Source organism: Paraburkholderia sp. UCT31 (assembly GCF_014397655.1).
Lineage (GTDB): Bacteria > Pseudomonadota > Gammaproteobacteria > Burkholderiales > Burkholderiaceae > Paraburkholderia > Paraburkholderia tuberum.
Genome location: NZ_VZQP01000032.1, coordinates 1 through 96,503 on the forward strand (window position 1 = coordinate 1; position 96,503 = coordinate 96,503).

Here is a 96,503-nt window from a genome sequence, read left to right on the forward strand (position 1 = left end):
GCTTGCCACACGGCGCGAGGGCCTGACGGCCTGACACAACACACGAGCAGTAACCCCTACCCACCCCAACGACTGGAGGAGGAGTTTCCTGAAGGCGGCGTAGCCCGGCACGTGAGTAACCCGCGAGCCCGCTACGCAACGGATTGCATCCGACTTGCGGCTTTAGATAGCGGAAGGCTCATCGGACGGACCTCTGTAATGCGGTACCCAACCCGCGGATATCAGCATGATCCACCGTCGAGATGTACTGCTACGTCGCCCTCAGGAAATTCCAACAATATGAATTCGAGAAACTGAAAAACCGATCCCGATTGACACCGGGAGTCATATCAGCGGGCGGACCACGGTTGCGCCCGCTTTGAGCGCTTGTGCGAACAGTCGGTCGACGTCGTCGCAGTGGATATGCAGCAGCACACTCGGCCGGCTGTCGCCGGTCGGTCCGAGCATGTCGTGCTCGGGATATTCATCGGACAGCATCACGGTCGCGGGACCGATCTTCACTTCGGCATGACCGATGCGGCCGCCTGGCTCGGTCAGGCGAAACTGCTCGACGCCGCCGAATGCCTGCGCGTAGAACTCGATAGCCCGTGCGGCGTTGCGCACGCGCAGATAGGGGTAGACCTCGTGGATCGTGTTCATCGTCACCTCCGGGTGGTGGGTGAATGGGGGTTGCCGGACATAATAGTCTGCCCCGATCCGCTAAGCGGTCGCTTGGCTACCCACGGGATTCCATCGCCTTTTGACCAACGATGAATCGAGGTCGCTAGCGCTGCTCCTTCTGAATCGAGCCGCACCTGAATCGCGTCACATTTGTCACTCCCACCATTCGATGTCCGGCGGCCTAAACTACCCCATCATCAGCAGCGAGCGATGCCCGGTGAGCGAATCGCCTTCCGACCCGAACGCACAGGACATCGCTCTAACCCGGAGGTCACGATGACGACGATCAAGTCACCTGAGAAACGTGGGAAAGATGGACAGCCTGCCATGAAGACACCACCGATTGTGTCGCGGCAAGAGTGGGAGGCCGCGCGCGAGCAGCTGCTCGTCAAGGAGAAAGCCTTGACACGTGCCCGCGACGCGCTGGCCGCTGAGCGACGGCGGATGCCATGGCTTGCCGTGGAAAAAACGTATGCGTTCGACGGGCCGGAAGGCACAGTAAGCCTGCTCGACCTGTTCAGCGGCCGCCGCCAGCTGGTCGTCTATCGCGCCTTTTTCGAGCCCGGCGTGCACGGGTGGCCAGAGCATGCGTGCATTGGCTGTTCCCTGGGGGCCGATCAGGTCTCCCACCTTGCCCATCTGCACGCTCGCGACACTACGCTTGTGTACGCGTCCCGCGCGCCGCAAGCCGATATCGCGCGGCTGAAGATGCGGATGGGCTGGGAGATGATCCCCTGGTACACCATCACCGACAGTTTCGACGCCGACTTCGGCGTGGACGAATGGCACGGCCACAACGCGTTCATCCGGGACGGCGAGCGGGTGTTCCGAACGTACTTCATTAACGGGCGTGGGGACGAGGCGATGGGCACGATCTGGAGCTACCTTGACATGACGGCGCTCGGGCGGCAGGAGACGTGGGAGGATTCGCCGGAGGGCTACCCGCAGAGCCGACCGTACAAATGGTGGAACTGGAACGACACTTACGTCCCCGGCGCTGCTCCCGATCCGAAGTGGGTCGAGGTGTCAGATGCCGGAGAGGCTGCGTTTCGGAAACGCGACGACTAGCGCCTGACGAATCATCGATCGCTGTCGTTTCTCCGAGTGACTCACTTCGAGCGTAGAGCTTCGAGGTGAAATCTGAGTCCAGGTCCCCGGATGCGAGAGAGCAGTATCGCGGTACGTTCGATGTTTGAAATCGCGTCATCCGCCAGCCACGAATCCAGGCGCAGATTACAATGACTGGATCGTTACGGCATCCTATCTGTTCAGCCGCTTCGTTTCCCCGCTTACGAGGGCCACACTCCGATGAACGCATCCGAACGTATCGACGAACTGATCGCAGGACTCACCGACTGGCGCGGCGCGATCTTCGCTCGCATCCGTCAATGCGTGCTCGCGGCGGACCCGGCGATCGTCGAGGAATTCAAGTGGATGGGTAGCCCGGTCTGGTCGCGCGACGGCATGATCGCGGTCGCCAACGCCCACAAGGGCAAGGTCAAGCTAACCTTCGCGCATGGGGCGGGCCTGGCCGACCCGGACGGCTTGTTCAACGCGGGCCTCGAAGGCAACGCGCGGCGCGCTATCGACTTCTTCGAGAGCGACGGGGTCGACGAGCGCGCACTGAAAGCGCTGGTGCGCGCCGCAATCGACTATAACCAGAATCATCTCAAGAAGAACATGCGCGGCGCACTGCCGAAAGCCGGCCGTAAGCGGGCCTCTGGCGACGCCTGAGGCCGGCACAGTCTGCTCGCCAGCCCCGCCGCGAACCCCGGTGAGTCGATACCAGAATTGATATCGATATCGCCAAAAATATAATTGGAAAGATATCGACTCGCTCCGTACACTTCACCATCCCTGGACCCTGAGCGGCAACCTTGCGCCGTAGCGCCGGGCGGGCCGCTTCAGTCAAATTGGCCGGTGAGGGTCCCGGCACATGCATCAAGGACCTAGTATGTCGGAAAAAAAGCGGAAATTGCGCTCGGCCGAGTGGTTCGGCACGGCTGACAAGAACGGCTTCATGTATCGAAGCTGGATGAAGAATCAGGGCATTCCCGATCATGAGTTCGACGGGCGTCCCGTGATCGGTATCTGCAACACGTGGTCCGAGCTGACGCCGTGCAACGCGCACTTTCGCAAGCTCGCCGAGCACGTGAAGCGCGGCGTCTATGAAGCGGGCGGCTTCCCGGTCGAGTTCCCGGTGTTTTCCAACGGCGAATCGAATCTGCGTCCGACCGCGATGCTCACGCGCAATCTCGCGGCGATGGATGTCGAGGAGGCGATCCGCGGCAATCCGATCGACGCCGTCGTGCTGCTGACCGGCTGCGACAAGACGACCCCCGCGCTGCTGATGGGCGCGGCGAGCTGCGACGTGCCGGCGATCGTCGTGACCGGCGGCCCGATGCTGAACGGCAAGCTCGACGGCAAGAACATCGGCTCTGGCACCGCGGTGTGGCAGTTGCACGAATCGCTGAAGGCCGGCGAGATCGATCTGCATCAGTTCCTGTCGGCCGAGGCGGGCATGTCGCGCTCGGCGGGCACCTGCAACACGATGGGCACCGCGTCGACGATGGCCTGCATGGCCGAGGCGCTCGGCACGTCGCTGCCGCACAACGCGGCGATTCCCGCGGTCGACTCGCGCCGCTACGTGCTTGCGCATATGTCGGGAGTCCGGATCGTCGACATGGCGCTCGAAGACCTGAAGCTGTCGAAGATCCTCACGCGCGAAGCGTTCGTCAACGCGATTCGCGTCAATGCGGCGATCGGCGGCTCGACCAACGCGGTGATTCATCTGAAGGCGATCGCGGGGCGCATCGGTATCGATCTCGAACTCGACGACTGGGTGCGCATCGGCCGCGACACGCCGACGATCGTCGACCTGATGCCGTCGGGCCGTTTCCTGATGGAAGAGTTTTATTACGCGGGCGGCCTGCCGGCCGTGCTGCGCCGGCTCGGCGAAGCGAACCTGCTGCCGCATCCGGACGCGTTGACGGTCAACGGCAAGTCGCTGTGGGACAACGTGAAGGATGCACCCAACACCAACGACGAAGTGATCCGTCCGCTCGACAAGCCGCTCGTCGCCGATGGCGGCATCCGCGTGCTGCGCGGCAATCTCGCGCCGCGCGGCGCGGTGCTGAAGCCGTCGGCGGCGACACCCGAGTTGCTCAAGCATCGCGGACGCGCGGTCGTGTTCGAGAACCTGGAGCACTACAAGGCGCGCATCGTCGACGAGACGCTCGACGTCGACGCGAATTCGGTGCTGGTGATGAAGAACTGCGGGCCGAAGGGTTATCCGGGCATGGCCGAAGTCGGCAACATGGGCCTGCCGCCGAAGCTGCTGAGGCAGGGCGTGAAGGACATGGTGCGCATTTCCGATGCGCGCATGAGCGGCACCGCCTACGGCACCGTGGTGCTGCACGTGACGCCGGAAGCGGCGGCCGGCGGCCCGCTCGCCGCGGTGCAGGACGGCGACTGGATCGAGCTCGATTGCGACGCGGGCACGCTGCACCTCGATGTCAGCGACGCGGAACTCGAGCGCCGTCTCGCGCAGCATGTGCCGCCCCCGCCGCCGGAAGGTGGCGGCTACCGGCGCCTGTATATCGATCACGTGCTGCAGGCCGATGAGGGTTGCGACCTCGACTTCCTCGTGGGGTGTCGAGGTTCCGCGGTGCCGCGGCATTCGCACTGACGCGCCGTTGCAACGGCAACGGCTCGGCCCATGACCGTGCGGGCGATGCATTCGTGCATCGCCCGCATTTTTTTGATCTGTCGTCGGCGTTCGCGGCGCAGCTGCCTTGGATGATGCGCCGCTAACGGCTATTGGCCGAGGTTGTCGACCGCGTCGAGCACGAGCCCGAAGAACTCGTTCGCCGCGGCCGGATTCAGCCAGCGCACGACCACCGTCATGCGCCGCTCCGGTTCGACCCACGTGAACGAACTGCCTGCGCCGACACCGAAATAGCTCGACTCCGGCACGTTCGGGAACACCTTGCGCCCGGTGTTGAGCCACACGAGGTAGCCATAGAACGGCGCGATCGCGCACGGCGTGCGCATGCGCGCGATCCATTCGGACGACAGCACGCGCTGGCCGTTCGCGACGCCGTCGTCGAGCAGCATCTGTGCGACCTTCAACTGATCGTTCGCGCTGACCGATATGCCGCCGCCCCAGTGCGTGCCGCCCGGCACCGACTGCATGCGTCGCCCGTCGATTTCGACCCACGCATTATCGTAGCCGACCCATTGCCAGTTTTCGCTCGCGCCCGAAGGCCGCATGATCGCTTCGCGAAACACCTCGGGCAGCGGCTGACGGAACAGATGCAGCAGCGCGAGCGAGAACTGGTTGATGCGGACGTCGTTGTATTCCCAGTACGTGCCCGGCCGTTGCGGCGGACGCAGATCGCCTTTTTTGCCATTGGGCGGCGCGGCGAAATTGACTGCACGGTAGTGATCCGCCTGATCCGACAAACCGAAGTACGTGCCGCGCCATTCGCTCGTTTGCTGCAGCAGATGCGCCCAGCTGATCGGCGCGTTGTGTTCGTCGTCGAAGCCGATGTCGGGTACGCGCACGCGCACCGGTTCGTCGACGTCGGGCAACAGGCCGCGATCGTGAGCGACGCCGGCCAGCAGCGCGAGGTACATCTTCGCGACACTGAAGGTCAGGTCGGCGCGATCCGGTTCGCCCCAGCTCGTCAGCACGCGGCCGTCGACGGCGATCGCGCCCGACACCGGCCCGCGATCATGCACGGGACCGAGCAGCCTGTTCCACGGCGGCGGGTCGTTCACGTGCACACCCCATGCGCCGCCCACATGGCGGTCCCAAAGCGATTCATGATCCACCGCGAACTGCACGGCTTGCTGCAAACGGTCTTGCATGGATAAGGTCCTGTCGGTTCAACGAAGCCCGCGAGGCAGAAACTCAGCGTGCGTGCAGTCGCACGCGTGCCCACATCACGGTGAAAAGGCTGAGCACGGCCGCGAGCATCAGATAAAGTCCGGGCGCGAGATTATTGCCGGTCGCCGCGATCAGCGCGGCAACGGCGAGCGGCGTGAAGCCCCCGAACACGGTGGTGCCGATGTTGTAGCCGAACGCCATGCCGGTCGTGCGCGTGCGGGTCGGGAACAACTCGGACATCAAGGCCGGAATCGGCGCGAAGTAGGTCGCCTTCAGCAACGCGACCCACGTGACCGCGGCAAGCAACGAGCCGAGCGACGGGCGCGCGTTCATCAGCACGAAGGCGGGATACACGGTCGCGAAGAACAGCACGCCGGCGCCGAGCATGATGCGCACGCGGCCCACCTTGTCCGACAGATGACCGACGACCGGCGTGAGCATCATCATGATCAGACCGGCCGCGAGCGTCGCGATGAAGCCCGACGACGGTGCGAGTCCGAGCTGCCGCGCCGCGTAGGTCGGCATGTAGAGCAGCATGTAGTTGGCCGTGGTGGTCAGCACGAGCACGCCGATCGACACGAGCACCCGTTCCTTTTGCGTCGCGAGCAGTTCTCGCACCGGCGCGGCGGATTTTTCCGCGCGCTCGAACTCCGGCGTTTCGTCGATGCGGCGGCGAATGTAGAGCCCGACCGGACCGATCAGCATGCCGAACAGGAACGGAATGCGCCAGCCCCAGCCTTCGAGTTGCGCGGTCGTCAGCGTGCTCGTCAACACCGCGCCGAACAGCGACGCCAGCACCGTGCTCGCGCCCTGGCTCGAGAACTGCCAGCTCGCCATGAAGCCTTTGCGCTCCGGCGCATGTTCGATCAGAAACGCGGTCGAACTGCCGAACTCGCCGCCCGCCGAGAATCCCTGCAACAGCCGCGACGCGAATACGCCGATCGGCGCGAGCACGCCGATCGCCGCATACGACGGCATCAACGCGATCATGCTGGTGCCGAGCGTCATCATCGCAATCGATAGCGTCAACGATGCCTTGCGGCCTTTGCGGTCGCTGAACGAGCCGAGCGCGAGCGCGCCGATCGGTCGCGCGAGATACGACAGCGCGAAGGTGCCGAGCGCGAGCAGCAGCGACACGGTGCGGTCGTGCACCGGAAAAAACGTGCGCGACAGCACGGCCGCGAAGTAGCCGTACACGACCAGATCGTAGAACTCCAGTGCGTTGCCGATCGAGGTCGCGAGAATCAGCCGCGATACGCTCGAGCGCGAAGTGTGCCGCGCGAGCGCGTCGGCGGTGGTGACGGAGTCCATGCTCATGACGAAGTCCTCTGGCGGCATTGGGAGGCGCGCCGGCAGTGTCGCGTGAGCGGCGCGGGCGCGGGATCGAAGCGTGTGACCCGATGTTGGGGTGGACGATATTTATAGACAATTACAATATTTGGCAGATATCGTTGCCGAAACGGCAAAGCGGGATCGAGATGACCCAGCTATTCGATATCGCATGCAGTCTCGAAGGCCTCGCGTTCGATCCGGCGTTCGTCGAATTGCTGACGGGCGCGATCGAGAATCCGGCGTTGCCCGACCGATTTCGCGCCGCAAAAGAAAAAGCGCCCCGTAGGGCGCTTTCCATCGATTCGATCAGGCAGGGAACACAGATGTTCCCCACCGCGAACCGTCTGCTTAGAACTTGTGACGCAGACCGAGACGGAACGCCAGCTGATTGTCGGCGCCGACGCCCGACGTGCTGAAGTAGCTCGAGCTCGAACCGATCTGTGCCTGCAGATCCTGCGTGCCGTTGTGGCCCGACGCGATCTGATAGATGCCCAGCACGTACACGTCCGTGCGCTTCGACAGCGCGTAGTCGCCGCTCAGGTTCACCTGGTTCCAGTGACCGACGTTCGCGCCGCTCAGGTGCATGTACGTGTAGCCCGCGCCTGCCGTGATAGCCGGCGTGATTGCGTACTTCGCGCCTGCTTCGTAGGCGGCGAACGTGGTCGACCCACCCGAGATCGGTGCGAGGCGCGTGTTCGTGTACAGGGCCCACAGCGTCGCCGGGCCGAATGCGTAGCGGCCGCCAACGCCGAACGTGCGCAGATCCTGGATCTGGCCGTTGCCGATCGTCGGGAAGGTGACGTTTGCCAGCGAAGTCGAGAAGGCTGGCGATGCCTGGCCCGGATAACGGATGTCCGTGTACGCCGCGCCGATACCGAACGGGCCGTTCGCGTAGTTCGCGCCGAAGCTGTAAGCGCGCGACGAACCTGCCACCGGGGCAGCGGACGTGCCCGTACCCGGCGTGCCGGCAAAGCCGCCTGCCGTGTTCGAGAAGCCGTACATCGCGCCGAAGGTCAGGCCGGAGAAGTTCGCGCTGCTGAACTTGACCGAGTTGTTGATACGGCTCGACGTGAGCTGGTCGACGTCGTTGATGTGGTAAGCGTAGTTGCCCGCGACGGTCTGGCCGCCGGTCGCGTAGTTGGAGCCGAGGTAGTCGGTCGAGAACGAGTACTGGCGACCGAACGTCAGCGAGCCGACGTTGTTCTGCGACACGCCGACGTACGCCTGGCGCCCGAACATCGCGCCGCCCTGGCCGGCGGTGCCGTTCCCGCTGTTGAAGCCGTTTTCCAACACGAACAGCGCCTTCAGGCCGTTACCGAGGTCTTCCGTGCCACGCAGGCCCCAACGGCTGCCGTTCGCGACGCCGTCGTCGTACTTGGTCAGGCTGCTGTGGCCGGTGGCCGTTTTCGAGTTGTTCACGTAGCTGATACCGGCATCGATCAGGCCGTACAGCGTGACGCTGCTTTGTGCGTGAGCGGCGGAGGCGAAGAAGGCAAACGTAGCGGCGGTCAGGATTTTCTTGTTCAACATACTTCTCCGAGTTAGCAAATTTTGGCGATCGCGACGCGCTGCTCTGCGGCAACGTCGCGCGATGGCCGGCAATTTAAGGGAACGCTGAGTAAGGTATGTGACACTGAAAGATATCTTTCACGGTGTCGTGTCGGCGCGACACTTTGCGTGTGCGCCAGCAGCGGATGTATCGGTGGCGGGGCGGGTCGGTCGACCTTGGAGCGAGGCTGGACGCGTGGCAGCGAATCGCCCGCCTGGCGGCGGGCGATCGGTTATTTCAGCTGGTGCGTGAAAATTCAGTTACATGGCCGGCCGCGACAGCAGCGACGGTCGCAGCGGCTCTGGCGTCAGTTGCTCAGCAACGAGCCGCTGCGGAACGGCGTCTGGCCGGCGATGCGCGCGAATTCGAGGCCGGCCGTCGCGAACCGCGCCAGATGCCGCGCGTACAGCACGCCGGCCACGGAGTTTTTGATCGTGACGACGCGGTCCGTCAACGGATCGACGATATCCGCGATTTCCTGGCCCACGTCCACCCACGTGCCGACCGCGCAGCGGTAGACGAGCACGCCGCTGATCGGCGCGACGAGCGGCTCGGCGCCTGCGAGCGGCGTCGCCGCGAATTCGAGCGCCGGCATCGGCGCCGGCTCGCCGTCGACCACGCCGCGCGAGGTCAGATACTCGATGATCGCCTGCGCGTCTTTTTCCGCGAGTTCGTACGACACATCGCGCTGGCCGCGCAGCTCGATCGTGACCGAGATGCCGCCGTTCGGGATCGGGAAGCGCTCGCCGAAACGGCCGCGCAGATCCGACCAGCAGAAGCTGTGGATCTCGTCGAACGGATTGCCGACCGAATTCAGCGCGAGCAGCGACGCCTTCGCGTCCAGGTAGCGCGCGAGCGGCTCGACTTCGGGCCACAGGTCCGGATTGGTGTACAGGTGCATCGCGGCTTCCCAGTCGCAATGCAGATCGAGCACGACGTCGGCGTCGTACGAGAGCTTTTGCAGCGCGAGGCGTTGCGAGCCGAGTTCGGTGGTCGGCTGCTGCGCGTCGAGCGCTTCGCGCATCGCCGTGCGGATGGCGGCGCGGTTCGCGTCGATGTCGCTGGTCAGACGCGATTCGATGAACGGCTGCACGAGTTCCGCGAGGTCGTAGAAGTTGCGGTTGAAGTTCTGCGCGCTGCCGGTTTCGAAGCGGCCGAGCATCTGGCCGAGCAGATGCTGATTAAGGCCGATCGGATTCGGCACCGGCACGACTACGACTTCGCCACGCAGCTTGCCCGCGGCTTCGAGCGCGGCCAGCTTGCGGCGCAGCGACCACGACACCAGCATCCCGGGCAGTTCGTCCGCATGCAGCGACGACTGGATATAGATTTTCTGGCCGCCGCCGGGGCCGTAGTGGAAACTCGTCAGTTCACGGGCGGTGCCAAGCGACGGGGCAATCAGCGGATGGGTCAGGGTTTGCATGGTTTTGGCTTCGCGGCCCGGTCGGAGCAGCCGCGCTAGGTGGTTGATTGCAAGGGGAAAGATGCGCGCCGGCAGCGCGCGTGGTCCGCATGCGCGGACTGCGGCAACCTGTCTCAGGGGAGCCGCGTCTCGCACGATCTTAGCCGATATGCCACACGATGTGGCTTGATGTGGCTAGATGTGGAGCCGCAAAAACAAAACGGGCTCCGCGTCGCGGAGCCCGTTTCGGACACGCTGCCGGCGCGCCGTACGGCGCGCATGGGCAATTTAGCTGCCGTACACGTCGAAGTCGAAGTACTTCTTCTCGATCTTCTTGTAGGTGCCGTCCTTGATCATGTCGGCGATCGCCTTGTCGACCTTCACCTTCAGATCGGTGTCTTCCTTGCGCATGCCGATGCCGGCGCCATTGCCGAGGATCTTCGGATCGTCGAGGTCCTTGCCGACGAACGCGAAGCCCTTGCCGCGCGGCGTCTTCAGGAAGCCCTGGTCAGCCTGCACCGCGTCTTGCAGCGCTGCGTCCAGACGGCCCGAGATCAGGTCGGCGTAGACCTGGTCCTGGTTCTGATACGCCACGACTTTCGCGCCCGCCGGTTCCCAGTAGGTCTTCGCGTAGGTTTCCTGGATGGTGCCCTGTTCGACGCCCACCGTCTTGCCCTTCAGCGATTCAGCGGTCGGCAGGATGCCCGAGCCCTGCTTCGCGACGAGGCGCGTCGGCGTGTTGAACAGCTTCGACGAGAAAGCGATCTGTTCGGCGCGTTGCGGCGTCATCGACATCGACGACAGCACGCCGTCGAACTTCTTCGCCTTCAGTGCCGGGATCATGCCGTCGAAGTCGTTTTCCACCCACACGCACTTCGCACCGACGCGCTTGCAAATTTCGTTGCCGAGGTCGATATCGAAGCCAACGAGCTTGCCGTCCGCGCCTTTCGACTCGAACGGGGGATAGCTGGCATCAACACCAAAACGGATCGTCGACCAATCTTTAGCGTGTGCGCCAATCGAGACGGTGGCAAGCAGAGCAACCGTCAAAGCCGCTAGCAGTTTTTTCACTGTTTTTACTCCTCGGTGTAGTTCAATTACGCCCTCGGCGGTTGTGCCGCCTCGGGACGCCCGGCGCGACTCGCAAACGGGCTTCTGGTCAGGATGCAAGCCGGGGTGGCCTGCAACGCGCGCCAAGCTTATCAGTTCAAAAATATTGGGAAGCTAGTAAAACACCGGATGGCGCGGGAGGAGGCCCTCTAGAGCAACGCTTGCGCCCCAGCTGGTGTGGCCGGATCGTACACCGTTGGTAGGGTTTGCGTAACGCGGATGCAATGCACGAGCGGTAATCCGAAGGGCCGGCGAGCGTAATCGACTGGGATTTACGCCGGTTTTCTCGCGAGTTCACCGAAAACCGGTTTGAAACGCGAGTTTGAAACGTGGACGGATCGTTAAAGCTCGCGGCTGAATTTGCCGTTAATTAAGAACAGCCTCGAGGCTATTGCCTTGCACGTTATTACCAACACCGATATTTTTGCCCCGCCGTTTCGAACCGGTGCAAAAACAAAGGCTTTGGCGCTATCATCGATGCTCCCTGCGTTGGACGCCGGCCGCCCGCGCAGGCGGGGATCGCTCGGGCGCAGGTCGTTGGACGGCCGTCAAGATTCAAATTCCGCGCGTTTGCGCTCGCTCACATGGCCTTTCTGCTCAACGGTGTTATGCATGCACACGATGTTGTTCACGGCGGATCGAACAGGCTGTCGTAAACAGACTTTTAAGCGACAAATCGCGAGCGCCGGCGTGCGGGCTCGCGCGGCATTATTGCAACGCCGTTTTTTTGACAGTTTTTTGTCGAGCGTTACATCGGGATTTTCATCGATTGGCGCATCCGGATTTTCGTGCGACGTTTTTTCCGAGTTTTTACCCCGCGTGTCGGGCGTTCTGATAGGCGCATTGCTGTGCGCGGGTTTCGGCGCGGCGACGCCCGCAGCGGCCGCCGAGAAAGTGCTGCACGTTCTCGCATGGCCCGGCTATGCGGACCCGGACGTCGTGAAGGCGTTCGAAGCGCGCTACGGCGCGAAGGTCGAGGTCACGCTCGTCGATTCCGATGAGGCGCTGTGGGCGCAGATGCACAGCAAGGGCGCGCCGCCGTTCGACGTACTCGCCGCCAACACCGCCGAAATCCGCCGCTATACGCAGGCGAATCTGCTCGCGCCGCTCGATCTCGCGAGTCTGCCGAATACGAAGAAGCAGTTGCCGCGTTTCCAGGCGCTCGGCTCGATCGACGGCCTGACCTCGGCGGGCAAGGTATACGCGATTCCGTTCACGTATTCGTCGATGGGACTCATCTACGATCGCAAGCAGATTCCGGTTGCGCCGCATTCGATGCTCGAACTGTGGAACCCGCGCTATCGTGGCAAGGTGCTCGACTTCAATAGCGCGCAGCACAACTTCTCGTTCACCGCGCTTGCGCTCGGCTATCCGCATCCGTTTCAACTCGACCCCGCGCAGATGCGCACGATCGCGCACAAGCTCGTCGATCTGCGCCGCAACCTGCTGACCTACTACACGCTGCCCGAAGAGGCGACCGCATTCTTCATCCAGCACAAGGTCGCGTTGATGTTCGGCAACTACGGCACGCAGCAGGTGCAGTTGCTGCGGCGCGCGGGCGCCGACGTCGGCTACGTGATTCCGGACGAAGGCGCGCTCGCGTGGCTCGATTGCTGGTCGATGACGCGCGCGGCGAGCGACCAGCCGCTCGCGCTCGCATGGATCAACTACATGCTCGAGCCGAGCGTGAGCGCGTTGCTGACACAGCGCCAGGGGCTCGCGAACACGCTGACCGAGCCGGCCGAAGGCAGCGCCAACGCGCACATCGTCTGGATCAGTCCGGTGGAAGATATCGAGCGCCGCGAGCAACTGTGGACGCGCATCGTGTCGGGCGACCGTTCGGAGCGCTTCTGATGCTGCATCGCGGCCTGACCTTCAAGCTATCCGTGCTGCTCGCGTGCATCGGCGTGCTGGCGTCGGGCGCGACCGGCTATTACGCGTATCGCGCGAATCGCACGATGCTGGTCAACGAAGCGGAGCACAGCCTGCAGACGTCGACGGAGCTGCTCGGCCAGCGCATCGCGGTATCGATCGACGACGTCGCGGCAGACGCGCTCGTGCTCGCGACGATGCCGTCGTCGGTGAGCGTCGCGCAGACCGATGACGGTATCGGCCCGAACCTCGGCCGCGAGCGGCTCGCGCAGGTGTATTCGAGCTTCATGCTGCACCACCCGGAGTATCTGCAAGTGCGGCTGATCACGCGGCAGCATCACGGTCTCGAACTGATCCGTTTCGATCGCGACAGCGATGGCCTCGTGCGTGTAGAGGGTGACGATTTGCAGGAAAAAGCTCAGTTTCCCTACGTATTCGAAACGCTCGCGTTTTCGCCGGGCCGCATCTACACGTCGCCGATTTCGGTCAATCACGAATCCGGCACGCATGCGGCGCAAGGCAAGCCGACGCTGCGTCTCGGCACGCCGATCGCGGATGCGCGCGGCACGGTGGTCGGCGTCGTCGTAATCGACGTCGATCTGGCCGGCATGCTGCGGCGTTTACAGAGCGATCTGCCGAGCGACTATCAGGTCTATCTGGCGAACGAGTGGGGCGACTTCCTGATCCATCCCGACGGGTCGAAAACCTTCGGCTTCGACCGCGGCCGTCGCGTGCTGATGCAGGACAGCTTTCCGGCCACGAAGCAACTGTTCGAGCAACGCCAAAGCGAGGTGCTCATCAACGGTCTCGCGAGACCCGGCGAGGCGGCCGGCCGTGTGCTCGCGTTCGTGCGGCGGCCGTTCGGCGGTTCCGAGGGCAACCGCTTCATCGTGCTCGGTCTCGCGAAGCCGCTCGAGGACGTGCTGACCGGCGCCAATCAGCTCGGCACGCGGATCATTCGCATGGTGCTGGTGTTCAGCGCATTGTCGGTACTGCTGGCGATCCTGTTCGCGCGAGCGCTGACCAAGCCGCTGCATCTGCTCGCGTATGCGGCGACTCACCTGTTCGCTGACCACGCGATGCACACCTTGCCGCTCAAACGCACCGACGAAATCGGCGTGCTCGCGCGCTGCTTCGAGCGTTTGCGTTGCGAAATCCGCGCGCAGATGGATACGCTGCACAGCAAGCAGAGCGAGCTCGTGCATCTGGCCTCGCACGACGTGCTGACCGGTTTGCCGAACCGCATGCTGTTCATGCAGAAGCTCGAGAACGCGATCGAGGAGGCAAGCTTCCACCGCGAAGGCCTCGCCGTGCTGTTCGTCGACCTCGACCGCTTCAAGCAGATTAACGATCAGTTCGGTCACTCGGTCGGCGACAAGGTGCTGGTCGCGGTCGCACGCCGTCTGAAGGACGTGCTGTATGCCGGGGACGTGGTCGCGCGGCTCGGCGGCGACGAATTCATCGTGCTGATCGAAGGGCAGCGCGCGGCCGAGGTCACGCCAGAAATCGCCGAGCGCATCATGGACGCGCTGAACGAAACGCTGACCGTCGACGGCAATAGCATGACGGTCGGCGCGAGCATCGGCATCGGCGAGTTCCCGCACGACAGCGGCAATGCCGAGGAACTGCTGCTGAACGCCGATGCCGCGATGTATGCGGCGAAATCGGGTGGCCGTTGCGCGTATCTGCGCTATCAGGATCTGCTCGCCATGCGACTCGACGAACAGGCTGGGCAGGCGAGGGCTGCCCAGGCCCAGCTGGCCCAGGCGCACGCCGCGCGCGATGCGACCGAGGGGCGCGAGGCGGAGCCCACCGCGTGACGCGGTTTTACCCGCGCCGCTGAGGGTTTTCTATTGCCACGCCGCGATCGCGCCGCGAATGAGCCGGAGCGTGTGCCGTTGTCGACCTGAGAAGCAGGCGCGCTCAACCAGCCCACTCAAACGATCCGCACCCCTGCGCGATAAGTCGCGCGCGGCACCGGCAGCTTGTCGAGCATCGTCACGCGCACGAGATCCGCGCGCAGGCCGGGCTCGATCGCGCCGCGGTCCGTGAGACCGGCGGTGCGCGCCGGCTCGGCCGAGACCGTTGCCATCGCGCGCGGCAGCGACCAGCCCGCTTTTTCGACGAGATCGAACACCGCGGTCAGCAAGCTCGACGGCACGTAATCCGACGACAGAATGTCGAGCAGGTCCGCGCGCGCGAGTTCCAGCGCCGACACGTTGCCCGAATGCGAGCCACCGCGCACGATGTTCGGCGCGCCCATGATCGTCGCGATGCCATGCTCGCGCGCGGCTTGCGCGGCGATGCGCGTGGTCGGGAATTCGGCGAGCACGATGCCCTCGGCCTTCGCCTGTTCGACGTGCTCGATCAGCGTGTCGTCGTGGCTCGCGACCGGAATGCCGAGCCGCCGGCAACGCGCGACGATCTCGCGGCGGTGCTCATCCGCGTAACGCTCCTGTTCGACCGCGAGTTCGGCGAGCGTGCTCGCGACACGCTCGTCGCTCATCTTGCCGTTGCGCTCCTGGAAGCGGCGCCATTGCTCGGGGTCGTGCCATTGGCGCTGGCCCGGCGTATGGTCCATCACCGACGCGAGCCGCAGCAGCGGATGCGCGCACAGCGAATCGAATACCTCGAGCACGTCGGCGGTCGCGATCTCGCAGCGCAGATGCAGAAAGTGCTCGGCGCGCAGCAGTCGACGCGTGGACAGCCGCAGCAGCGAATCGGCGCATTGCGTTTGCACATCGCGGTTACGCAGCCCAACGCTCGAGCGCGAGCCGATGGCGAGCGCGTCGAATACCGTCGTGATGCCGGCTGCGGCGACCTGCGCGTCGTGAATCACGAAGGCCGCGTCGGTATTCCATTCGACGCCGGGACGCGGCACGAGGTGCTTCTCGAGGTTGTCCGTATGCAGTTCGATCAGACCGGGCAGCAGATAATCGCCGTCCCAGTCTTCGGCGTCGCGCGCCAAACCCGCGCCGCGTTCGACGTCGCGAATCACGCCGTCTTCCACGCGCACGGTGCCAATGAATTCTTCGTCTCGCGTCACGATGCGAGCGTTGCTGATCAACATCGACTTGCTCCGTAGTCAGTCGGGACTGGTGTCAATTTAGTGCCGCAGCGGCGCCCGCAGTTCCAGGCGGCGCGTCGCGACCTTGTTGCGGGTCTCTTCGTCGTGAAAGATACCAACGATCGCCGCGCCGCGCTCGCGCGCCTCGACGATCAGATCGGCCACAACGTCGCGGTTTTCCGCATCGAGCGAAGCGGTCGGTTCGTCGAGCAGCAGCAGCGGATGTTCGGCGATCAAACCTCGCGCGATGTTCACGCGTTGTTGCTCGCCGCCCGAAAACGTCGCGGGCGCGAGGGACCACAGACGTTCCGGCACGTTGAGCCGCGTGAGCAATTCAGCGGCGCGCGCGCTCGCTTCGGGTTCGGCGACGCCGTGCAAGACCAGCGGCTCGGCGACCAGCGCAAGCGTCGGCACGCGCGGGATCACGCGCAAAAACTGGCTCACATAGCCGACCACGCGACGGCGCAGCCGCAGCACGTCACGCGCTTCGGCACCGGTGATTGCAATGGGCCGACCGTGATCGCTGGTGTCGCGAATCGCAATCGAGCCGGTGCTCGCCAGATAGTTGCCGTACAGACAGCGCAGCAGCGTGCTCTTGCCCGCACCCGACGGCCCGACCAGCACCACGCATTCACCGCGCTCGACCTCGAGCGACACGTTCGCGAGCGCGTCGATCCGCACACCGCCCTGGCCGTGCAGCGTGAAAGTCTTGCCGATGCCGATGGCGCGCAGCATCAGCGCCGCGTTGTCGGCGAAAGCGCGCTCGCCGTGGCGTGCATCGCTGCCTGCTTCATTGACTACCTCAGTGGATTGCATCGTGAGCCTCAAACCGGCAGAACCGAGGAAACCAGCGTTTGCGTATACGGGTGCTGCGGATCGTCGAGCACCTGATCGGTCAGACCCGCCTCGACGACTTCGCCCCCCTGCATCACCATCAGCCGATGCGCGAGCAGACGCGCGACGCCGATATCGTGCGTGACGATCAGCACCGACAGATGCAGCGTCGAGCTCAGCGTGCGCAGCAAATCGAGCAGACGCGCCTGCACGGACACGTCGAGACCGGCGGTCGGTTCGTCCATGAACACCAGACGCGGACCGGTGACGAGATTGCGCGCGATCTGCAGACGTTGCTGCATACCGCCCGAAAACGCGGCGGGAAATTCGTCGATGCGCGTGGGGTCGAGCTCGACGTGCTCCATCCATTGCGTGGCTGTGCGGCGAATTTCGCCGTAGTGGCGCGCGCCGACCGCCATCAATGGCTCGCCGATGTTGGCGCCGGCCGATACGCCGCTGCGCAGGCCGTCGCGCGGATTCTGCTGCACGAAGCCCCACTCGGTGCGCGTCAGCAGACGGCGGCGCGGCTCGGACAGCGCGCGCAGATCGAGCGAGTCGCCATGCGACGCGGTGTAGTGCAGCGAGCCGCTATCGGCCTCGGTCTTCAGCGCCAGCGTGTTGAGCAGCGTGGTCTTGCCCGAACCCGATTCACCGACGATGCACAGCACTTCGCCCGGATACAGATCGAAACTCACGTTGCGGCAACCGTTGCGGCCGCCATATTGTTTGGTGAGCGCGCGTGCGCTCAGAAGCGGCGTCATGTGGATTCTCCTTCGCGCGTGGCGTGGGGCAGCGGCGCTTGCGCTTCGATAGCGCCGTCGCCGTCGCTATCGCCATCGCCGCGCCGCCCGTGACAGTAGTCGCTGTCCGAGCACACGAACATGCGCGTGCCCGCATCGTCGACGATCATCTCGTCGAGAAAGCTTTCCTTCGATCCGCACAGCGCACACGCGTGCTGCCACTTCTGCACTTCGAACGGATGATCGTCGAAGTCGAGGCTGCGCACCGGCGTATAGGGCGGAATCGCGTGAATGCGGCGCTCGCGGCCCGCGCCGAACAGTTGCAGCGCGGCGTTCATATGCATCTTCGGATTGTCGAACTTCGGGATCGGCGACGGCGAGCTCAGATAGCGATGATTGACGATCACGGGGTAGTCGTACGTGGTCGCGATGCTGCCGTGATGCACGATGTCCTCGTACAGTTTCACGCTGATCAGCCCGTAATCGGCGAGCGCATGCAGCGTCTTGCATTCGGCGACGCGCGGCTCGAGCCGGTACAGCGGCTCGGGCATCGGCACCTGATAGACGAGGATCTGCCGCTCGGTCAACGGCGTTTCGGGAATCCGGTGCCGCGTCTGGATGATCGTCGCTTCGCTCGTGTGCCGCGTGGTCGCCACACCCGTGGTGCGCGCGAAGAAGCGGCGGATGTTGACGGCGTTGGTGGTTTCGTCGGAGCCCTGATCGATGACCTTCAGCGTGTCCGTCTTGCCGATGATCGCGGCCGTCACCTGGATGCCGCCGGTGCCCCAGCCGTACGGCAGCGGCATTTCGCGCGACGCGAACGGCACCTGGTAGCCCGGCACGGCGACTGCCTTCAGCAGCGCGCGGCGCAGCATGCGCTTGGTCTGCTCGTCGAGATACGCGAAGTTGTAGCCGTGCGCGGCGGTGTCGCATGAGGTGTTGGCAACAGCGGTGTCGGGCGCGTTCATGCTGCCTGCTCCTTGTCGGTGGCGCGGCTTGTTTCATCGTTGCTGCGATGCTGCGCGCGCAAACGCCGCACCAGTTCCAGCTCCGCCTGGAAGTCGACGTAATGCGGCAGCTTCAGGTGCTGCACGAAGCCCGACGCCTCGACGTTGTCGCTATGCGACAGCATGAACTCGATGTCCTGCGTCGGTGACGCGAGCGTCTCGCCGAGTTCTTCGGCGCGCAACGCGCGATCGACGAGCGCCATCGCCATCGCCTTGCGCTCCGAGTGGCCGAACGCGAGGCCGTAGCCCTGCGTGAAGGTCGGCGGCACCGTGCCGCTGCCCGCGAACTGGTTGATCATCTGGCATTCGGTGATGTCGATATCGCCGATGTCGACCGCTTCGCCGAGTTCGTCGAGGTCCATCTCGACCGCGATCGTGCCGAAACGGATCTCGCCCGCGAACGGATGCGAGTGCGCGTAGCCGCGTTGCGTCGCATAGCCCATCGCGAGCAGAAAGCCTTCGTCGCCGCGCGCGAGATTTTGCAGACGCGTCGCGCGGCTCGCCGGAAACGCGAGCGGTTCACGCGACAGGTCGCCGGGTTCCGCGCCGTCGGGTGTCGGGCGCTCCTGTTCGATCAGGCCTTCCTTGTCGAGCAGCGACACGACTCGCGGCATCGATTCTGGCGCTGGCGGTTCTTGCGGAACGGGCGCGTTGCCGCGCGTCACGTCCTGCCGCGCGCCATCACCATCGGCCAGCAACGCGAAATCGAGCAGACGCTGCGTGTAGTCATAGGTCGCGCCGAGCAACTGGCCGCCGGGCAGGTCCTTGAAGGTCGCCGAGATGCGCCGCTCGACCTGCATCGTTTCGGTATCGATGGCGCGCGTATAGCCGAAGCGCGGCAACGTGGTGCGATACGCGCGCAGCAGGAAAATCGCCTCGACCAGATCGCCGGCCGCCTGCTTGATTGCGAGCGCCGCAAGCTCCTCGTCGTAGACCGAGCCTTCGGTCATCACGCGTGCGACCGCGAGCCGCAACTGCTCGCGAATCTGCGCGACGCTCAGTTCGGCGATTCGCGTATCGCCGCGGCGCGCTTTGTCTAGCAGGCGCCACGACGCTTCGATCGCGCGTTCTCCACCTTTGACGGCAACGTACATCAGTTCACCTTCGCTTCGGTTGTGCGCGGCAGGCCGATCACGCGCGGGCCGCAAACCAGATAACAGTCGATGCCGCACGGAAACAGCGGCGCGAGCATTGCGCGTTCTTGCCAGAACCGCGCGGGAAGACCGAGCGGCGAAATCGTTTCGGCATCCAGAATGCCGGGGCCGCTCAGCGTGACCGCTGCGCCGCCCGTCAGCGCGTCGACGCGGATCAGCAACGTGGCCGATTGTTCCGGTGACTCGGCGCTGCCGGGCGCGAAGCTTTCGAGCGATGGCAACGCGTCGGCATCGTGCACATACACGAACGCGGCGTTGCCGGGCGCATCGACGAGCGGCGCGCCGGTATGAAAACGCAACGCCGACGCGAGCGCGGGATCAGGCTGCGCGAGCCACACCGGCGTCGCGTAGTCGCAGAGCGTCAGCAGTGCGGCAAACGCGGCGGGTTCGACCGGCGTGTTGCGCAACTCGGGCAGCACGTCGCGGATCACGCCGATCGTGCCGGGCCGCGACAACGCGTCGAGCAGCGTGCGAAACACGGTCTGGGTGTCGTGGACCGGGTCCGCGAAACCCGGCGTCAGCGTGGACAACGCAATCGGTGAACGTTCCATCAGTCGCCTCGCACCATCGTGAAGAATTCGACGCGCGTCGCCGCGACGTCCTGTTGCTGTTGCGCGCCCCGGGCCTGCTGTTGCGCGGCGAATGGCTCGATCAATTGACGATGCAGGCTGTCGTGATGCTCGGGCATCTGCAGCAAGGCATCGGCGAGTGCGGCAAGTTCGGCGCGACGGCGGTCGCGTCCCAGATGGCAGGCGACGCCGACGGTGGCTTCGGCGTCGCCACTGGCATGCAGACGCAGCGTGGCGCGCGTAACCGTGGCTTCGCCGAGATTGAACGGATCGCCGCTGCCGCCGATGCGCCCGCGCACCATCGCGAGGCCGATTTCAGGGGGGCGCAGCCAGTCGTAGGCGGGGGTGGGGCGGCCTTGCAGCGCGCGCTGCAGCGCGGCTTCGAGGTCGGCGCGCGGCGTGCGCGCCAGCACGGCCATCCAGGCGCGCCGCGTCGCCGAAGACACGGCCGGCAACGGCGAAGAGGGTGGATTGGGCGGAACGGAACTCGGGCTCATCGGATTTCCTGTCGATCCAGCGAGTGGACATTGAAGCATCTATTCATCTAAACGTCTAGACGTTTATAAGCATAGTTGTCTGGACTGTTGTGCGCGGCGGACGTTCATATTTTCATCACGGCTCGCGCACTACAATGCACGTCATGGCGATCATTTGAACCGAAGGGAATGACAGCACCATGACATCGAACGACAGCGCGGCGCCGGCCACGACGCTCGAACGCGGCGCGGGCGTGGCCGTCTGGAGACAGATCGAACAGATTCTCGCCGCAGAGATCACGGCAAGCGGGTTCGGGGAAGAAGGGCGGCTGCCGAGCGAGGGTGAGCTGGCGAAGCGCTTCGACGTCAACCGTCACACGGTGCGCCGCGCGATGCTCGGCCTCGCCGCGCTCGGCCTCGTCAGCGTCGAGCAGGGGCGTGGCACGTTCGTGCAGCCCGGCGCGATCGACTATTCGATCGGCCGCCGTACGCGTTTCACCGAGAACCTGCGTCAACAACATCACTCGCCCGCGGGCACGATGCTGTCGGCCGCGCGCGTGAAGGCCGAGCCCAGTGTCGCGAAGGCGTTGGGTCTGCGCGCGGGCGCGGCGGTCTATCGCATCGAATCGCTGAACGCGTCGGACGGCGTGCCGCTCACGTACGCGCGCAGCTGGTATCCGGCCGCGCGTTTTCCGGATTTGCCGGAGGTCGTGCAACGCCTCGGCGGCACGACGAAAGCGCTGGCCGAATTCGGCGTGGACGATTATCTGCGCAAGTGGAGCCGCATCGGCAGCGTGCTGCCCGAGCCGGAAGTCGCGCGGCGGCTCAACATCAACCGTCAGCAGCCGGTGCTGTGGGTCGAGAACGTCGACGTCGATCTGCAGGGCACGCCGGTCAAATACGGCTTCACGCATTTCGCGGCCGATCGCGTGCAACTGCTCGTGGAGCATGACCTGTGAGCGGCCCCGCATGGAGTGCCGAAGCGCGCTTTGCGCTGTACTACGCGCCGTCGGTTGAATCGGCGTGGTGGCAGGCCGGCTCGACATGGCTCGGCCGCGATGCGCAAAGCGGCGAGCGCCGAGCGCAGCCGCAGCCGCCAGGCCTGACGCGCCCGCTCGCCGCATTGACCGACGCGCCGCGCCGCTATGGCTGGCATGGCACGCTGGTCGCCCCGTTCCGGCTCGGCGCCGGCGTCACGCAGCCCGACGTGCTCGCGGCCGCGCGAGCCTGGGCGCTCGCGCAGCGGCCGTTCACGTTGCCGGTAGAAGCGGCCACGCTGGGCGACTTCGTCGCGTTGCGACCGGCCGATGCAGATGGCGAGACGCGCATTCGCGAACTCGCGTCGAACGCGCTGCAGTCGCTCGACGGGCTGTGCGCGCGGCCGTCGGCGGCCGATCTCGAGCGACGGCTCGCCGCGCCGCTCAGCGAGCGCCAACGTGCGTTGCTGTTGCAATGGGGCTATCCGTACGTGTTCGACGAGTTCCGTTTTCACATGACGTTGTCCAGTTCGCTCGCCGATGCCGACGAGCGCGCGACGCTGCTCGCATGGTGGCGGGAGCGCACGCCCGCGCTCGGGCCGCTCGCTGTGGATCAGGCCGCGCTGTTCGTCGAGCCGGCGCCGGGCGAGCCGTTCGTGCTTTGGCAGCCGCTGCCGTTCAGCCACGGCGCGCAACCTGGCGATCGCACGAACAAGCAGCAAGACGAGGTGAGCAGCCAATGACTGGGCGTTTGATCTATGTGATGGGGCCGTCGGGCGCGGGCAAGGATTCGCTGCTGCAGTTCGCGCGGATGCGGCTCGCCGGCGAGCCGCTCGTATTCGCGCATCGTTACATCACGCGGCCGAGCGGCAATGGCGAGGTGCATGTTGCACTAAGCGTCGAGGAGTTCGCCGCGCGCTCGGTGCTTGGCCTGTTCGCGCTCGAATGGTCGAGCCATTCGCTGCGCTATGGCATCGGCATCGAACTCGATGCGTGGCTCGCGCGCGGCTGCACGGTGGTCGTCAACGGCTCGCGGCAGTACCTGCAGCATGCGCTCGCGCGCTATCCACGCGCGGAGGTGGTGCACGTGAGCGCCGCGCCGCATATTCTCGAAGCACGGCTCGGCGCGCGGGCGCGCGAATCGTCGGAGCAGGTCGCGGCGCGGCTCGCGCGGCGCGCGCCGTTTGCGTTGCCGGCCGGCGTGCGCTGCACGACGATCGACAACTCCGGCGCGCTCGAAGAAGCGGGGCACGCATTGATCACGGTGCTCAAGGAGCAGGTGAGCGCGTAGCGCAAGCACGCGGCCTTACTGCACGGCTCCCATCCGCTCCCCCGTCACCTGCCGCAAACATGCGACGAACTGCTGCACGGCCGGCGTCGGCAGCAGATCGCGTCGCGAGATGATGCTCAGATCGTAGTTCGGCAGCGCGTCTTCGATCTGTGCGACGCGAATGCCGAGCGGCGCGACCCTCTGCGCAAGCGGCCGCGTGAAGCAACTGATCACGTCGGTCTGCGACACGAGCCCGAGCGTGACTGCAAACGACGACGGCGCGCGCAGCAAGCGCTTCGGTACCGGCAAGCCGTGCGCGCTGAACATCGCCATCATCACGCTGTGCGGGAAGTGGTCGGCGCCCACCGTGACGATCCACTCGGCGTCGAGCAGCTCGGACAGACGCGTGACGTTCGCGAGCGGATGGCCAGCGCGCATCGTGACGACGAACTGCGTCGAGTACAGCGGCACCTGCACCAGATCGTTATCCAATGCCAGAACGTGATGGATCGCCGCGAGATCGAGCGCGCCGTTGCGCAGACGCGCGAGCGCGTCGGGCACCGTCACTTCCTCCAGATGCAGACTCACGAGCGGCATCCGCTCGCGAAAGCTCGACACCGCATGCGGCAGTACCGTCAGCGCCAGCGATGGCATCGTGCCGACGCTGACCTTGCCGGCCAGTTCGCCCTTGACCTGCTCGACGGCCTCGACCGTGCGGCGCATGTCGCCGAGCAACTGCTCGGCGCGCGGCAACAGCGCGAGCCCGCACGCGGTCAGCTCGATGCCGCGCACGCTGCGCACCATCAGCTCGGCGTTGAGCGCGCTTTCCAGCTCGCGAATCGTATGCGTGACGGCCGGCTGCGTGACGCCAAGCTCACGCGCGGCGGCGCGCAGACTGCGGTGATGCGCGGCGGCGACGAAGGCCTGCAACTGCTGCAGCTTCATAAGGGTAATCCCGTATATAAGGCCTGTTAATCAGGGTGAAAAAAATAGCATCTTATTCGAACAAAACGGCGTGGCTATAGTGCGAGGCTACTCACTGGAGCCATACAAACTATGAACGAGACCCCGCGTTTGACCGAAGTATCCGATCTGGAACCCGCCGGCGCGAGCCTGCGCGAGATTCGCCATCACATTCACCACCATCCGGAACTCGCGTACGAGGAAGTGCAGACCGCGGCGCTCGTCGCGGAAAAACTCGAACAGTGGGGCTGGCAGGTCACGCGTGGGGTCGGCAAGACCGGCGTGGTCGGCACGCTGCAAGAGGGTGACGGCAAGCGCAGCATCGGCATTCGCGCAGACATGGACGCGTTGCCGATCATCGAACAGACCGGCCTGCCGTACGCGAGCGGCACCCGCGGCAAGATGCACGCGTGCGGCCACGACGGTCACACCACGATCCTGCTCGGCGCCGCGCAACGTCTCGCGGCCACGCGCAATTTCTCGGGCACCGTGCATTTGTATTTCCAGCCGGCCGAGGAAAGCGGCATCGACAGCGGTGCGCTGAAGATGATCGACGACGGCCTGTTCGAGCGCTTCCCGTGCGACGCCGTGTTCGGCCTGCACAACCATCCGGGAGCCGAGCCGGGCGTGTTGCTGTTCCGCAAGGGACCGTTCATGTCGGCGGGCGACAAGGCGATCATCACGATCGAAGGCGTCGGCGGCCATGCGGCGCGTCCGCATCTGACCGTCGATCCGGTCGTGGTCGCCGCGAGCATCGTGATGGCGCTGCAAACGATCGTCGCACGCAACGTCGATCCGTCGCAGCCGGCCGTGGTGACGGTCGGCTCGATCCACGCGGGCACCGCGAACAACGTGATTTCCAGCAGCGCGCGGCTCGAGCTCAGCGTGCGCTCGTTCAGCCCCGAGGTGCGCGCGTTGCTGAAGAAGCGCATCACCGAACTGGCCGAGTCGCAGGCCGCGAGCTATGGCGGCAAAGCGCACGTCGAGTACATCGAAGGCTATCCGGTCGTCATCAATACGGATGCCGAAACGGATTTCGCGGTGCAGGTCGCGCGCGAACTGGTGGGCGACGACAAGGTGGTCGAGCAGACCGACATCCTGATGGGCAGCGAGGACTTCGCATTCATGCTGCAGAAGCGGCCGGGCACGTTCCTGCGCATCGGCAATGGCGTCGGCGAGGACGGTTGCATGGTGCACAACCCGCACTACGACTTCAACGACCGCAGTCTGCCGATCGGCGCGGCGTTCTGGGCACGGCTGGTGGAGCGCTATCTCGCGCAGTGAGCGCTTGATGCACACGCCGCGGCGCGCACGAGGCGTGCGCGCCCGGAAGCTCATCACCGCGCGGCCGGAGCCACGAAACGTTCATTAGCCGCGCCGCGCGACCATCTCCGAGACTGTCTGCGCGGCTCGCTGCAGCGGTTCCAGGAACGCCTTCACCATCTGTTTGGCCGAATTGCGCTGTGCGTTGCCGCTGATGTTCATCGCGGCGATCACGCGGCCCTGGCGATTGCGAATCGGCGCGGACAGCGAAATCAAGCCGCCTTCGAGCTCCTGATCGACGATCGCCCACCCCTGGCGACGCACCTGCTCGATCAGCTTCTTCAACTCTTGCTTGTCGGTGACGGTGCGCGGCGTGTGCGCGTAGAGCGGCGTCGAGTTCAGCGTCGCGTCGAGCGTCTCGTCGTCGAGCGAGGCAAGCAGCACGCGGCCCATCGACGTGCAGTACGCGGGCAGGCGGCTGCCGATCGACAGGTTGATCGTCATGATCTTGTGAGTCGGCACGCGCAGCACGTAGACGATCTCGGTGCGATCGAGCACGGCCGCGGAGCAGCTTTCGTGCACCTGCGCCGACAGGCTTTCCATCACCGGTTCGGCGAGATTCCAGAACGGCATCGAGGTCAGATACGCGAAGCCGAGGTCGAGAATCTTCGGCGTCAGACGAAACAGGCGTCCCTCGGCTTCCACATAGCCGAGTGTTTGCAGCGTCAGCAGGATCCGGCGCGCGCCGGCGCGCGTGAGGCCAGTCGCCGCGGCGACGTCGGTGAGCGTCTGTTCAGGCCGCGTCGCGTCGAACGCGCGGATGACCGCGAGGCCGCGCGCGAACGACTGCACGTACGAGTCGCCCGGTTTCTCCGGGGCCGGTTCGGCGTTGGCGGGCGCGACGGAAGACGGCGGCAGGGCTTTGCTCATGGACCTTGATCGTGGGTTCGGAAGAGTGCGCGCGAAGGACGCGCGACGCGCGTTCGTTTCGATGCGGCGCCCCGTTTTGCGTTGCGGCGCAAAGGCGAGACGATAGCTTAAGCCTTCTATTTCGCCAAATAACGCCGATTTGTGCAAAAACCCCAGGGTTTGCGTGAATGCGATTCCCACTCCAAATTTGTATGATGACCCGATAACCTGACTAATTCGCGACACCCTGTCCAACCGATCCGCCATGTTCGACAAGATTCCCGCGCGCGCTTTGAGCGACACAGTCGCGCAGCAACTGCTGAAGCAGATCGACAAGGGCACCTTCGCGCGCGGCGCCAGGCTGCCGACCGAAGCCGTGCTCGCGCAACAGTTCGGCGTAAGCCGCACGGTGATTCGCGAGGCGCTGTCGCGACTGAAGAACGAGGGGGTGGTCGAGCCGCGCCAGGGCAGTGGCGTGTTCGTCGCCGGGCACGGCGCGATTCGCCCGCTGCGAATCGACTACGCAGAAGCCGTAGAGCCGGGCTCGGTCGTGCAAATCCTCGCGCTGCGTCGCGCGATCGAGGCGGAGGTCGCGTCGGAAGCCGCGATGCGCCGCAGCGATGCCGACATGGCCGCGATCGACGCCGCGCTCGCGCGCATCGAGCGCGCGGTCGGCAATGGCGAAGAGGGCGTCGCCGAAGACGTCGCGTTTCATCGCGCGATCGCGGCGGCTACGGGCAATCCATATTTCCTGAAGACGCTGACGTTCCTCAATCAGTACCTCGAAGCGGGCACGGTCGTCACGCGCCGCAACGAGGCGCTGCGCGAGGACTTCTCGCGGCAGGTGCGCGAGGAGCACGCGGCGATCGCCGCGGCGATTCGCGCCGGCGATCCGATGGCGGCGCGCAATGCCGCGCAGACGCATCTGTACAACGCGGCGCGGCGGCTTGCCGGGGCGGGCATCGTCTGACGCGCTGAAGGCGCGCGGTGATTCCGACGCGCGCGAACCCACGAATGCGGCACCCATCCATAGAGGTCATGCATGTCGAGAAATGTCGGTGTCATTGGCTTGGGGGCCATGGGGCTCGGCGTCGCGCGCTCGCTGTTGCGCGCGGGCTTCAGGGTCCACGCGTGCGATTTGCGGCGCGACGCGCTGCAGGCGTTCGTCGATGAAGGGGGCATCGGCTGTGCGACGCCCGCGGAGCTCGGCGCGCAGTGCGAGGTCGTGATCACGCTGGTCGTGAATGCGGCGCAAACCGAGACCGTGCTGTTCGGTGAGCACGGCGCGCTCGCGGCCATGAAGCCGGGCGGCGTCGTGATCGCGAGTGCCACGGTCGCGCCGGAGTTCGCGAGCGATCTCGGCAAGCGCGTCGAGGCGGCCGGTCTGCAGATGCTCGATGCGCCGGTCTCGGGCGGCGCGGCGCGCGCGGCGTCGGGCGAGATGACGATGATGACGTCCGGTCCCGCGGCCGCTTATGCCGCGTGCGAAGACGTGCTCGCCGCGATCGCCGGCAACGTGTATCGGCTTGGCGCCACGCATGGCGCAGGCTCGAAGGTGAAGATCATCAACCAGCTGCTGGCCGGCGTGCATATCGCGGTGGCCGCCGAGGCAATGGCGCTCGGCCTGCGCGAAGGTGTCGACCCGCACGCGCTGTACGACGTGATCACGCACAGCGCGGGCAATTCGTGGATGTTCGAGAACCGCGTGCCGCATATTCTCGCGGGCGACTACACGCCGCTGTCGGCGGTCGATATTTTCGTCAAGGACCTCGGCCTCGTGCTCGATACCGCGCGTCGCACGAAGTTTCCGCTGCCGCTGTCGGCGGCAGCGCATCAGATGTTCATGATGGCGTCGACGGCGGGCCACGGTGGCGAAGACGACTCGGCGGTCGTGAAGATTTTCCCAGCCATCGAATTGCCGACGAAGCAATAGGCGAGGGAGAGGTCATGACGGCTCAAACGAAACCCGCGCTGCTCGGCTGCATCGCCGACGACTTCACCGGCGCCACCGATCTCGCCAACATGCTCGTGCGCGGTGGCATGCGCACGGTGCAGACGATCGGCGTGCCCACCTCCAACGCAGCGCTTGGCGCCGACGCGCTCGTCGTCGCGCTGAAGTCGCGCACGATCCCGGCCGCCGACGCGGTCGCGCAATCGCTGGCCGCGCTCGCCTGGCTGCGCGCGCAAGGGTGCCGGCAATTCTTCTTCAAGTACTGTTCGACCTTCGATTCGACCGAGGCGGGCAACCTCGGCCCGGTGACCGATGCGTTGCTGAATGCGCTGTCCACCGAGTTCGTTGAGCGCGCGTCGTTCACGATCGCGTGTCCCGCGTTTCCCGAGAACGGCCGCACGATTTTTCGCGGTCATCTGTTCGTCGGCGATGCGCTGCTCAACGAGTCGGGCATGGAAAACCATCCGCTGACGCCGATGCGCGACGCGAACCTCGTGCGCGTGCTGCGGCGGCAAACGCAATCGAAGGTCGGGCTCGTGCGTTACGACCAGCTCGCGCAAGGCGATGCGGCCGTGCGTGCCGCATTCGCCGCGTTGCGCGCCGACGGCGTGCGCATCGCGATTGCCGATGCGGTGTCCGACGCCGATTTGCACACGCTCGGCGCGGCCTGCGCGGATCTCGCGCTGATCACCGGCGGCTCCGGCGTCGCGCTTGGTTTGCCCGCCAACTTCCGGCGCGCGGGTCTGCTCGGCGAGCAAACCCATGCCGCGCAATTGCCGCGTATAGAAGGTTTGTCGGCGGTGCTCGCGGGCAGTGCGTCGACGGCGACCAACGCGCAGGTCGCCGCCTGGTGCGCGACACGGCCCGCGTTCCGCATCGATCCGCTCGCGGCGGCGCGCGGCGAGGACGTCGTCGGCGAGGCGCTAGCGTTCGCACAACAGCGCTTCGTACACGCGGAACCGGTGCTGGTCTATGCGACCGCATCGCCCGACGAAGTGCAGGCCGTGCAGCGCGAACTCGGCGTCAACGAGGCCGGGCATCTGGTCGAGAAGACGTTGGCGGCGATTGCGCGCGGTCTGCGCGAACGGGGAGTGCGCAAGTTCGTCGTCGCGGGCGGCGAGACTTCGGGCGCCGTCGTGCAGGCGCTCGACGTGCGCATGCTGCGCATCGGCGCGCAGATCGATCCGGGCGTGCCGGCCACGGCGACGACCGAAGCGGAACCGCTCGCACTCGCGCTGAAATCCGGCAATTTCGGTACCACCGACTTCTTCGACAAGGCGCTGCGCCATCTCGACGGAGCCGCGCAATGAGCGACGCACCGGCACTTCACACCTGCGCCGAAGCGCGCGTTCGCGAGGAAATCTGCGCGGTCGGCGCGAGCCTGTATCAACGCGGCTATACGGTCGGCAGCGCCGGCAACATCAGCGCGCGGCTCGACGACGGCTGGCTGATCACCCCGACCGACGCGTGCCTCGGCCGCCTCGATCCCGCCGACATCGCGAAGGTCGATGCAAACGGCCACGCGGTGTCGGGCGGCAAGCCGTCGAAAACGCTGGCGCTGCATCGCGGTATCTATGCGCGCAACGGCGAGGCGCGCGGCATCGTCCATACCCATTCGACGCATCTGGTCGCGTTGACGCTCGCGGGCGTGTGGAGCGAAGCGGATGTGCTGCCGCCGATCACACCGTACTACGTGATGAAAGTGGGCCACGTACCGCTGATTCGCTACGAACGCCCGGGTGATCCCCGAGTGGCCGCGCAGATCGCTGCGCTGGCCGATCGGGTGCGCGCGGTGTTGCTCGAACGTCTGGGGCCGGTAGTGTGGGAGCGCTCGGTCGCGCACGCGTCGTATGCGCTTGAAGAACTCGAGGAGACCGCGCGCCTGTGGCTGATGACGAATCCGCGGCCCGCGCCGCTCGACGCCGCCGCGATCGAAGAACTCCGTGCCGCGTTCGGCGCGCGCTGGTAGCAGGCGCATTGCCGATGAACGCCGCGCACCGTATCGCACTGTCTTGAAGGAGTTGCCGCCATGCCTCGTTTCGCCTCCAATCTGTCGATGATGTACAACGAGCACGCGTTCCTCGATCGTTTCGCCGCCGCCGCGCGCGACGGCTTCAACGCGGTCGAATTCCTGTTTCCCTACGAGTTCCGCCCGGGCGAGCTGAAGGCGCGGCTCGACGCGCATGGCCTCACGCAGGTGCTGTTCAATGCGCCACCCGGCGACTGGAGCGGCGGCGAGCGCGGCCTTGCGTCGTTGCCGGGCCGTGAGGACGAGTTCCGCCACGGCATCGACACGGCACTCGAGTACGCGCGCGTGCTCGGCAATCGCAAGCTGCATGTGATGGCGGGGTTGATCGCCGGCGATCAAGCGGGCGAAACGCAGCGCAAAACACAACGCGACGTGTACCTGAATAACCTCGCCTATGCCGCGCGGGCCGCGCAAGCCGAACAGATCACGGTCGTCATCGAGCCGATCAATACGCGCGACATGCCCGGCTATTTCCTCAATCGACAGGACGACGCGCAAGCGATCTGCGCCGAAGTCGGCGCGCCGAATCTGAAGGTGCAGTTCGATTGCTATCACTGCCAGATCGTCGAGGGCGATCTCGCGATGAAGCTCAAACGCGATATGGCCGGCATCGGTCACATCCAGGTTGCGGGTGTGCCCGAGCGGCACGAGCCCGACATCGGTGAGCTGAACTACCCGTACCTGTTCGATCTGATCGATGCGCTCGGCTACGACGGCTACATCGGCTGCGAATACCGGCCGCGCGCGGGAACCTCGGCGGGGCTTGGCTGGCTGAAGCCTTATCTCGATGCGGGGCGTTGACTCTTTCCGACAACCACTGACGCACACGTAACCATGAAAGTACTGATCACCGGCGGTGCCGGTTTTCTCGGCCAGCGTCTCGCACGCGAGCTGCTCGCGCGCGGCGCACTGAAAGATGCGCACGGCGCGCCGCAAGCGATTACCGGGCTCGTGTTGCTCGACGTCGTGCGCGCACACGATTACGGCGATGCGCGCGTGCGCACCGAAGTCGGCGATATCGCGGAGCGCAGTGTGCTCGAACGCGTGATCGACGATCAAACCTCGGTAATCTTTCATCTCGCTGCGATCGTCAGCGGCCAGGCCGAGGCGGACTTCGATCTCGGCATGCGCATCAATCTCGATGCGTCGCGGCTGCTGCTCGAAATCTGCCGGCAGCGCGGGCACCAACCGCGCGTCGTGTTCACCAGTTCGGTCGCGGTCTACGGTGGCGATCTGCCTGCAGTCGTGCAGGACGACACCGCGCTCAATCCGCAGTCGTCGTACGGCGCGCAGAAGGCGATCGCGGAGCTGCTGCTCAACGATTATTCGCGGCGCGGCTTCGTCGACGGCCGCGTGCTGCGGCTGCCGACCATCAGCGTGCGGCCGGGGCGGCCGAATGCGGCGGCGTCGTCGTTCGCGAGCGGCATCGTCCGCGAGCCGCTCAATGGCGAGGAGGCCGTGTGTCCGGTCGCCGGTTCGACGCGGCTGTGGTTGCTGTCGCCGCGCAAGGCGATCGAGGGTCTTATCGCCGGCCTCGAACTCGATGGCGCCGCGCTTGGCAAGCAACGCGTGCTGAACCTGCCGGGCTTGTCGGTCAGGGTCGACGAGATGATCGCGGCACTGTGCGAGGTCGCGGGCGAGGCGGTCGCGAACCGCATTGTGCGGCAGCCCGACGAGCGCATCGAGAAGATCGTCGGCAGCTGGCCCGGCGCGTGGGATACGTCGCGCGCCGAACGGCTCGGGCTCGCGGCCGAGCGCAGTTTCGCGGACGTGATTCGCGGCTACATCGCCGATGAAGGAATCGAAGTTCGCTGAAGATCACCCCCTCCGCGTATTCCCTGGTGTCGCTTGGCACGGCTGCGACCGTGCTTGACATGCTTTCGCGCCCCCGCCTATTATCGAGGCTGTTTTGTTCGATATATGACCTTGTGTTCGTATATAGAACATGAGGCGGGGCGAAGAAGGGGCGGCAGCCGTATCGGTCGTCAATCCCAAGCCCATCGTTCACGATCCTGCGCTAAGCTGCTTCGACGTGTCGGCGCGTTACGCCGCCGCCATTTTGCAGTTGCCCGTCCGCGGCCGTTGGCCCTCGGGCCGGTGCCTCGGCGCATCGAACCGGCGTCATCGGTGCAAGGCCGGCCGAGGCGCAGCGCACGCAGCATCTCAACTGGAGACATCCCATGACCGAAGCATTCCTGTGCGACGCGATTCGCACCCCCATTGGCCGCTATGCGGGTTCGCTGTCGTCGGTGCGCGCCGACGACCTGGGCGCGGTGCCGCTCAAGGCGCTGATGGAGCGCAACAAGAACGTCGACTGGACCGCAATCGACGACCTCATCTACGGCTGCGCCAACCAGGCCGGTGACGACAACCGCAACGTCGCGCGCATGTCGCTGCTGCTCGCGGGTCTGCCGAAGGACGTGCCGGGCTCGACGGTCAACCGTCTGTGCGGCTCGGGCATGGATGCGGTCGGCATCGCCGCGCGCGCGATCAAGTCGGGCGAGGCCGCGCTGATGATTGCCGGTGGCGTCGAAAGCATGAGCCGCGCGCCGTTTGTGATGCCCAAGGCGACCAGCGCGTTCTCGCGTCAGAACGAGGTCTACGACACGACGATCGGCTGGCGTTTCGTGAATCCGCTGATGAAGAAGCTGTACGGCGTCGACTCGATGCCGGAAACCGGCGAAAACGTCGCGACCGACTACACCATCAGCCGCGCCGACCAGGACGCATTCGCGCTGCGCAGCCAGCAGAAGGCGGCGCGCGCGCAACGCGACGGCACGCTCGCGCAGGAGATCGTCGGCGTGACGATCGCGCAGAAGAAGGGCGATCCGATCACGGTCATGCAGGACGAGCATCCGCGCGAAACGAGCCTCGAAACGCTCGCGAAGCTGAAGGGCGTCGTGCGTCCGGACGGCACGGTTACGGCCGGTAACGCATCGGGCGTGAACGACGGCGCGGCGGCGTTGCTGCTTGCCAATGAAGAGACCGCGAAGCGCTTCGGCCTCACGCCGCGCGCCCGCGTGCTCGGTGTGGCCACCGCCGGCGTCGAGCCGCGCGTGATGGGCATCGGCCCGGCACCCGCCACGCAGAAGCTGCTCGCGCGTCTGGGCATGACGATCGATCAGTTCGACGTGATCGAACTGAACGAGGCATTCGCCTCGCAAGGTATCGCGGTGCTGCGCGCCCTCGGCGTCGCCGACGACGATCCCCGCGTGAACCCGAACGGCGGCGCGATTGCGCTCGGCCACCCGCTCGGCATGAGCGGCGCGCGTCTGGTGACGACCGCGACGTATCAGCTGCAACGCACGCAGGGCCGCTTCGCGCTGTGCACGATGTGTATCGGCGTCGGCCAAGGCATCGCGATCGCGATCGAGCGCGTGTGATGCGTGAGCTGGTTCGGCGCGAGCTTCGGTCCCCGCGCTCGGCGGGTCTCCGCGCAAGCTGAATAGTAAAAAGCAGAAGGGCCGGCGTCGAGACACGCCGGCCCTTTGTTTTTATCGCGCCTTGTTGCGCCGGGCGCAGGCGTTATGACGCCGCTTCGACGGTCAAATGCATGACCTCATGCACCGGCGCGAGCCGCGCGCGGATCGTCTCGGCCGTAACGCCGCCATGCGTGCGCACACTGACGATCGCCGCTCGCGCCTCCGGGCCGATCTGCCAGACGTGCAGGTCGGCGATCTCGGCGTCGCCGTGCGAATCCAGGATTTCGCGGATTTCGCCGGCCACGTGCTCGTCGGTTCTGTCGAGCAGCACGCCGGCCGTGTCGCGCATCAGCGTCCATGCCCAGCGCGCGATGACGATCGATCCGACGATGCCCATCAGCGGGTCCATCCAGACCCACCGGAGATAGCGGCCGGCCAGCATGGCCACGATCGCCAGCACCGAGGTCAGCGCATCGGCGAGCACGTGCACATAGGCCGAGCGCAGGTTGTTGTCGGACCCATGCGCATGGTCGTGATGATGGTGATGATCGTGATGCCCATGGTGCGCATGGCCGCCCGACAACAGCAGCGCGCTGACGATGTTCACGACCAGCCCGATCGCCGCAATCACCGCGGCCTGCCCGAACGCGACACCGGTGGGATGAACGAGCCGGATCGCCGATTCGATGCCGATGCCAAGCGACACCAGCGCGAGAATCAGCGCCGAAGCGAAGCCGGCAAGCTCGCCCACTTTTCCCGTTCCGAAACTGAACGCGCGGTTTGCCGAGTTGCGTCTCGCGAACGCATACGCGAGCGCGGCAATGCCGAGCGCGCCGGCATGCGTCGCCATGTGGAAGCCATCGGCGAGCAGCGCCATCGAGCCGGTCACGTAACCGGCCGCGATTTCGCCGATCATCATGACAACGGTGAGCGCGACGACGAAGCGGGTCCGGCGCGCGTTGTCGTCGTGCGAGCTGCCGAGAAACGAGTGCTCGTGTTTGCGGATCAGATGGTCAGTCATACAAACTTACTTCGAATAGCGGCGGATTGCGCCGATCAATGCATCAACTCCCTTCTTGCGCTGGCTGGCCGTCAGGTCCGGATGCGCGACATGCTCGCGCGCGTGCGCCTCGACGATCTCGTCGAGCAGGCCGTTCATTGCGCCGCGGGTCGCGGCCACAAGGTGCAGGACTTTTTCGCAATCGGCGTCCGACTCCAGTGAACGCTCGATAGCCTGAACCTGGCCCGCGATGCGACGAACGCGTTTCAATAAGCCGTCTTTGTGTATGCTCAGATGTGCCATACATATACCCCCTATAGGTATATAGAATAGCACGGTACCGAGATGGCGTTTCTGATGGCTGTCGGCGGCCATGCCGATGCATACGTCGGCAAATCGTTCGCGTCATACTGTTGGCCGTGGTCGTCCTGTAGACGCGGAGTTCATGACGCCGGGCACGAATGCTGCATAGCACGAAGCGATCGCGCTCGACGCGCATGACCGACCGTCGAGCCGTATTGATCCCTTGCAGGAGGAGAACGCGGATGAAAACAGCGACGATAGCTGCAGCATTGGTCATCGCGGTGGTGGCCGCGGCCCCGCCGGCGCGAGCGCAGGACGACATGGCGAGCACCGCGCAAGCGGTGCTCAGCGCGGCGCAGCCGGTGCATATGACGGCGGAGATCGTCGCCATCGATGCGGACAACCGCTCGCTGACATTGAAGGGCCCGCATGGCGACGTCGCGATCGTGCTCGTCAGCCAGCAGGTCGCCGGTTTCGATCAGATGAAGATCGGCGATCGCGTCGACGTGCTGTACAAGAATGCGTTGCTTACCAAGGTCGAGAAGGCAAGCAGCGCGGGCAAGGGGATTCGCGAGCGGGTCGACCGGCGGAGCTATGCGCCGGCGTCGGGCGGGTACGAGTCGGCGCGGCAGACCGAGGTGCTCGCGACCGTGCTGAAGATCGATCGCAAGCAGCGCCTCGTGACGCTGCGCGGCGCGTATCAGACCCAGACCTTCGAAGCCGCGCCCGACGTCGATTTGAGCGACGTGAAGGTCGGCGACACCGTGCATGCGGCGTTCGTGTCGGCCGCCGCGCTGCAGGTGACGCCGGTCGGGCAGTGAGCGGCTGGGGCCGCAGTCGATTCCGGCGGCCGCATCTGTTTCGCAAACTATGTCGAAATATGTCGCGGCTCCCGCCGAATGCCCGCAAAACCTTGCCTGGCGGGCCCGCGTCGCGGTGAAACAGCGCGACATATGTTCCGTGATGATTTCCGCGGAGTGTCCTTCTATAGTCCGTTCGTCGCCACGCGGCAGTGACGCAAGTGGCCCGAATCCAGCAAGGACATACCGTGAAAAATCGTTCATTCGCAGGTTCCGAGAGGGTCTGCGCCGGCATGGCGCGGGGCGCGCTGCGCAAGGTGGTGTTCGGCGCGGCCGCCGCCGTGCTCGCGCTCGGCAGCGCATCGGCGTTCGCGTGGTCGGGTCACGGCACCGCGTACACGTCGCGCGGCGTCTATAACGGCGCGCACTACGGCTCGTGCGGCGGCGGTAGCTGCTCGCATGCGGGCAGCGTGGCCGGCCCCTATGGCGGCTTCGCAAACAACACTGGCACAGTCACGCGCACGGCGCCCGGCCAGTTCTCGAACTCGGGTACCGCGACGGGCCGCTACGGCAACTCGGTGCAGCACTCGGGCGACACCAGCTGCGCGGGCGGCTCCTGCTCGCATAGCGGCACGCTGACCGGTCCCGACGGCAAAACGGCGACGACGTCCGGCGACGTGACGCGCACCGCGCCGGGCCAGTATTCGTCGTCGGGCTCGATCACCGGGTCGAACGGCAATACGGTCAATCATTCTGCGTCGACGAATTGCGCGGGTTCGACCTGCGCGCGCTCGGGCACGGTGACGGGTCCGGACAACAACAACGTCTATCACTCAGGCACCGCGACGCGGGTCGCGCCCGGCGTCGTGACGACTTCGACGAGCGTGACCGGCACGCAAGGCCACACGGTGACGTCGAGCGGTACGGTGGTAACAGGCGGGGTGGTGGTCGCGGGCGGGACCACGACGGCGACCGGTACGACCGTGGTCGTTGCGCCGAAGCCGGTGGTGGTCGTGGCGCCGCCCCCGCCGGTCGTCGTGCCGCCGCCGGTCGTGTACGTGCCGTTGAAGCCCGTCGTGGTGACGCCTCCGCCGGCCTATGTTCCGCCGCCGGTGGTGGTCGTGGCGCCGCCCCCGCCGTCGGTCGTCTACGTCGCGGCGCGTCCCTTGTATGTCGCGCCGCGGGCTGCGGTCTGGGTGCCGGGCCATTGGGTCGGGCGCGTGTGGGTGCCGGCGCATTGGGCCTGACGATGAGCGCGGCGATGAGAATCAGAACCTGCGTAGAATCGTGGCGCTCACGTCGCGCCGCGCGGTGCGACGCGATGTGCGAAATGGCGGGCTCGTGTCCACCATCTGCTGAGGCGGGGCGTCACTCGCGAGCGCAAAGGGCTGCGCGGGGCGCGCTCCGCAAAACGGTCGCGCTCGCGACGATCGTCGTGGCGACGTTGCTGGCGATCAACGCAGTCATCGACGCCAGCGACGCCAACGACGACCTTCGCGCGAACCCCGACGCCGGCGCGGCGAGCGACTGTTCCGCGCGCTACGCCGCGTTGCTCGATCTGGCCGAACTCGCGCGGCGTGACGGGAAATCGTCCGAGGTGGTCGTGCGTGGCTTGAGCCAGCAGAACGGGGCAATGAGCGAGTGCATACCTGCAGTCCGGGTCATGCCTGCACCGCCATGACATTGAACGCGGCCGCGTCAGATCGCCTTCCAGAAAAATCGCGGCGGGGATCGGATTGAACACGTAGGCGTCGATGGGCATCGAATCCCAGCGATGCGTAGAGGCCGAGCGCCGCTTGCATCGTCGGCAGCGTGTCGAGACGCATGCGGCGATAGCCCGGCACCAGATGCGTGGCAAGCGCAGTGAGCGTAACCGCGCGCAGTTGGGGGTAGCTATCACTGCGGCCATCAGCAGCGGCAGAGGCGCCGAAATGTCTGCGGTTGGCGGCACTGTCGGCGGGGCGCAGCGTGGTGCCATCCATCGCGAACAGCGAGAATCCCTTGAAGAGGTATCGGTCCTGATCCTGCGCAACCCAGTTTCTGGCTGATTCGTGAAACAGCCACGCCAGTGGCGTCACGCTGACGCGCTACCGCGCCTGGGTGATGGCACTCCTGCTGACAAACGACGCATCGGCCACAGGTAACGCAAGGTCCAGTTCATCGACGACCTCGCTGATTGACTGGTGTCGGTACAGCGCGAGCGCGATCACCAGCCATACGACCTGTTGCGCGGGAAGTCGACGCCGACGCACGCGGGCACTGCCACTGGCCTGCACTTCAGACTCGATCCATTCGTACGGCAGATGCTGGCCCAGCCGTCCCCATGCGAGGGGCGGCTGTGATTTGACAAGAAGGCGCAGATCATCAACCAGCATGGCGATGCAAATTAACATCGCCACGCCCCGTTTACAACTACTTTGCGCAGGAAACAAAAACGCCGTTCAGTCGCTTAACTGAACGGCATTAGGGCTCAATGCCGCCATTTTTGTTGGGCCGTAATATCGGAAAAATGCACTGAATGAGATGCCCGGAATCATCAGAATCGCAAATATTTGTCAAAATGGTTTTATCTCAAATTAAAGTCGTTGACCGTGTCGTGTGTTAGATGGTTAATTCTTTGCCTGTGTTCTGGAAAATCAGCAGAGGTCAAATGGGACAGCAGAAACAGGATGAAACCGGCGGAAAGGAAGAGTGCCAGCTTTGCCGTATCACCTATTCAATCTACTCAAATTTCCCGCCAATGCCGTCCGCCATGGCGCTGAACGCCGAAACCGGCGAATGGTTTCCGTTCGATAGGCTGAAGTCGTATTCAAACGGTTACGACATGGCCGAAGCCCTGGGTTACGCATGGGCGTGCGACTGTCGCGGGAAGGCAGCGCCAGCGCTAACGTCGAAGGATCGCATTCACGACGAACAATACACACTCAAAGATAGTGACGGGCACGTTATGCCCGACACGTATTACACGGTTCGTCTGCCGTCCGGTTCGCTCGTCCACGGCGTAACGGATGGTCTGGAGCGTACTAAACGCTACGAAACAAACGGCGCTCAATCCATACATATTTATCTTGGTCACAGAGAGGAGGCGTAATGCCTGACGCACTTGGAACAGCGGTAACGAATACAAATCCGGATTCGAATCTGGTGGTCCAATCCAGACGACTAGTCAAACCCTGGAAGATATCGCAACAAGGGATAACTTTCATTGCAGGCTGGGAAGCTTTCATGCCGCATATATATGACAATGACGGGGCTGGTAAAGGAGGTAATGCAACTGTTGGATATGGGCATCTGGTTCATATGGGGCCAATATCTGGTGCGGCGTCTGAAGCGCCGTTTCGTAATGGCATAACAATTGCGCAGGCGCGAGAATTATTGCTGCTTGATCTTGAATACCCGGAGCGCATTGTAAATAAAAAAATTCACGTTCCACTATATCAGTTCGAGTACGACACACTCGTTTGCTTTGTATATAATCTTCCAAGTGGTAATGCTGGCCTGCTGAATCTTGTTAACTCGGGTCATTATGACCGCGTACCGGCCAAATTTTTAGAGTACACGATGGCCGGTGGTGTACGTCCGCGTGGACTGATCAAGCGACGTCGCTCAGAAGGTAGTCTTTTCAAAGACGGAAATTATGACCACAGCCATTAAAGCCATCGTGGCCGTATTAATTGTATCGGCATCTATTTCCGTGTTTGCGGATACGTCATGTGAAGAAAAGGCAAAAACGCGAAACGATTTTCTTGCCTGCACTAACGCCGACACAGAAAAAATTCTCGCTGACGCAGAGAAGCTGTATCGAGGCATCAGGAAGATCACGACGGGAGATAAACAAATTGCTCTAGACAAGAATTTTGAGGTATGGAATGAAAAAATATCATCGGACTGTACTTTAATCGCTTATTCGTTTAACGAATGGAGTGATCGCTATGCTCCTGATACTGGTTTTCAGGTTGCGGAATGCCGGTTGAAGATCGCGTCGCAGGAAATGGAATTCTATAAGTGGCTGGCTTGTCCTGGAGATATGGAAACATCAAAAATTCCAAAATGTGCTGCGATCAATAAATTACTTCGAAGAAGTCAGTAGAAAGGATTGCGAGAGTGACGCAATGAATTTGTGTCGACCTCTATCCAATAAAAACGGGTTGAACGACCCGTTTCGACGGGGCCATTTAAAGGCAGGTCATGCTGGCAAGCGGCACCACCACGACTGGGCATACGCGACATCGCCGATGAACTCGATGCCGGTGAGCACGAAGCCGTTAGGCCCCATCCAGCTAATTTCAACATCGTGCAGCGGCGGCAGTGGCGGCCAGTCCCCTGTCCGGTCATTTGACGCTTCCGCAGGTCAACACGGCCGGTAAGAAATCCGAACGGACACTCTATCAGCCATTCTCCGTTGACTCTCTGGCCGCCTCCGCGCGCGCGACAACCAGGAGACTTGGCTGATACCAACTGATGGATTGAATCGCTTGACCGGGTATCTGTGGAGGAGGCGCAAGATCAAACTATGTTTCAGTCAGGACTGGTGCATTGCAGAACATCTTGGTCAAAACGTTGCTCAAGATCGCTTCGGCCGAAGCGTTCGACAGATCATTGGGCATCGTCATGTTGAAGTAGAGGATGCCGTCGATCAATGCGATAACGGCGAGCGCGTGGTCGGCGAAAGGGCCCGGCAACTGTATGTTGAGGCGCTCGCATAACTGCTCAATGAAGTACGCGATCATGTCGCGCTTTTGCAGGCATAAGGCATTCACATGTTGTCGGAATTTCGCGTCACGCATGGCATGCAAACGTGCCTCAGCCCAGATGATGTAGTTGTTGTCGTCGCGATAGCACTGCGCGTACAACAAGGTGAGCTGCACTTGCAGGTTTTCGCTGGACGGTGCGGCCTCTCGCAGCTTCTGCAAGTTTTCTTGCATGTTCTGGTGATCGAGACGGAGCAGTTCGACGAATAGATCGCTCTTGCTGCTGAAGTTCGAGTAAAACGCGCCGCGGGTATAGCCGGCCTGGGCTGAGATATCCTCCACGCTAGTCGCAGCAAACCCTCTTTCGGCGATGCTCGACGCTGCTGCGTCGAGCAAGCGCCGCCGGGTTCGCTCGCGGCTTTCTGCTCGCGTCATTCGTTTGTGTGGCATGCGGCAAAGCGCTCATATGGCAAAGAACGATGGCCAAAATCCACGCTTCTGGCAAATCGTTGGGTGCGTAGGGTTGCTATTTGATGGCGACCGCTTCGGATTCGCGAGGTTGCCATCCGCCACCGAGCGCCTTGAAGGCAGCAACGGCTGCGCGTGCGGATTCCGTTTGCGCCTGCACCCGCTCGTCCGAGGCGCGTAGCAGGTTGTCGTCGGCCTGCAAGACTTCGATCAGGCTGACGACGCCTTTTTGATAGGCTGCGAACGAGGCGGCTCGCGCCCGGCCGAGCGAGTTCACTCCCTGGGCGAGCACCGCGGCCTCTTGCTCGCGCTTCACGAGTGCCGAGAATGAGTTCTCGACGTCTTCGGTTGCATGAAGCGCGGCGAGCCGATACGCGGCCAGCATTTCCGCCTGCTGCCCCTTGGCCTGCTCGATCTGCGCATTGATGCGGCCGAAATCGAACAGACGCCAGCGCAGCCCCAGCACGCCAGCGGCCTGATTGGCGCCGGTACTGAACAGGTTGCCGCTGGCCACCGAGGTGGCGCTGCCTAGCAGTCCACTGAGCGACACCTTGGGGTAATACTCGGCGATGGCCACGCCGATGCGCGCGTTCGATGCGGCGAGGCGACGCTCGGCCACGATCAGGTCGGGCCGGCGCCTGAGTAACTCACCCGGCGATCCTGTGTCCGCGATCCGCGGGGCGACCGGGATGTCACCAGCTTCGACCAGTTCGGCTCGATGCGTGCCGGGCTGTGAACCCAGCATTACATCCAGCGCGTTCATCGCTGCATCCAGACCCGCCTCGAGGACCGGGACGGATGCCTGAACCTGGGACAGCGCACCTTCGGCCTGGCTCACCTGAAGGTCGGCCGCCAATCCTTTGCTATACAGGAGGTTGATGGTCGAAAGCAGATCCTGCTGCGTCTGCACCTGCCGCCGGGCAACCTTCAGACGGGCCTGCAATCCACGAATCGTGATGTAAATATCGCCAGTCTGCGCCGCCACTGCCAGGCGCGTGGCCACCGCACCGGCTTCCGAAGCCTGGTATTCGGCAAGTGCGGCTTCCCGCCCGCGACGCAGGCCACCAAACACATCCAGTTCCCAGCTCGCGTTGAAATTAGCCTCGTAATCATTGCCGTAGCGATCGAAACCGGGCGTCGAATTCAGAACTCGCCCCAAGGGGGTTTCAACCGACTGGTAGACTCGCGCCGCCTGGCCGCTGACAGTGCCGGACGGCAGCAGCGCGGCATTCGCCGCGCCAAGTCCCGCGCGCGCCTGCGAGACGCGAGCGGCGGCCTGCGCGAGGTCCAGGTTCTGATCCAGTGCGAGCGTGACGAATCGTGTCAGTTGCGGATCATCGAAACCCGTCCACCACGTGACAAGGTCGGCACTGGCCGCCGCGTGCCGGTGATCCACCGCGGCCTGGCCCTGGAACTGCTCGGGCATGGCTACATTGGGCCGGACATAATCGGGGCCTACAGCGCAGCCAGCCGAGAGACTGGCGGCAATAACCGCGGCAAGGATGGGTTTGGGTAGCATGAGCGTCTTCGCAAGATTCCGGTGGTGACTATAATACCAAATAGTCACTGGTTGTCCATTCCTGTATGCTATACCCATGAAAAAAGCCACCAGTTCCCCCATCCCGACGCGCGGCCCCGCTGACCACGAGGTACGGGATCAGATCGTTGTCGCCGCCACCGAGCACTTCAGCCGGTATGGCTACGAGAAAACGACGGTCTCAGACCTCGCCAAGGCGATCGGGTTTTCCAAGGCCTATATCTACAAGTTCTTCGAGTCCAAGCAGGCCATTGGCGAGATGATTTGCGCGAACTGCCTGCACGAGATCGAAACCGAGGTCAGGTCGGCCGTCGCACAGACCGATCTGCCACCGGAGAAGCTGCGGCGGATGTTCAACGTCTTCACGGAAGCGAGCCTCCGTCTGTTTTTCCAGGACCGCAAACTTTACGAGATTGCCGCATCGGCGGCCACGGAGAACTGGCAGGCGGTGCTTGCGTATGAAGAGCGCGTCCAGAAGTTGCTTCGGGACGTCCTCCAGGAGGGTCGGCAAAGCGGGGACTTCGAGCGCAAAACCCCCCTCGATGAGACTGCGATGGCGATCTATCTGGTGTTGCGCCCCTACCTCAACCCAATGCTCCTGCAGTACAGCTTCGATTACACCAAGGTCGCGCCTGCACAACTGTCCGGTCTCGTGCTCCGCAGTCTGTCGCCTTGATGGAAATCTTGTTTGTGACTATTGACTAAATTGGTCACTAGAACCATAATGAAAGCCCCGATCACTCCGTCAATGGGTCTTTCATGCTCCGGCGTCGCCTTGCTACCTCTACAGTCGTCTGTGCACTGGCACTTGCGCTAGCCGCCTGCGGCGCAAAAGCACCGTCCGATCCGCGCACCGAAGCGCCCCTGGTGCGCACCGCCATCGCTCAGGCGGCGATCCCCGCCTCCCGTTCGTTTACCGGTACCGTCGCCGCGCGTGTGCAGAGCGAGCTGGGATTTCGCGTCTCCGGCAAGGTGCTCGAGCGGCTGGTGGATGCCGGGCAAACCGTCAAACGCGGCCAGCTGCTGATGCGCCTCGACCCCATCGATCTGAGGCTTGCCGCGCAGGCCCGGCAGGACGCGGTCACCGCCGCGCGAGCACGGGCGCAGCAGACCGCGCAGGACGAAGAGCGCTACCGCGACCTGCGCGGCACCGGCGCGATATCGGCATCGGCCTACGACCAGATCAAGGCGGCGGCCGACGCCGCCAAAGCGCAACTCAGCGCGGCCGAGGCTGACGCCGACGTTGCGCGCAATGCGACTGGCTATGCCGAACTGCTGGCGGACGGCGATGGCGTCGTGATGGAAACGCTGGCCGAACCGGGCCAGGTCGTCAGCGCCGGGCAGCCCGTGGTGCGCCTGGCGCACGCCGGGCGCCGCGAGGCTGTCATCCAGCTACCCGAAACCCTACGCCCCGCAATCGGTTCGGCCGCCCAGGCCACGCTGTTCGGCAACGGCGGTGTTAGCGTGCCGGCGACGCTGCGCCAGCTTTCGGATACGGCGGATCCTCGTACCCGGACCTTTGAAGCGCGGTATGTGCTGCAGGGAGAGCTGGCCGACGCCCCACTGGGCGCCACCGTCACGGTCCAGATTCCGGACGCGCGTTCCGCGGTGCAAGGCGGTTTGCAGGTGCCGATCGGCGCGCTGCTTGACGCGGGCAAGGGACCGGGGGTGTGGGTCATCAACGGCGAGCCGGCAAAGGTTGCCTGGCGGCCGGTTACTGTCGAACATCTGGACGACGATAGTGCTCGCGTCGCCGGTGAGATCAAGCAAGGCGACCGGATCGTCGCGCTCGGCGCGCAGCTGCTGCGCGAAGGCGAGCAGGTCCGGGTGACAAGTCAAGCCGTCGCCATGACGGCCGAGGGAGCCCGTCCGTGAGCGAAGGCCGTTTCAACCTGTCGGCGCTCGCCGTGCGCGAGCGCTCCATCACCCTGTTCCTGATCTGCCTGATTTCACTGGCCGGGCTCGTTTCGTTCTTCAAGCTGGGCCGGGCGGAAGACCCCGCGTTCACGGTCAAGGTGATGACCATCATCACCGCCTGGCCGGGAGCCACGGCGCAGGAAATGCACGATCAGGTCGCCGAGAAGATCGAAAAGCGCATGCAGGAGCTGCGCTGGTACGACCGGAGCGAGACCTACACACGGCCTGGGCTGGCCTTCACGACCTTGACCTTGCTCGACAGCACGCCGCCGTCGGAAGTGCAGGAGCAGTTCTACCAGGCCCGGAAAAAAATCAGCGACGAGGCGGGCAATCTTCCATCCGGCGTGATCGGACCGATGGTCAACGACGAATACGCGGATGTTACCTTCGCGCTGTTTGCGTTGAAGGCGAAGGGTGAACCGCAGCGCCTGCTCGTTCGCGATGCCGAGACGCTGCGCCAACGGCTGCTGCACGTGCCGGGCGTGAAGAAGGTCAACATCATCGGCGAGCAGGCGGAGCGGATCTATGTCGAGCTCTCACATGACCGTCTGGCAACGCTGGGCGTGAGCCCCCAGGACGTGTTCGCCGCGCTCAACGGTCAGAACGCCCTGACGCCGGCCGGCTCCGTGGAGACCAAAGGTCCGGAGGTGTTCATTCGCCTGGACGGTGCCTTCGACAACCTGCAGAAGATCCGCGACACGCCGGTCGTAGCGCAGGGCCGCACGCTGAAGCTGTCGGACATTGCCACCGTTACGCGTGGTTATGAAGATCCGGCGACGTTCATGATCCGCAACAACGGCGAACCCGCACTGCTGCTGGGCATCGTCATGCGCGACGGTTGGAACGGGCTCGACCTCGGCAAGGCGCTGGACAGCGAGGTCGGCGCAATCAACGCCGGGCTGCCGCTGGGCATGAGCCTGACCAAAGTCACCGATCAGGCCGTCAACATTCATTCGGCGGTCGACGAGTTCATGCTCAAGTTTTTCGTCGCGCTGCTGGTGGTCATGCTGGTGAGTTTCGTCAGCATGGGCTGGCGCGTGGGCCTCGTCGTTGCCGCGGCCGTACCGCTGACACTCGCGGTGGTGTTCGTGGTGATGGCCGCGACCGGCAAGAACTTCGATCGCATCACGCTCGGATCGCTGATCCTCGCGCTCGGCCTGCTCGTGGACGACGCGATCATCGCGATCGAAATGATGGTGGTAAAGATGGAGGAAGGCTACGGCCGCATCGCCGCCTCCGCCTACGCGTGGAGCCATACGGCCGCGCCGATGCTGGCGGGCACGCTGGTGACCGCCGTCGGCTTCATGCCCAATGGCTTCGCGCGCTCCACGGCCGGCGAATACACCAGCAACATGTTCTGGATCGTCGGCATCGCACTGATCGCATCGTGGGTCGTCGCCGTGGTCTTCACGCCCTACCTGGGTGTGAAGATGCTGCCCGACTTCAAAAAGGTCGAAGGCGGTCACGACGCGATCTACGACACGCCGCGCTACAACCGCTTCCGTCAGCTGCTCACGCGCGTCATCGCGCGCAAATGGCTGGTCGCCGGTTCGGTCGTGGGCCTCTTCGTGCTGGCCATCCTCGGCATGGGCGTGGTCAAAAAACAGTTTTTCCCGATCTCCGACCGTCCCGAAGTGCTGGTCGAGGTGCAGATGCCCTATGGCACGTCGATCTCGCAAACCAGCGCCGCGACGACGAAGGTCGAAGCGTGGCTCGCGAAGCAGAAGGAAGCCAGGATCGTCACCGCATACATCGGGCAAGGCGCGCCACGCTTTTACCTGGCGATGGGGCCGGAACTGCCCGATCCGTCGTTTGCCAAGATCGTGGTGCGCACGGACAGCCAGGATGAGCGCGACGCATTGAAGCAGCGACTGCGTCAGGCAGTCGCCAACGGTCTCGCCTCCGAGGCGCGCGTGCGGGTCACGCAACTCGTGTTCGGTCCTTATTCGCCGTTCCCGGTCGCCTACCGTATCTCTGGCCCGGACCCGGACAAGCTGCGCGGTATTGCGGGAGAAGTTGAGCAGGTGATGGACGCCAGTCCGATGATGCGTACGGTCAACGCTGACTGGGGGACGCGCACGCCCACGCTGCACTTCACGTTGCAGCAGGACCGTCTGCAGGCGGTGGGGTTGACATCCAGCGCCGTGGCGCAACAACTGCAATTCCTGCTAACCGGCGTGCCCGTCACCGCCGTGCGTGAGGATATTCGAACCGTGCAGGTCATCGCGCGTTCGGCCGGCGATGTTCGTCTCGACCCGGCGCGGCTCGGCGACTTCACGCTGGCCGGCGCGAGCGGGCAACGCATTCCGCTGTCGCAGGTGGGCAAGGTCGACGTGCGCATGGAGGAACCAATCATGCGCTGGCGGGACCGCGTGCCGACGATCACGGTACGGGGCGACATCGCCGACAACCTTCAGCCGCCGGACGTATCGACGGCGATCACCAGGCAGCTCCAACCCATCATCGCCAGGCTTCCGACCGGCTACCGTATCGAAGAGGCGGGCTCCATCGAGGAATCGGCTAAAGCGACGAAAGCCATGTTGCCGCTCTTCCCGATCATGCTGGCGGTTACGCTCATCATCATCATCTTCCAGGTGCGCTCGATCTCCGCAATGGTGATGGTGTTCCTGACCAGCCCGCTGGGCTTGATCGGGGTGGTGCCGACGTTGATCCTGTTCAGGCAGCCGTTCGGCATCAATGCGCTGGTCGGTCTCATCGCGCTATCGGGCATCCTGATGCGCAACACGCTGATCCTGATCGGACAGATCCACCAGAACGAGCAGGCGGGGCTGGATCCGTTCCAGGCGGTCGTCGAAGCCACCGTGCAGCGTGCCAGACCGGTGATCCTGACGGCCATGGCGGCGATCCTCGCTTTCATCCCGCTGACCCATTCGGTGTTCTGGGGAACCCTCGCGTACACGCTGATCGGCGGTACGTTCGCCGGGACGATTCTGACCCTGGTCTTCCTGCCGGCGATGTATTCGATCTGGTTCAAGATTCGACCCGAGCGTATCGCCGGCTTGCGCAAAGATCGGCATGAGCAGGTGCAGCCTTCCGAGCAAACGCTGCAGGACGCGCTCGACGCGGACAGTTAAAAAACACCATCAATTCACCTGAAGGGAGCTGTTCATGTCGAATTCCACTGTTGTCGTTGTTACCGGCGTGTCATCGGGTATCGGACGCGCCGCCGCCGAGAAGTTTGCCAGGCGGGGGTGCCGCGTATTTGGCACCGTGCGCAGCATCGCAAAAGCCGCGCCTATCTCGGGAGTCGAGCTTGTCGAGATGGATGTTCGCAACGATGCTTCGGTCCAGGCTGGAATCCAGTCCATCATCGATCGCGCGAGGCGAATCGACGTGCTCGTCAACAATGCAGGCACGAGCATGATTGGCGCGGTCGAGGAAACGTCGACTGCCGAGGCCTCGTCTCTGTTCGATACCAATGTATTCAGCATTCTGCGCGCGACACAGGCTGTACTCCCCCACATGCGGGCACAACGCGGTGGAAGGATCGTCAATGTCAGTTCGGTGCTCGGGTTTCTCCCGGCGCCCTACATGGGACTCTATTCGGCGTCCAAAAAAGCACGCTGTGGAAGGGCTGACCGAAACCCTGGATCATGAGGTGCGCCAGTTCGGCATACGCGCAACGCTGGTCGAACCGACTTTTACCAGGACCAATCTCGACATCAATGCGCCTCAGGCGGGTTCGAAAATCGCCGACTATGACCGCGAGCGTGCCCTTGCAACGAGCGCAGTCGTGAACAGTGTCAAAGGTGCCCCCGAGCCCGAGGGCGTGGCAAACACTATTGTCGAAGCGGCGCTTGGCGCCTGGCGGATGCGTCGCACGCCTGCCGGACAGGCGTCGTTGCTGAGCAAGTTACGCCGCTTTATGCCCGCTGGTCCCGTCGATTCAAGCTTGAGGAATACATTCGGCCTTGGTTGAAGCGCTCGTCCACGCATCACATTGCGGCCAAGGTTCGGCGCAGTGGAAACCGGATCTCGAACGTGGTCCCCACGCCCTCGCGCGACGCAAACTCGATCAGCCCATCGAGCACGCGGCATAGCTCCCTGACGATCGCGAGCCCGAGCCCCGTGCCCGGAATCTCGTCGCAGGCCGCGCGCTCGAACTCATCGAATACGCGCTCCGCGTCGGCGGGCGCAATGCCGACGCCGGTGTCGGAGACGCGAATCGCCCAGTGTTCGGCGCCATGCATCGCGAACCGGATTTCGACTTGCCCCGACTTCGTGTACTTGATCGCGTTGGTCAACAGATTGACCGCGATCTGCTTGAGCTTCAGCCGATTCGACGTGACGACCGGCAGCGCCGCGTCGAACGCGCTGCGCAACGCAAGCCCTTTCGCCTCGATCGACGGTCGCGTCGACGCGACGAGTTCGTCGAAGAGTTCGCGCAAATCGACGTCTTCGAGCACGAGCGGCGCGGAGTCTCCGAGCACGACCGAGTACTCGACCATCTGGTCGACCAGTTGCTTCATGTCGGCAGCCTGACGGTTCGCGAGCGTCAATGCGGTATCGGCTTTCGACGGCGCTCGCTCGATCAGTTGCAGCGCGACCGAAAACGCGTTGAGGAAATTGCGCAGATCGTGCACGACGCTGCGCGTAATCTGCATCCGCGATGCATATAGATCGCCGACCAGCCGTTGCTCGAGCGTCAATTCGTGATTCGCGCGTTCGAGCCGTCCCGTGTATTCGTCGATCTTGCGATCGCGTTCGGCGACCGCTTCCTTGATCGACTCATACCTGACCACGCTGAATGCTTCGGCGATCAGGCGGCGCGCGCGGCTCTCGTGACGGCGCGTGCACGTCCGGTCGCGTTCGACGAACTCTTCGAGCGCTTCGAAGAGCACCTGCTGAAAGAGGTCCAGTTCGCGCACCAGCTCTTCGATCCGGTAGCCCTGCTGCCAACGGACCTTGCCGTGCTTCTTCGCGTCGCGTTCGATCGACGTTTCGACGCGCTCGAGATCTTCTGCATCGAGCCCCCGGCACAGCTCGTCGAGAATATCCGGCAGATGGTCGGCCAGTTGCCGATAAGTGAGCTTGTCCGCTTCGACGAGATCGGCGTCGGCGGAGACGGCATGCATCCATTGCCGCGTCAGGCCGCCCCGTTCCGCGCGGATGAAGTTGGCGAAATTGCGCAGCGGGCTCACGCGTCTGTCGGTCATGATGGATACCGGAATGGAGTTTCTACAACATACAACGCGCGAACGGTTCGAACGCCTCGATTTGCGCGGGCACCGCAAACCTGTTTCGCTGCCGATCGGCCAGGCGACCCGATGCGCGCCGGCAACCCGCGTCATTATCCGCGCAATTGCCGTTCGTGGAACATCTCTTGCGAGACTCTGATCAGACAAGAAGGCAAATTTCGTCCGCAAAACATGATGTATTCGATATTGCTGGTCGACGACGAACCGGAAATTCTAGCCGCATGGCGGTTGATTCTGGAGAGCGAAGGGTATGAGGTGAGTTGCGCGAGCAACGGCGCCGAAGCACTCGCTTGTGTCGTCGCTCACGTTCCCGACCTGATTGTTACGGACTGGATGATGCCGGTTATGGACGGCGCGGAGTTATGCCGCCGTTTGAAATCGATGCCGCTATCCGTCAACGTACCGATTCTGGTCCATACCGCGGTGCAGCCTTCGGACAGCGATGCGCATTACTGCAGCGCATGTCTGCTGAAGCCGATCGGCGCGGATCTCTTTCTGACCACGATCGCGCAGCTCTGCGCGCAACGGTGGTGATATGGCACGCGTCGCCGCGATCACCGTCGTGATGACGTCAACGCCGTGCCACGTCATCGTCCGGGACGCCTGCCGAATCGGCCTTCAGGAAATCGACGAACGCGCGCAGCGGCGCGGGCACATGACGATGGCCCGGATAGTAAAGAAAAGGCCCTGAAAAGCGCTGCCACCACGGTTCGAGAATCGCTTCGAGCGCGCCGCTGTCCAGATGCGGGCGCAGCATGTCTTCGAACAGGTGAATGATGCCGAGGCCCGCGACCGCGCCGCTGACCGCGAGGTCGATCGCGGCGCCGGGCCGCACCAGCAGCGGTCCGGTGGGATTCAATTGCAGCAGTTCGCCGTCGCGCTCGAAGTACCAGGTCGGCATCGCGCCGCTGGCGAATTGCCCGCGCAGGCAGGCATGCGCGAGCAATTCGCCGGGATGTTGCGGACGGCCGTGCGTGTCGAGGTACGCGGGCGACGCGGCGGTCGCGAAGCGCTGCACGCGCGCGCCGATCGGCACCGCGATCATGTCCTGCTCGAGGCGTTCATCGTAGCGAATGCCCGCATCGCACCCGATCGATAGCACATCGACGAAACCATCCTCGACCACCACTTCGACGCGAATATCCGGGTACTGCTTCAGAAAGCGCGCAAGCACGTCGGGCAGCACGATGCGCGCGACGCTCGACGGCACGTTGAGCTTCAATGTGCCGGTCGGCTTGTCGCGAAAGCCGTTCAGCACGTCGAGCGCCGCTTCCATTTCGCCGAACAGCGGCGTCAGCTTCTCGATCAGACGCAGCCCGGCTTCGGTCGGCGCGACGCTGCGCGTGGTGCGGTTCAGGAGCCGCAGCCCGAGTTTCGTTTCGAGGCGCCGCACCGCGACGCTCAGACTCGACGCCGACACGCCGCTCACGCGCGCCGCGTCGCGAAAGCCGCCGGCGCGGGCGACGGAAACGAAGGCGGCCAGATCATTCAGTTCCATGACGATTGATTGTGCAGAATTTTGAACAACCCGTACACGTTAGACCGCTTTATTCAACAACGCAATTGCGGCGATACTGCCGCTCATCACTTCACGAGGAGATCGTCATGCCGAACTTCAGCTCCATCGACACTTTCGCACTAGCCGGCCGCCCGGTGCGGCGCATGGGCTATGGCGCGATGCAGCTGGCCGGCCCCGGCGTGTTCGGGCCGCCGAAAGACCGCGACGCGGCGCTCGCGGTGCTGCGTGAGGCGGTCGCATCGGGCGTCGACCACATCGATACCAGCGATTTTTACGGGCCGCACGTGACCAATCAGTTGATCCGCGAGGCGCTCCACCCGTATCCACGCGATCTGACGATCGTGACGAAGGTGGGCGCGGTGCGCGACGGCGCCGGCGCCTGGCTGCCGGCGCAGGAGCCCGCCGACCTCGAGCGCGCGGTGCATGACAATCTGCGCAACCTCGGGCTCGACGCGCTCGACGTGGTCAACATGCGCGTCATGGGCAACGTGCACGAGCCGAGCGAGGGCTCGATCGAAAAGCAGGTCACGGCGCTTGCCGAGCTGCAGCAGCGCGGGCTCGTGCGTCATGTCGGCCTGAGCAACGTGACGGCTGCGCAGATTGCCGAGGCTCAGCGCATCACGAAGGTCGTGTGCGTGCAGAACCACTACAACCTCGTGCATCGCGACGACGATGCGTTGATCGATGCGCTCGCGGAGCAGGGCATCGCCTACGTGCCGTTTTTCCCGCTGGGTGGCTTCACGCCGATTCAATCGTCCGAGCTGTCGGAGCTTGCGCGCAAGCTCGAGGCAACGCCGATGCAGGTCGCGCTTGCCTGGCTATTGCATCGGGTACCTAACATTCTGCTGATTCCGGGCACGTCTTCGGTGACTCATCTGCGTGAAAACCTGCAGTCGGCGCAGTTGAAGCTCAGCGACGAGGTGCTCGATCAACTGAATGCGATCGGCGCTGAAAAGGGCTGATTACACCGATGCCGCGATGAACTCCCGCAACCATTGATGCGCGGGATCGCGATGCACCCGCTCGTGCCATAGCATCGCCGTCTCGTAGCCCGGCACCTCGACGGGCGGCTCGACCCATCCGCAGCGCGTCCGTGCCGCGCACGAGACGCACACGAGACGCGCGGGCAGCATCCCCACGAGATCCGTGCTCGCGAGCACCGACTGTACGAACAGAAAGTGCGGCACCGACAGCACGACCTTGCGCGCGAGACCCACCTTCGCGAGCGTCTCGTCGGTGACGCCGAAAAAGCCGCCGCCATCGGGCGACACGATCACGTGTTCGAGCTTGCAGAACTGCGCGAGGGTGGGCCGGCGCTTCAGCTTCGGATGACCCGCGCGGCCGACCAGCACGTAGCGCTCGGCAAACAGCACGCGACGGCGCAAGCCTTCGGGCGCGCCTTCGCTCGTATGAAAGCCGATATCGATATCGCCCTGTTCAGCCTGGCGAGCGAGCCGCGGCGGCACCGCCTCGACGATCGCGAGACGCGTGCCGGGCGCCACCGCGCGCAAGCCCGCGAGCATGGGCAGGATGATCGTCGACTCCGCGTAGTCCGTTGCGGCGATGCGCCAGGTTTGCGTCGCCGCGGCGGGATCGAATGGAATGGTTGGCGCGACCGCGCGCTGCAGTGCGTCGAGCGCTTCGCGCAATGGCGGTTTCCTATTTCGTTATCACTGTCGCGGTTTCTGTCAAATGCGATTCGTTGAGGTACTGCCCATAGATTTGCTTTTGTGAGCGATGCCGCGGCTCGTCTTGGAAGTGCAGGCGACGTGTATCAAACGGAAGCTGCTGACGTGCCAGGTCATATGGGCGCATTTGTACCATTGACTCAATTCGTGGTCGTGCTCTCTTGAGAAATTGACGGTTATCAGCGCTTCAGTTTGATCTGTCTAGATTCTCATTGACGAGGAGCGCGCTCGAACCTCACGCTCCGAGGTCCCGTTGAAAATACACTGAACGAACGTTACTGCATGCAGACTTGCCTAACGTCTACAGTCCGACGGTAGACGTTCCTGTTCAGCCAAGGCACGAACGTGTATTTGTCGTACGCGTTGCTGCCCATATAAATCCAATTGCTGAGTATGTTGGACATCACCATCTCCCACTCCTTCCGTCGCTAACGGGCACCGCTCCGGCTTCGCGGCAAAAGCCGCTCCCAGCCACGTTCTCACGCCTTTCGATGCCGCGGCACCGGGCTGCTACTCGATCGACTGCAGTATGTCGTTACCAAAAGGCAAGACCGGGCACTGCATCAATGCCCCATTTCGCTCGAAGGCGGCTCAAAGCTGGTCCTTGCGACCGGTATCCGCGTCGTGGATGTGTGCAGAAGAACGCTTTCGACGCGACACCGCTCTTGTGCCACGACTACCAAAAGTGCGGATATGCCAGACGGCCACAAATACTGTACATAAAGACTAAGATAGGTATGTGTACCAAATAAAGCAAGGGGGTTCGGACAGCCCGCTCATCGCTATCGTCCTCGAAGGTGGGACCTCGGGCGCCCGAGCTGCTTGCAGGAACGGGAGCCGCGTTCTGCTTCTAACCGTGGCTTGGCATCTTGTGCTCAACCTTGTGAAGGCAGGGAATTCCCTCTCTTTTTTCTTTTTTTTGGTTTTGTATCATGACCTAACTTTGGTGGTATTTTCTACGAAGGCGCCGCGAGAAGCGTTTTGAACCGGACTGCCGATTGACGATTCAGGAGTTCAGACATGGATGAAGCCACGCGCGAGGCGTTCGCCGAGGACGGCGCCGTTCTCGTCAAAGGTCTTCTCAGCGAGCAGCAGTTGGCGCGGTGCAGGGAGGTCTTCGACTGGGGCATAGAGAACCCCGGGCCTATGGCTTGCAGCCTGTTCGAAGGCACGGTACACAAGACCCACAACGACAACGCCAATCCGTATGCGAAGGGGCGTCTGGACGAGCTGGTTGGCCAACTGCCGTTCGGCCGACTGTTCGCGGACCTGTGGGCCTCGGATCACGTCTGGTATTTCGCAGAGGAGCTGTTCCTCAAAAGTGGGGGCAGGAGCGGTCGCTCGCCGTGGCATCAGGACACGTCCTACCTGCCATGGGAGGGGATGCACCTCGGGAATGCGTGGATCAGCTTTGAGGCCGTCCCCAAACAGAATGCGCTTGAGATTGTGCGGGGATCCCATCGAGGTCCGCGTCACGATGGCACGACCTTTCAAAATGCTGAAGATCCGACTGATCCTCTCCATGGCGGCGATGTCTGGCCGCGCCTGCCGAATATCGAAGCTGAGCGCCGCGATAACCCGGCTGCTTACGACATCATTTCGTGGGCGACGGAGCCCGGTGACGTCCTGCTGCTGCATCCGGGCGTGCTGCACGGCGGCGGCGCGGTGGACAGCGCGTTTCCAGAGCGCCACACGCTCGTGCTGCGCTTCTTCGGCGACGGCGCGGTTTTCAGTCCGCTGCCGCAACCGAGCGTCTCGGGCTTCACGTCGTCCGGTGTCTTGCTCATCGAAGAACTTGCCGCGTTGAAAGAAGGGGATCCGTTTCGCGCACCGTGTTTCCGTCAACTCGTCTGACCATAGGGGCCACCATCATGACAATGTCCACTACGCGGCAATCGATCATCCCGCCGCCGTTCCAGGCGTTCTACGACGCTTACCATTTTTCACCCGCGACCCGCGTGGGGAACACGATCTGGGTCTCCGGCCAGGTCGGCATCGGCACGGATATGAAAGCCGGCGAGGGCATGCCGGCGCAGGCCCGCATCGCCTTCGAGTCCCTCAAAGCCGTGCTCGAGACGGTGGGCGCGAGCCTCTCCGACGTGGTGGAGCTGACCACCTTTCACACGGACTTACGCGGTGAAATGGAGGCCTTTTCGGCGGTCAAGGACGCGTACTTCCCGGCGCGCTATCCGTCGTGGACTGCGGTTGGCGTAACACAATTGGCGCTGCCAGAGTTGTGCATCGAGATTCGGGCTGTGGCCGTGGCAGGCTGCGGCGAGGACTGAGCGGTTCGGCCCCGATGTGTAGGGTTTGATTCTAACGATGCGTACTACGAATGAAAATTGGATCGGAAGGAGAGTCATGATGAGAAAGCACACCATCGGAACCATGTCCGCCATCACGGCTACTTTATTGCTCGTGGCCGGAGTGGCAGTTGCCGACGACCTCACGCCGTCAGGCGCCGAGCGCGCGGCCAGCAAGGACGGACTCGTGCCGGCGTTTGCCGGCAGGGAAGCCACGCCGGCCGGCTGGGAGTGGGGCAAGGTCCGCGGTGACTTCTGGAAGTACAAGAACGAAAAACCCCTGTACACGATCGATGCGTCGAACGTCGACAAATACGCCGAAAAGCTGTCACCGGGGGAGATTCAGCTCGTCAAGCAGTTGAAGGGCTACCGCATGGACGTCTATCCGTCCCACCGCGAATGCCAGCTGCCGGATTTCGCCGAGCAGAATTCGAAGGCAAATCTCACGACGGCGAAACTCGCTTCGGATGGCGAGACGCTGCAGGCGGCGGCGCTACCAGGCGTGGCGTTTCCGCAGCCGAAGAACGGCGCCGAGGCGATCCTCAACTATGAAACACGGTACCGCGGCGAGGGGGTCGAGTGGTCGCCGGTTGTCACGTCCATTTCACCGCGCCCGGGCGGCAGCGACTGGATCGACGCAATCGGTCCCCAGGTGTTCTATTTCCCGGGGGGCAAGGATGGCAGCAGCACGCCGCAGGATGTTGACCAACTCAGTCTCGGTGCCTACTTTTCCGTCGATTCGCCGGCAGCACTGGCCGGGCAGGCCTTCGTGCAGCGGCAGTACTTCGATAAGGATTCGGAAACGTATTACTACTTCCCCGGCCAACGCCGGGTGAGACGCATGCCGGCCTATACGCACGATGCGCCACTGATCGGCTTCGAGAATCAGTATCTGATCGACGAATCCAACATGTTGAACGGCTCAATCGACCGCTTCAACTGGAAGCTCGTAGGCAAGAAGGAAATGATCGTCCCGTATAACGATTTCGGCATGTACACCTTCAAGGACAAACTGCATGACGTCGCCACGCCCAATGGCATCTCGTCCGATCATCGCCGCTACGAGGTGCACCGCGTCTGGGTCGTGGAGGCGACGCTCAAGCCCACGGCGCGCCACGTTGCGTCGAAGAAGGTGTTCTACCTGGACGAGGATAGCTGGCTTGCGCTCGTGGGCGAGGACTATGACGCGCAGGGCAAGCTCTGGAAGGTGCGCGAGAGCTACCCGATCCCGGTGTGGGAACTGGGCGGCGCCTGCGATAACGAGCCGTTCGTGCAGTACGACGTCAACAACGGGCGCTACGTGTTCGACGCCTCGTCGATTGGCCAGGGTAAGGACATTCGCTGGTACCAGCAGGTCAACGACCCGCGTTTCAAGACGGACTTCTTCACGGCTGAATCCTTGCGATCGGTGAGCGAGCGCTGAAGTTCGGCGAAGGACCAGGGACCGGCGTGCATCGGTGACGTGCGCCGGGATCGAGGGTGACGGCAGGGGAGATCCATGAAAACGAAGATCATCGGAAGATATATTGCGGCGTCGCTGGCCATGTTCGGTACGGCTGCGACCAGCGCGTACGGTTATGAGTTCACGACGGGTCTTGGTGATCTCACGGGTTCATGGGTGACCAACCTCACGGGGGGCGCGGGCATCCGCACAAAAAACCCGAGCTGCTCGCTTACCGGCGACCCGAACTCGTTCGGTTGCGGCGCGGCAGCCAACACCAATCAATGGGGCGTGGGTGACGACGGTAATCTGAACTACCGCAAGGGTCAGCCCTTCAGCACCTACGTCAGCGCGACGAGCGAACTGCTCTTCAAGATGCCAAGCGAGGGCCTAAAGTTCATGATCCGTGGCACGGGTATGTACGACTTCCTCGCCGGCGACACGAACCGCACGCCGCTGTCGAGCACCGCTGCGGCGCAGGTCGTCTACAACGTGCAACTGCTCGACCTCTGGGGCGAGAAGGATTTCACGATCAACGGGCAGAGCGCGCACGTGCGCCTCGGCAACCAGGTGGTCAACTGGGGCGAGAGCATGTTCGCGCAGGGCGGAATCAACGCCACCAACTCTCTCGACGTGCAGAAGCTGCTGATTCCCGGCTCGCAGCTGAAGCAGGCGCTGCTGCCCGCGCCGATGATCAGCTTTGCAGCGGACCTTTCTCATGGCTTTAGTACTGAGGATTACTACCAGTTTTCGTGGAACGGCAACCGCTATCCGCCGGTGGGCTCGTTCTGGTCGGTATCGAACAGCCTGGGCCGGGGAACCAACCCGTATACGGTGAGCACCACCAATCTGAACGTGGCCGGCCCCAGCGCCGGCACCATCGCGGGGGCCAGCAGCGGCAACCAGAACGTGCTCGACGGCATCAATAACGGCCTCGTCAGCGGTGCGTTTGCGGGGCCTCCCTTTAACGTTGTCGGCCTGCCCGTCAACTGGCAGGCGCCATCGAAGTACCATCCGCAGTTCGGCATGAAGTTCAACTATTCGCCGCGCTCCTTCGATGCGAACTTTGCTGTCTATTACGAGAACTACACCGACAAGTCGCCGGTGCTTTCGTCTCTGGCCAATGGGACGTTGGACTGGTCGTATCTGCAGAACCGTCAGCTCTTCGGCGCCAGCGCTAACTTCGGGATCGGCAACTGGGCGATCGGCACCGAGCTCTCGTACCGGCCGCACGATGCCGTCGCACTGTCGAGCTGCTATGGCGCAGGTGGCCCATTGGACCTGAACACCAACGGCGTGGCCGGCGTGAATTGCCAGCAATGGGCCGACATGAAGAAGCTCCAGTACGACATCAACGGGCTGCTGGCGCTAACGCGCAGCGAGTATCCGTTCCTCAAGCTGCTCGGTGCGGATGAAGCGACGCTGACCTGGGAGCTCACATGGATCTACTACCCTGGCCTGAGCCAGCGCGGCGTCACGCGCTCGGTGGATGGCCAGACGGTCACGCAGGTGCCTCAGGCGGGCTACCTGCCCTGGCTGAACAACGGATCCAGCCTGGGCTACCCGATCGGCATGGCGCAGGGCACGTCGAGCTCCGTGGGCGCAACCATCGATTTCAACTGGACCTACGACGGCACGCTGATTCATGGCTGGCAGGTGACGCCGGGCGTGACGTTCGCCGACGGACTCTACGGCTATACGCCGACGCTTACCGCGAACTACCTGCAGGGCTCGAAGTCGCTGAACCTCTACGTGCTGTTCAACCAGAACCCGACGGTCTGGCAGGCAGGCATCAATTACACGCTGTTCTGGGGCGGGCACAACACCGTAGGCAATCCCTACGCAGACCGCAACTTCGTCGGCATGTTCGTCACCCGGAACTTCTGATGGCCGAAACGCCGGTGTGGGGTCCGATGCCGCTTGTCGCCGGAGCTGCCGAAACATTTGAAGGGAAAATGCCGTGTTAAATCGTCTGGTAAAAACGCTGGAAAGGGTGTTCTTCGGTCATCGCATGGCGGTGCTGGTGAGCATTGGCCTGTTCACCGTGGTCATGGCATTTTTTGCCGTGCAGTTGCGGATGGATGCGGGCTTCGAGAAGCAGATGCCGATCGGCCACGAATACATTCAGACCTTCCAGAAGTACCGCTCCGACCTGCTCGGCGCGAACCGGATCACCGTGGTCGTGCGTGCACGCAAGGGCTCGATCTGGACGAAGGAAGGGCTTACGCGACTGTACAAGGTGACCCAGGCGGTGACGTACCTGCCGAACGTGGACCGCATTGGCGTGCAGTCGCTGTGGACGCCGAACGCCTACGTGAACGAGATCACCGACGAGGGCTTCCGCGCGGAGCCAATCATCTCCGGCACGATCACGCCCGACCAGCTCACGCCCGACGTTGTCGCGAAGGTGCGCCGTGCGACGACACTCGGCGGCTATATCGGAACGCTCGTTTCGCACAACGAAGACAGCGCCATGATTACGGCCGAGCTCAACGAGCGGGACCGCAATGGCAAGGTGCTCGATTACGTGGCGTTCAACCACCTGCTCGAAGCCCAGATCCGCAAACCGTTTGAAGATGCGGGCTATGAAATCCAGATCATTGGCTTCGCGAAGCAGATCGGCGATATCGCCGATGGCGCGACCGCCGTGCTCGGCTTCTGCGGCATCGCGTTGCTGCTCACGGCGCTTGCGGTCTACTGGTACTGCCATTCGGTGCGCTTCACGGTGCTGCTGATTTCATGCTCGCTGACATCGCTCGTCTGGCAGTTCGGCACGCTGAAGCTGTTGGGCTTTGGACTGGACCCGCTCGCGGTGCTGGTGCCATTCCTGGTCTTTGCGATTGGCGTCTCGCACGGCGTACAGCAGGTCAATTTCATCGTGCGGGAGATTGCGCACGGCAACAGCTCGTTCGATGCGGCGCGGCACAGCTTCAGTGGTTTGCTGATTCCGGGCGTACTGGCACTCGTCACCGCATTCGTATCGTTCATCACGCTGCTGCTGATTCCGATACCGATGGTGCGGGAACTGGCGATCACGGCGTCGCTCGGCGTCGCATACAAGATCGTGACGAATCTGATCCTGCTGCCGGTGGCGGCGTCATGCTTCAACTTCGCGAAGAGCTACGCGGACAGCGCGCTCAAGCGCAGCGAGCGGCGCTCGGCGTGGTTGCGCGGGCTCGCGCGCATCGCCCAGCCGCGTTATGCAGGCGTGACCGTTGCATTGACGCTGGTGGTGTTCGCACTTGCCGCCTGGCAAAGCCGCGACCGTGTGATCGGCACACTGCAGCCGGGCGCGCCAGAACTGCGTGCGGATGCGCGTTTCAACAGCGATGCCACGTCGATCGCTTCGAGCTACGACATCGGCCTCGACTGGCTCACTGTCGCGATCGAGTCGGCGCAAAAGGGCTGCGACAACCCGGCAGTCGGCCTGTACGAGGACGACCTCACGAGCGCGATGCGCACCGAACCAGGCGTGGTGTCGGTCGAGTCCTACTCGGCGATGCTGCGCCGCTACAACCAGGGCTACAACGAGGACTACCCGAAGATGAATGTCGTGCCGATCGACCCTGGGAACTACGGCGCGGTCTCGGTGGATGTGGGCCGGGTGAAGGGCTTCATGAAGGCGGATTGCAGCATGACGGCCGTGCACCTGTTTCTCACCGACCACAAGGCCAAGACGATCAGCCGGATCCTGGACGACGTGAAGACGTATCGCGCTTCGCATCCGTTCCCGGGCATCACCGTGCGTCTCGCGGCGGGCAATGCGGGCGTACTCGCCGCGACCAACGAGGAAGTGGCAGCGAGCGAGTTGCCCATGATGCTCTACGTGTATGCAGCGATCCTGATACTGGTGTTCCTCGCCTACCGCGACTGGCGCGCGATGCTCGCGTGCTGCCTGCCGCTCTCGGTGGCGACTTTCATCGGCTACTGGTTCATGAAGGAACTGCAGATCGGGCTCACGGTGGCGACGCTGCCCGTCATGGTGCTGGCGGTGGGTATTGGCGTGGATTACGCGTTCTATATCTACAACCGGCTGCAGGTGCATCTGGCGGGCGGGCAGAACATCGTGAAGGCTGTGCAGCACGCAATGCTGGAAGTGGGTGTGGCGACGATCTTTACGGCTATCACGCTGGCCATTGGCGTGGCGACGTGGAGCTTCTCGGCGCTGAAGTTCCAGGCCGACATGGGCAAGCTGCTGGCGTTCATGTTCCTCGTGAACCTGCTGATGGCGATGACGGCGCTGCCGGCGCTGGCCTCTGTGCTGGAACGGTGGTTCCCGAGGCGCAAACCGGCGCGTGCGCCTGGACTCTTCAGCCATTGAACAGGGGAGACGCAGTCATGATCAAGATACTTGTTGCTTGTGCCGCGCTGTGCGCGAGTGCGGCAGTCTGGGCTCTGCCGCCGGGAGCCATTGCGGAGTGGGCGGCGATGCCCGCACACGCGTGGGCGGCCCCGTCCCACATGATGCTGCTGGACGCCACGCGTGCGGGTAAGCGCATCGTGGCGGTGGGCGAGCACGGCGTCATCGTTATATCGGATGACGAAGGAAAGACGTGGCGCCAGGCGAAACGAGCGGCTGTTTCGGCGACGCTCTCGGCCGTCACCTTTACCGACGCGCAGCACGGCTGGGCGGTCGGCCAGTGGGGCGTGATTCTCGCAACGGGCGACGGCGGCGAGACCTGGCAGAAGCAGCGCATGGACCTCTCGGTGGACCAGCCGCTCTTCTCAGTGCTGTTCACGAGCCAGAGAGATGGCGTGGCCGTAGGCCTGTGGTCGCTGATGCTCGCCACGCACGACGGCGGCAAGACGTGGACGAAGGTGACTGTGCCGAAGCCGCCGGGTGGCACGAGGGCGGACCGCAACCTGTACCACATTTTTGCCGACAGCAAGGGCGCGCTCTATATCGATTCGGAACAGGGGATGGTGCTGAAGTCCACGGATGGTGGCGCGAACTGGAGCTATCAGGCAACGGGCGGCAAGGGCACGCTGTGGACGGGCGTGGCGCTGCCCGACGGGCGGATCGTGGTGGGCGGGCTGCTGGGCAGCCTGTACCAGAGCAGCGACGGCGGGGCGACGTGGGCGGCGCTGAACGTGGGCACGAAGAGTTCGATCACCGATCTCGTAGCGACTCGAAACGGACTGATGGGCGTCGGGCTCGATGGCCTTGTGTTCCGGCAACGCGAGGGCAGCACGTCGTTCGAGGTTCATCAGCGCGACGATCGCGCAACGCTCACCGCCGCATTGATTGATGGCGCCGGCAAACCGGTGTTGTTTTCGCAGGAGGGGGTGCTGACGGTCCATTGAGAAGCGCCAGTCGCTACCTTGTTAAAACGTTTTCCTTAAGAGCAGAGAAGGAAAGGGGAGAAACAATGAAACTGAATTGGGCATGAAAGATGGATCGGAAACGTAAGCCGGATACACAGACCCGGCGCCAGCTGCTACGCGTTACGGCGATGGGCGCGGCGTCACTCGCGGCCGGCGGCATGTCGCTGGCACAGGCCGCCGTAACGAAGCCCATGAACGGCGACATTCTGGACGTCGCGATCATCGGCGCGGGTCTCGCTGGATTGACCGCGGGCCGTGACCTCAAACTGGCCGGATGCGATTCGTTCGTCGTGCTCGAGGCACGCAACCGCGTCGGTGGACGCACCTATAACCACGACCTCGGACACGGTGTCGTTTCCGAAGCCGGAGGGCAGTGGATCGGTCCCGGCCAGACCGCGATCTTCGATCTGGCACGTCAACTCGAGATCGATACGTTTCCGAGCTGGTACACGGGTAAGACCATCGTGATGGCGCAGGGCGCTACGGTGGCGCAGGATTTTCATGGCGGCACTGGGGGTGACGACACGATCGGCAACCGGCTTGCCGAACTGTCGCGCGGCGTGCCGTCCGGCGCGCCGTGGAAAGCGCCGCGTCTGGCGGAACTGGACAAGCTCTCTTACGGCGAGTGGCTCTTGCAACAGGGCGTGAAATACGAGGACGGCTACTTTCTCGCGCTAGCCGCGAAGCTGACCACGGGCGGTGCGCCGGCGCAGCTGGGTCTGCTGCACTACTTATCGATGATCAACAGTGCAAGCTGCAACTACACGCAGCTCGAAGCGTTCAAGGGCGGCGCGCAGGAAACGCGCATCGTCGGCGGTTCGCAGCGTCTGAGCATCAAGATGGCCGAGCAACTCGGCGACAAGGTCAGGCTGTCCTCGCCCGTGCGCAAGGTCACCGGCTGGGATCGTGACGTTGTGGAGGTGCACACCGATCAGGGCGTGGTTAAGGCGCGTCGTGCGATTGTCGCGATGAATCCGGCCCTGTGCAATCAGGTTGTTTTCGATCCGCCGTTGCCCGGCGGGCGGGCGCAACTCCAGCAGAACTGGCCCACGAACGCCCCCATGCGCAAGACGGTCCACGTCTACGACAAACCGTTCTGGCGCGACGCCGGTTATTGCGGAACGATCTTCCAGGTCGGTGGCCCGGTCTTCATGGCGTACGACAACTCGCCTCCCGATGCATCGCTCGGCGTGATCGCCGCATTCGTCGCGCCGGGGATGTTGCCGGACGATTCCGCGATGGCCGAAAAGACGCTGTCGGCCACTTTTGCCAAGGCATTCGGCGACCGCGCGCTGCATCCGACGCAGTTCCACGACTACGACTGGGGCCGGGTCGATCCGTGGACCCTGCATTGCATCAATCCCATGCCGCCGGGCTTCTGGACCAGGTGGGGCAAGTATCTGCATCCCGAAGTGGGGCGCCTGATCTGGTCAGGGACTGAAACCGCCGACATCTGGGCCGGCGCGATGGACGGTGCCGTGCGTTCGGGCCACCGCGCTGCCTTGCAGGCGCTGGCCGGCTTCACTCGACGCGGCGAGGAGGCGTGAATGAAACGGGCATGGATCGTAAGCGCAGCCGTTGTGCTGGCAGGCGTCGCAGGCGTGGGAGCGCTCTACGGACGCGATTACCTCGACGGTATGCATTTCGAAAAGGCGATGAGCGAGATCGACAAGACGGCAGTGGCCAACGGTGGCCCATGGCCGCAACCGCAGGAGACCTGCTACTTCTGCCACGGTGCGCACGGGCAGTCCGTCAACGCCTGGTATCCGGCGCTGTCCGGACAGCCAGAAGCTTATCTCGTCGCCCAGTTGCACGCGTTTGCCGGCGACCTGCGACCTAACCCCCACATGGGGGCGATTGCGAGGGAGCTGACGGACGAGCAGATCAAGTCGTTGGCTGTCTATTTCGCGCGGCAGACGCCGGCCCAAAGCGAAGCGGTGCACGTCCAGGCGGCGCTCGAAAAGCGCGGGATGGCGCTCGTAGCGGCGAAAAGCTGTCAGGCCTGCCACGGGGCGTCGTTCATGGGCCGCAACCTGGTGCCACGACTGGCGGGCCAGGGCGAAGCCTATCTCGCGAAGCAGCTTGCTGCGTTCAAGACGGGCGAGCGTCGTGACCCGAGCGGCGCAATGAACGGGATGGCGGCCACGTTGTCCGGCGAAGACATCCAGGCGGTGGCCAGCTATCTGGCGAGCCTGACGCCGGGTGGCAGCGCCGCAGGCGCGCAATAGCTGCCATGGCGTAACGGGCAGGAACAGTGGGGTGACAGGGGAACACCCTGTATTTTTTCAGTTTCGTTAAGTTGTCAATGTGACCTAAGTTGGGTATTGTGTTCTATTAATGAAGCGTGCTTCATCGCAACACTGACTGACGGTGCTGTTTGTCAGCCGCCGGCGACATCCCCGCATTTGACAGACGCAACATTTAACCAATCACGTTTCAGGAGACAAGCATGGCAAAGCATCCCGTCGTCGTTTATGGTGCAAGTGGTTACACCGGCATGTTGATCATGGACTGGCTCATCGACCAGGACATTCCCTTTACGGCGGTCGCGCGTAACGCGAAGCGCACGCAGGACATGATGGCCCAGCGTGTCGTGCGCCTCGAATCGGCGAACTACGAAGTCATCGAAGCCGAGCACAACGTGGATTCGCTCGTGAATGCCTTTCGCGGTGCAAAGGTCGTGTGCAACACGGTCGGGCCGTTCTTCAATTTCGGCCTTACCGCCGTGGAAGCGGCGCTCAAGGCAGGCTGCCATTACCTCGACACCACTGGCGAGCAGCACTATATCCGCCAGGTTCGCGAACAGTTCGGCGAGAAGTTCCGGCAGGCGGGGCTGCTGGTATCGCCCTCGAATGCCTACATGTACACGTTCGCGGAAATCGCCGCCGAACTGGCGCTTGAAACGCCCGGCATCGATGCGCTGGAGACCGCCACGCTCACGCGCGGCCCGCGCGGCGCCGGCGCCGGTGTGAGCGTGGGCTCCACTGCGACCATCTTCGAAGGCTATCGTCAGGAAGCATGCTATCTGTGGGAAAAGAAGCTGGTGCCGCATGACAGCCACGCTTCGTTCAACATCGCCTCTCCCGACTTCCTTCAGCCCGTGTTCGCCCTGCCGTGGGGCGGGACGTCGCTGCCGGTCTACTTCGAGCACGATCCGCGCGTGCGCAGCTGCGTTTCCTGCGTGGGCTTCTACGACAACAATGCGATGCAGATGGTGCACGCGCTTGGACAGAAGTGGGAAGCCGAGTACGCGAACTTGCCGCGCGAGCAGCAGGATGCGGTGCTCAAGCAACTCGTCGACTCGACCACGCGGGCCATGCCGCCGCGCGAACGCACGTCGCTTCATCGCACTGTCGACTTCGCGATTGGCCGCGGCCAGCTCTCCGCCGTTCGCGCGACCGTGCACGGCATCACGCCATACATCGCGACCGGCGCGATCCAGACGGCCGCGGCCATCAAGCTGCTCGACGGCGAGACCGCGAAGGTGGGCTTCGCCTCGGGTTCCCAGGCATTCGGGCATCGCTATCTGCTCGGCTTCCTCGAGCAGCGTGGGCTCGCGCGCGCGACCGTCGCTCAGCTGTAAGCGCCGCGAGCGCGCAGTTTCGGGACAGATTCAGGACAGACAGGGAAACACGGGATATGGCAATCATTGACTTCTTCGACCGCGGTTGGCGCATCAACCCCAACGGCATCGCCTACATCCAGGACGAGCGTAGCTATTCGTTCGATGAGGTGCACACGCTGTCGTGCCGCATCGCTAACGGCCTGCTCGCTGCCGGCTTCGAAAAGGAAGCGAAGGCAGCGGTCTGGGCCGACAACGACGTCACGGCATGGACCTGCACGCTGGCGCTGTGGCGTGCGGGTGTGGTGTGGATCCCGGTGAACGGGCGCAACGCGCCGCAGGAGAACCAGTACCTCCTCGACGCGTTCGATTGCGAAGCGCTGTTTTTCCACCAGACGTTCGCACCGGCGATCGAAGCGCTGCGTCCCAGTCTGCCCAAGGTCAGGCTCTGGGTCTGTATCGATGCCGATCTGCCGTGGGCGCCGTCGCTCGAGAAGTGGAGCGCGGCGCAACCTGCGACAGAGCCGCGCGTCGATTACGACATGGACGACATCGTGACCCTTTCGGCCACGGGTGGAACGACGGGTTTGCCGAAGGGTGTGATGAACACGCATCGCGCGTTTCAAACCTACTTCGCGCAGTTCATGATGGCGTTTCCGTATGGCGTGGAGCGTCCGGTGAATCTCGCCGCCGCGCCCATGACGCATACTGCGGGAATGCTCTCGCTGCCGTGCACCGCGCGCGGCGGCACGGTGGTCGTGTTGCCCAAGCCGGAGCCGGCGCTTCTTCTCGCGGCGATCGCGAAGCATCGGGTCACGGAGTTCTTCCTGCCGCCGACGGTCATCTATCGCCTGCTCGATATCCCCGGCATCGAGGACCAGGATTTTTCGTCGCTCAAGTGCTTCCTGTATGGCGCCGCGCCGATGTCGGTGGAGAAGCTCAGGCGCGCGATCGTGGTGTTCGGTCCGGTTATGTCGGGCGGCTACGGACAGACGGAAGCCCCGGCGTCCATCTCCTATCTCACGCCTGCCGAGCACTTCGTCGACGGCAAGCCTGCGCCGGACAGCCGGCTCTCGTCGGTCGGCAGGCCCAACCCGCTGATCCGCGTCGAAATCATGAACGATCGCGGCGAGATCCTGCCGCAGGGCGAGACCGGCGAAATCTGCGTGCGCGGCGACCTTGTCATGAAGGGCTACTACAAGGCGCCGGAGAAGACTGGGGAAACGATCATCGACGGCTGGCTGCACACGGGCGACGTCGGTCATCTGGATTCCGAAGGGTATCTGCACATCACCGACCGCAAGAAGGACATGATCATCAGCGGCGGCTTCAACGTGTATCCGAGCGAAGTCGAGCAGGTGATCTGGGCTCATCCGGCGGTGCAGGATTGCGCGGTGATCGGTGTGCCCGACGAAAAGTGGGGGGAGGCCGTGAAGGCGGTGGTGGAGCTCAACGCGGGTCAGAGCGTCAATGCCGAAGATCTCGTGGCGTTGTGCAAGGAGAAGCTCGGCTCGATCAAGGCACCGAAGACTGTGGACTTCGTCGCGGCACTGCCTCGCAGTACGGCCGGCAAGGTGCTGAAGAAGGATCTGCGCGAGCAGTACTGGCAGGGTCAAACCCGCCGGATCTGAATCAGCAACGTTGAGATAAAACACCATGAGCGACATTTACATCGCCGGCATTGCAATGACCGTGTTCGGCCGGCACTTCGAGCGCAGCATCGACGATCTCGCGGGCGAAGCGCTACGCGGAGCATTGAAGGATGCGGGTTGCGATGCTGGGGCGATCGGCGCGGCTTTCTATGCCGGCATCACCAATGGGCCGCTGCAGGGCCAGCTGTCAATTCCGGGGCAGGTCGTGTTCAGCAAGATCGGGATTGAAGGCATTCCGGTCTACAACGTCGAAAACGCCTGCGCATCGGGCAGCACCGCGGTGCATCTCGCAGCGCAGGCACTTCGGTCGGGCGCCTGCGATGCGGCGCTCGCGCTCGGCGCGGAGAAGATGAACGTCGCGGACAAGGCGAAGTCATTCGCCCTGTTCGAGGCGGGCTGGGACGTGTCGCGCGTCGACGAAAACTTCGCCAGGCTGATGAAGCTCGGCGAAGGCATCGAGCCGCCGCCCGGAGCGGAGTCCGATCGGCCCTATAGCCGCTTCATGTCGGTCTACGCCGCGCTGTGCCGGTATCACATGAAGACCTACGGCACCACGCAACGCCAGATCGCCGCCGTGTCGTCGAAGAACCATCTGCATTCGGTGCACAACCCGTATTCGCAGTTCCGCCAGCCGTTCACGATCGACGAAGTACTTGCGGCACCGCCGATCACGTATCCGATCACGCTGCCGATGTGCGCGCCGGTTACGGACGGTGCGGCAGCGGCGATCCTCTGCACCAGGGAGGGGCTGCGGCGCATCGGCGCCGACCACAAGCGTTGCATCCGGATTGCGGCGAGCGTGATCCGCAGCTTCACGCATCGAAGCGCCAACGAGCCGGAAAAGAACATCGGCCGGCTCGCCGCGCTGCAGGCCTATCAACAGGCAGGCCTCGGCCCCGAGGACATAGATGTCGCAGAAGTGCACGACGCGTCGGCAATGGGGGAAATCATCCAGGCTGAAAATCTGCAACTGGTCCCGATCGGCCAGGGCGGCCCCGCAGCCGAGCGCGGCGAGTTCACCCTCGGCGGGCGTATTCCAATCAATACATCCGGCGGCCTCGAATCGAAAGGCCATCCACTGGGTGCGACGGGAATCGCTCAGCTATACGAACTGGTGACTCAACTGCGCGGCGAAGCGGGCGCGCGTCAGGTATCCGGCGCGCGGCACGCAATTCAGGAAAACGGCGGCGGATTTCAGGGTATCGAAGAGGCGGCGCTCGCCGTCCACATTCTGAGCAGGACTTGAAGGAGCGTGCATGAGCGAGACAACGGAAACCCAGGCAGGACAGCAAGGCGACTCGCGCTCCGGAGTGAACCGCCGCACTTTCCTCAAGGGCGCGGCGGCAGTAGCCGTAGTGGTGCCGGCAGTGGCGGCCACGCAATGCGCGCGCGTCGAATCGGCTGGGCCAGCGGAGGAGGCGAAAATGACCGCTGACATGGAGAAGTACCGCGCGCTTGGCGGCTGGGTGGAAAGGCCGGGCGACATACAGCCGGAACTCGTGGGCGACACGAGTGCGGATGTGATCATCGTCGGCGCCGGGTTTGCCGGGCTGTCGGCTGCGCTGGAACTGGTCAGGCACGGAGCGAAAGTGATCGTGCTCGAGCGCGAGTTTGCCGGCTTTGGTGCAAGTGGACGCAACGCTGGCTATCTGGCCGGCGCACTCGCGCTCGAGTACGATCTTTTTCTCAAGGACATAGGCAACCAGAAAGGGAGGGAGATCGTTCGCTACTATGAGGAGGCCGTCCCCTTCGTGGAGGGAAAGCTCAAGGAGCACGAGATCGACTGCGACTATAACCAGACGGGCATTATCCGCGCGGGCATCGATCCCGCGCAGGAAGACAAGGTGCGCGAGGACATGCGAACCGGCGCCGAGCTGGGCTTTCAGTCGGAGTTTCTCGATCAGGTTGAGATGCGTGCGCGTGGCATTCCGCCTGCGTTCCTGTTTGGCAACTACGTGCCGCGCGGGGGCACGCTCCATCCCGGCAAGTACGTGATGGGGCTCAGGCGCGCGGCTCTGCGGGCAGGCGTGAAGATATACGAGAACACGCCGCTGCTGTCTTACACGGAAGGGCCGGTCATCATGGTGCAAACTCCGCGAGGCAGTGCGAGTGCCCCGGCTCTGATGCTGGCCACCAACGCCTATACGCCGCAACTCGGCCTGCTTGCAGACAAGGTCGTGCCGTTACGGGTCTCGGCGATCGAGACCGAGCCGCTTTCCGATGCTCAGCGCAAGGCGTTGGGTTGGCTGCGACGCGAAGGCATCGTGACGGCGCACTGGACCATGGAAAGCCATCGCCTGACCGTCAACAACACGCTCGTGGTGACGACCAAGCGCCTCCACTATCCATACGGCTCCAAAACACCAAACGTACCCGACTATGATTCGTATCGCGAGCTGCGCACGGCTCTGCATGACCGCTTCCCGACCCTCAAAGGCATCGCGCTGCGGGCATGCTGGAGCGGCTATATCAGCTTTGCCAATGACGCGCTGCCGGTCGTCGGGGCAACGGGCGCGCATCAGAACATTTTCTACAGCGCTGGGTGCTCCGGGCATGGCGTGGCCGCCCAGTCCATGGTGGGAAACATGATCGCCGGGCGGATTCGCGGCACCGAAAATCCGCTCCTTTCGGCGCTGGATCACAAGACGCCGTCGACACTGCCCGAGCCGTTGCGATGGTGCGTCATGAATGGGGCGCTGGGCGTGGTGAACGTGCTCGACGACCGTGTGAACGGCAAGGCGCGTGCCGCGCAAGCGCAGCGGGCGTAATGCGATTAGCGCCACAGAATGCTTTCGGAGACCATGTCGCTCGAGGCCCCGATTGGGGCATTCGGAGAGTCGCTTGATGTTCGACTACTGCGAATTGAGGTGATATTGGGCGAGGACGAACGCTGCATCACGCGCCCGCCATGAGGATGGATGTTCAACCTGGTGTAAGGTATAGTCATGTTTACCTAGAGAACGGTTCGTGTGACCGCGTTGCTTCGCTTCGGCGAGGCGTCATACTTCACTCAGGACGGAAAGCGATGACAGTGCCAAAAGAACCCAGCACCCGTAAGCGGCGCCCGTCGAGCGCAGCACCTTCCACGGGAACCGCACCCGACGGACTGCGGGCCCAGGGCATACGTACGCGCAATGCCATTATTCGTGTGGCGAGGAAGCTCCTGCTCGAGAATGGTCCCATGGACTTCTCGCTGCGTGCCGTTGCGCTGAAAGCGGGAATCAGTGTCAGCAACCTCCAATACTACTTCCCGACGCGGCCTGACGTCGTGCGGGCGGTGATGGCGCCGGTGATCGACACGTATCTCGATGTTCTGAAACAGGCGCTCCAGAACAATGCCTCGCCACGTGCGAAAATCGACATCATTCTCGATCAGTCGTTGCGGGACGCGAAGGACTCGAAGAACATCCCGCTGTGGTGGCATTTCTTTTCGTTTGCGTCTACAGACCCCGAGTGCGCACAGATGCGAGACGAATGGTACGACACCTTGACAAGCGAATTTGCCCAGCTCATTCGCGCCGTGAATCCGGAGCGTGGGGCGGCCGAGAGTGCACATATCGCCATATTGCTCATTTCAATGGTGGACGGAATGACACTCCATCTGGGCACCACGCGCAGCAAGCGCGCATACATGCGAGGGTTTGAGGCTATGTTCATCAAGACCGCGCATAACCTGGTGTGGGGGAAGACGGTATACGCCGAGACGGCCTAGCAGCCACAGCGCCATGCGGGCGAAGAAAGAAGACGGGGGAATACCCTGTCTTTTTTTTTCGGCTAGTGTTTTGTATTGTTACCTATGTTTATATTTGTGTTCTATAAGTGAAATGACCGGATTGTCGGGCAGTCCGGTCGACATGCATCCAGGAGAGGAGGAGTACCGAAATGATTCGACTGCACAAGTCCGTAGGGTTGCCGCTGGCAGGATTGACCGGTTTCGAAACGCCGATGAGCGAGGAGGAGCGTGCGATCCAGGACACGGTTCACCGTTTCGCACGCGATGTACTGAAGCCCGTCGGCCGCGAGCTCGACCGCCTGACGCCGGAGGAAGTGATCGCGCCCGGTTCGCCTTACTGGGCCGCCATGATGGAAAGCGCGAAACTGGGCCTTGATCCGCAACTTCTCACGCAGCTTCCCCCAGACACGGCGGTGCGCATCGAATCGCTGATCGGCGAAGAGCTCGGCTGGGGTGATGCTGGGCTTGCCGTTTCGATCGGCGTGGCGCCCGCTCCGTTGATGATGGCGCAGTCGGTTGGCAATCAGGAGCTGATCGACATGTGCACCGGCAAGATCGGCTGCTGGATGAACACCCAGCCCGACCGCGGCTCCGATGCCGCGATTCTCTACCGCGACGAGATCAGCGCGGGCGGCAAGCAGCCGGTCGGCAACCTCACGGCGAAGGTGGGCACGGACGAGATTGTCATCAACGGGCAGAGTTCGGCGTGGATCTCGAACGGCTCGGTCGCGCAGGTGGCTCTTGCGTATATGGCTGCAGACTACGGTGACGGCTTCTACGGTACCGGCGAACATGGCATGTTCACCAACGGCGTGGGCATGATCATTCCGCTCGATCTGCCGGGTATCTCGCGCGGCAAGCCGCTCGACAAGATTGGCCAGCGCTCGCTGCCGCAGGGCGAGATCTACTTCGACAACGTGAAGGTGCCCAAGCGTTTCGCCGTTGCATTGCAGGACGATTATCTCGGTAATCTGGCCTCGACCTGGTCGTTCGCCGGCACGCACATGTGCCAGGTGTTCGTGGGTGTGGCCCGCGCCGCGTTCGAACTCGCACTGGCGTATTGCCACGAACGTAAGCAGGGCGGGGCGCTGTTGATCGATCACCAGATGACGCAATTGCGCGTGGGCGAGATGCTGCGTCGGCTGGAGATGGCGCGGGCCATTGCGCGACGCAGCCTCGCGTTCTCGCGCCTGTCTCCGAAGAGCCATCCCTACGCGACGGCCCAGGCCAAAGTCAGCGTGACCGAGGAAGCGATGAAGATCACGCACGAGGCCTTTCAGCTCTTCGGCGGCAACGGCACCACCCGCGAATTCCCGATCGAGAAACTGTTCCGCGATGTGCGGTCCGCACTGATCGAAGATGGAGAGAACTACCACCTCACGTTGCGCCTCGGCGTGCTGGCAGGAAAGCTCTACCAGGGCGGGTGGACGAAGGAGTAAATATGTCGTCGACCCGATGTCGCGGCGTGGCGTCAGGGCTTCATGGCACCCGGATCGGGTTATCGGATCGCGACTAGCGCGTGGGAGCACTGCCGTAAATCAAGCGCCGAATCCATTATTACATTAGGAGCACGACATGAATGCTGCTGTCTCATTGAGCCACGCGGCTCTCGCGGCTGTGCTAACTCCAACGTGAAGATGCCGATGAACCCGTTCGATGAGATCGTCGTTGAAGAGGCGGTTCGCCTGAAGGAAGCAGGCGTGGCGACGGAAGTCATCGCGGTATCCGCCGGTGTCGCGCAAGCGCAGGAAACGCTGCGCACGGCGCCGATCGCGCGATCTTCATCGAGTCGAATGAGCTGGAGCCGCTCGCCGACAAGCTCAAACGCCGCGCTGGGCGCCTCGCGCGCAGCCGTGGACGCGGGCTACGTGCCGAACGACTTCCAGGTCGGCCAGACCGGCAAGATCGTCGCGCCGCAGTTGTACATCGCGGTGGGTATCTCGGGCGCGATCCAGCATCTCGCGGGCATGAAGGACTCAAAGGTAATCGTGGCGGTCAACAAGGACGGAGAAGCGCCCATCTTCAGCGTGGCTGATTACGGTCTCGTCGGCGACCTTTTCCAGGTGGTGCCGGAGTTGGTGTCGTTAATCTGAGCGCATAAAAGGTGGGATGTCGCGAGCAGGCTTCGAGATACAGGGGAATACTCTGTATTTTTTTCTGTTTTGTTTGTGTGTATTATGACCTATCTTTGGTTTATTGTACTAACACAGATAAACGGAGCAGCAGACTTCGCGGTTCCCGGCCAGGCGCGCGAATGAATGTGAAAGGATTCCGAATGATTCTGGCAGCAGGGTGTAGCGATCGGATATGAAACCCGGAACCTGGAACCTGGCGCCTGAGCAGAGCGGCTTCGGTGAGCCGCAAGGAGCGGGAACCTTCATCACGTAGACAGAGGCACTATGGCAAAAAAATCTTCCCCTGACGGCGCTGCAAACCTGCAGCGCAGGCAATGGCTCAAATATGCCAGTGCCTCGGCTGCCGTTGGCACGCTCGCCATGGGTGCCCGACAGTCGCATGCCGCGGTTACCAAGGGCGCGCCAGGCGCGGACGGCATTCTCGACGTCGCCATCATTGGAGCGGGGCTGGCCGGACTGGTCGCCGCGCGAGACCTGCGTCAGGCGGGCTGCGAGTCCTTTCTGGTGCTGGAAGCCCGGGATCGTGTGGGGGGACGAACACTCAACTACAACATCCCCGGTGGCTTCGTTTCGGAAGTCGGCGGGCAATGGATGGGGCCCGGCCAGACCGCCGTCGCTGATCTCGCGCGTGAACTGTGCGTCGGGACTTTCCCAACCTACTACGACGGCAATACGGTCATTCTGGGCGGTGCGGGGCGTGTGACAGTCGATCTGAAGGGCACGTTCGGCACCGACGAGGCGGTCGGAGCAAGGCTCGGCAGGCTGTCACGCGACGTACCTTGTGGTGCGCCGTGGACGTCCTCGAGGGTCGGCGAACTGGACAAGCTTTCGGTCGGCGATTGGCTGGCGAGGCAGGACATCAAGCCTGAAGACCAGGTGGCATGGAATGCCAGCAGCATTCTTTCGGGCGGCGCGGCGCCGGCGAAGATGGGGTTGCTGCATTTCCTTTCGATGATCAATTCGGCGGATTGCGATTATTCGCAGCTCGACAGCATCAAGCACAGCGCCCAGGAAACCCGCTTCGTCGGCGGCTCGCAAATCCTCAGCATCAAGATGGCCGAGCAACTGGGCGACAAGGTACGACTGTCTACGCCGGTCCGCCAGATTTCCGGATGGGACGGCGACGTTGTCACCCTGCATACCGACCATGGAGAAGTGCGGGCACGGACCGTCGTCGTGGCCATCCATCCGGCTTTGTGTCATCAGGTGCAGTTCGATCCGCCTCTGCCCGACAAGCGCGCGGCCTTGCAGCGCGCATGGCCCGCGCATTCCCCTGCACGGAAGACGGCCATGGTCTATCGCCGCCCGTTCTGGCGCGACAAGGGCATGAACGGCAGCATCTTCCAGGTCAATGGCCCCATCCTGTGGGCCTTCGACAACTCCCCGCCCGCTGGGGAGATCGGGGTGATCAACGCGTTCGTCGAGAATGGGATGGTCCCCTCGGAGCGGGACGCGGCAATGGCCATGCACAAGCAACTCTACGCGCAGGCATGGGGCGACGATGCGCTGTCTCCCATCGCCTACCACGATCAGGACTGGAGCCGGGTCGATCCCTGGACCATTACCTGTATTTCCGCCATTCCGCCGGGCTTCTGGAGCGCCCACGGAGAAGCGCTGCACCCGTCGTGCGGCAAGCTGATCTGGTCGGGGACGGAGACGGCAAATATCTGGGCCGGCTACATGGATGGCGCCGTGCGCTCCGGCCATCATGGCGCGCTTCAGGCACTGAATGCCCTGCGTCGGGCGTAAGAGGGCAGCGATGAAAAAATACCTATTGACAGGCATTCCTCTGGTTATCGTCCTGCTGCTGGCCGTTTTCGGTTCTGATCTGCTAGGTCTCTACAGGCTTCAGGGCTATATCACTACTTCGACAGCAGCCTATCTCGCCGACGGCGGCCCCTGGCCGCACGTGACCGACACCTGCACTGTGTGTCACGGCGTCAAGGGCAATTCGCTTCATCAGGGCTATCCGAGCCTGGCGGGCCAACCGGCCCCCTACCTGGAAACCCAGCTCCACAATTTCGCCAGTGAGGCGCGGCGCAATCCGAACATGGGACCTCTCGCGATGACGATGAGCGATCCGCAGATCAAATCCCTCGCTGAGTATTTCGCCGGTGCGACCCCTGTCGCGAATCGCTACTTCAAGCCGGATCAGCAACTGCGCGAGAAGGGACAGCACCTGGTGGCTGCGGGCAACTGTGTCGCATGTCACGGTTCCCAATTGATGGGCCACGAGCAGTTTCCGCGTTTGGCTGGTCAGGGATATGACTATCTGCTCGCGCAGTTCGACGAGTTCGCTTCCGGCACCCGAAGCGAACCCACCGGCGTAATGAAAAGCCTGTCGCAAGGCTTTTCACCGGAAGACCGCAAGGCTATCGCGAGCTATCTGGCAAGTCTCGATCCGAAGAAAAAATGACCAATCAGATGCAACCTGAGTTAGGAGTTTAGTCATGGACCTCAGATCTTTAGTTCTTATGCTCTCTAGTGCTTTGCTGGCATTGAGCTCATTTTTCTACGGCCGGAAGATCGTTAAGAAACGAAACTATCTTCTCGGGCTGGAGATGTGGATTGTCGGTATCTCCGCGACGAACGCCATCGGATTCTTTGCCACTGGCAATGCAGTTTCCTATGAGGTAGCGCACTTCTTCGATGCGTTCTCTCGCGGATTCGGCATGCCCATCATCGCCGTCGCGGGCATGATGGCGATTACGCATGGCTACAAGCCGTCAATTCGCCAGGACGTCGCGGCATTCGTCGCCTCGTTTGCGCTCACATTCGTCCTTGTGGGAGCGGATTTCATCGCTGGCGTTTTGCCCTATTACTATCTGGCGATGTGGATCTGGCTGTCGATCTATCTCGCTTATTTCATCGTGCGATTGCTGAACGTCGGCGCGATGCTTGAGGCGCTGGGCGTGGCAGTGGCGCTGGTGACGTCGCTCGCGATTGCCGGCATCTACGATTTCTACAAGATTCCTGGTGAGGAAACCAACGTCGTGCTCAATTTTTACACGCTTGCGCTGTGTACGTGGGCCTACTTCATGCCGGCGATCTATTACGGCTACTGCGCCCTTGAGCGTGTTCGAAGCGGGAGCGTGGCTTCGAAGAACGCTACTCCCTATTGCAATTGAATGAAAAACGTTGCTGTTGCCGCGGTCCGCGACAACCGGGAGTTATGCGCGGGCGGCGCTGAAGGTTTTATCCTGGAGACTATGATGAATCAGACCTCGCGCAAGGTAATGCGCTTTACGGCTTGGAGTGCCATCATCGGCGGCATTCTGGCGTACGCGAATGTTGGATTGTCTGTCGTGGTGACGGGCCCGGATGCGGACATGGTGCTGCATGGTGCATCGATGCTGGCATTGCCACCGGATATCCGCGACCTGTTCCGCTGGTGCATGGTTGCCGACATGCTTGGCTTCTACCTGCCGTTCCTCGTCATCGGCGGATACTTCGTGCACGTATTTCGTGAGGAGTTGGGCGCGCTCGGCAACATGGTGGCAATGGCAGTCGTGCTGTATGTCATGGTGGGCGTGACAGGCGCAGTTATGCAGTTTGCAATCCTTCACCCGCTGGCACATCTGTATGCGGGCGGGGACGATGCCACGAGAGGCGCAGCGGCGGCAGTATGGACAGCGATAGCCAATGGGACGCAAAACGGGCTCTGGTGGATCGAAGGCCCCCTCGTGCTTTTCTGGACGTTGATTGCGGCCAAACTGCTCAAGAGCGCGGGCTGGAAGGGAGCGATTCTGTTGAAGATCGTCGGCTGGGCTTTCGGCTTGTTTTTCGTGTTCGGCTTTTTTCCGGATCTCGACGCGCTTTCGAATGCCAGTGAAATGGTCGTGGTGCTGGTTCTGCCGCTGTGGATGTTGTTGTTCGGCTGGCAGTTGCTCCGCCGCGCACGGACGTTACCGGCACGCTTGCATGGCGTTGGCGCAACCACCTAAGGCATCGCTCGGGTTCAGCCCAGAGCGACGCCAAAGCATTTCCCAGCGATGTAAGCAATCCCGATAGTTTCAGCGATCAGATGGGGATCGATATGGCCCTTTCCTCCGCCAAAGCTGCCGAAGTGATCGGCGACGTGAAAAACTTCACCGATATCATACCGACGGTTTTCCACGCGGACGACTGACGGATCGCGCAGCGGCCATGGGTTGATGTCGTGGCTATAGCAAAAGGCTTGATTGCTTGGAGGCAGTGCTCATGAAAAGGGCGCGCATGCCGCACATTATTGCGCGCCCCCACGCACAATTGATCGGCGCGTGCGAGTCGGGTTCATGTTGCGGTGGCCTGGAATCCGTCGGCGAAGGATAGGCAGGATGTTGGTCTACGAGGTGGTAACTCCGAGAGGTTGGCTGAATAAAGTGGACGCCAACATTCCGTAGAATTGAGCAATGGAGGCATTGATGAACCGAATGCCCGAGGTCGTATGCGAAGGAATTTCGTGAAGAAACAGTCAAGCTGGCAACGAAGTCTTCGCTGCGCAATTCACCTCATCTCGCAGCTAGACTATCAATGCACAGAGTGCGTCGGATGCCGAGAGGCGGCCGAAGTCGCTTGCCATTGCATTCTGCTAATGAACAGTTGATAGTGCCATTTGTTACCTTCACTGCTTTTTAAGAGTCCTGTTCGATCACGGCTATGCATCCACCTGGCGCTACCGTACCGGCCGTCAGCGTCCTTGGTCAGGAACTGATGCTGAAACTCGCGCACGGCGTGGCGTCCTGGCTCGTCGGCCAGAAGATTCCGCTGCTGCAAGTCCGCTTTGCGTTTCCGCGTCCACCGCATGCGCATGAATATCTCTACCTCTTTCCTGGACCTGTCCAGTTCGACTGTGAACAGACGTTGATGCAGTTCAGCGCGTCTTTCTTCGACATGCCGATTCGTCAGCGCAAGGCGAACCTGCGTAAGTTTCTCGCGCGGGCGCCCGAAGACTGGATCTTTGTGGCGTTCGACGAACAGCTCACGAGCCACCGCGTCAGGGAATATCTGGCCTCCCGGTTACCCGACATGCCGTCAATCGAGGAAGCCGCGCGAGGCCTGCACTGCTCGGTGCGGACGTTGTGCCGCCATCTTGCGGCCGAGGGTGCGGCGTTTCAGACGCTGAAGAACGAATTGCGACGGGATATCGCGATTCAACGTCTCACGGGAACCGAGGACGCGATCGCTGCGATTGCCGGGGATATCGGCTTCGATGATCCGACCGCCTTCCATCGGGCCTTTCGGCACTGGACGGGCAGCACACCTGGTGCGTACCGCCGCGGCACCTGATTCCATTGACAACACCGGGCCTGCACGAAGGGCCGGTGTTGTCGCGCATCGGCCGTGAAAAACGCGCCGCTCCACGGCTACACGACCGGATTGCTCGTATTCCGTGGCCGACTTTGTCAATAGATGGTCCGGTTCGGTCAGCCGGATTCGCCATGTTCGAGGCTACGATGTCCGTCAATCGTTGCCGTGCAGGACCTGGCGTTCCAGTGTCATGGCACCCCTTTAAATTCCACCATTGGGAAGACACAGGATGAGCTATTCCGCGCCCGTCAAGGACATGCTGTTCGCCATTAATGAACTTGCAGGTCTCGAACACGTGTCGACGCTGCCCGGCTTCGAGGACGCGACAGTTGAAACTGCGCAGGCAGTCCTCGAAGAAGCCGCCCGCTTTAATGCGGACGTGCTGGCGCCACTGAATGTCGAAGGAGACAGGAACCCGAGCAGCTGGACGGATGGGGCGGTCACCGCCTCGCCAGGCTTCAAGGAAGCATTTAAGCAGTTCGCCGAGGGCGGCTGGCAGGGTGTCGTTCACCCCATCGAATATGGCGGCCAAGGGTTGCCGAAACTGCTTGCCACACCGTGCATCGAAATGCTGAATGCCGCGAACCTGTCGCTTGCGCTGTGTCCGTTGTTGACCGACGGCGCGATCGAGGCGCTATTGACCGCGGGCAGCGAGGAGCAGAAGCAACGCTACGTGCCGAAGCTGATCTCTGGCGAGTGGACCGGTACGATGAACCTCACTGAACCGCAGGCCGGTTCCGATCTCGCGCTCGTGCGCACACGCGCTGCACCCTACAACGACGGCACATACCGCATTTTCGGAACGAAGATCTTCATCACCTGGGGCGAGCACGATATGGCGGGGAACATCGTGCACCTTGTGCTCGCGCGGATACCGGACGCGCCGGAAGGTGTGAGGGGTATTTCGCTCTTTATCGTCCCGAAGTTCATGATCAACGACGACGGCACGCCTGGCGCGCGCAACGACGTGCAGTGCGTGTCGATCGAACACAAGCTGGGCATCAAGGCGAGCCCCACTGCGGTGTTGCAATTTGGTGATCACGGAGGCGCAATCGGTTACCTGATCGGCGAGGCCAACCGCGGGCTCGAGTACATGTTCATCATGATGAACGCGGCGCGCTTCGGTGTCGGCGTGCAGGGCATCGCTGTTGCCGATCGCGCGTACCAGAAAGCCGTTGCCTATGCGAAGGAGCGCGTGCAGAGCCGGCCGGTTGACGGTTCGGCTAAACAGTCAGTGGCGATTATTCAGCATCCCGACGTGCGCCGCATGCTCGCGACGATGCGCGCGTTGACGGAAGGAGCCCGTGCGCTCGCCTACGTCGCTGCTGCGCACAGCGACATCGCGCATCGTCACGCCGACGAGGCGGTGCGAGCCGACCATCAGGCGATCTACGAATATCTGGTGCCGGTCGTGAAGGGTTGGAGTACGGAGCTGTCGATCGACGTCGCGAGCCTGGGCGTACAGGTGCATGGCGGGATGGGTTTCATCGAAGAGACTGGCGCCGCGCAGTACTACCGCGACGCACGCATTCTGACGATCTACGAAGGTACGACCGCGATCCAGGCGAACGACCTGGTCGGACGCAAGACGCTCCGCGACGGCGGCGCGGTCGCCAAGGTGTTGATTGAGCAGATTGACGAAACGCTTGCGGCGTTGTGGGAGCATGCCTCGTACGAGTCCAGTCCAGCGTTCCAGGTGCTTTACCGTCATCTTGCGGCGGGTCGCGTTGCGCTGGCGAACGTCGTCGAGTTTGTGCTCGCCCGAGCCCAGCAGGAACCGAACGTGGTGTTTGCCGGCAGTGTGTCGTATCTGAAGCTGGCCGGCATCGTGCTGGCTGGCTGGCAGTTCGCCCGGGCGCTACTGGTGGCCACGGAGAAGCGCAGCGACGATCCGTCGTTCTGCGACGCGAAGATCGCGACGGCACACTGTTTCGCGACGCAGGTCCTGCCGCAGGCACTCGCGTTGGAAGCGGCCATCGTCGGCGCGCAGGATGACGTGGGCGTGCTGGCGCTGACGGAAGACCAGTTCTGATGCAAGGGGGGATCATGACTGAAGCTCGCCTCATCGAGCAATACGGTCCACGCGAGTCGATGGAATACGACGTCGTGGTCGTCGGCGGCGGCCCGGCTGGGCTGTCCGCGGCGATCCGGCTGAAGCAGCTGGCCGCGGAGAAGGGCGTCGAGCTTGGCGTGTGCGTACTGGAAAAAGGCTCGGAGATCGGGGCGCATATCCTCTCGGGCGCGGTGATGGACCCGCGTGCGATCACCGAACTGATTCCCGACTGGAAGGAAAAAGGCGCGCCGCTGACGGTGGACGTGACCGAAGACAGATTCCTGTTCCTGACGGAAACCGGTTCGAAGAGCGTGCCGACCTGGGCGCTGCCGGACAATTTCAAGAACCACGGCAACTACGTGATCAGCCTCGCGAACGTGACGCGCTGGCTGGGTCAGCAGGCCGAGGCGCTCGGCGTCGAGATATTCCCGGGCTTTCCGGCGGCCGAAGTGCTGTACAACGACGATGGTTCGGTCAAAGGCGTCGCGACCGGCAACCTCGGCATCGGCAAGGACGGCGAACCGACCGGGAACTTCCAGCTCGGCATGGAGCTGCACGCGAAGTACACGCTGTTCTGCGAAGGCGCGCGCGGCCACCTCGGCCGCCAGCTGAACGAGAAGTTCAAGCTGCGCGACGGCGTCGATCCGCAGGTGTACGGCATCGGCATCAAGGAACTGTGGGAGATCGATCCCGCCAGGCACAAGCCGGGTCTGGTGATGCACACGGCCGGCTGGCCGCTCGAAAACGACACGTATGGCGGCTCGTTCCTCTATCACATGGACAACAACCAGGTGGTGGTGGGCTTCGTGGTCGGCCTCGGCTATTCGAATCCGTATCTGTCGCCGTTCGAGGAATTCCAGCGCTACAAGACCCATCCGGCGATCCGCGCGATTCTGGAAGGCGGCAAGCGGGTGTCGTACGGCGCGCGGGCGATCACCGCGGGTGGCCTGCTGTCGCTGCCGAAGCTGGTGTTCCCAGGCGGCGCGCTGGTGGGCGACGATGCGGGTTTCCTGAACGCATCGCGGATCAAGGGCTCGCATGCGGCGATCAAGACCGGCATGCTGGCGGCTGAGGCTGCTTTTGAAGCCGTGCAGGCAGGCCGCACCAGCGATGAACTGACGGCCTATCCGGAGTCGTTCAAGACCTCGTGGCTTCACACGGAATTGCACCGTGCGCGCAACTTCAAGCAGTGGATGAGCAAGGGCCTGTACCTCGGCACGCTGATGGTCGGCATCGAGCAGAAGCTGCTGGGCGGCAATGTGCCTTGGACACTGCATCACCAGCATTCCGATCACGAGATGCTGAAGCCCGCATCGCAGTGCAAGCAGATCACGTATCCGAAGCCAGATGGCAAGCTGACCTTCGACCGATTGTCTTCCGTGTTCATTTCGAACACCAACCACGAAGAGAATCAGCCGGCTCACCTGACGCTGAAAGACCCTTCAGTGCCGGTGAATGTGAACTGGCAGACCTATGCCGGCCCCGAGTCACGCTACTGCCCGGCTGCCGTCTACGAGCTCGTCAGGAACGACGACGGCAGCGAACGCCTCGTGATCAACGCGCAGAACTGCGTGCATTGCAAGACGTGCGATATCAAGGACCCGACGCAGAACATCGTGTGGGTGACGCCTGAAGGCGGCGGCGGTCCGAATTATCCGAATATGTGATCGGCCGACAGCGCTTCGTTTCAAGAAGGCCACAGCAACCAATTCAAGGAGTAAGTGATGCAGAGGGAAGTCGTTGTTGTCAGTGGTGTCCGCACGGCCGTCGGGAAATTCGGCGGCAGTCTGAAGGATCTGCCACCGACTGAGCTCGGCGCGATCGTCGTGCGCGAGGTGCTGGCGCGCGCGCAGCTCGCAGGCGACCAGGTCGGCCACGTCGTGTTCGGAAACGTGATCGCGACCGAGCCCAAAGACCTCTATCTGGCGCGGGTCGCCGCGCTTAACGGCGGGGTCTCCGAAGCGACGCCGGCCTTTACCGTCAACCGGCTTTGCGGGTCGGGCCTGCAGGCGATCGTCTCTGCTGCGCAAACCATTCTGCTCGGCGACGCGGATGTAGCGATCGGCGGCGGCGCGGAGAACATGAGCCGCGCCCCGTATGTGACGCCCGACGCGCGCTTCGGTGCGCGCATGGGCGACGCCCGTCTGATCGACATGATGCTCGGCGCGCTGAACGATCCATTCCATACTGTGCCGATGGGGGTTACCGCGGAGAACGTCGCGCAGAAGTACGGCATCACCCGTGACCAGCAAGACGCACTGGCGCTGGAATCGCACCGCCGGGCCACCCGCGCGATCGCCGAGGGACGCTTCAAGGAACAGATCCTCCCGATAACGCGGAAAGTCAAAGGCAAGGAGGTCGTGTTCGATACCGACGAGCATGTGCGTCAGGACGTCGATCTGCCGGAACTCACCGGGCTGCGCCCGGTGTTCCAGAAAGAGAGCGGCACGGTGACGGCTGGCAACGCCTCCGGGATCAACGACGCGGCGGCAGCGGTCCTGATGATGGAGCGCAAGGAGGCTGAAGCGCTCGGACGCAAACCGATGGCACGCCTGGTGTCGTACGCGCATGCGGGAGTCGATCCGCGTTATATGGGCATCGGCCCGGTGCCTGCCACGCGCATCGCGCTGGAGCGGGCCGGCCTCACTATCGGTGACCTTGATGTCATCGAGGCGAACGAGGCGTTTGCCGCGCAGGCGTGTGCGGTGGCGCAGGAGTTGCAGCTCGATGCAGCTAAAGTCAATCCGAACGGCTCGGGCATCTCGCTCGGCCATCCGATCGGCGCGACAGGCGCGCTGATCACGGTCAAGGCGCTTTACGAACTGCAGCGCATCCATGGGCGCTACGCGCTCGTGACGATGTGCATCGGCGGCGGCCAGGGCATCGCCGCCATCTTCGAGAACCTTCAGTGAACGGCACACGAGAACTTGCAGGAGACGACAGATATGGCAATTGAAACGGTAGGAATCGTCGGCGCGGGCACCATGGGCAATGGCATTGCCCAGACTGCCGCGGTGTCCGGACTGAAGGTCATGATGATCGATCTTGCCGAGGCGGCGTTGGTGAAGGGAATGGCGACGCTTACGTCCAGCCTCGAGCGGCTCGTCGCGAAAGGAAAAATAGATGCAGCCACGCGCGACGCGGCGCTCGCCCGCATCGAGACCTCGACCGACTATCAGCGCCTTGCGAACGTCGATCTCGTGATCGAGGCCGCCACGGAAAGCACCGAACTGAAGGTGCGCATCCTGAAACAGATCGAAGCCTCAGCTCGTGCCGACTCGATCATCGCATCCAACACCTCGTCGATCTCCATCACGGCGCTTGCATCTACGCTGTCAGATGCTTCCCGCTTCGTTGGTATGCATTTCTTTAACCCGGTACCGCTGATGCCGCTGGTGGAGATCATCCGTGGCTTGCAGACGAACGATGCCACTGTGCAGGCGATCCGCGAACTGACGACGCGGTTTGGCAAGTCGCCGATCTGCGTCAGGAACGCCCCAGGTTTTGTGGTCAACCGGATTCTGGTGCCGATGATCAACGAAGCGTTCTTCGTGCTTGCAGAGGGCGTTGCGACGGCGGAAGAGATCGACGCCGGCATGCGTCTTGGCGCGAACCACCCGATCGGCCCGCTAGCTCTCGCAGACCTCGTGGGGCTCGATGTCTGCCTGTCCGTGCTAGATGTATTCGCGAAGGATTTCGGTGACCCGAAGTACCGCGCGTGCCCGCTGCTGCGCGAATTCGTGGCCGCCGGCCGGCTTGGTCGAAAGACCGGACAAGGTGTCTACGGCTACGACTGAGCAGCGTGTCGACGAGCGAACTGCACTTATTGTGGGCCGCCAGCCTGGCAGGCTGCGCGATATGTGGCGGGGTTGTCGAAGAGGACCCGGCCGTGGCTTGTCGTTTTCGATCGTCCGACAGGTACTGGAACTCGACCTTATTATTTTGGAAAACCAAATAGATATGGAACACTTAGCGATCAAGGCGACGTTGTCCTTCAGTGACAATTCGCCGAGCGTCGAAATGCCGATTTACAAGGGCACGCTTGGCCCGGATGTGATCGACATTCGCAAACTGTACGGCCAGACCGGCAAGTTCACGTACGACCCGGGCTTCATGTCGACGGCGGCTTGCAATTCGGCGATTACCTACATCGACGGCGACAAGGGCGAGCTGCTGTACCGCGGCTACCCGATCGACAACCTCGCGCAGAACGCCGACTTCCTCGAAACCTGCTACCTGCTGCTGAAGGGCGAACTGCCGAACGCGCAGCAGAAGGCCGAATTCGTGAAGACGGTCACGAACCACACGATGGTGCACGAGCAGATGCAGTTCTTCTTCCGCGGCTTCCGCCGCGACGCGCATCCGATGGCAATTCTGGTCGCCGCGGTCGGCGCGCTGTCCGCGTTCTATCACGACTCGCTCGACATCAATAACCCGCGTCACCGCGAAGTGTCGGCGATCCGTATGATCGCGAAGCTGCCCACGCTGGTCGCGATGGCGTACAAGTACAGCATCGGCCAGCCGTTCGTGTATCCGAAGAACGACCTGCCGTACAGCGCGAACTTCATGCGCATGATGTTCTCGAACCCGTGCGAAGAGTACGAGGTCAACGACGTGCTGGTGCGCGCGCTCGACCGTATCCTGATCCTGCACGCGGACCACGAGCAGAACGCGTCGACGTCGACCGTGCGGCTCGCCGGTTCGTCGGGCGCGAATCCGTTCGCGTGTATCGCGGCGGGTATCGCGTGTCTGTGGGGCCCGGCGCACGGCGGCGCGAACGAAGCCGCGCTGAACATGCTGGAAGAAATCGGCTCGGTCGATAACATTCCCGACTTCATCGCGAAGGTGAAGGACAAGAATTCGGGCGTGAAGCTGATGGGCTTCGGCCACCGCGTGTACAAGAACTACGATCCGCGCGCGAAGCTGATGCGCGAAACCTGCCACGAAGTGCTCGAAGAGCTGGGCCTGCACGACGACCCGCTGTTCAAGCTCGCGATGGCGCTGGAAAAGATCGCGCTCGAAGACGAATATTTCGTGTCGCGCAAGCTGTACCCGAACGTCGACTTCTACTCGGGCATCGTGCAACGTGCACTGGGCATCCCGACGGCGATGTTCACGTGTATCTTCGCGATGGCACGTACGGTCGGCTGGATTGCGCAGTGGAACGAAATGATCGCCGATCCGGAACAGAAGATTGGTCGTCCACGTCAGTTGTTCGTCGGAAACGGTGCTCGCAGAGTAGCTGCTCGCTAGTTCGTATGCGGACATTGTCAACTTGTCCCTGTGATGCGGATTTGCCGTCTCGCGTGACGGCAAATCTGGCTCGTTTCATTTAATAAAACGTTCCCACGACGTCGAAAGAGGGTATATGCACATCGGAGTGCCAGCCGAGACGCGCGCGCACGAAACCCGCGTCGCCGCGACGCCCGAAACGGTCAGGAAGTATGTGACCCAGGGCCACCGGGTCACGATCCAGAGCGGCGCCGGCACCGGCGCCAGCTTTCCTGACGATGCCTTTACGGCCGCCGGCGCGGAGATCGTCGACGCGGCGACCGCGTTCGGCGCCGATCTCGTCCTGAAGGTCCAGTCGCCCACCGACGCCGAATTGCCGTTGCTCAAACGCGGCGCGGTGCTGGTCGGCATGCTCGATCCGTTCAATACCGAAAACTCATCGAAGCTCGCCTCCGCGGGTGTCACCGCCTTCGCGCTCGAAGCCGCGCCACGCACCACGCGGGCACAAAGTCTCGACGTGCTGTCGTCGCAGGCGAACATTGCGGGCTACAAGGCGGTTTTATTGGCCGCCACGCTCTATCCGCGCTTCATGCCGATGCTGATGACCGCGGCCGGCACCGTGAAGGCCGCGCGCGTGCTGATTCTCGGCGCTGGCGTCGCGGGCTTGCAGGCGATCGCGACCGCCAAGCGTCTGGGTGCGGTGATCGAGGCGTCGGACGTGCGGCCGGCCGTGAAAGAGCAGATCGAGTCGCTCGGCGCGAAGTTTCTCGACGTGCCCTACGAAACCGACGAGGAGCGCGAAGCCGCGCAAGGCGTCGGCGGCTATGCGCGGCCGATGCCGCCTTCATGGCTGCAACGCCAGTCGGCGCTGGTCCACGAGCGCGCCAAACAGGCGGACGTGGTGATCTCCACCGCGTTGATTCCGGGCCGCGCCGCGCCGACCTTGATTTCAGTGGAAACCATGCAGGCGATGAAACCCGGCTCCGTACTGGTGGATCTCGCCGCCGGACGCGGCGCGGAGTATGAAGGCCGGCGCGGCGGCAACTGTCCGCTGACCGAAGCGGACCAGGTCGTCACGAAACATGGTGTGATCATCGTCGGCTATACGAATCTGGCCTCGATGGTGCCCGCCGACGCGTCGTCTTTATACGCGCGCAATCTGCTCGACTTCCTCAAGCTGATCATCACGAAGGAAGGGACACTCACCATCGATCTCGCGGACGACATCGTCGCGGCCACGCTGCTGGCCCGTGACGGCGAAGTCACGCGCAAGGCCTGAGCAACCACTAAAGGAGAACGGCGATGGAAGTCGTCAACCACACCGTCATCAATCTGATCATTTTCGTGCTGGCGATTTACGTCGGCTACCACGTGGTCTGGAACGTCACGCCCGCGCTGCACACGCCGCTGATGGCCGTGACCAACGCGATTTCGGCGATCGTGATCGTCGGCGCAATGCTCGCCGCGGGCCTGACTTTGGGCACGCCCGGCAAGTTCTTCGGCACGCTCGCGGTCGCGCTGTCGGCAGTCAACGTATTCGGCGGCTTTCTCGTCACACGACGAATGCTGGAGATGTTCCGCAAGAAAGAGCCGAAGAAGCTCCCCGCTGACAAGGCACAATCCACGACCAGGGAGAACGCGTAATGAGTCTGAACGTCGTCACGCTGCTTTATCTGGTCGCGTCGATCTGCTTCATCCAGGCGCTTAAAGGGCTGTCGAATCCGAAGACGGCGCGCATCGGCAATACCTTCGGCATGGCCGGGATGGCGATCGCGATCCTCACCACCATCGCGCTGATCATCAAGCAGGCGAACGGGCTCGGCTCGAACCTCGTTCTGGGTCTCGGTCTGCTGCTGGTCGCGCTGGTGGTCGGCGGCGCGGTGGGCGCGTTCGTCGCCGCGCGCGTCGAGATGACCAAGATGCCGGAACTGGTCGCGGCCATGCACTCGCTGATCGGTCTCGCGGCCGTGTGTATCGCGTATGCGGTGGTGTCGGAGCCGGCCGCGTTCGGCCTCGTCGATCCGGAGAATACGGCGCCGGGTTTCCTGCCGTACGGTAACCGTATCGAGCTGTTCATCGGCACGTTCGTCGGCGCGATCACGTTCTCGGGTTCGGTGATCGCGTTCGGCAAGCTGTCGGGCAAGTACAGGTTCCGGCTGTTTCAGGGCGCGCCGGTCGTGTACGGCGGCCAGCATCCGATCAACCTGATGCTGGCACTGGCGATGCTCGGCTTCGGCATTCTGTTCTTCCTCACGCAGTCGTGGCTGCCGTTCATCATCATGACGCTGATCGCGTTCGTGCTCGGCGTGCTGATCATCATTCCGATCGGCGGTGCGGACATGCCGGTGGTGGTGTCCATGCTCAACTCGTACTCGGGCTGGGCGGCGGCGGGCATCGGCTTCTCGCTGAACAATCCGATGCTGATCATCGCGGGTTCGCTGGTCGGCTCATCCGGTGCGATCCTGTCGTACATCATGTGCCGGGCGATGAACCGCTCGTTCTTCAACGTGATTCTGGGCGGCTTCGGCAACGAGGCGGGCGCGGCGGCCGCAGGTGGTTCGGCCGAGCAGCGTCCGGTGAAATCCGGTTCGGCCGACGATGCGGCCTTCATGCTCGGCAATGCCGAAACCGTGGTGATCGTGCCGGGTTACGGGCTGGCCGTGGCGCGCGCGCAGCATGCATTGAAGGAGTTGACCGACAAGCTCGTCGAGAAGGGTATCGAGGTGAAGTACGCGATTCACCCGGTGGCCGGCCGGATGCCGGGACACATGAACGTGCTGCTCGCCGAAGCCGAAGTCGCCTACGACATGGTCTATGAAATGGACGATATCAACGGCGAGTTCGGCCTGGTCGACGTGGTGCTGGTGCTCGGCGCGAACGACGTGGTGAATCCGGCGGCGAAGAACGATCCGAAGTCGCCGATCGCGGGCATGCCGATCATTGAGGCGTACAAGGCGCGCACGGTGATCGTCAACAAGCGTTCGATGGCAGCGGGCTATGCCGGACTCGACAACGACCTGTTCTACATGGACAAGACGATGATGGTGTTCGGTGATGCGAAGAAGGTGATCGAGGATATGGTTAAGGCGGCGTAACGACCTGCATGAAAACATCTCGCCGTACTTTTATGATCACGACCGCCGGTGTCGCTTCGAGTCTGGCACTTTCGCGCCTCGCATTCGCCGATTCGCCAAAGTTGTCGGACACTGACTCCACGGCTCGGGCACTCGGCTACAAGTCCGACGCGACCAAGGTCGACAAGGCGAGGTACGCGAAGTACGCGGCCGGTCAGATCTGCGGGAATTGCACCTTCTATCAGGGCAAGCCGAGCGACGCGTTCGCGGCTTGCCCGATGTTCGGAGGCAAGCAGGTCGCGGGCATGGGCTGGTGCAGTGTCTATAGCAGGAAAGCCTGACGTAGCCGACCGTATCGGCGGTCTCTGAAGCGTCACTTGGCAACGCCAGTAAGAGGCGCGGCAGCAGGACGGCAAAACCAGATAGTTCGTAATACGAAAGTCAAAGGCTGGCCGTATGGGAGCTTTCGCGGGGACAATCCGGTTCAAGGTAATGCTGACGCTCAGCGTCTGCGTGGCGCTGATGGTGGTTATCGGTCTCATGGGTCTGCGCGGTCTCGCAAGGCTCAGCACCGACATGGGCAGCATGTATTCGGCGAGTACCGTGCCGATCGAAGATCTCGCCGCGATGCAAGCGGCGGCGCTGAAGATCCGCCTGCAGATGCGTTACATCCAGGCGTTGCACGAACAGGAGAGGGCGGCGGATCTCGTGGCAGATATCGGCAAGGAGCAGAAGAAGCTCGATGTGGCTTGGCGTGACTACTATCCGGCAAAGATCGCGACGACGGATGAGCTTAGACTGGCCGACCGGGTAGCGAAGGTCCTGGCCGCCTTCCGGACGCAATCCGACGACATTGTCGAGGTGCTTCGCTCCGGCAATCTGGACATGGCGGCCTTCTCGATCGACGAACTGACTGAAACCGGCGACGCGTTGTCCGACGCAATCGGTCGCACCGTTGTGCATACGATCAAGGGGTCGAGCGATGCGATCCAGCGTGCATCGAGCCAGATAGCGGAAGGCAGCGCGGACCTATCGTCTGGCTCGAGGCGGCAGGCTTCCTCGCTTGAGGAAACTGCGGCGAGCATGGGCGACCTGATCCTGTCGGTTCAACGCAATGCGGATCATGTTCGCAAAGCTGCGGAGTTTGCCAACGCGGCGTCGCTCGCGGCCGATACGAGCGCGGCGGCGGTCGAGCAGATGCGCGGCACGATGGGCACGATTTCGGCCAGCTCGGCGAAGATCGTGGAAATCACCGCGCTGATCGAAGGGATCGCGTTTCAGACCAATATTCTTGCGCTGAACGCCGCCGTCGAGGCGGCGCGTGCCGGTGAGCACGGCAGGGGGTTCGCTGTCGTCGCAGGGGAGGTGCGCAGCCTCGCGCAACGGGCGGCTAATGCGGCGAAGGAAATCGAGGTGCTGATCAGCAACTCGGTCGAGTCCATCTCGGGCGGGGCCGCACATACCGACCGGGTGGCACGTGCCATGGAGGACGTTCGGCGTGCGATCCAGCGCGTGGTCGAAATCAACGACAGCATCTTCGAAGCTTCAGAAGAACAGCGCAGCGGGATCGGGCAGGTGAACGATGCGGTGAATCGCATGGATCAGGTGCTCCGCAACAATGCTGCCGTGGTCGAGCAGGCCGCGCAAGCGGCGCTCTCGCTGGAGGACCAGGTCGCCGCCCAGCGGTGTGCGATTGCAGTCTTCGAGGTCCGCTCGCAGGCATGCGGCACAGCGACCTGAGCTTGGGCGACCAGGGTTTCGGGCGCTGATAATGCCAAGGCGCTCGACGCGAGTTTCATGGAGACCGCCATCTTCCTCGTGCTGGAGGAATCGTCGGACGTAAGAAACGGCTAGCAACCGGAATGCCACCACGGCGGCCAGAAAAGACAGGGTATCCCCTGTCTATTTTGTTCGCCATTATTTTGTATCATGACCTATGTTTAGTAACGTTTCATATAGGCGGTGTGTCGGGCACGGACGCTGATGGCAGGAGCCCGGTAGATCGCCGGCCGTGGGTGCTGAAGGTAAAGGAGTAGGAAATGAGCAGCAACGTAGAGTCTTTGCGAAGCCTGATCGAGAAATGGCTTGCCCCCACGCCGGCTTCGCCGATCAGTTTGACCCGGATGAATTACGCGAAGTCGCGGTCTATGCGATGTGTACGTGTGGAGTCGCTTCGGGCGTCGGGAGCCCTGGCGATTTTCTTTTTCCGCCACGACGACGGATCGTGGTGCGTGTTTCCTCCCGAGCCGCGGCGGCCGGCAATGCGAGCTTGTCTGTAGGCCGGGTAAGGAAAGCCGGCGCATGCGTCGACATTTGAGTGGAGGTTGCGATGGATATCGAAAAGATTGCGAACGACTCGGGTATGCTGCTCGTGCTCGAAGGCCGGATCGGCCGTGAAGAGTACAAGAGCGTGTACGGATCCCTGCATGCTTTGCAGCGCTTTGCCAACAACATTCGCGAGCTGGTCGCCAGCGAAGCCTGTTCCGAGATGCTGCACGCGGAAACGAGCTAAGGCGCCATGCGGCGCGGCGATGCCGCGCCGGCGCAAGGACTGCAAGAGAAAGGTGGTCGCGAACCGCGCCACCAGGGTCCGGCAGCGTCGATCAGGAAATGCCATCGTGCCTTTGTCAAAGATCGATCTGAATCTGTTCGTCGTTTTCGAGGCGATCTACAGGACGCGCAATCTCACGCGCGCCGCGGAGATGCTCTTCATCACGCAACCCGCCGTCAGCAATGCGCTGGCGCGCATGCGCAAATCGCTCAACGATCCGCTATTTGTCAGCACCTCGACCGGCATGGTGCCGACGCCCCTCACGGAGAACATCATTGGGCGGGTGCGCGAAGCGCTGCAGCTGCTTGACTCGAGCGCGCACGCGGGCGAGCAGTTCGACCCGGCAGCTTCTGAACGCGTGTTCCGGCTCAGCATGACAGACCTGACCGAAGCGCTGTTGCTGCCCGGGCTGGAAGAGGTGTTGCAGCGGCAGGCCCCGGGCATCCGTATTGAAAGCTACTTCACTCCCCGAAGCAACATTCCGGACGCGCTGGCCAACGGCGCCGTGAATCTCGCCATCGACGCCCCTCTGATCGATGACCCTCACCTCGAACAGGCGCCGCTGGGCCGGGATCGATATGCATGCATGCTGCGCCACGATCAACCGTTCGCACGCAAGAAACTGTCGATGGACGATTACCTCAGGCTCGGCCATATCCACGTCTCGAGCCGGCGGCAAGGCCCGGGGCTCGTCGACGCCGAACTCAACAAGCTCGGCGTCAGGCGAACGATCCTGACGCGCGTGCAGCACTACCTGGTTGCACCGTTGATCGCAATGCGTACGGACCTCGTGCTGACCGCACCGCTCATGCTGCTGCAACGCTACGATGCCCGCATCCTCGAGCTGCCGTTCGACCTGCCCGAGATTGAGTCGCGCTGTTACTGGCACCGCAGTGCCGCTGAAGATCCGGCGCATCGCTGGTTGCGAGAACAGGTCACCCGCCTGATGGGAGAGACGAGCGCATAGCGGGTTAGTGTTATCACCATATTTTATGACACGTAATCACAATAATAAATTTTTGGAATGATATCGAGCTGAGTATGCTGTCGATCAGGACTTTTGAGGGATCGCATGGCAGAACTCCATTTGATACGGCATGGCCAGGCGTCCTTCGGCGCCGAGAACTATGACCGGCTCTCAGACATCGGAACGCGCCAGGCGCGTTGGCTTGGCGAATACTTTGCCGATTCCAAACTGTGTTTCGATCGCGTCGTCATTGGCACGATGCGGCGCCATCGGCAGACGGCGGATGCGATTCTTGAAGGATTGGGCAGTCCTGTCGTCGAGATGACGCAACATGCCGGACTGAATGAATATGACTTCGATGCGCTCTATCGGGCGGCGCGTGACGACAACCCGGCATGGAGCGCGCTCGCGCAAGGCACTGAGCGACATGCAGATCCGAAACAGCAGCGTCTGCCAGTATTTCTTCAACGCTGATGCGATGTCGCTAGCCAGCTTCAATTACGTGCCTCACCTCGATCGCCCCGAGCGCCGCGAATTCGTCACCTATGGTTGACCCCGTTTCAGGATGTTTTGCACCTCATGAACGATAACCTTTATTTCGACGCCGACAAACTCTCCCACTACCTCGCGTCGCACGTGCCGGGTTTCGAAGGCCCCATGACCGTGGAGAAATTCGCCGGTGGGCAGTCGAATCCGACGTTCCTGCTGCACGCGCGCAGCGGCCGCTACGTGCTACGCCGGCAGCCGCCGGGAACGTTGCTGAAATCGGCGCATGCCGTCGACCGTGAATTCCGCGTGCTGGCCGCACTTGCAAATACACCGGTGCCGGTCGCCCGAGCGTTGCATCTTTGCGAAGATCGCGATGTGATCGGCAGCCTGTTCTACGTGATGAGCTACAAGGAAGGGCGCATTTTCTGGAATCCGGCGCTGCCAGAAATGGCGGCCAGCGAGCGCGGCTCGCTTTATGAATCGCTGATCGAAACGATGGCAGTCCTGCATGACGTGGACGTTGATGCGGTCGGGCTGTCGGACTATGGCCGCAGCGGCAACTATTTCGAGCGTCAGATCGGTGTATGGACCAAGCAGTATCGCGCCGCGGAGACCGGGACGCTGCCGGCGGTGGACGCCTTGATCGAGTGGCTGCCCGCGCATTGTCCTGCCGAATCGGATCGACCGTCGCTGGTGCACGGCGATTTTCGCCTCGATAACCTCATATTCGAGCAAAACGCGCCAACAGTCCGCGCGATTCTCGACTGGGAATTGTCAACGCTCGGCAATCCGCTGGCAGACCTAGCGTACTTCTGCATGTGCCTGCGGCTGCCCCCTGAAGGGTATATCACCGGGCTCAGCGGGCTGAATCGCAACTCACTGGGCATTCCCGACGAACCTGCCCTGGTTGAGCGCTACTGCCGGCGTCGCGGGATTTCGTCAATCGCAGACTGGAACTTCTACCTGGCGTTCAGCTTCTTCCGGCTCGCAGCGATCGCGCAGGGCGTCAAGAAGCGGGCGCTGGACGGCAATGCGTCGAGCGACAAGGCGCGCCAGGTTGGTGAGATGGCCGGTACGCTCGCGCAGATGGGCGTTGATCTTCGTTGACCTTTGATGCGGACGGGATGTGCACGCGTTGGTGGCGTGTGTGAGGAATCGGCAGGATTCAGGTGACCCCGAATATTGGAGACAGTTGTGACGACGAATTTATTTGATCTGACGGGAAAGATTGCGCTCGTGACCGGTGCGAGCCGCGGCATTGGCGAGGAAATTGCGAAGCTGCTCGCCGAGCAGGGCGCGCATGTGATTGTCTCGAGCCGCAAGCTGGAGGACTGTGAAGGTGTGGTCGGCGGGATCCGGTCGGCCGGCGGGAGCGCGCAGGCGCTTGCATGCCACGTCGGCCGGGTTGACGACATTCTTCTTGCATTCCAGACCATCCGCAGCCAGCACGGGCGCCTGGATATTCTGGTCAATAACGCCGCCGCAAATCCGTATTTTGGGCATGTGCTCGATACCGATCTGGCGGCGTTCGAAAAGACAGTCGAGGTGAACCTGCGCGGCTACTTCTTCATGTCTGTCGAGGCAGGCAAGCTGATGCGCGATAACGGCGGCGGGGCTATCGTCAATACGGCGTCGGTCAACGCGCTGCAACCGGGCGACAAACAGGCCATCTACTCGATCACGAAAGCCGCCGTCGTCAATATGACGCGTGCGTTCGCGAAGGAGTGCGGCCCGCTGGGTATCCGCGTGAACGCGCTGCTGCCAGGGTTGACGAAGACCCGTTTCGCCGGCGCCCTGTTCGAGGATCAGGAAACTTATGATCGTTGGCTCTCGAAGATTCCACTGCGCCGCCACGCGGAGCCCCGCGAAATGGCGGGAACGGTGCTGTATCTGGTTTCCGATGCGGCCAGTTATACGAACGGCGAATGCATTGTCGTCGACGGCGGTTTGACGATCTAGCCATTGGCGGCAGGCACGGTCTCAGTCGTTTCAAGCGGACATTTTGCAAGGAAGAATCATCATGGATTTTGGCTATACCCCCAAGGTCGAAGCGTTGTGCGAGCAGTTGCGCGCCTTCATGGATAAACACATCGTCCCGCGCATCCGGCAGTGGCACGATGAGGTGAACCAGGGGCAGTACCCTGTGTCGTTCATGGAGTCGCTCAAGGAGCAGGCTCGTGCCGAGGGCCTGTGGAACCTGTTCCTGCCGCATCTGCGAAACGACGAGCCGGGCACGCGGCTGACCAATCTGGAATACGCGCCGCTCGCGGAAATCATGGGGCGGGTGTCGTGGGCGTCGGAAGTCTTCAACTGCAACGCGCCCGACACCGGCAACATGGAACTGCTGCACATGTTCGCTACGCCTGCCCAGCGTGACCAGTGGCTGACGCCGTTGCTCGATGGCAGGATTCGCTCGGCTTTCGCGATGACGGAACCTGAGGTCGCGTCTTCGGATGCGACCAACATTACGACCTCGATTCGCCGGGACGGCGACGACTATGTGATCAACGGCCACAAATGGTTCATCACGAACGCGGCGCATCCTCATTGCAAGTTGTTCATCGTGATGGGCAAGACCGACCAGCAGGCACCAGCGCACCGGCAGCAGAGCATGATTCTCGTCCCCAGGGACACCGCAGGTGTCGAGATCGTGCGCAACATAACGGTGGTCAATCACGTTGCGCCGGAAGGGCACTGCGAGATCGTGTTCCGCGATGTTCGGGTACCGGCAGCCAATCTGCTCGGTGAAGAGGGCAGCGGTTTCGCGCTGGCTCAGGCGCGTCTTGGACCGGGGCGCATCCACCACTGCATGCGCTCGATCGGCGCGGCCGAGCTTGCTCTCGAATTGATGGTCGAGCGCGCTCAGTCGCGCACGACGTTCGGCAAGGCGCTGCATGAGCACGGCGCGGTCGGCGAATGGATCGCGAAGTCGCGCATCGAAATCGAGCAGGCGAGGCTGCTCGTGCTGAAGGCGGCCTGGATGATCGACCGGGTTGGGGCCAAAGAAGCGCGCAAGGAGATCTCGATGATCAAGGCGCTCGTGCCAACGGTGTACGCCAATGTTTGCGAGCGAGCGATGCAGGTTTTCGGTGCGATGGGACTGAGCCCTGATACGCCATTGGCCGACAACTGGACCTGGGCACGCGCGCTGCGCTTTGCCGACGGTCCAGATGAAGTGCATTTGCAAGGCATTGCGCGCATGGAAATCAAGGCACGGCCGTACGTTGCAGGAGCAACCAATGCCTATCTGATAATGCCTGCACGGGACTGACGGCGGCGAGTGGCCGGGCGACGTCAACGTGTTGCGGCACCTTGCCGCAAAATACTCCTCGTCGCGATTTCACGACGCGCATTTTTCATGCCGTCACAGGGCTCTGTCAACTTGGCGGGCGTAGGGTAACTACGTAGCCAAAGCGTAGCTATCCTTATCAGATAACTTCCTCGACTGCGGCAATAACAGTCCAACCATGCCATGTGGCGAAGCGTTCTTTGAGTACGGCACGATGCCATGCCGCGTTCATTTGATGTGTGGGCAACGCGAAGTGCTGCCGTATCGGTCCGAAGCATGAGAGGAATACCTGCGTGCGACGCGCATCGCGAAAGCCGCACATCTGGCGTTCGCGCCTGCGGGGCGGCTGATGGGTGTCTCGGCACGGTTGTTCACGCGTGCAGCCGCCTTGACGAAAACGTGCTTCACATGAGCGAGCTCAGGAATATCAACCTTCGCCGCCGGATAGCTGCGCAGCTGGTCGGTAACGGTCTTGCGCGGCACCGGGTTTGAACGCGGCACCCGCCGGAAGAAGCGCTTTGCCGCAGTCTTGCCGCGCCGCTTTTGCACCAGCAATGCTCATTTCTCACTCAAGCATATTGGCGACTATATTGGCCATCGAAGCATCTCTTCTACCCAGATTTACGGCAAGCTGGCAATCGATCAACTACGCGATGTTGCGCAAGGCGATGGGGAGGATGTGCTATGAGATCTGTAAGCACCTCACGACGACCGTCGTAGACGACGGCGAGGACCGACATCAAAATGGTGCCCATCATTTTCGATTTGATGGACATCACTGTGACAGAGCCGAAAGCTAGGCCGGGTAGCCGCAAGGGA

82 protein-coding genes and 8 pseudogenes are annotated in these 96,503 nt (G+C 63.0%); 65 read left to right on the top strand and 25 right to left on the bottom strand.

Going from position 1 to position 96,503, the window contains the following annotated elements:
- Positions 1-324: 324 nt before the first annotated feature.
- The gene (locus F6X40_RS24860; RefSeq protein WP_262421537.1) at positions 325-639 is read right to left on the bottom strand and encodes a VOC family protein; all 315 of its coding nucleotides are present in this window, start codon (positions 637-639) and stop codon (positions 325-327) included.
- A 297-nt stretch (positions 640-936) separates the two neighbouring features.
- On the opposite strand from F6X40_RS24860, the gene F6X40_RS24865 reads away from it, so the two are divergent.
- The 3 genes from F6X40_RS24865 to F6X40_RS24875 all read left to right on the top strand — a co-directional run bounded on the left by F6X40_RS24865 (position 937) and on the right by F6X40_RS24875 (position 4,348).
- Positions 937-1,728, top strand: coding sequence for a DUF899 domain-containing protein (locus F6X40_RS24865; RefSeq protein ID WP_187629594.1), 792 nt, complete (start codon positions 937-939; stop codon positions 1,726-1,728).
- A 240-nt stretch (positions 1,729-1,968) separates the two neighbouring features.
- A complete protein-coding gene (locus F6X40_RS24870) occupies positions 1,969-2,394 on the top strand; it encodes a DUF1801 domain-containing protein (protein ID WP_187629595.1) in 426 nt (141 codons plus the stop codon).
- 220 nt (positions 2,395-2,614) lie between these two features.
- Positions 2,615-4,348 (top strand): IlvD/Edd family dehydratase, encoded by a 1,734-nt coding sequence (locus F6X40_RS24875; protein WP_187629596.1) that lies wholly within the window; start codon positions 2,615-2,617, stop codon positions 4,346-4,348.
- A 128-nt stretch (positions 4,349-4,476) separates the two neighbouring features.
- On the opposite strand, the gene F6X40_RS24880 is transcribed toward F6X40_RS24875, so the two are convergent.
- The 5 genes from F6X40_RS24880 to F6X40_RS24900 all read right to left on the bottom strand — a co-directional run bounded on the left by F6X40_RS24880 (position 4,477) and on the right by F6X40_RS24900 (position 10,905).
- The gene (locus tag F6X40_RS24880) at positions 4,477-5,532 is read right to left on the bottom strand and encodes a serine hydrolase domain-containing protein (protein WP_187629597.1); all 1,056 of its coding nucleotides are present in this window, start codon (positions 5,530-5,532) and stop codon (positions 4,477-4,479) included.
- Positions 5,533-5,575: 43 nt separating this feature from the next.
- Positions 5,576-6,868, bottom strand: a complete 1,293-nt coding sequence (locus tag F6X40_RS24885) for an MFS transporter (RefSeq protein WP_187629598.1) — start codon at positions 6,866-6,868, stop codon at positions 5,576-5,578.
- Positions 6,869-7,231: 363 nt separating this feature from the next.
- Entirely contained in the window at positions 7,232-8,410 is a 1,179-nt protein-coding gene (locus tag F6X40_RS24890; protein WP_187629655.1) for a porin, read from the bottom strand.
- A 329-nt stretch (positions 8,411-8,739) separates the two neighbouring features.
- Positions 8,740-9,855 (bottom strand): succinylglutamate desuccinylase/aspartoacylase family protein, encoded by a 1,116-nt coding sequence (locus F6X40_RS24895; protein WP_184073375.1) that lies wholly within the window; start codon positions 9,853-9,855, stop codon positions 8,740-8,742.
- A gap of 267 nt (positions 9,856-10,122) precedes the next feature.
- Positions 10,123-10,905 carry an ABC transporter substrate-binding protein gene (locus tag F6X40_RS24900; protein WP_184039263.1) on the bottom strand — a complete coding sequence of 261 codons (783 nt, stop codon included), beginning with the start codon at positions 10,903-10,905 and terminating at the stop codon, positions 10,123-10,125.
- Between the two features lie 651 nt (positions 10,906-11,556).
- Here F6X40_RS24900 and F6X40_RS24905 point away from each other — a divergent pair.
- Positions 11,557-12,798, top strand: coding sequence for an extracellular solute-binding protein (locus F6X40_RS24905; RefSeq protein WP_410452533.1), 1,242 nt, complete (start codon positions 11,557-11,559; stop codon positions 12,796-12,798).
- The gene (locus F6X40_RS24910) at positions 12,798-14,636 is read left to right on the top strand and encodes a diguanylate cyclase domain-containing protein (RefSeq protein ID WP_187629599.1); all 1,839 of its coding nucleotides are present in this window, start codon (positions 12,798-12,800) and stop codon (positions 14,634-14,636) included. Before F6X40_RS24905 ends, F6X40_RS24910 begins: the two co-directional genes overlap by 1 nt.
- 116 nt (positions 14,637-14,752) lie before the next feature.
- On the opposite strand, the gene F6X40_RS24915 is transcribed toward F6X40_RS24910, so the two are convergent.
- The 7 genes from F6X40_RS24915 to phnG are packed head-to-tail and all read right to left on the bottom strand — an operon-like array spanning position 14,753 to position 20,684.
- Entirely contained in the window at positions 14,753-15,886 is a 1,134-nt protein-coding gene (locus F6X40_RS24915) for an alpha-D-ribose 1-methylphosphonate 5-triphosphate diphosphatase (protein ID WP_187618100.1), read from the bottom strand.
- A 36-nt stretch (positions 15,887-15,922) separates the two neighbouring features.
- Positions 15,923-16,699 (bottom strand): phosphonate C-P lyase system protein PhnL, encoded by a 777-nt coding sequence (gene phnL, locus F6X40_RS24920; protein ID WP_187629600.1) that lies wholly within the window; start codon positions 16,697-16,699, stop codon positions 15,923-15,925.
- A gap of 8 nt (positions 16,700-16,707) precedes the next feature.
- Positions 16,708-17,478, bottom strand: coding sequence for a phosphonate C-P lyase system protein PhnK (gene phnK / locus F6X40_RS24925; RefSeq protein WP_187629601.1), 771 nt, complete (start codon positions 17,476-17,478; stop codon positions 16,708-16,710).
- Positions 17,475-18,425, bottom strand: coding sequence for an alpha-D-ribose 1-methylphosphonate 5-phosphate C-P-lyase PhnJ (locus F6X40_RS24930; protein ID WP_187629602.1), 951 nt, complete (start codon positions 18,423-18,425; stop codon positions 17,475-17,477). Before F6X40_RS24930 ends, phnK begins: the two co-directional genes overlap by 4 nt.
- Positions 18,422-19,558 carry a carbon-phosphorus lyase complex subunit PhnI gene (locus tag F6X40_RS24935; RefSeq protein WP_187629603.1) on the bottom strand — a complete coding sequence of 379 codons (1,137 nt, stop codon included), beginning with the start codon at positions 19,556-19,558 and terminating at the stop codon, positions 18,422-18,424. Before F6X40_RS24935 ends, F6X40_RS24930 begins: the two co-directional genes overlap by 4 nt.
- Positions 19,558-20,169 (bottom strand): phosphonate C-P lyase system protein PhnH, encoded by a 612-nt coding sequence (phnH, locus tag F6X40_RS24940; protein ID WP_187629604.1) that lies wholly within the window; start codon positions 20,167-20,169, stop codon positions 19,558-19,560. Before phnH ends, F6X40_RS24935 begins: the two co-directional genes overlap by 1 nt.
- Positions 20,169-20,684 carry a phosphonate C-P lyase system protein PhnG gene (phnG, locus tag F6X40_RS24945; protein ID WP_187629605.1) on the bottom strand — a complete coding sequence of 172 codons (516 nt, stop codon included), beginning with the start codon at positions 20,682-20,684 and terminating at the stop codon, positions 20,169-20,171. Before phnG ends, phnH begins: the two co-directional genes overlap by 1 nt.
- A 179-nt stretch (positions 20,685-20,863) precedes the next feature.
- Between phnG and phnF the strand changes: the two genes are divergently transcribed.
- From phnF to phnN, 3 genes are read left to right on the top strand one after another with little or no spacing between them, the layout of a single operon-like run.
- Positions 20,864-21,622: a phosphonate metabolism transcriptional regulator PhnF gene (gene phnF, locus F6X40_RS24950; protein ID WP_184039300.1), complete on the top strand. Its 759-nt coding sequence runs from the start codon at positions 20,864-20,866 to the stop codon at positions 21,620-21,622.
- Positions 21,619-22,383 (top strand): DUF1045 domain-containing protein, encoded by a 765-nt coding sequence (locus tag F6X40_RS24955; protein ID WP_187629606.1) that lies wholly within the window; start codon positions 21,619-21,621, stop codon positions 22,381-22,383. The genes phnF and F6X40_RS24955 overlap by 4 nt, the downstream gene beginning before the upstream one ends.
- Positions 22,380-22,931, top strand: coding sequence for a phosphonate metabolism protein/1,5-bisphosphokinase (PRPP-forming) PhnN (gene phnN, locus F6X40_RS24960; RefSeq protein ID WP_090809526.1), 552 nt, complete (start codon positions 22,380-22,382; stop codon positions 22,929-22,931). Before F6X40_RS24955 ends, phnN begins: the two co-directional genes overlap by 4 nt.
- 15 nt (positions 22,932-22,946) lie before the next feature.
- Here the strand turns inward: phnN and F6X40_RS24965 are convergent, their stop codons facing one another.
- Positions 22,947-23,855 (bottom strand): LysR family transcriptional regulator, encoded by a 909-nt coding sequence (locus F6X40_RS24965; RefSeq protein ID WP_187629607.1) that lies wholly within the window; start codon positions 23,853-23,855, stop codon positions 22,947-22,949.
- A gap of 111 nt (positions 23,856-23,966) precedes the next feature.
- On the opposite strand from F6X40_RS24965, the gene F6X40_RS24970 reads away from it, so the two are divergent.
- Complete coding sequence (locus tag F6X40_RS24970) at positions 23,967-25,157, top strand: M20 aminoacylase family protein (RefSeq protein WP_187629608.1); 1,191 nt, start codon at positions 23,967-23,969, stop codon at positions 25,155-25,157.
- Between the two features lie 84 nt (positions 25,158-25,241).
- Here the strand turns inward: F6X40_RS24970 and F6X40_RS24975 are convergent, their stop codons facing one another.
- Positions 25,242-26,066, bottom strand: coding sequence for an IclR family transcriptional regulator (locus F6X40_RS24975; protein ID WP_018424811.1), 825 nt, complete (start codon positions 26,064-26,066; stop codon positions 25,242-25,244).
- A gap of 244 nt (positions 26,067-26,310) precedes the next feature.
- Between F6X40_RS24975 and F6X40_RS24980 the strand changes: the two genes are divergently transcribed.
- The 7 genes from F6X40_RS24980 (at position 26,311) to pcaF (ending at position 33,408) form a co-directional block, all read left to right on the top strand.
- The gene (locus F6X40_RS24980) at positions 26,311-27,015 is read left to right on the top strand and encodes a FadR/GntR family transcriptional regulator (protein WP_187629609.1); all 705 of its coding nucleotides are present in this window, start codon (positions 26,311-26,313) and stop codon (positions 27,013-27,015) included.
- Positions 27,016-27,087: 72 nt separating this feature from the next.
- Positions 27,088-27,978, top strand: coding sequence for an L-threonate dehydrogenase (gene ltnD / locus F6X40_RS24985; protein WP_187629610.1), 891 nt, complete (start codon positions 27,088-27,090; stop codon positions 27,976-27,978).
- A gap of 14 nt (positions 27,979-27,992) precedes the next feature.
- The gene (gene otnK / locus F6X40_RS24990) at positions 27,993-29,306 is read left to right on the top strand and encodes a 3-oxo-tetronate kinase (protein ID WP_187629611.1); all 1,314 of its coding nucleotides are present in this window, start codon (positions 27,993-27,995) and stop codon (positions 29,304-29,306) included.
- Positions 29,303-29,965 (top strand): aldolase, encoded by a 663-nt coding sequence (locus F6X40_RS24995; protein ID WP_184060667.1) that lies wholly within the window; start codon positions 29,303-29,305, stop codon positions 29,963-29,965. Before otnK ends, F6X40_RS24995 begins: the two co-directional genes overlap by 4 nt.
- A 60-nt stretch (positions 29,966-30,025) precedes the next feature.
- On the top strand, positions 30,026-30,826 hold the full coding sequence (otnI, locus tag F6X40_RS25000) for a 2-oxo-tetronate isomerase (protein WP_187629612.1): 801 nt from the start codon (positions 30,026-30,028) through the stop codon (positions 30,824-30,826).
- Between the two features lie 33 nt (positions 30,827-30,859).
- The gene (gene denD, locus F6X40_RS25005) at positions 30,860-31,840 is read left to right on the top strand and encodes a D-erythronate dehydrogenase (protein ID WP_187629613.1); all 981 of its coding nucleotides are present in this window, start codon (positions 30,860-30,862) and stop codon (positions 31,838-31,840) included.
- A gap of 365 nt (positions 31,841-32,205) precedes the next feature.
- On the top strand, positions 32,206-33,408 hold the full coding sequence (gene pcaF / locus F6X40_RS25010; protein WP_187629614.1) for a 3-oxoadipyl-CoA thiolase: 1,203 nt from the start codon (positions 32,206-32,208) through the stop codon (positions 33,406-33,408).
- Between the two features lie 142 nt (positions 33,409-33,550).
- On the opposite strand, the gene dmeF is transcribed toward pcaF, so the two are convergent.
- Both dmeF and F6X40_RS25020 read right to left on the bottom strand, forming a co-directional pair.
- Positions 33,551-34,468 (bottom strand): CDF family Co(II)/Ni(II) efflux transporter DmeF, encoded by a 918-nt coding sequence (gene dmeF / locus F6X40_RS25015; protein ID WP_187629615.1) that lies wholly within the window; start codon positions 34,466-34,468, stop codon positions 33,551-33,553.
- A 6-nt stretch (positions 34,469-34,474) separates the two neighbouring features.
- Positions 34,475-34,750 (bottom strand): metal/formaldehyde-sensitive transcriptional repressor, encoded by a 276-nt coding sequence (locus F6X40_RS25020; RefSeq protein ID WP_090809546.1) that lies wholly within the window; start codon positions 34,748-34,750, stop codon positions 34,475-34,477.
- A 242-nt stretch (positions 34,751-34,992) separates the two neighbouring features.
- Here F6X40_RS25020 and F6X40_RS25025 point away from each other — a divergent pair, with 242 nt between their 5' ends.
- From F6X40_RS25025 to F6X40_RS25035, 3 genes are all read left to right on the top strand, one after another.
- Entirely contained in the window at positions 34,993-35,571 is a 579-nt protein-coding gene (locus tag F6X40_RS25025) for a hypothetical protein (protein WP_187629616.1), read from the top strand.
- 272 nt (positions 35,572-35,843) lie between these two features.
- Complete coding sequence (locus F6X40_RS25030) at positions 35,844-36,797, top strand: hypothetical protein (RefSeq protein WP_187629656.1); 954 nt, start codon at positions 35,844-35,846, stop codon at positions 36,795-36,797.
- Between the two features lie 188 nt (positions 36,798-36,985).
- Positions 36,986-37,231: a hypothetical protein gene (locus F6X40_RS25035; RefSeq protein WP_262421538.1), complete on the top strand. Its 246-nt coding sequence runs from the start codon at positions 36,986-36,988 to the stop codon at positions 37,229-37,231.
- 130 nt (positions 37,232-37,361) lie between these two features.
- Here the strand turns inward: F6X40_RS25035 and F6X40_RS25040 are convergent.
- Positions 37,362-37,925, bottom strand: a pseudogene (locus tag F6X40_RS25040) (transposase domain-containing protein); the annotation flags it as partial.
- A gap of 275 nt (positions 37,926-38,200) precedes the next feature.
- On the opposite strand from F6X40_RS25040, the gene F6X40_RS25045 reads away from it, so the two are divergent.
- From F6X40_RS25045 to F6X40_RS25055, 3 genes are read left to right on the top strand one after another with little or no spacing between them, the layout of a single operon-like run.
- Complete coding sequence (locus F6X40_RS25045; RefSeq protein ID WP_187629617.1) at positions 38,201-38,641, top strand: hypothetical protein; 441 nt, start codon at positions 38,201-38,203, stop codon at positions 38,639-38,641.
- The gene (locus F6X40_RS25050; RefSeq protein ID WP_187629618.1) at positions 38,641-39,204 is read left to right on the top strand and encodes a lysozyme; all 564 of its coding nucleotides are present in this window, start codon (positions 38,641-38,643) and stop codon (positions 39,202-39,204) included. Before F6X40_RS25045 ends, F6X40_RS25050 begins: the two co-directional genes overlap by 1 nt.
- Complete coding sequence (locus tag F6X40_RS25055; protein ID WP_184073327.1) at positions 39,188-39,640, top strand: hypothetical protein; 453 nt, start codon at positions 39,188-39,190, stop codon at positions 39,638-39,640. Before F6X40_RS25050 ends, F6X40_RS25055 begins: the two co-directional genes overlap by 17 nt.
- Before the next feature lie 421 nt (positions 39,641-40,061).
- On the opposite strand, the gene F6X40_RS25060 is transcribed toward F6X40_RS25055, so the two are convergent.
- Positions 40,062-40,676 carry a TetR/AcrR family transcriptional regulator gene (locus F6X40_RS25060; protein WP_187629619.1) on the bottom strand — a complete coding sequence of 205 codons (615 nt, stop codon included), beginning with the start codon at positions 40,674-40,676 and terminating at the stop codon, positions 40,062-40,064.
- Positions 40,677-40,767: 91 nt separating this feature from the next.
- On the bottom strand, positions 40,768-42,228 hold the full coding sequence (locus F6X40_RS25065; RefSeq protein WP_187629620.1) for an efflux transporter outer membrane subunit: 1,461 nt from the start codon (positions 42,226-42,228) through the stop codon (positions 40,768-40,770).
- A gap of 76 nt (positions 42,229-42,304) precedes the next feature.
- Here F6X40_RS25065 and F6X40_RS25070 point away from each other — a divergent pair, with 76 nt between their 5' ends.
- The 4 genes and pseudogenes from F6X40_RS25070 to F6X40_RS25085 all read left to right on the top strand — a co-directional run bounded on the left by F6X40_RS25070 (position 42,305) and on the right by F6X40_RS25085 (position 48,103).
- Complete coding sequence (locus F6X40_RS25070; RefSeq protein WP_187629621.1) at positions 42,305-42,922, top strand: TetR/AcrR family transcriptional regulator; 618 nt, start codon at positions 42,305-42,307, stop codon at positions 42,920-42,922.
- An 83-nt stretch (positions 42,923-43,005) separates the two neighbouring features.
- Positions 43,006-44,121 carry an efflux RND transporter periplasmic adaptor subunit gene (locus F6X40_RS25075; protein WP_187629622.1) on the top strand — a complete coding sequence of 372 codons (1,116 nt, stop codon included), beginning with the start codon at positions 43,006-43,008 and terminating at the stop codon, positions 44,119-44,121.
- Entirely contained in the window at positions 44,118-47,258 is a 3,141-nt protein-coding gene (locus tag F6X40_RS25080; protein WP_187629623.1) for an efflux RND transporter permease subunit, read from the top strand. The genes F6X40_RS25075 and F6X40_RS25080 overlap by 4 nt, the downstream gene beginning before the upstream one ends.
- A gap of 34 nt (positions 47,259-47,292) precedes the next feature.
- Positions 47,293-48,103, top strand: a pseudogene (locus F6X40_RS25085) (oxidoreductase).
- A gap of 16 nt (positions 48,104-48,119) precedes the next feature.
- Here F6X40_RS25085 and F6X40_RS25090 read toward each other — a convergent pair.
- A complete protein-coding gene (locus F6X40_RS25090; RefSeq protein ID WP_187629624.1) occupies positions 48,120-49,340 on the bottom strand; it encodes a sensor histidine kinase in 1,221 nt (406 codons plus the stop codon).
- A gap of 111 nt (positions 49,341-49,451) precedes the next feature.
- Between F6X40_RS25090 and F6X40_RS25095 the strand changes: the two genes are divergently transcribed.
- Positions 49,452-49,916, top strand: a complete 465-nt coding sequence (locus F6X40_RS25095; RefSeq protein ID WP_262421539.1) for a PleD family two-component system response regulator — start codon at positions 49,452-49,454, stop codon at positions 49,914-49,916.
- A gap of 37 nt (positions 49,917-49,953) precedes the next feature.
- On the opposite strand, the gene F6X40_RS25100 is transcribed toward F6X40_RS25095, so the two are convergent.
- A complete protein-coding gene (locus F6X40_RS25100) occupies positions 49,954-50,880 on the bottom strand; it encodes a LysR family transcriptional regulator (protein WP_187629625.1) in 927 nt (308 codons plus the stop codon).
- A 107-nt stretch (positions 50,881-50,987) separates the two neighbouring features.
- Here F6X40_RS25100 and F6X40_RS25105 point away from each other — a divergent pair, with 107 nt between their 5' ends.
- A complete protein-coding gene (locus tag F6X40_RS25105) occupies positions 50,988-51,863 on the top strand; it encodes an aldo/keto reductase family oxidoreductase (protein ID WP_187629626.1) in 876 nt (291 codons plus the stop codon).
- Here F6X40_RS25105 and F6X40_RS25110 read toward each other — a convergent pair.
- Positions 51,864-52,559: pseudogene (locus F6X40_RS25110) on the bottom strand (LysR substrate-binding domain-containing protein); the annotation flags it as partial.
- A gap of 1,050 nt (positions 52,560-53,609) precedes the next feature.
- Here F6X40_RS25110 and F6X40_RS25115 point away from each other — a divergent pair.
- The 37 genes and pseudogenes from F6X40_RS25115 (at position 53,610) to F6X40_RS25290 (ending at position 95,666) form a co-directional block, all read left to right on the top strand.
- Positions 53,610-54,443, top strand: coding sequence for a phytanoyl-CoA dioxygenase family protein (locus F6X40_RS25115; protein ID WP_187629627.1), 834 nt, complete (start codon positions 53,610-53,612; stop codon positions 54,441-54,443).
- Positions 54,444-54,460: 17 nt separating this feature from the next.
- On the top strand, positions 54,461-54,874 hold the full coding sequence (locus F6X40_RS25120; protein WP_187629628.1) for a RidA family protein: 414 nt from the start codon (positions 54,461-54,463) through the stop codon (positions 54,872-54,874).
- Positions 54,875-54,950: 76 nt separating this feature from the next.
- Positions 54,951-56,315, top strand: coding sequence for a DUF1329 domain-containing protein (locus tag F6X40_RS25125; protein WP_187629629.1), 1,365 nt, complete (start codon positions 54,951-54,953; stop codon positions 56,313-56,315).
- A gap of 75 nt (positions 56,316-56,390) precedes the next feature.
- A complete protein-coding gene (locus F6X40_RS25130) occupies positions 56,391-58,220 on the top strand; it encodes a DUF1302 domain-containing protein (protein ID WP_184073307.1) in 1,830 nt (609 codons plus the stop codon).
- Positions 58,221-58,293: 73 nt separating this feature from the next.
- Complete coding sequence (locus F6X40_RS25135) at positions 58,294-60,654, top strand: efflux RND transporter permease subunit (RefSeq protein ID WP_187629630.1); 2,361 nt, start codon at positions 58,294-58,296, stop codon at positions 60,652-60,654.
- Positions 60,655-60,671: 17 nt separating this feature from the next.
- Positions 60,672-61,637 carry a WD40/YVTN/BNR-like repeat-containing protein gene (locus F6X40_RS25140; protein WP_187629631.1) on the top strand — a complete coding sequence of 322 codons (966 nt, stop codon included), beginning with the start codon at positions 60,672-60,674 and terminating at the stop codon, positions 61,635-61,637.
- A gap of 89 nt (positions 61,638-61,726) precedes the next feature.
- Entirely contained in the window at positions 61,727-63,205 is a 1,479-nt protein-coding gene (locus F6X40_RS25145) for a flavin monoamine oxidase family protein (RefSeq protein ID WP_187629632.1), read from the top strand.
- Positions 63,206-63,886, top strand: a complete 681-nt coding sequence (locus F6X40_RS25150) for a c-type cytochrome (RefSeq protein WP_187629633.1) — start codon at positions 63,206-63,208, stop codon at positions 63,884-63,886.
- A 221-nt stretch (positions 63,887-64,107) separates the two neighbouring features.
- Positions 64,108-65,241, top strand: coding sequence for a saccharopine dehydrogenase family protein (locus F6X40_RS25155; RefSeq protein ID WP_187629634.1), 1,134 nt, complete (start codon positions 64,108-64,110; stop codon positions 65,239-65,241).
- A gap of 56 nt (positions 65,242-65,297) precedes the next feature.
- Positions 65,298-66,851: a class I adenylate-forming enzyme family protein gene (locus F6X40_RS25160; RefSeq protein ID WP_187629635.1), complete on the top strand. Its 1,554-nt coding sequence runs from the start codon at positions 65,298-65,300 to the stop codon at positions 66,849-66,851.
- 25 nt (positions 66,852-66,876) lie between these two features.
- Positions 66,877-68,118, top strand: coding sequence for a thiolase family protein (locus F6X40_RS25165; protein WP_187629636.1), 1,242 nt, complete (start codon positions 66,877-66,879; stop codon positions 68,116-68,118).
- A 178-nt stretch (positions 68,119-68,296) separates the two neighbouring features.
- Complete coding sequence (locus F6X40_RS25170; RefSeq protein ID WP_187629659.1) at positions 68,297-69,640, top strand: NAD(P)/FAD-dependent oxidoreductase; 1,344 nt, start codon at positions 68,297-68,299, stop codon at positions 69,638-69,640.
- Positions 69,641-70,020: 380 nt separating this feature from the next.
- Positions 70,021-70,584 carry a TetR/AcrR family transcriptional regulator gene (locus F6X40_RS25175; protein WP_311540531.1) on the top strand — a complete coding sequence of 188 codons (564 nt, stop codon included), beginning with the start codon at positions 70,021-70,023 and terminating at the stop codon, positions 70,582-70,584.
- A 170-nt stretch (positions 70,585-70,754) separates the two neighbouring features.
- A complete protein-coding gene (locus F6X40_RS25180; RefSeq protein ID WP_187629637.1) occupies positions 70,755-72,044 on the top strand; it encodes an acyl-CoA dehydrogenase family protein in 1,290 nt (429 codons plus the stop codon).
- 198 nt (positions 72,045-72,242) lie between these two features.
- Positions 72,243-72,365: pseudogene (locus F6X40_RS43580) on the top strand (electron transfer flavoprotein subunit beta/FixA family protein); the annotation flags it as partial.
- 38 nt (positions 72,366-72,403) lie between these two features.
- Positions 72,404-72,698 (top strand): annotated as a pseudogene (locus F6X40_RS42565) (electron transfer flavoprotein subunit alpha/FixB family protein); the annotation flags it as partial.
- 306 nt (positions 72,699-73,004) lie between these two features.
- A complete protein-coding gene (locus F6X40_RS25190; protein WP_187629639.1) occupies positions 73,005-74,489 on the top strand; it encodes a flavin monoamine oxidase family protein in 1,485 nt (494 codons plus the stop codon).
- Between the two features lie 10 nt (positions 74,490-74,499).
- Entirely contained in the window at positions 74,500-75,156 is a 657-nt protein-coding gene (locus F6X40_RS25195) for a c-type cytochrome (protein ID WP_187629640.1), read from the top strand.
- A gap of 34 nt (positions 75,157-75,190) precedes the next feature.
- Positions 75,191-75,868 (top strand): hypothetical protein, encoded by a 678-nt coding sequence (locus F6X40_RS25200; RefSeq protein ID WP_187629641.1) that lies wholly within the window; start codon positions 75,191-75,193, stop codon positions 75,866-75,868.
- Positions 75,869-76,684, top strand: coding sequence for a hypothetical protein (locus tag F6X40_RS25205; RefSeq protein ID WP_262421540.1), 816 nt, complete (start codon positions 75,869-75,871; stop codon positions 76,682-76,684).
- A gap of 730 nt (positions 76,685-77,414) precedes the next feature.
- Positions 77,415-78,008: pseudogene (locus F6X40_RS25210) on the top strand (helix-turn-helix domain-containing protein); the annotation flags it as partial.
- Positions 78,009-78,258: 250 nt separating this feature from the next.
- Entirely contained in the window at positions 78,259-80,061 is a 1,803-nt protein-coding gene (locus tag F6X40_RS25215) for an acyl-CoA dehydrogenase (protein WP_187629642.1), read from the top strand.
- Positions 80,061-81,749 carry an electron transfer flavoprotein-ubiquinone oxidoreductase gene (locus F6X40_RS25220; protein WP_410452544.1) on the top strand — a complete coding sequence of 563 codons (1,689 nt, stop codon included), beginning with the start codon at positions 80,061-80,063 and terminating at the stop codon, positions 81,747-81,749. The genes F6X40_RS25215 and F6X40_RS25220 overlap by 1 nt, the downstream gene beginning before the upstream one ends.
- A gap of 57 nt (positions 81,750-81,806) precedes the next feature.
- The gene (bktB, locus tag F6X40_RS25225; RefSeq protein ID WP_187629644.1) at positions 81,807-82,994 is read left to right on the top strand and encodes a beta-ketothiolase BktB; all 1,188 of its coding nucleotides are present in this window, start codon (positions 81,807-81,809) and stop codon (positions 82,992-82,994) included.
- A 33-nt stretch (positions 82,995-83,027) separates the two neighbouring features.
- The gene (locus F6X40_RS25230) at positions 83,028-83,879 is read left to right on the top strand and encodes a 3-hydroxybutyryl-CoA dehydrogenase (RefSeq protein ID WP_187629645.1); all 852 of its coding nucleotides are present in this window, start codon (positions 83,028-83,030) and stop codon (positions 83,877-83,879) included.
- Positions 83,880-84,042: 163 nt separating this feature from the next.
- Complete coding sequence (gene gltA / locus F6X40_RS25235; RefSeq protein ID WP_187629646.1) at positions 84,043-85,335, top strand: citrate synthase; 1,293 nt, start codon at positions 84,043-84,045, stop codon at positions 85,333-85,335.
- Between the two features lie 115 nt (positions 85,336-85,450).
- Complete coding sequence (locus F6X40_RS25240) at positions 85,451-86,593, top strand: Re/Si-specific NAD(P)(+) transhydrogenase subunit alpha (RefSeq protein ID WP_187629647.1); 1,143 nt, start codon at positions 85,451-85,453, stop codon at positions 86,591-86,593.
- A 23-nt stretch (positions 86,594-86,616) separates the two neighbouring features.
- On the top strand, positions 86,617-86,958 hold the full coding sequence (locus tag F6X40_RS25245) for an NAD(P) transhydrogenase subunit alpha (protein WP_187629648.1): 342 nt from the start codon (positions 86,617-86,619) through the stop codon (positions 86,956-86,958).
- Entirely contained in the window at positions 86,958-88,409 is a 1,452-nt protein-coding gene (locus F6X40_RS25250) for an NAD(P)(+) transhydrogenase (Re/Si-specific) subunit beta (protein ID WP_187629649.1), read from the top strand. The genes F6X40_RS25245 and F6X40_RS25250 overlap by 1 nt, the downstream gene beginning before the upstream one ends.
- A gap of 8 nt (positions 88,410-88,417) precedes the next feature.
- Entirely contained in the window at positions 88,418-88,729 is a 312-nt protein-coding gene (locus F6X40_RS25255; protein WP_187629650.1) for a high-potential iron-sulfur protein, read from the top strand.
- 115 nt (positions 88,730-88,844) lie between these two features.
- Entirely contained in the window at positions 88,845-90,128 is a 1,284-nt protein-coding gene (locus F6X40_RS25260; protein ID WP_262421541.1) for a methyl-accepting chemotaxis protein, read from the top strand.
- A gap of 589 nt (positions 90,129-90,717) precedes the next feature.
- Positions 90,718-90,900: a hypothetical protein gene (locus F6X40_RS25265; protein ID WP_184074418.1), complete on the top strand. Its 183-nt coding sequence runs from the start codon at positions 90,718-90,720 to the stop codon at positions 90,898-90,900.
- 106 nt (positions 90,901-91,006) lie between these two features.
- Entirely contained in the window at positions 91,007-91,906 is a 900-nt protein-coding gene (locus F6X40_RS25270) for a LysR family transcriptional regulator (protein WP_187629661.1), read from the top strand.
- A gap of 105 nt (positions 91,907-92,011) precedes the next feature.
- Positions 92,012-92,459, top strand: a pseudogene (locus F6X40_RS25275) (histidine phosphatase family protein).
- 26 nt (positions 92,460-92,485) lie between these two features.
- The gene (locus F6X40_RS25280) at positions 92,486-93,502 is read left to right on the top strand and encodes a phosphotransferase (protein WP_187629652.1); all 1,017 of its coding nucleotides are present in this window, start codon (positions 92,486-92,488) and stop codon (positions 93,500-93,502) included.
- An 87-nt stretch (positions 93,503-93,589) separates the two neighbouring features.
- Positions 93,590-94,354, top strand: a complete 765-nt coding sequence (locus F6X40_RS25285) for an SDR family oxidoreductase (protein WP_187629653.1) — start codon at positions 93,590-93,592, stop codon at positions 94,352-94,354.
- Positions 94,355-94,415: 61 nt separating this feature from the next.
- Entirely contained in the window at positions 94,416-95,666 is a 1,251-nt protein-coding gene (locus F6X40_RS25290; protein ID WP_187629654.1) for an acyl-CoA dehydrogenase family protein, read from the top strand.
- Positions 95,667-95,823: 157 nt separating this feature from the next.
- On the opposite strand, the pseudogene F6X40_RS25295 reads toward F6X40_RS25290, so the two are convergent.
- Positions 95,824-96,239: pseudogene (locus F6X40_RS25295) on the bottom strand (DDE-type integrase/transposase/recombinase); the annotation flags it as partial.
- A 56-nt stretch (positions 96,240-96,295) separates the two neighbouring features.
- The coding region (locus F6X40_RS41895; RefSeq protein WP_222946157.1) for a hypothetical protein at positions 96,296-96,503 on the bottom strand (208 nt) is incomplete at its 5' end.

Bases quoted from the DNA above. Each gene is read 5' to 3' on its own strand.
- phnF (WP_184039300.1), top strand. From the start codon at position 20,864: ATGACATCGAACGACAGCGCGGCGCCGGCCACGACGCTCGAACGCGGC.
- F6X40_RS24935 (WP_187629603.1), bottom strand. From the start codon at position 19,558: ATGTACGTTGCCGTCAAAGGTGGAGAACGCGCGATCGAAGCGTCGTGG.
- F6X40_RS25205 (WP_262421540.1), top strand. From the start codon at position 75,869: ATGAAAAACGTTGCTGTTGCCGCGGTCCGCGACAACCGGGAGTTATGC.
- F6X40_RS25160 (WP_187629635.1), top strand. From the start codon at position 65,298: ATGGCAATCATTGACTTCTTCGACCGCGGTTGGCGCATCAACCCCAAC.
- F6X40_RS25125 (WP_187629629.1), top strand. From the start codon at position 54,951: ATGATGAGAAAGCACACCATCGGAACCATGTCCGCCATCACGGCTACT.
- F6X40_RS25250 (WP_187629649.1), top strand. From the start codon at position 86,958: ATGAGTCTGAACGTCGTCACGCTGCTTTATCTGGTCGCGTCGATCTGC.
- F6X40_RS24975 (WP_018424811.1), bottom strand. From the start codon at position 26,066: ATGAGCAAAGCCCTGCCGCCGTCTTCCGTCGCGCCCGCCAACGCCGAA.
- F6X40_RS25230 (WP_187629645.1), top strand. From the start codon at position 83,028: ATGGCAATTGAAACGGTAGGAATCGTCGGCGCGGGCACCATGGGCAAT.
- F6X40_RS24905 (WP_410452533.1), top strand. From the start codon at position 11,557: ATGCACACGATGTTGTTCACGGCGGATCGAACAGGCTGTCGTAAACAG.
- F6X40_RS25255 (WP_187629650.1), top strand. From the start codon at position 88,418: ATGAAAACATCTCGCCGTACTTTTATGATCACGACCGCCGGTGTCGCT.
- F6X40_RS24965 (WP_187629607.1), bottom strand. From the start codon at position 23,855: ATGAAGCTGCAGCAGTTGCAGGCCTTCGTCGCCGCCGCGCATCACCGC.
- F6X40_RS25065 (WP_187629620.1), bottom strand. From the start codon at position 42,228: ATGCTACCCAAACCCATCCTTGCCGCGGTTATTGCCGCCAGTCTCTCG.
- F6X40_RS25280 (WP_187629652.1), top strand. From the start codon at position 92,486: ATGAACGATAACCTTTATTTCGACGCCGACAAACTCTCCCACTACCTC.
- F6X40_RS24930 (WP_187629602.1), bottom strand. From the start codon at position 18,425: ATGAACGCGCCCGACACCGCTGTTGCCAACACCTCATGCGACACCGCC.
- F6X40_RS25245 (WP_187629648.1), top strand. From the start codon at position 86,617: ATGGAAGTCGTCAACCACACCGTCATCAATCTGATCATTTTCGTGCTG.
- F6X40_RS25150 (WP_187629633.1), top strand. From the start codon at position 63,206: ATGAAACGGGCATGGATCGTAAGCGCAGCCGTTGTGCTGGCAGGCGTC.
- F6X40_RS24910 (WP_187629599.1), top strand. From the start codon at position 12,798: ATGCTGCATCGCGGCCTGACCTTCAAGCTATCCGTGCTGCTCGCGTGC.
- dmeF (WP_187629615.1), bottom strand. From the start codon at position 34,468: ATGACTGACCATCTGATCCGCAAACACGAGCACTCGTTTCTCGGCAGC.
- F6X40_RS25220 (WP_410452544.1), top strand. From the start codon at position 80,061: ATGCAAGGGGGGATCATGACTGAAGCTCGCCTCATCGAGCAATACGGT.
- F6X40_RS25060 (WP_187629619.1), bottom strand. From the start codon at position 40,676: ATGACGCGAGCAGAAAGCCGCGAGCGAACCCGGCGGCGCTTGCTCGAC.
- F6X40_RS25020 (WP_090809546.1), bottom strand. From the start codon at position 34,750: ATGGCACATCTGAGCATACACAAAGACGGCTTATTGAAACGCGTTCGT.
- gltA (WP_187629646.1), top strand. From the start codon at position 84,043: ATGGAACACTTAGCGATCAAGGCGACGTTGTCCTTCAGTGACAATTCG.
- phnL (WP_187629600.1), bottom strand. From the start codon at position 16,699: ATGCAATCCACTGAGGTAGTCAATGAAGCAGGCAGCGATGCACGCCAC.
- F6X40_RS25170 (WP_187629659.1), top strand. From the start codon at position 68,297: ATGACCGCTGACATGGAGAAGTACCGCGCGCTTGGCGGCTGGGTGGAA.
- F6X40_RS24980 (WP_187629609.1), top strand. From the start codon at position 26,311: ATGTTCGACAAGATTCCCGCGCGCGCTTTGAGCGACACAGTCGCGCAG.
- F6X40_RS25050 (WP_187629618.1), top strand. From the start codon at position 38,641: ATGCCTGACGCACTTGGAACAGCGGTAACGAATACAAATCCGGATTCG.
- F6X40_RS25165 (WP_187629636.1), top strand. From the start codon at position 66,877: ATGAGCGACATTTACATCGCCGGCATTGCAATGACCGTGTTCGGCCGG.
- F6X40_RS25095 (WP_262421539.1), top strand. From the start codon at position 49,452: ATGCGCGCCGGCAACCCGCGTCATTATCCGCGCAATTGCCGTTCGTGG.
- F6X40_RS24915 (WP_187618100.1), bottom strand. From the start codon at position 15,886: ATGTTGATCAGCAACGCTCGCATCGTGACGCGAGACGAAGAATTCATT.
- denD (WP_187629613.1), top strand. From the start codon at position 30,860: ATGAAAGTACTGATCACCGGCGGTGCCGGTTTTCTCGGCCAGCGTCTC.
- F6X40_RS25105 (WP_187629626.1), top strand. From the start codon at position 50,988: ATGCCGAACTTCAGCTCCATCGACACTTTCGCACTAGCCGGCCGCCCG.
- F6X40_RS25030 (WP_187629656.1), top strand. From the start codon at position 35,844: ATGGCGCGGGGCGCGCTGCGCAAGGTGGTGTTCGGCGCGGCCGCCGCC.
- F6X40_RS25155 (WP_187629634.1), top strand. From the start codon at position 64,108: ATGGCAAAGCATCCCGTCGTCGTTTATGGTGCAAGTGGTTACACCGGC.
- F6X40_RS24895 (WP_184073375.1), bottom strand. From the start codon at position 9,855: ATGCAAACCCTGACCCATCCGCTGATTGCCCCGTCGCTTGGCACCGCC.
- F6X40_RS25200 (WP_187629641.1), top strand. From the start codon at position 75,191: ATGGACCTCAGATCTTTAGTTCTTATGCTCTCTAGTGCTTTGCTGGCA.
- F6X40_RS25120 (WP_187629628.1), top strand. From the start codon at position 54,461: ATGACAATGTCCACTACGCGGCAATCGATCATCCCGCCGCCGTTCCAG.
- F6X40_RS25130 (WP_184073307.1), top strand. From the start codon at position 56,391: ATGAAAACGAAGATCATCGGAAGATATATTGCGGCGTCGCTGGCCATG.
- phnG (WP_187629605.1), bottom strand. From the start codon at position 20,684: ATGAGCCCGAGTTCCGTTCCGCCCAATCCACCCTCTTCGCCGTTGCCG.
- F6X40_RS25215 (WP_187629642.1), top strand. From the start codon at position 78,259: ATGAGCTATTCCGCGCCCGTCAAGGACATGCTGTTCGCCATTAATGAA.
- F6X40_RS24880 (WP_187629597.1), bottom strand. From the start codon at position 5,532: ATGCAAGACCGTTTGCAGCAAGCCGTGCAGTTCGCGGTGGATCATGAA.
- phnN (WP_090809526.1), top strand. From the start codon at position 22,380: ATGACTGGGCGTTTGATCTATGTGATGGGGCCGTCGGGCGCGGGCAAG.
- F6X40_RS25260 (WP_262421541.1), top strand. From the start codon at position 88,845: ATGGGAGCTTTCGCGGGGACAATCCGGTTCAAGGTAATGCTGACGCTC.
- ltnD (WP_187629610.1), top strand. From the start codon at position 27,088: ATGTCGAGAAATGTCGGTGTCATTGGCTTGGGGGCCATGGGGCTCGGC.
- F6X40_RS25025 (WP_187629616.1), top strand. From the start codon at position 34,993: ATGAAAACAGCGACGATAGCTGCAGCATTGGTCATCGCGGTGGTGGCC.
- F6X40_RS25265 (WP_184074418.1), top strand. From the start codon at position 90,718: ATGGATATCGAAAAGATTGCGAACGACTCGGGTATGCTGCTCGTGCTC.
- F6X40_RS25070 (WP_187629621.1), top strand. From the start codon at position 42,305: ATGAAAAAAGCCACCAGTTCCCCCATCCCGACGCGCGGCCCCGCTGAC.
- phnH (WP_187629604.1), bottom strand. From the start codon at position 20,169: ATGGAACGTTCACCGATTGCGTTGTCCACGCTGACGCCGGGTTTCGCG.
- F6X40_RS25240 (WP_187629647.1), top strand. From the start codon at position 85,451: ATGCACATCGGAGTGCCAGCCGAGACGCGCGCGCACGAAACCCGCGTC.
- F6X40_RS25195 (WP_187629640.1), top strand. From the start codon at position 74,500: ATGAAAAAATACCTATTGACAGGCATTCCTCTGGTTATCGTCCTGCTG.
- F6X40_RS25100 (WP_187629625.1), bottom strand. From the start codon at position 50,880: ATGGAACTGAATGATCTGGCCGCCTTCGTTTCCGTCGCCCGCGCCGGC.
- F6X40_RS25190 (WP_187629639.1), top strand. From the start codon at position 73,005: ATGGCAAAAAAATCTTCCCCTGACGGCGCTGCAAACCTGCAGCGCAGG.
- F6X40_RS25055 (WP_184073327.1), top strand. From the start codon at position 39,188: ATGACCACAGCCATTAAAGCCATCGTGGCCGTATTAATTGTATCGGCA.
- F6X40_RS24885 (WP_187629598.1), bottom strand. From the start codon at position 6,868: ATGAGCATGGACTCCGTCACCACCGCCGACGCGCTCGCGCGGCACACT.
- F6X40_RS25290 (WP_187629654.1), top strand. From the start codon at position 94,416: ATGGATTTTGGCTATACCCCCAAGGTCGAAGCGTTGTGCGAGCAGTTG.
- F6X40_RS25075 (WP_187629622.1), top strand. From the start codon at position 43,006: ATGCTCCGGCGTCGCCTTGCTACCTCTACAGTCGTCTGTGCACTGGCA.
- F6X40_RS25090 (WP_187629624.1), bottom strand. From the start codon at position 49,340: ATGACCGACAGACGCGTGAGCCCGCTGCGCAATTTCGCCAACTTCATC.
- F6X40_RS25115 (WP_187629627.1), top strand. From the start codon at position 53,610: ATGGATGAAGCCACGCGCGAGGCGTTCGCCGAGGACGGCGCCGTTCTC.
- F6X40_RS24860 (WP_262421537.1), bottom strand. From the start codon at position 639: ATGAACACGATCCACGAGGTCTACCCCTATCTGCGCGTGCGCAACGCC.
- bktB (WP_187629644.1), top strand. From the start codon at position 81,807: ATGCAGAGGGAAGTCGTTGTTGTCAGTGGTGTCCGCACGGCCGTCGGG.
- otnI (WP_187629612.1), top strand. From the start codon at position 30,026: ATGCCTCGTTTCGCCTCCAATCTGTCGATGATGTACAACGAGCACGCG.
- F6X40_RS25180 (WP_187629637.1), top strand. From the start codon at position 70,755: ATGATTCGACTGCACAAGTCCGTAGGGTTGCCGCTGGCAGGATTGACC.
- F6X40_RS25145 (WP_187629632.1), top strand. From the start codon at position 61,727: ATGGATCGGAAACGTAAGCCGGATACACAGACCCGGCGCCAGCTGCTA.
- F6X40_RS25140 (WP_187629631.1), top strand. From the start codon at position 60,672: ATGATCAAGATACTTGTTGCTTGTGCCGCGCTGTGCGCGAGTGCGGCA.
- F6X40_RS25045 (WP_187629617.1), top strand. From the start codon at position 38,201: ATGGGACAGCAGAAACAGGATGAAACCGGCGGAAAGGAAGAGTGCCAG.
- F6X40_RS24865 (WP_187629594.1), top strand. From the start codon at position 937: ATGACGACGATCAAGTCACCTGAGAAACGTGGGAAAGATGGACAGCCT.
- otnK (WP_187629611.1), top strand. From the start codon at position 27,993: ATGACGGCTCAAACGAAACCCGCGCTGCTCGGCTGCATCGCCGACGAC.
- F6X40_RS24870 (WP_187629595.1), top strand. From the start codon at position 1,969: ATGAACGCATCCGAACGTATCGACGAACTGATCGCAGGACTCACCGAC.
- F6X40_RS24970 (WP_187629608.1), top strand. From the start codon at position 23,967: ATGAACGAGACCCCGCGTTTGACCGAAGTATCCGATCTGGAACCCGCC.
- F6X40_RS24995 (WP_184060667.1), top strand. From the start codon at position 29,303: ATGAGCGACGCACCGGCACTTCACACCTGCGCCGAAGCGCGCGTTCGC.
- phnK (WP_187629601.1), bottom strand. From the start codon at position 17,478: ATGACGCCGCTTCTGAGCGCACGCGCGCTCACCAAACAATATGGCGGC.
- F6X40_RS24875 (WP_187629596.1), top strand. From the start codon at position 2,615: ATGTCGGAAAAAAAGCGGAAATTGCGCTCGGCCGAGTGGTTCGGCACG.
- pcaF (WP_187629614.1), top strand. From the start codon at position 32,206: ATGACCGAAGCATTCCTGTGCGACGCGATTCGCACCCCCATTGGCCGC.